At 59.6% G+C, this 114,045-nt stretch carries 108 protein-coding genes and 4 pseudogenes (2 of these 112 running past the window's edge); 48 read left to right on the top strand and 64 right to left on the bottom strand.

Features of this window, described 5'->3' with window-relative positions; all coding sequences use genetic code 11:
* From ITX55_RS16875 to ITX55_RS16715, 33 genes and pseudogenes are all read right to left on the bottom strand, one after another.
* Positions 1–1,306, bottom strand: partial view of a type VI secretion system Vgr family protein gene (locus tag ITX55_RS16875; RefSeq protein WP_108681004.1) — the 5' portion only. Its footprint begins 623 nt before the window's first position; 1,306 of the gene's 1,929 nt are visible here — the first part of the coding sequence; it begins with the start codon at positions 1,304–1,306; its stop codon lies beyond the left edge, outside the window.
* A gap of 141 nt (positions 1,307–1,447) precedes the next feature.
* Positions 1,448–2,893, bottom strand: a complete 1,446-nt coding sequence (locus tag ITX55_RS16870; RefSeq protein ID WP_099786046.1) for a serine/threonine-protein kinase — start codon at positions 2,891–2,893, stop codon at positions 1,448–1,450.
* 49 nt (positions 2,894–2,942) lie between these two features.
* Positions 2,943–5,597, bottom strand: a complete 2,655-nt coding sequence (tssH, locus tag ITX55_RS16865; protein ID WP_033643564.1) for a type VI secretion system ATPase TssH — start codon at positions 5,595–5,597, stop codon at positions 2,943–2,945.
* Between the two features lie 56 nt (positions 5,598–5,653).
* Positions 5,654–6,724, bottom strand: a complete 1,071-nt coding sequence (gene tssG, locus ITX55_RS16860) for a type VI secretion system baseplate subunit TssG (RefSeq protein ID WP_108681002.1) — start codon at positions 6,722–6,724, stop codon at positions 5,654–5,656.
* Positions 6,721–8,607 carry a type VI secretion system baseplate subunit TssF gene (gene tssF, locus ITX55_RS16855; protein ID WP_033643563.1) on the bottom strand — a complete coding sequence of 629 codons (1,887 nt, stop codon included), beginning with the start codon at positions 8,605–8,607 and terminating at the stop codon, positions 6,721–6,723. Before tssF ends, tssG begins: the two co-directional genes overlap by 4 nt.
* 4 nt (positions 8,608–8,611) lie before the next feature.
* Positions 8,612–9,187, bottom strand: coding sequence for a type VI secretion system baseplate subunit TssE (locus ITX55_RS16850; protein WP_033650842.1), 576 nt, complete (start codon positions 9,185–9,187; stop codon positions 8,612–8,614).
* Between the two features lie 2 nt (positions 9,188–9,189).
* Positions 9,190–10,011 (bottom strand): type VI secretion system accessory protein TagJ, encoded by an 822-nt coding sequence (locus tag ITX55_RS16845; RefSeq protein ID WP_033643561.1) that lies wholly within the window; start codon positions 10,009–10,011, stop codon positions 9,190–9,192.
* Positions 10,012–10,026: 15 nt separating this feature from the next.
* Positions 10,027–11,013 (bottom strand): hypothetical protein, encoded by a 987-nt coding sequence (locus ITX55_RS16840; RefSeq protein WP_033650844.1) that lies wholly within the window; start codon positions 11,011–11,013, stop codon positions 10,027–10,029.
* Between the two features lie 29 nt (positions 11,014–11,042).
* Positions 11,043–11,815 (bottom strand): annotated as a pseudogene (locus tag ITX55_RS16835) (PP2C family serine/threonine-protein phosphatase).
* Entirely contained in the window at positions 11,815–13,545 is a 1,731-nt protein-coding gene (gene tagH, locus ITX55_RS16830; RefSeq protein WP_108681000.1) for a type VI secretion system-associated FHA domain protein TagH, read from the bottom strand. Before tagH ends, ITX55_RS16835 begins: the two are co-directional and overlap by 1 nt.
* A 474-nt stretch (positions 13,546–14,019) precedes the next feature.
* The gene (locus ITX55_RS16825; protein WP_232094294.1) at positions 14,020–14,355 is read right to left on the bottom strand and encodes a T6SS amidase immunity protein Tai4 family protein; all 336 of its coding nucleotides are present in this window, start codon (positions 14,353–14,355) and stop codon (positions 14,020–14,022) included.
* 69 nt (positions 14,356–14,424) lie between these two features.
* On the bottom strand, positions 14,425–14,760 hold the full coding sequence (locus ITX55_RS16820) for a T6SS amidase immunity protein Tai4 family protein (RefSeq protein ID WP_042784886.1): 336 nt from the start codon (positions 14,758–14,760) through the stop codon (positions 14,425–14,427).
* 16 nt (positions 14,761–14,776) lie between these two features.
* Positions 14,777–15,112, bottom strand: a complete 336-nt coding sequence (locus tag ITX55_RS24215; RefSeq protein ID WP_223085226.1) for a lysozyme inhibitor LprI family protein — start codon at positions 15,110–15,112, stop codon at positions 14,777–14,779.
* Positions 15,073–15,570: a hypothetical protein gene (locus tag ITX55_RS16810; RefSeq protein WP_223085224.1), complete on the bottom strand. Its 498-nt coding sequence runs from the start codon at positions 15,568–15,570 to the stop codon at positions 15,073–15,075. Before ITX55_RS16810 ends, ITX55_RS24215 begins: the two co-directional genes overlap by 40 nt.
* Before the next feature lie 81 nt (positions 15,571–15,651).
* Positions 15,652–16,134: a type VI secretion system tube protein Hcp gene (locus ITX55_RS16805; protein WP_004934962.1), complete on the bottom strand. Its 483-nt coding sequence runs from the start codon at positions 16,132–16,134 to the stop codon at positions 15,652–15,654.
* A 196-nt stretch (positions 16,135–16,330) separates the two neighbouring features.
* On the bottom strand, positions 16,331–16,771 hold the full coding sequence (locus ITX55_RS16800; RefSeq protein ID WP_038876774.1) for a T6SS amidase immunity protein Tai4 family protein: 441 nt from the start codon (positions 16,769–16,771) through the stop codon (positions 16,331–16,333).
* Positions 16,768–17,274: a type VI secretion system amidase effector protein Tae4 gene (locus tag ITX55_RS16795; RefSeq protein WP_223085221.1), complete on the bottom strand. Its 507-nt coding sequence runs from the start codon at positions 17,272–17,274 to the stop codon at positions 16,768–16,770. The genes ITX55_RS16800 and ITX55_RS16795 overlap by 4 nt, the downstream gene beginning before the upstream one ends.
* Before the next feature lie 57 nt (positions 17,275–17,331).
* Entirely contained in the window at positions 17,332–18,837 is a 1,506-nt protein-coding gene (gene tssC / locus ITX55_RS16790) for a type VI secretion system contractile sheath large subunit (RefSeq protein ID WP_004934958.1), read from the bottom strand.
* A gap of 3 nt (positions 18,838–18,840) precedes the next feature.
* The gene (gene tssB / locus ITX55_RS16785) at positions 18,841–19,377 is read right to left on the bottom strand and encodes a type VI secretion system contractile sheath small subunit (RefSeq protein ID WP_015378282.1); all 537 of its coding nucleotides are present in this window, start codon (positions 19,375–19,377) and stop codon (positions 18,841–18,843) included.
* A gap of 122 nt (positions 19,378–19,499) precedes the next feature.
* Positions 19,500–20,531 (bottom strand): type VI secretion system protein TssA, encoded by a 1,032-nt coding sequence (gene tssA / locus ITX55_RS16780; protein WP_060660572.1) that lies wholly within the window; start codon positions 20,529–20,531, stop codon positions 19,500–19,502.
* Between the two features lie 23 nt (positions 20,532–20,554).
* The gene (tagF, locus tag ITX55_RS16775) at positions 20,555–21,274 is read right to left on the bottom strand and encodes a type VI secretion system-associated protein TagF (protein ID WP_033643553.1); all 720 of its coding nucleotides are present in this window, start codon (positions 21,272–21,274) and stop codon (positions 20,555–20,557) included.
* Between the two features lie 18 nt (positions 21,275–21,292).
* Positions 21,293–24,928 carry a type VI secretion system membrane subunit TssM gene (gene tssM / locus ITX55_RS16770; protein ID WP_223085220.1) on the bottom strand — a complete coding sequence of 1,212 codons (3,636 nt, stop codon included), beginning with the start codon at positions 24,926–24,928 and terminating at the stop codon, positions 21,293–21,295.
* Positions 24,928–26,130 (bottom strand): DotU family type VI secretion system protein, encoded by a 1,203-nt coding sequence (locus ITX55_RS16765; protein WP_223085236.1) that lies wholly within the window; start codon positions 26,128–26,130, stop codon positions 24,928–24,930. Before ITX55_RS16765 ends, tssM begins: the two co-directional genes overlap by 1 nt.
* A gap of 21 nt (positions 26,131–26,151) precedes the next feature.
* Positions 26,152–27,498 carry a type VI secretion system baseplate subunit TssK gene (gene tssK, locus ITX55_RS16760; protein WP_033644304.1) on the bottom strand — a complete coding sequence of 449 codons (1,347 nt, stop codon included), beginning with the start codon at positions 27,496–27,498 and terminating at the stop codon, positions 26,152–26,154.
* Positions 27,499–27,538: 40 nt separating this feature from the next.
* Positions 27,539–28,069: a type VI secretion system lipoprotein TssJ gene (gene tssJ / locus ITX55_RS16755; protein WP_033643551.1), complete on the bottom strand. Its 531-nt coding sequence runs from the start codon at positions 28,067–28,069 to the stop codon at positions 27,539–27,541.
* Between the two features lie 29 nt (positions 28,070–28,098).
* A complete protein-coding gene (gene tagV / locus ITX55_RS16750) occupies positions 28,099–28,599 on the bottom strand; it encodes a type VI secretion system accessory protein TagV (protein WP_223085219.1) in 501 nt (166 codons plus the stop codon).
* A gap of 48 nt (positions 28,600–28,647) precedes the next feature.
* Positions 28,648–29,040, bottom strand: coding sequence for a DUF4150 domain-containing protein (locus tag ITX55_RS16745; RefSeq protein WP_033643549.1), 393 nt, complete (start codon positions 29,038–29,040; stop codon positions 28,648–28,650).
* A gap of 17 nt (positions 29,041–29,057) precedes the next feature.
* Positions 29,058–29,693, bottom strand: coding sequence for a DUF3540 domain-containing protein (locus ITX55_RS16740; protein ID WP_197782718.1), 636 nt, complete (start codon positions 29,691–29,693; stop codon positions 29,058–29,060).
* 30 nt (positions 29,694–29,723) lie between these two features.
* Complete coding sequence (locus ITX55_RS16735) at positions 29,724–30,791, bottom strand: pentapeptide repeat-containing protein (protein ID WP_164106745.1); 1,068 nt, start codon at positions 30,789–30,791, stop codon at positions 29,724–29,726.
* Positions 30,788–33,319: a DUF2169 domain-containing protein gene (locus ITX55_RS16730; RefSeq protein WP_164106747.1), complete on the bottom strand. Its 2,532-nt coding sequence runs from the start codon at positions 33,317–33,319 to the stop codon at positions 30,788–30,790. The genes ITX55_RS16735 and ITX55_RS16730 overlap by 4 nt, the downstream gene beginning before the upstream one ends.
* Before the next feature lie 197 nt (positions 33,320–33,516).
* Positions 33,517–34,002 carry a hypothetical protein gene (locus ITX55_RS16725; protein WP_033650855.1) on the bottom strand — a complete coding sequence of 162 codons (486 nt, stop codon included), beginning with the start codon at positions 34,000–34,002 and terminating at the stop codon, positions 33,517–33,519.
* A gap of 13 nt (positions 34,003–34,015) precedes the next feature.
* Positions 34,016–36,388, bottom strand: a complete 2,373-nt coding sequence (locus ITX55_RS16720) for a type VI secretion system Vgr family protein (protein WP_223524880.1) — start codon at positions 36,386–36,388, stop codon at positions 34,016–34,018.
* A 513-nt stretch (positions 36,389–36,901) separates the two neighbouring features.
* Positions 36,902–37,834, bottom strand: a complete 933-nt coding sequence (locus tag ITX55_RS16715) for a LysR family transcriptional regulator (protein WP_129992908.1) — start codon at positions 37,832–37,834, stop codon at positions 36,902–36,904.
* 97 nt (positions 37,835–37,931) lie between these two features.
* Here ITX55_RS16715 and pcp point away from each other — a divergent pair, with 97 nt between their 5' ends.
* The gene (gene pcp, locus ITX55_RS16710) at positions 37,932–38,579 is read left to right on the top strand and encodes a pyroglutamyl-peptidase I (protein WP_072627447.1); all 648 of its coding nucleotides are present in this window, start codon (positions 37,932–37,934) and stop codon (positions 38,577–38,579) included.
* 35 nt (positions 38,580–38,614) lie between these two features.
* Here the strand turns inward: pcp and ITX55_RS16705 are convergent, their stop codons facing one another.
* The 3 genes from ITX55_RS16705 to ydgT form a co-directional block, all read right to left on the bottom strand.
* Complete coding sequence (locus tag ITX55_RS16705) at positions 38,615–39,646, bottom strand: NADP-dependent oxidoreductase (protein WP_123061776.1); 1,032 nt, start codon at positions 39,644–39,646, stop codon at positions 38,615–38,617.
* An 85-nt stretch (positions 39,647–39,731) separates the two neighbouring features.
* On the bottom strand, positions 39,732–40,151 hold the full coding sequence (gene uspC / locus ITX55_RS16700; protein WP_033650858.1) for a universal stress protein UspC: 420 nt from the start codon (positions 40,149–40,151) through the stop codon (positions 39,732–39,734).
* A gap of 197 nt (positions 40,152–40,348) precedes the next feature.
* Positions 40,349–40,564: a transcription modulator YdgT gene (ydgT, locus tag ITX55_RS16695; RefSeq protein ID WP_004934895.1), complete on the bottom strand. Its 216-nt coding sequence runs from the start codon at positions 40,562–40,564 to the stop codon at positions 40,349–40,351.
* A 1,357-nt stretch (positions 40,565–41,921) separates the two neighbouring features.
* Here ydgT and flhD point away from each other — a divergent pair.
* The 17 genes and pseudogenes from flhD to ITX55_RS16610 all read left to right on the top strand — a co-directional run bounded on the left by flhD (position 41,922) and on the right by ITX55_RS16610 (position 58,688).
* A complete protein-coding gene (flhD, locus tag ITX55_RS16690) occupies positions 41,922–42,272 on the top strand; it encodes a flagellar transcriptional regulator FlhD (protein WP_033643537.1) in 351 nt (116 codons plus the stop codon).
* Positions 42,272–42,856, top strand: a complete 585-nt coding sequence (gene flhC, locus ITX55_RS16685; RefSeq protein ID WP_016927281.1) for a flagellar transcriptional regulator FlhC — start codon at positions 42,272–42,274, stop codon at positions 42,854–42,856. The genes flhD and flhC overlap by 1 nt, the downstream gene beginning before the upstream one ends.
* Before the next feature lie 145 nt (positions 42,857–43,001).
* On the top strand, positions 43,002–43,892 hold the full coding sequence (motA, locus tag ITX55_RS16680; RefSeq protein WP_015378266.1) for a flagellar motor stator protein MotA: 891 nt from the start codon (positions 43,002–43,004) through the stop codon (positions 43,890–43,892).
* Positions 43,889–44,953, top strand: coding sequence for a flagellar motor protein MotB (gene motB / locus ITX55_RS16675; protein WP_033643536.1), 1,065 nt, complete (start codon positions 43,889–43,891; stop codon positions 44,951–44,953). Before motA ends, motB begins: the two co-directional genes overlap by 4 nt.
* Positions 44,950–46,983: a chemotaxis protein CheA gene (gene cheA / locus ITX55_RS16670; RefSeq protein WP_108680985.1), complete on the top strand. Its 2,034-nt coding sequence runs from the start codon at positions 44,950–44,952 to the stop codon at positions 46,981–46,983. Before motB ends, cheA begins: the two co-directional genes overlap by 4 nt.
* A 32-nt stretch (positions 46,984–47,015) precedes the next feature.
* Positions 47,016–47,516 carry a chemotaxis protein CheW gene (gene cheW / locus ITX55_RS16665; RefSeq protein ID WP_025303271.1) on the top strand — a complete coding sequence of 167 codons (501 nt, stop codon included), beginning with the start codon at positions 47,016–47,018 and terminating at the stop codon, positions 47,514–47,516.
* 195 nt (positions 47,517–47,711) lie between these two features.
* Positions 47,712–49,382, top strand: coding sequence for a methyl-accepting chemotaxis protein (gene tsr / locus ITX55_RS16660; RefSeq protein ID WP_033643534.1), 1,671 nt, complete (start codon positions 47,712–47,714; stop codon positions 49,380–49,382).
* 75 nt (positions 49,383–49,457) lie between these two features.
* Positions 49,458–51,073: pseudogene (locus ITX55_RS16655) on the top strand (methyl-accepting chemotaxis protein).
* A gap of 37 nt (positions 51,074–51,110) precedes the next feature.
* Complete coding sequence (cheR, locus tag ITX55_RS16650; protein ID WP_025159837.1) at positions 51,111–51,983, top strand: protein-glutamate O-methyltransferase CheR; 873 nt, start codon at positions 51,111–51,113, stop codon at positions 51,981–51,983.
* On the top strand, positions 51,983–53,032 hold the full coding sequence (locus tag ITX55_RS16645) for a chemotaxis response regulator protein-glutamate methylesterase (protein ID WP_033643532.1): 1,050 nt from the start codon (positions 51,983–51,985) through the stop codon (positions 53,030–53,032). Before cheR ends, ITX55_RS16645 begins: the two co-directional genes overlap by 1 nt.
* Positions 53,033–53,134: 102 nt before the next feature.
* Positions 53,135–53,524 carry a chemotaxis response regulator CheY gene (gene cheY / locus ITX55_RS16640; protein WP_004934862.1) on the top strand — a complete coding sequence of 130 codons (390 nt, stop codon included), beginning with the start codon at positions 53,135–53,137 and terminating at the stop codon, positions 53,522–53,524.
* Positions 53,525–53,534: 10 nt separating this feature from the next.
* On the top strand, positions 53,535–54,179 hold the full coding sequence (cheZ, locus tag ITX55_RS16635; protein ID WP_004934858.1) for a protein phosphatase CheZ: 645 nt from the start codon (positions 53,535–53,537) through the stop codon (positions 54,177–54,179).
* Positions 54,180–54,304: 125 nt separating this feature from the next.
* Positions 54,305–54,538, top strand: a complete 234-nt coding sequence (gene vapB, locus ITX55_RS16630; RefSeq protein WP_046896588.1) for a type II toxin-antitoxin system VapB family antitoxin — start codon at positions 54,305–54,307, stop codon at positions 54,536–54,538.
* On the top strand, positions 54,538–54,936 hold the full coding sequence (locus tag ITX55_RS16625) for a type II toxin-antitoxin system VapC family toxin (RefSeq protein ID WP_197752059.1): 399 nt from the start codon (positions 54,538–54,540) through the stop codon (positions 54,934–54,936). The genes vapB and ITX55_RS16625 overlap by 1 nt, the downstream gene beginning before the upstream one ends.
* A gap of 126 nt (positions 54,937–55,062) precedes the next feature.
* Entirely contained in the window at positions 55,063–56,214 is a 1,152-nt protein-coding gene (flhB, locus tag ITX55_RS16620) for a flagellar biosynthesis protein FlhB (RefSeq protein WP_004934847.1), read from the top strand.
* Positions 56,207–58,284: pseudogene (gene flhA, locus ITX55_RS16615) on the top strand (flagellar biosynthesis protein FlhA). Before flhB ends, flhA begins: the two are co-directional and overlap by 8 nt.
* Complete coding sequence (locus ITX55_RS16610) at positions 58,284–58,688, top strand: flagellar protein FlhE (protein ID WP_033643530.1); 405 nt, start codon at positions 58,284–58,286, stop codon at positions 58,686–58,688. Before flhA ends, ITX55_RS16610 begins: the two are co-directional and overlap by 1 nt.
* A gap of 2 nt (positions 58,689–58,690) precedes the next feature.
* Here ITX55_RS16610 and ITX55_RS16605 read toward each other — a convergent pair whose 3' ends face one another.
* The 5 genes from ITX55_RS16605 to flgA form a co-directional block, all read right to left on the bottom strand.
* A complete protein-coding gene (locus ITX55_RS16605) occupies positions 58,691–58,993 on the bottom strand; it encodes a DNA-binding transcriptional regulator (RefSeq protein ID WP_015378258.1) in 303 nt (100 codons plus the stop codon).
* Positions 58,986–59,402, bottom strand: coding sequence for a type II toxin-antitoxin system RelE/ParE family toxin (locus ITX55_RS16600; protein WP_089191936.1), 417 nt, complete (start codon positions 59,400–59,402; stop codon positions 58,986–58,988). The genes ITX55_RS16605 and ITX55_RS16600 overlap by 8 nt, the downstream gene beginning before the upstream one ends.
* A gap of 187 nt (positions 59,403–59,589) precedes the next feature.
* Positions 59,590–60,024 (bottom strand): flagella synthesis protein FlgN, encoded by a 435-nt coding sequence (locus ITX55_RS16595; protein WP_033650863.1) that lies wholly within the window; start codon positions 60,022–60,024, stop codon positions 59,590–59,592.
* A 40-nt stretch (positions 60,025–60,064) separates the two neighbouring features.
* A complete protein-coding gene (flgM, locus tag ITX55_RS16590) occupies positions 60,065–60,376 on the bottom strand; it encodes a flagellar biosynthesis anti-sigma factor FlgM (protein WP_004934832.1) in 312 nt (103 codons plus the stop codon).
* A gap of 129 nt (positions 60,377–60,505) precedes the next feature.
* Positions 60,506–61,159, bottom strand: coding sequence for a flagellar basal body P-ring formation chaperone FlgA (gene flgA / locus ITX55_RS16585; protein WP_033650864.1), 654 nt, complete (start codon positions 61,157–61,159; stop codon positions 60,506–60,508).
* 160 nt (positions 61,160–61,319) lie between these two features.
* On the opposite strand from flgA, the gene flgB reads away from it, so the two are divergent.
* From flgB to flgL, 11 genes are all read left to right on the top strand, one after another.
* The gene (flgB, locus tag ITX55_RS16580; RefSeq protein WP_033643526.1) at positions 61,320–61,733 is read left to right on the top strand and encodes a flagellar basal body rod protein FlgB; all 414 of its coding nucleotides are present in this window, start codon (positions 61,320–61,322) and stop codon (positions 61,731–61,733) included.
* A 5-nt stretch (positions 61,734–61,738) separates the two neighbouring features.
* Positions 61,739–62,143: a flagellar basal body rod protein FlgC gene (gene flgC / locus ITX55_RS16575; RefSeq protein WP_004934826.1), complete on the top strand. Its 405-nt coding sequence runs from the start codon at positions 61,739–61,741 to the stop codon at positions 62,141–62,143.
* A gap of 12 nt (positions 62,144–62,155) precedes the next feature.
* Positions 62,156–62,833 (top strand): flagellar hook assembly protein FlgD, encoded by a 678-nt coding sequence (flgD, locus tag ITX55_RS16570; RefSeq protein WP_046896594.1) that lies wholly within the window; start codon positions 62,156–62,158, stop codon positions 62,831–62,833.
* 54 nt (positions 62,834–62,887) lie between these two features.
* Complete coding sequence (flgE, locus tag ITX55_RS16565; protein WP_033643522.1) at positions 62,888–64,111, top strand: flagellar hook protein FlgE; 1,224 nt, start codon at positions 62,888–62,890, stop codon at positions 64,109–64,111.
* 12 nt (positions 64,112–64,123) lie between these two features.
* The gene (locus tag ITX55_RS16560) at positions 64,124–64,879 is read left to right on the top strand and encodes a flagellar basal body rod protein FlgF (RefSeq protein WP_033643521.1); all 756 of its coding nucleotides are present in this window, start codon (positions 64,124–64,126) and stop codon (positions 64,877–64,879) included.
* A gap of 18 nt (positions 64,880–64,897) precedes the next feature.
* Complete coding sequence (flgG, locus tag ITX55_RS16555; protein WP_004934819.1) at positions 64,898–65,680, top strand: flagellar basal-body rod protein FlgG; 783 nt, start codon at positions 64,898–64,900, stop codon at positions 65,678–65,680.
* A gap of 83 nt (positions 65,681–65,763) precedes the next feature.
* A complete protein-coding gene (flgH, locus tag ITX55_RS16550; RefSeq protein WP_004934817.1) occupies positions 65,764–66,465 on the top strand; it encodes a flagellar basal body L-ring protein FlgH in 702 nt (233 codons plus the stop codon).
* Positions 66,466–66,475: 10 nt separating this feature from the next.
* Positions 66,476–67,576 (top strand): flagellar basal body P-ring protein FlgI, encoded by a 1,101-nt coding sequence (locus tag ITX55_RS16545; protein ID WP_004934816.1) that lies wholly within the window; start codon positions 66,476–66,478, stop codon positions 67,574–67,576.
* Positions 67,576–68,520: a flagellar assembly peptidoglycan hydrolase FlgJ gene (flgJ, locus tag ITX55_RS16540; protein ID WP_033643520.1), complete on the top strand. Its 945-nt coding sequence runs from the start codon at positions 67,576–67,578 to the stop codon at positions 68,518–68,520. The genes ITX55_RS16545 and flgJ overlap by 1 nt, the downstream gene beginning before the upstream one ends.
* Before the next feature lie 206 nt (positions 68,521–68,726).
* On the top strand, positions 68,727–70,376 hold the full coding sequence (gene flgK / locus ITX55_RS16535) for a flagellar hook-associated protein FlgK (RefSeq protein WP_033643519.1): 1,650 nt from the start codon (positions 68,727–68,729) through the stop codon (positions 70,374–70,376).
* Between the two features lie 59 nt (positions 70,377–70,435).
* A complete protein-coding gene (gene flgL / locus ITX55_RS16530) occupies positions 70,436–71,395 on the top strand; it encodes a flagellar hook-associated protein FlgL (RefSeq protein WP_033643518.1) in 960 nt (319 codons plus the stop codon).
* Between the two features lie 272 nt (positions 71,396–71,667).
* On the opposite strand, the gene sra is transcribed toward flgL, so the two are convergent.
* The 14 genes from sra to fliF all read right to left on the bottom strand — a co-directional run bounded on the left by sra (position 71,668) and on the right by fliF (position 82,900).
* Positions 71,668–71,802 (bottom strand): stationary-phase-induced ribosome-associated protein, encoded by a 135-nt coding sequence (gene sra / locus ITX55_RS16525; protein ID WP_197755875.1) that lies wholly within the window; start codon positions 71,800–71,802, stop codon positions 71,668–71,670.
* A gap of 355 nt (positions 71,803–72,157) precedes the next feature.
* Positions 72,158–72,940, bottom strand: coding sequence for a flagellar biosynthetic protein FliR (gene fliR / locus ITX55_RS16520; RefSeq protein WP_033632754.1), 783 nt, complete (start codon positions 72,938–72,940; stop codon positions 72,158–72,160).
* 2 nt (positions 72,941–72,942) lie between these two features.
* Positions 72,943–73,212: a flagellar biosynthesis protein FliQ gene (gene fliQ, locus ITX55_RS16515; protein ID WP_004934803.1), complete on the bottom strand. Its 270-nt coding sequence runs from the start codon at positions 73,210–73,212 to the stop codon at positions 72,943–72,945.
* Positions 73,213–73,233: 21 nt separating this feature from the next.
* Positions 73,234–73,995 (bottom strand): flagellar type III secretion system pore protein FliP, encoded by a 762-nt coding sequence (fliP, locus tag ITX55_RS16510; RefSeq protein WP_033632755.1) that lies wholly within the window; start codon positions 73,993–73,995, stop codon positions 73,234–73,236.
* The gene (gene fliO / locus ITX55_RS16505; protein WP_033650868.1) at positions 73,992–74,396 is read right to left on the bottom strand and encodes a flagellar biosynthetic protein FliO; all 405 of its coding nucleotides are present in this window, start codon (positions 74,394–74,396) and stop codon (positions 73,992–73,994) included. The genes fliP and fliO overlap by 4 nt, the downstream gene beginning before the upstream one ends.
* Complete coding sequence (gene fliN, locus ITX55_RS16500) at positions 74,396–74,812, bottom strand: flagellar motor switch protein FliN (protein ID WP_004934799.1); 417 nt, start codon at positions 74,810–74,812, stop codon at positions 74,396–74,398. The genes fliO and fliN overlap by 1 nt, the downstream gene beginning before the upstream one ends.
* Positions 74,805–75,809 (bottom strand): flagellar motor switch protein FliM, encoded by a 1,005-nt coding sequence (fliM, locus tag ITX55_RS16495; protein WP_004934798.1) that lies wholly within the window; start codon positions 75,807–75,809, stop codon positions 74,805–74,807. Before fliM ends, fliN begins: the two co-directional genes overlap by 8 nt.
* Before the next feature lie 5 nt (positions 75,810–75,814).
* The gene (fliL, locus tag ITX55_RS16490; RefSeq protein ID WP_033643515.1) at positions 75,815–76,300 is read right to left on the bottom strand and encodes a flagellar basal body-associated protein FliL; all 486 of its coding nucleotides are present in this window, start codon (positions 76,298–76,300) and stop codon (positions 75,815–75,817) included.
* Between the two features lie 165 nt (positions 76,301–76,465).
* Positions 76,466–77,695, bottom strand: a complete 1,230-nt coding sequence (locus ITX55_RS16485; RefSeq protein WP_108680979.1) for a flagellar hook-length control protein FliK — start codon at positions 77,693–77,695, stop codon at positions 76,466–76,468.
* Positions 77,692–78,138, bottom strand: a complete 447-nt coding sequence (fliJ, locus tag ITX55_RS16480; RefSeq protein ID WP_033643513.1) for a flagellar export protein FliJ — start codon at positions 78,136–78,138, stop codon at positions 77,692–77,694. Before fliJ ends, ITX55_RS16485 begins: the two co-directional genes overlap by 4 nt.
* 20 nt (positions 78,139–78,158) lie before the next feature.
* Positions 78,159–79,520 (bottom strand): flagellar protein export ATPase FliI, encoded by a 1,362-nt coding sequence (fliI, locus tag ITX55_RS16475; protein WP_004934781.1) that lies wholly within the window; start codon positions 79,518–79,520, stop codon positions 78,159–78,161.
* The gene (gene fliH, locus ITX55_RS16470) at positions 79,520–80,224 is read right to left on the bottom strand and encodes a flagellar assembly protein FliH (protein ID WP_033643511.1); all 705 of its coding nucleotides are present in this window, start codon (positions 80,222–80,224) and stop codon (positions 79,520–79,522) included. Before fliH ends, fliI begins: the two co-directional genes overlap by 1 nt.
* Positions 80,217–81,209, bottom strand: a complete 993-nt coding sequence (gene fliG, locus ITX55_RS16465; RefSeq protein WP_004934775.1) for a flagellar motor switch protein FliG — start codon at positions 81,207–81,209, stop codon at positions 80,217–80,219. Before fliG ends, fliH begins: the two co-directional genes overlap by 8 nt.
* On the bottom strand, positions 81,206–82,900 hold the full coding sequence (gene fliF, locus ITX55_RS16460) for a flagellar basal-body MS-ring/collar protein FliF (RefSeq protein WP_033650870.1): 1,695 nt from the start codon (positions 82,898–82,900) through the stop codon (positions 81,206–81,208). The genes fliG and fliF overlap by 4 nt, the downstream gene beginning before the upstream one ends.
* A 315-nt stretch (positions 82,901–83,215) precedes the next feature.
* Here fliF and fliE point away from each other — a divergent pair, with 315 nt between their 5' ends.
* Together fliE and ITX55_RS16450 are read left to right on the top strand one after the other, a co-directional pair.
* Complete coding sequence (fliE, locus tag ITX55_RS16455; RefSeq protein WP_033643509.1) at positions 83,216–83,530, top strand: flagellar hook-basal body complex protein FliE; 315 nt, start codon at positions 83,216–83,218, stop codon at positions 83,528–83,530.
* 79 nt (positions 83,531–83,609) lie between these two features.
* Positions 83,610–83,810, top strand: a complete 201-nt coding sequence (locus ITX55_RS16450) for a hypothetical protein (RefSeq protein ID WP_042784812.1) — start codon at positions 83,610–83,612, stop codon at positions 83,808–83,810.
* 168 nt (positions 83,811–83,978) lie between these two features.
* Here ITX55_RS16450 and ITX55_RS16445 read toward each other — a convergent pair whose 3' ends face one another.
* The gene (locus ITX55_RS16445; RefSeq protein WP_042784811.1) at positions 83,979–84,578 is read right to left on the bottom strand and encodes an FMN-dependent NADH-azoreductase; all 600 of its coding nucleotides are present in this window, start codon (positions 84,576–84,578) and stop codon (positions 83,979–83,981) included.
* Positions 84,579–84,707: 129 nt separating this feature from the next.
* On the opposite strand from ITX55_RS16445, the pseudogene ITX55_RS16440 reads away from it, so the two are divergent.
* Positions 84,708–85,630: pseudogene (locus tag ITX55_RS16440) on the top strand (LysR substrate-binding domain-containing protein).
* Positions 85,631–85,675: 45 nt separating this feature from the next.
* On the opposite strand, the gene ITX55_RS16435 reads toward ITX55_RS16440, so the two are convergent.
* From ITX55_RS16435 to fliD, 5 genes are all read right to left on the bottom strand, one after another.
* Positions 85,676–86,965: a hypothetical protein gene (locus tag ITX55_RS16435; protein WP_042784808.1), complete on the bottom strand. Its 1,290-nt coding sequence runs from the start codon at positions 86,963–86,965 to the stop codon at positions 85,676–85,678.
* Positions 86,966–87,682: 717 nt separating this feature from the next.
* Positions 87,683–88,513 (bottom strand): helix-turn-helix transcriptional regulator, encoded by an 831-nt coding sequence (locus ITX55_RS16430; RefSeq protein WP_033650875.1) that lies wholly within the window; start codon positions 88,511–88,513, stop codon positions 87,683–87,685.
* A gap of 308 nt (positions 88,514–88,821) precedes the next feature.
* Positions 88,822–89,190, bottom strand: a complete 369-nt coding sequence (fliT, locus tag ITX55_RS16425) for a flagella biosynthesis regulatory protein FliT (RefSeq protein WP_033643504.1) — start codon at positions 89,188–89,190, stop codon at positions 88,822–88,824.
* On the bottom strand, positions 89,190–89,600 hold the full coding sequence (fliS, locus tag ITX55_RS16420; protein ID WP_004934758.1) for a flagellar export chaperone FliS: 411 nt from the start codon (positions 89,598–89,600) through the stop codon (positions 89,190–89,192). Before fliS ends, fliT begins: the two co-directional genes overlap by 1 nt.
* Positions 89,601–89,626: 26 nt before the next feature.
* Positions 89,627–91,027, bottom strand: coding sequence for a flagellar filament capping protein FliD (gene fliD / locus ITX55_RS16415; RefSeq protein WP_042784806.1), 1,401 nt, complete (start codon positions 91,025–91,027; stop codon positions 89,627–89,629).
* Between the two features lie 281 nt (positions 91,028–91,308).
* Here fliD and ITX55_RS16410 point away from each other — a divergent pair, with 281 nt between their 5' ends.
* From ITX55_RS16410 to tcyN, 7 genes are all read left to right on the top strand, one after another.
* The gene (locus ITX55_RS16410; RefSeq protein WP_042784804.1) at positions 91,309–92,376 is read left to right on the top strand and encodes a flagellin FliC; all 1,068 of its coding nucleotides are present in this window, start codon (positions 91,309–91,311) and stop codon (positions 92,374–92,376) included.
* Between the two features lie 182 nt (positions 92,377–92,558).
* Positions 92,559–93,281: an RNA polymerase sigma factor FliA gene (locus tag ITX55_RS16405; protein WP_004934752.1), complete on the top strand. Its 723-nt coding sequence runs from the start codon at positions 92,559–92,561 to the stop codon at positions 93,279–93,281.
* Between the two features lie 56 nt (positions 93,282–93,337).
* Positions 93,338–93,847, top strand: a complete 510-nt coding sequence (fliZ, locus tag ITX55_RS16400) for a flagella biosynthesis regulatory protein FliZ (RefSeq protein WP_033643501.1) — start codon at positions 93,338–93,340, stop codon at positions 93,845–93,847.
* 124 nt (positions 93,848–93,971) lie between these two features.
* Complete coding sequence (locus tag ITX55_RS16395) at positions 93,972–94,964, top strand: D-cysteine desulfhydrase (protein WP_033643500.1); 993 nt, start codon at positions 93,972–93,974, stop codon at positions 94,962–94,964.
* 115 nt (positions 94,965–95,079) lie between these two features.
* A complete protein-coding gene (gene tcyJ / locus ITX55_RS16390) occupies positions 95,080–95,880 on the top strand; it encodes a cystine ABC transporter substrate-binding protein (protein ID WP_033650878.1) in 801 nt (266 codons plus the stop codon).
* Positions 95,880–96,542, top strand: coding sequence for a cystine ABC transporter permease (gene tcyL / locus ITX55_RS16385; protein WP_033643498.1), 663 nt, complete (start codon positions 95,880–95,882; stop codon positions 96,540–96,542). Before tcyJ ends, tcyL begins: the two co-directional genes overlap by 1 nt.
* 3 nt (positions 96,543–96,545) lie before the next feature.
* Positions 96,546–97,298: an L-cystine ABC transporter ATP-binding protein TcyN gene (gene tcyN / locus ITX55_RS16380; protein ID WP_033643496.1), complete on the top strand. Its 753-nt coding sequence runs from the start codon at positions 96,546–96,548 to the stop codon at positions 97,296–97,298.
* Positions 97,299–97,610: 312 nt separating this feature from the next.
* Here tcyN and putA read toward each other — a convergent pair whose 3' ends face one another.
* Positions 97,611–101,582 (bottom strand): trifunctional transcriptional regulator/proline dehydrogenase/L-glutamate gamma-semialdehyde dehydrogenase, encoded by a 3,972-nt coding sequence (gene putA / locus ITX55_RS16375; RefSeq protein WP_046896608.1) that lies wholly within the window; start codon positions 101,580–101,582, stop codon positions 97,611–97,613.
* A 571-nt stretch (positions 101,583–102,153) separates the two neighbouring features.
* Here putA and putP point away from each other — a divergent pair.
* The 6 genes from putP (at position 102,154) to lpxO (ending at position 109,840) form a co-directional block, all read left to right on the top strand.
* Entirely contained in the window at positions 102,154–103,638 is a 1,485-nt protein-coding gene (gene putP, locus ITX55_RS16370; RefSeq protein ID WP_033643494.1) for a sodium/proline symporter PutP, read from the top strand.
* 245 nt (positions 103,639–103,883) lie between these two features.
* Positions 103,884–104,729 carry an iron uptake transporter permease EfeU gene (gene efeU, locus ITX55_RS16365; protein WP_033643493.1) on the top strand — a complete coding sequence of 282 codons (846 nt, stop codon included), beginning with the start codon at positions 103,884–103,886 and terminating at the stop codon, positions 104,727–104,729.
* A 20-nt stretch (positions 104,730–104,749) separates the two neighbouring features.
* On the top strand, positions 104,750–105,886 hold the full coding sequence (gene efeO, locus ITX55_RS16360) for an iron uptake system protein EfeO (RefSeq protein WP_072627450.1): 1,137 nt from the start codon (positions 104,750–104,752) through the stop codon (positions 105,884–105,886).
* A gap of 11 nt (positions 105,887–105,897) precedes the next feature.
* The gene (gene efeB / locus ITX55_RS16355; RefSeq protein WP_042784800.1) at positions 105,898–107,196 is read left to right on the top strand and encodes an iron uptake transporter deferrochelatase/peroxidase subunit; all 1,299 of its coding nucleotides are present in this window, start codon (positions 105,898–105,900) and stop codon (positions 107,194–107,196) included.
* 717 nt (positions 107,197–107,913) lie between these two features.
* Positions 107,914–108,702, top strand: a complete 789-nt coding sequence (gene phoH / locus ITX55_RS16350) for a phosphate starvation-inducible protein PhoH (RefSeq protein ID WP_015378226.1) — start codon at positions 107,914–107,916, stop codon at positions 108,700–108,702.
* 235 nt (positions 108,703–108,937) lie between these two features.
* Positions 108,938–109,840, top strand: a complete 903-nt coding sequence (gene lpxO, locus ITX55_RS16345; protein WP_033650883.1) for a lipid A hydroxylase LpxO — start codon at positions 108,938–108,940, stop codon at positions 109,838–109,840.
* Positions 109,841–109,876: 36 nt separating this feature from the next.
* Here lpxO and chaA read toward each other — a convergent pair whose 3' ends face one another.
* Together chaA and ITX55_RS16335 are read right to left on the bottom strand one after the other, a co-directional pair.
* Positions 109,877–110,980, bottom strand: coding sequence for a sodium-potassium/proton antiporter ChaA (gene chaA, locus ITX55_RS16340; protein ID WP_025303229.1), 1,104 nt, complete (start codon positions 110,978–110,980; stop codon positions 109,877–109,879).
* A gap of 292 nt (positions 110,981–111,272) precedes the next feature.
* Positions 111,273–112,091 carry a siderophore-interacting protein gene (locus ITX55_RS16335; RefSeq protein ID WP_033650884.1) on the bottom strand — a complete coding sequence of 273 codons (819 nt, stop codon included), beginning with the start codon at positions 112,089–112,091 and terminating at the stop codon, positions 111,273–111,275.
* Between the two features lie 130 nt (positions 112,092–112,221).
* Here ITX55_RS16335 and chaB point away from each other — a divergent pair, with 130 nt between their 5' ends.
* From chaB to cbl, 3 genes are all read left to right on the top strand, one after another.
* Positions 112,222–112,449, top strand: a complete 228-nt coding sequence (gene chaB, locus ITX55_RS16330; RefSeq protein ID WP_033643458.1) for a putative cation transport regulator ChaB — start codon at positions 112,222–112,224, stop codon at positions 112,447–112,449.
* Between the two features lie 250 nt (positions 112,450–112,699).
* Positions 112,700–113,395: a gamma-glutamylcyclotransferase gene (locus ITX55_RS16325; RefSeq protein WP_033643457.1), complete on the top strand. Its 696-nt coding sequence runs from the start codon at positions 112,700–112,702 to the stop codon at positions 113,393–113,395.
* A gap of 299 nt (positions 113,396–113,694) precedes the next feature.
* Positions 113,695–114,045, top strand: partial view of an HTH-type transcriptional regulator Cbl gene (gene cbl, locus ITX55_RS16320; protein WP_033634950.1) — the start only. It continues 603 nt past the right edge of the window; 351 of the gene's 954 nt are visible here — the first part of the coding sequence; its start codon is at positions 113,695–113,697; the stop codon falls past the right edge of the window.

Below are 114,045 nucleotides of genomic sequence, written 5' to 3'. Positions count from 1 at the left end.
CCACCACCACTTCGTCGTTCACGCGCGGGATCTGCACGCCGCCGTAGCCTTGGCCGGCCCAGGCGCTGGAGACGCGCACCCAGCAGGAGCTGCCGTCGTCTTTCGGCCCGAAGCGATCCCAGTGGAACTTCACCTTGATACGGCCGTATTTGTCGGTCCAAATCGATTCGCCGGCCGGGCCGACCACCCGGGCGGTCTGCGGTCCGTGGGTTTTCGGCCAGGTAGCCTGCTGCGGCGGGTGCCAGGGCACGTCCGCCGGCAGGACGATGAAGTCGATGCGGTGTTCGCTGCTCTGATCGTCGCCGCTGGCGTAGCGATTCTCTTTCAGATGGTAGCTGGCCTGCAGCGTCAGATATTCGCGATTGTCGTCGGCATGCGGGGCGTTATACAGCGTGAAGGTACTGCCGGGGGCGATGCCCATGGCGGTGGCGGTGCCTCGGATCTGTTGATGCTCGGCCTGCCAGGCTTCCTGGCGCACGCGGGCGTAGAACTCCCCCTGCTGATGCTCGGTATAGCGGCCCGGCCAGTCGTAAACGTCGATTTGCCCCGGCGTCGGCGAGACCGGGTTTTGCCGCGCCTGGAACAGCCAGGCGTTCGGTTTGCGGAAATCGTAGTCGTCCAGGCTGTAGATGCCCGGTGTGACGCGATCGGACAACGTCCACTGGCTGATGCCTTCCTCGCTGGTGCTGCCGCCCGACGGCGTCAGGTGGTAGGGGATCATCTCATAGCCGGGATAGGGCTGGTGATGGTGGGGGGCGTCCCCGAGCACCAGCGTGTGTTTGCCCATTTCGTGTTTGAAATAGTAATAGATGCCCTCCAGCTCCATCAGGCGGCTGATGAAGTTGAAGCTGCTTTCGTTGTACTGCACGCAGTAGCCCCACAGGCGATAGTCGCCGGTCAGCTGATCTTCCAGCTGCACGTTGTGCTCCGCCAGCAGGGTCTTGACGATCTGCGGCACCGTCTGTTCCTGGAAGATGCGGAAATTGCGGTCTTTGGTCATCGGCCACAGATCCGGCTGCACGTGCAGGTTGTACACCGCGTAGCGCGTGCCGCCGATCTCTTCGCTGCTGACGGCGATGGCGGTGATCTTACCGTTCAGGTAACGCGGGGCGCTGAGAAAGCCCTGGGTCGGAATTTCCAGCGTCAGCGGTTGGCCGAGCAGCGCTTTGCGATCGAGGCGCGCGTCGGTGCTCAGCAATTCAATAGAGAAGTCGAAAGGAGTGGAAAGCGCTTCGATACCGTCCAGCGAGCGAAACAGCAGTTGCTCCTGGCCCAGCGGCGTGTGCGCAATAATGCGATCCAACATGAGAACGTCCTCTGTGATTGACGTCATGCCCTGCATACTCCGGCGTTGCAGCGGCCTTGCCGCGCGGCCAATGAGGGGGCAGTTGCTCGTCAGTCTCATGAAACAGGGGAAACCCCGCCGAGGCGGAGTTTCAGAACGGGATTAGCCGGCAGTGGCCGGGTTGACCAGCCAGGTGCCGGCGGTGTCGATGCTGAGCTGCTGGCGGCGGAGCCGATCGTTGTGACGGATCTCCAGCTGATAGCGGCCCGGCGCCAGGTTCAGGCTGGCGAAGCCGTTTTCGCCCGGCGTCACCTGCTGCGGCTTGCCGTCGAGGCTGACCTGCTCACCCGGTTGCAGTTTGAAGTACACCAACGCCACCGGTTGCGCCGGCGGCGCCGCTTTTTCAGGTTCCGCCGCCGCAGGCTGCGCGGTTTGCGGCGCGCTCGGCTGCTCCGTCAGGGTTTTCTGCGCCGGTGACGCCTCGCTGTTTTGAGCGACGGCCTGGGCATCGTCCTTGCCGCCGCTCAGCCAGGCGATCGCGCCGATCACCAGCAGCGCGGCGACGCCGGCGCCGGCCATCATCGGGCGCGAGAATTGGGTGCCGCGCGCGGTAACGGTGCCGGCTGCAGCCGCAGCGGCGGCCGGGTTGGCGGCGACCAGCAAGTTCTCCGGCGCGGCGGCCGGGGTGCTGATGATTTCGTTTTCATCGGCGATCGGCAGATGCAACAGCTCGGCCATTTCGTCGATGGTCTGCGGGCGGTCTTCCGGCTTCAGCGCCAGCGCGCGATCGACGGTGCGCAGCAGCTCCGGCGAGTAGCCGGCGGGGCGGCGCTCGGTCAGCGGCTGGTAGCTGTCTTCGATGCTGCGCACCACGCTGACCGGCGGCGGCGAACCGACGATCAGCGTGTGCAGCACGGCGCCGAGCGCGTAGATATCGGTCCACGGCCCTTGTTCGCCGTCGCTGTTCTCGGTGTACTGCTCGATCGGCGCGAAGCCCGGTTTGAGCATGATCTCCGTTTCGTCCGACAGGTTGCCGATCTCTTTGCGCGCCGACCCGAAGTCCAGCAGCACCGGCAGCTGGCTCTCCTGGATCTGGATGTTATCCAGCGAAATGTCGCGGTGCAGATAGCCTTCCTGATGGATGGTGTTGATGGCGCTGAACAGCGGCGGCAGCAGCCGACGGATCCACGCCTCGTCGATTTTCTCCGGCTGCTGCGCCTGCAGGTTTTTCAGCGTGGTGCCGCTGTAAAACTGGGTGCCCATATAGGCGGTGCCGTTCTCTTCCCAGAAGCGCAACACGTGCAGCAGACCGGGATGCGAGAAGCGCGCCAGCAGACGCGCCTCCTGAATAAAGCTGTTCAGCCCGGCCTGGAAAGTTTTGCCGAAGCGTTCGCCGCGCAGCCCGATGCTGAGATCGTCGTTGCGTTTCGCCAGCGAGGTTGGCATGTACTCCTTGATGGCGATGGTGCGTTCCAGTTGGTGATCGTAGGCGCGGTAGACGATGCCGAAGCCGCCTTCGCCGATCGCTTCCTGGATCTCGAATTCATTGAATCGATAGCCGCTCGGCAGGCTGTTCGAATTCGGTTTGGTTATCCCGGTTCCCGACATAGTGATGACTCTCTGTGTTCAAAGGGCCGCCCTCTCGGCGGCCGCGGCGTTATGCCTGAAATTGACAAATGAATTCGTTGTTCTGCAGCGCGATATGCAGCTGGCGATAGCGCTGGTCGTTGGCGCTGCCGGTCAGCAGGGTGTGGCTGATCTGCGGCAGCAGGGTGTTGGTCAGGATGGCGTCGACCATGCGGCCGCCGGACTCCACCTCGGTGCAGCGGCTGACGATCTGCTCGATGACCGCGTCGTCGAAGGTGCAGACGATGTCGTGATTCTCCGCCAGGCGACGCTGAATGCGGCCCAATTGCAGGCGCACGATGTTGCCCAGCGTGGCGTCGGTCAGCGGGTAATACGGCACCACCAGCAGGCGGCCGAGCAAGGCGGCCGGGAACACCGACAGCAGCGGTTGGCGCAGCGCGCCGCTCAGCGCCTCCGGCTCCGGCAGCAGCTCCGGATCGCTGCACAACCCGGCGATCAGATCGGTGCCGACGTTGGAGGTCAGGATGATGATGGTGTTGCGGAAATCGATATGACGGCCTTCGCCGTCCTCCATCCAGCCCTTGTCGAACACCTGGAAGAAGATTTCATGTACGTCCGGGTGCGCCTTTTCGATCTCGTCCAACAGCACCACGCTGTAAGGACGGCGGCGAACCGCCTCGGTCAACACGCCGCCCTCGCCGTAGCCGACATAGCCGGGCGGCGCGCCTTTCAGCGTCGAAACGGTGTGCGACTCCTGGAATTCGCTCATGTTGATGGTGATGACGTTCTGCTCGCCGCCGTACAGGGTTTCCGCCAGCGCCAGCGCGGTTTCGGTTTTGCCGACGCCGGAGGGCCCGGCCAGCAGGAATACCCCGACCGGTTTGTTCGGATCGTCCAGGCGCGCCCGTGAGGTGCGCACCCGGCGGGCGATCAGATCCAGCGCATGGCGTTGGCCGATGACGCGCTGATTCAGGGTGTCGGAGAGCTGCAGCACCGCTTCAATCTCGTTTTTCACCATGCGGCCCAGCGGGATGCCGGTCCAGTCGGCCACCACCGCCGCCACGATGTTGGCGTCGACGGCGGCGAAGATCAGCGGCGCTTCGCCCTGCAGCGCGCTCAGCTGCTGCTGCAGTTCGCCCAATTGGGCGCGCAGCGCGTCGGCATCAGGGCGCGTTTGCGTCTCTTCGTCGGTGCTCGCCTCTTCTTGGGCGTGCAGTTGGGCGCGCAGCGTGATGATCTGCTGGATCAGCGCCAGCTCCTGCTGCCAACGCTCGGTCAACTGTTCGAGTTCCTGGCGCAGCGCGGTCAATTGGGCTTCAATCTCCTGCGGGCGCAGGGGATCGCCGATGCCGACCTTGGCCTCGCGGCGGGCGATATCCAACTCTATCTGCAGCGCATCGATGCGGTGGCGGCAGTCTTCGACCTGGGCGGGCTCGGCATGTTGGCTGACCGCCACGCGCGCGCAGGCGGTATCCAGCAGCGCCACCGCCTTGTCCGGCAACTGGCGGGCCGGAATATAGCGATGGGACAGCCGCACCGCGGCGTCCACCGCTTCATCCAGCAGCAGCACGCGGTGGTGTTGCTCCAGCGGGCTGACGGTGCTGCGCAGCATCAGCAGCGCTTTGTCTTCGCTCGGTTCGTGCACCTGCACCACCTGGAAACGGCGGGTGAGCGCGGGATCCTTCTCGATGTATTTCTTGTATTCCGACCAGGTGGTGGCGCCGATGGTGCGCAGTTGGCCGCGCGCCAATGCCGGTTTCAGCAGGTTGGCGGCGTCGCCGGTGCCCTGGGCGCCGCCGGCGCCGATCAGGGTGTGAATTTCGTCGATAAACAGGATGATCGGCGTCGGGCTGGATTGCACTTCGTCGATCACCGCCTGCAGCCGTTTTTCAAACTCGCCCTTGACGCCGGCGCCGGCCTGCAGCATGCCGATGTCCAGCAGGCACAGCTTCACGTCGCGCAGCTGCGGCGGCACGTCGCCGGCCACGATGCGCAGCGCCAGGCCTTCCACCACGGCGGTTTTGCCGACGCCGGCCTCGCCGGTCAGCAGCGGGTTGTTCTGGCGACGGCGCATCAGAATATCGACGATTTGTCGGATTTCTTCATCGCGGCCGGCCACCGGGTCGATCTCGCCGTTGCGCGCTCTGGCGGTCAGATCCTGGGCATACTGCGCCAGCACGCTTTCACCGCTGCGCGCCGCGCCGGGCAGGGGCTCGGCGCCGCTTTGCGCCGCCGCGTCCTGGGCGTTTTCCGCCGAGTGAGCGGTAATGGCGGCGAACTGTTCCATCAGCAGATCGGCGTTGATGCGCTCGAACTGCGGGGAAATGGCCTTCAGCAGGTGGCGCAGGCTGTAGGTTTTCAGAATGCCAAGCAGCAGGTGGCCGCCACGGATGCGCGCCGCGCCGAACTTCAATGAGCCATAGACCCAGGCGCGTTCTACCGCGCTGTCGATGTGCTCGGACAGATCGGAGATGGCGCTGGCACCGCGCGGCAGGCGATCGAGCGCCTCGACGATGTCGCGCGCCAGCTGCGCCTCGTCCAGCGCGAAGTGGCGAACGATCTGCTGCAGATCGCCGTCCGGCGATTGCATCAGCTGATGCAGCCAGTGCGCCAATTCGACGTAGGGGTTACCGCGCAGCTTGCAAAACGCCGTCGCACTTTCCAGAGAGGTGAATAACAGGCTATCCAGTTTGCCGAATAATACCGAGCGGCTGATTTCAGACATGGTTTTCCTCAGGTCTTAGAGTGGCCTAGCGCCGCAGGGCGCCGGCCGAAATAGGGTCAGAACGGGTTTTCCAGCGGTTCAGGGCTGAAGATCAGATCGTCGAGATCGCGCTGTCGCCGATGGTCGGCCAGCCAACTGCTCAGGCCCAATCGCTGCGCGCCGCCGAGCTGGATGCCGTGCGCCTGTTCCTTCGCCAGGATCAGGCGGACTTCCCAGACGAACTCGATGCCCAGGTATTGGCGCACCCAGTCGCGCAGTTGCCGGCACAGCTCGGCGCCCGGCAGAAAGCGGTCATAGTCCTGCTGCGGCATCGGCCCCAGCTCGATGCGGAACTTGTGCTGGATATCCCGCACCGCGATGCCGAGAAAGGCCGATTCGCCGAGCCGCGGCGCGCTGCGTCCGGCCTTGAGCCGCGCCTGCTCGCGCGGCTCCACCCGCAGCCAGTGCGGCACGTTTTCGACGATGCGCACCGGCACCTTGAAATACTGCTGCAAAATTTTGCTCAGGCCTTCCGGATCGCGGCTGTGGCGAATCAGATGACCGGCCATAAAATGTTTAGCGTGGGCGTTGATGCTGTCGCGCTCTTGCTGCGCCGGCTGGCCGATGCCGATCAGGCTCGACAGGTACTCGTCGAAGCGCCGGTTGTCCGGGCGATCCAGCGATACCGTCGGCTGCGCGTCGGCCCAGGCGCGGTAAAACAGCAGCGTCAGCCGGTGATGGAACAGATTGGTGAACGCCAGCAGGGTGGTGTCCTGATGGTGGTACACCCGTTCGCGCACGTATTCGGTCAGGTGCAGCGGCAGCGGTCCGTTGGGGCCGAACAGGCCGAAGCTGAAGATCGATACGTCGTGCAGCGGGCTGTTGGCGCGCGGCGTCACCTGCGCCAGCGTGGAGGGCGCGAACGACAGCGAAGGTTCCTGGCCCAGGCGCAGCATCTCGTGGCGCGGCAGCGGCGCGCGCCCCAGCAGGTAGGGCTGGCCGCCCTGGGCGTCGATGCGCCGCAGCAATTGAAACAGATCGTGCTTGTAAGGCGCGCTGCGCAGCCGCGGCCAGAAGTCGTCCGGCAGGCGATACAGCGCGTTGATCTGCGGCGGCGCCAGTTCGGTAGCGATCATCTCCGCGTTCATATCAGCGTCCTTTTGCCCATGCGCGCCTGCCAGTGGGCGATCTCGCCGCGCTGCTGGCTGGAGAGCGTCATCTCGGTGAAGGTGTTCATCGCCACCAGGCGCGAGAACAGGCGCTCCAGCACGCTGCCGAGCAGGTAAGGACTGTTGCCGGAGAACGCCTGCTCATCGACCGTCAGATCGATGGCGATGCCGCGCGCGAACACGATGGGGCCGGGTTCAGGCACTCGCCGATAGACCGGCCGCAGGTTGCAGTGGCGCACGCCCTGGATCTGTTTAGCGATCGCCGGCTCGCTCAGGTTGCCGTACAGCCCCAGCAGCTGGCGCAGGCTGGCAGCGCCCTGTTCCGGATCGCCGTCCATCATGCTGAGGTAATTCAGCTGCAGCTGACTGATCAACCGCCAGGTGATCATCCCTTCGGCCAGCGCCGGACGCGGCGGCGTAGGGCCTTTGCGCAGCGAGACCTGCTTGATCGGGATTGAATCGGGCATCACGAAATTGCCCTGATCCTGCTGCAACAGCATCAACGGCAGGTCGCGGCTGGTGCACAGCACGTCGGCGGTGAGGTATTTCAGATCGCTGTGCCACGGCGACTGCCGTTCGTCCACCAGCGATACGAACACTTCCGAACCGGCATAACCGGTGCGGGTGCCGTAGCGGCGGGCGTGTTCCGACAGCGTGCGCTGTTCGCGCCGCAGCGAGAAGTAGGCGCCATAGTTGCCATCGTCCGCACTCAGGGTGCTGTAAAACGGCCGAAACTCTTGCTCGTAGCGTTTTTCGCTGGCGCTGCCGCCGAGCCGCTGCACCGAGAACACTTCGTAATCCAGCGGCCGGATATTGTCGACCACCAGATGGTATTCGTGGTTCTTTTCGTTGATCGCGATGCGTTCGGCCACTTTCGGAAACAGGTTGATCACCGGCGTGCAGTGCAGCGCCAAATGGGCAACGTCGACCACCCGTTCCAGCGCGGCGTCGTGCCTATCGAGCAGCACCACGATTTCGAACTGGCGCAGCGCCTTTTTCCCTTCGCGCACGCTTTGCAACAGCGGGCGCAGGCCGTTGACGCTGAAGAACTGGAAGCGCGCCGGGAAGGCGAAATATTCTTGCAGCAGCCGGTAGCCTTCGAAGTTGCGCAGATCGTTGGGCAGCAGCGCCTGATCGGCGGCAAAGCCTTCCTGTCGCAGCCCATCCAACGCCAGCGCCCGCCGCTGCGGCTGAGCCTCCACCGTTTGGCAGACAAGCCCGACGCTGTGCTGCATCAGCAACTCCAGCAGCTGCTGCGCCTGCATGTCCGGCCCGGCCAGGTAAAACATCAATTGGTCCAGCTGCAGGTTGTTGAGCGTCACGCTTTCGTAGCACTCGAGCCGAATGCGCAGCGCGCTGACGCAGCCGCTGTGCTGCAGCCCCAGCGAGGCCAGCGGAATATCGGCCGGAATGCCGCCCAGCTCGACGCCGGCGATGCGCACCGGCTGCAGCGTGACGTCATGCGCCGTGGTGTAACTGCAGGTGATGCCGCTTTTCTTCAGCGTCTGGCTGTCCATCATGGTGCCGCGCGGCACCACGAAGCCGTTGCTGATATCGCCTTTACTGCTGTCCGGCTGCAACTCGGCGATCGCCATCGACGGCGTCGGCGACAGGTAGTTGGGGTAGATGATCTCCAGCAAGCGCTGAGAAAAGCGCGGGAACTCGGCGTCCATTTTCAGCTGCACGCGCGAGGTGAGGAAGGCGAAGCCCTCCATCAGACGCTCGATATAAGGGTCCGCCACGTCGATGCCGCGCATGCCGAGACGGCCCGCGACCTTCGGGTACTGTTCGGCGAACTCGGCGCCCATCTCACGCAGATAGGCCAGCTCGCGGTTGTAATAATCTAACAGTTTACTGTCCATCGCCTTACCCTATGTCTTTCAGATCGAAGTGGCCGTTTTCCAGATCCACGTCGGTACGGAACAGAAACTCCAGCGGATAGGGCACGCACCACAGGCGGCCCTTGATTTCGATCGACAGCACGTTGTGCAGATCCAGCGAGCCGGTGTCCGAAATGCAGCGCACCTGCAACCCGTCGGGCAGAATGCGCGGCTCGAAATGGAGGATGGAATCGGTCAGCGCGCGCTGAATGTCGAGCCATTCGATGTCCGACATGCGCTTGCCCGCCAGCGAGGCGATGCCGTAATTCAGGGTGGAACGCCGCACCTGCGGAAAATCGCCGAGATCCAGATTGGATTCGCTGTTGACGCAGTTGAACAGCCACTGCAAATCGCGCAATACCCGGCGGCGCAGCTCGCTGTGCGACACCAGGTTGCGCACCTGCGCCTCCTGCTTTTTCTGCGGTTCGTCGTCGGTCAGCATATCGAGCAGCACCGGCTGCATTTTGTCGCGTGAAGTCAGGCGTTCGCTGTCCTGACGAGAGCGATAGCCCTGGCGGCGCAGATCGCCGCCGTCATAGTGGGGGGGGCGCTTGTCGTTCATGGTCAGGCGCTCGCGTCGAAGCTCAACTGCCGCAGGCTGTGCAGCGGGAATTCGTCGCTTTCGCTGAGCCAGGTCTTCAGGCCCAGCCCCGCATAGTGGGCGCCGTCGCCCAGCGGTTGCCATTCGGTGCGTTTGCCGAGCAGCAGCGCGTCGTCGCTGCCTTCGGGCAGCGGGTAACGGGCGGGCAGTTGGCATACCTGTTCGCGGCCGTCGGTCAGGCGCACCAGCGCATGGCTCCACACCAGATCGATGGCGCTCTGTGGCGCCTGGAACTGGATCGCGGCGATGTCGGCAAACGGCACCCAGTAGTAAACGCCGTTGAGCGCCAGCTCGCACACCGGCCCGAGGCGGCCGTCACCGTCGGTCAGCCAGTCGAAACTCAGCTGCCGCTCTTGGTCGCCTTCGGCCAACATTAACCGCCCGGCGCCGGCCGGGGCGGCCTCCAGCGCCTCATCGCGCAGCGTCTGGGCCTGCTCGGCCGCCCCTTGCGCATCCTGATGCAGCGCCTGCACCATCAGTTTCAGCCAGGGATGCGCCTGCCGCAGCAGCGTCGGCGCGGCCGTGCCGGCGAATACCGCCTGGCGTTGCAGCTCGGCGTTGACCGACTGCATCAGCAGCAGTGTGGTTGGTTGGGCGATCGGTTTCAGCGCCTGCCAGGATTTCAACTGCGCGTTGGCGCGCGTCCAGTTGCCGCTCAGACACAGCAGTTGCACCAGCGCGGCGCGCAGGTCGGCATCCGCCGGTTTTGCCTTGATATCGTTCTCGACGGCGGTGATGGCCGCGGCGATCGACTGGCCTTGCAGCATGCTTGCTAATGATTTCACAGGCTTTCCTTATAATCAGTGAGTGGCGCCGTTAACCGACAGGTAGCTGCCGCTGGCGGGATCGACCCGGTCTGCGGCCAACTGTTCCACCAGCTTGAAGGTCAGCGGGGCGGCGGCGCTCAGCAGCGGCTGCCAGGCGGTTTGCGCCTGCTGCACGCGCTGTGTGATCTTGGTCTCGTCGGCGGCGTCGACACGCGGCATTTCAACGATCGCTTCACCGTTGAACGCCCAGGCATGCAACTGCGGTTCGAAGGTCAGCAGCAGGAAGCTGCCCGGCGCCTGCGGGTTGCCGCCCAAAATGAGCCGTTGGGCGTTGGCGCTGACGACGGTCAGCGCACGATCGCCGCCGTTGATCTTCGCCAGCGGGTAACCTTGCAGGAACCACAGCGTCGGCGAGAGGGTTTGCCCGCCGTGTTGCAGCGTGACCGCGCCGCTGCCCTGCAGCCAGCCGTCCTCGCCGCAGCGCAGCGCGTCGCCGGCGGGAATGAACAGCGCGCCGCCGGTGGCTTCGTCACCCCAGAAGGTGCGGAAGTGGCAGCCCTGCGGCAGGCTGAAACGCTGTGGCGGCGCGGTGTCCGCCTGCGCAGAGGTGACGGCCACCGCCGCAGGAATGGTCGGCGGCGGTGGGGTTTGCGGCTGCTCGGCGGTTTCTTGTTTGACCACCGGTTTCCAGCCGCGCGCTTTGGCGGCTTCGCCGGTCGCCAGCTTCTCACCGCGCTTGTCGGTCAGCGTCCAGGGCAGATGACCGGCTTTTGGGCACTGCTTTTCCAGCAGATTGCCGACGCGGGGCAGAAAGTCGTTCAACACGGCCGGATCTTTGCCTTGCGCCGAGACGATGCGCAGCGGGATGCTTTTGCCGCACCAGCTTTCCGGATTGCTGTTCTTGACGTCATCGATAAACACTTCCAGCTTCTGGCTGGGGGAGTAAACCAGGCGATAGTTCATCGCCTGTGCGGTCGGTACCGCCATCAGGGCGACGAGCCCCGGCATCCAGTATTTCATAGTGAACCTTGCTGTGAATGTGCGCCGACTCAGTCGCGGATGAGAAACCGTTCCGCATCCGCCAGCGAATGCAGCAGGGTGGTTTCCTGCGGTGAGCCAATCCAGACGGCGATAGCGCTGTAGTTATCGCTGTTATTGTTTTTCTTCCATGCCTGCTGCATCAGGGCGATCCACTCGCTGGGGGAGTTGACCATGTGCAGCGACTGTTCCAGTTCGGCCTGGCTGAAGCTGTGCCAGAAGCCGTCGGTGCACAGCAGGAAAACGTCGCCGTCTTCCAACTGCAGCACGTCGCTGTAGGTGGCGTCGCGCTCTTCGTTGAGCCCCAGCGCGAAATACAGCAGGTTGCTGTTGATGCCGTTGGTCTGATAACCGGCGTCCTGCATCTGCTGGATCAGGCTGTGGTCGGTGGTGACGGCATGCAGGTAGCCGCGGCGGAACAGGTACAGGCGGCTGTCGCCGGCGTGCGCCCAGTAGGCCACTGGTAATCGCGATCGATAAACAGACTGACCAGCGTGGTGCCCATCTTGCTGTATTCGTCCGACTGCCGCTGCTGCTGGTGGATGGCGGCATTGGCGCGCGTAATATGCTGACGAATGCTCTGGGCGTTCAGGTGCTTTTCGCCGTCGAAGTTTTGCAAAATGGTGTCGCGCGCCAGTTTGGCGGCGATATCGCCGCCCGGAAAACCGGCGATGCCGTCGCACACCACGAAGCAGGCGGCGCGGTTGCCGAGCACCTCGCCGGTCTGATCCTGGTTGGAGGCGCGGCCGCCCTGATTGGAGGTAGAGGCTATGGTGATATTCATTACGCGTCCGGTTTGGTCTGTGAGTCTTTGTATTGATTCACTTCAACGTCATAGGCGTGCAGGAAGGCTTCGCCGAACAGGGTGTGGAAATCGTCCTCGATCTCGCCGGAGGTTTGCTGATAGTTCTTCACAAAGTAGTCCCACAGCGCGGCCTTGCGGTTGGCGGGCAGCGACAGACGCGGCGCCACGCCTTCCTTGCGCGCTTCCTCTTCGAGGCGCTCCGGGTTGAACGACTGCAGCATGGCGGCGATGATGGCGCGAATGCCGGCGATCATCCCCAGCTGGTGCGCCTGCAGGTCGATCAGCGCATCGCGCACCGCCTGTTCCGGCGGCATAAAGCCCGGCATCTGGCTGCCGAACATCTGCATCAGCACCGTTTTCCCCGAAGGCAGCAGTTTAAACGGGTTGTTGGCCTCGTCGAGGATCATGGTCATCTCGGCCTTCACGCCGCGCTTGAGGATCGAGCGGGATGAGAGCAGGGCGACGGTGCCTTGCGAGAACAGGCTCAGCAGGCGGCCGGCCTGGCGGATCTGTTGTTCGTCGAAATGCGGCTGCGGCTGCAGATCGTCGAGACCGAGGCCTTGCAACAGCGCCGTCAGCAGCGGCCCCTCCAAGGTGTCGCCATTCGGCGCGGCGGCGTGCTGCCGCTGGGCGGACTGGTAGGCGACCGGATCGATGCCCAAGCGGTTGCCCTGGCGCGGGCGCGGAGGTTGCGCAGGCGGTTCCTGCTGGCTGAACTGCGGCGCGGGTTGGGGTTGCGGCTCGGGTCTCTGCACCGGCGGCGTCGGCGTCGGTTGAGGGCGCAGCGCTTGCGGTTGTGCGGCGATCGGCGCCGGTGGTGGGGACGGCGGTTGTGCCGGTTCCTCCGGCTGAGCCAGCGGCACGGCGCCGCCCATCAGCAGCCCCAGCGGGTCGTTGCTGTTTAACGTCTCTGGCGAAGCGGGCGCGGATGAACCGCCGAACAGCGCCAGCGGATCCAGCTCTTGTTCCGGTTGCTGCGCATTCTGGACGGAGGGAGCCGGACGCGGTGGCGCAGCCTGCTCCGCCAGCAGCGCGCTGGGAGTGGTGTCGGCCAGGATATGCTCACGCTCAAAAGTGGAGTCGGTGTTGAACAAGGCGGCCGGATCGGTTTGCTGTTGCTGCAATTGGCGCAGATCGACATCGCCCGCCAGCTGCGCCAGCGGATCGGCCGGGTTCAGCTCGCGAGCGGGGGTATCCAGCAGCGGATGATTGTCCGGATTGGCGATCGGCGGCGGTGTGACGGCGGTCGGCGCGTTTGGCGTAAATTCTTCCACCAGGCTGTCCCAGATTTCGTTGGGGATCGGCGCGGCGGATTTTTCTTTGGCGGCGGCTGCAGGGGCCGCAGCAGCGGCAACGGCCTTGGCCACCGGTTGAGCCTGCGGCGCGGCGTGCTGTTGCAGCGCGCTGACTTCAATCTGGTAATCGTCGATGCCGAGCACGTCGCCATCCTGCAGTTCAACCTGGCGGCCACGCTCCAGCGGAATATCGTTCAGCAGCACGCGGGTGACGTTGCCGCGATTGGTGATGCGGCATTCGCCGTCAGAGGAAATGTGCACGATCGCCTGCAGACGGGAAATGGCGCGCTCTTCGTCCGGCAGCACCAGGTTGTTGTCCACGCTGCGGCCGATGGTGCCGCCCGGCGGCAGAAAATCGCAACTGCTCTGCGGCGGAACCTGGCCGCTTTTATTTTTTACAATGGAAAATCGCATAAGGCATTCCTGCTGATAGGGATTTTAGACTGCTTTGGGCGTATGTTGATTTAGTCATCTAATCTGATGGTTAACTTCGATTCTTTTCTTTTTTGTAATAGATGTTTTTTGGTAGTTGAGTTAAGTAGATAAAGGTAAATATCAAACTGCCATAGTGTATAGAGTCATAGTCATTGTTGCCTAGTGGGTAGAAGAGATTAAGAAAACCATTCCCGTATGCAAAAATTGAGAGCTGTATGACACCCATAAGAACCACAATGAGACAGTTGAAAACAAAAAATGGATAATTGTGTTTGCGAGCCGATAATTTTTTTAAGTAATATAATGCCACTAAAATTATGAGTGACAATGAAAAGTAGGAAAATAAGAATCCATATGAGTAAGTTGATAGCGTGACGTCTGGAGTCATGTTAATAATCAATAAATTTACTTGAGTTGAAAGCTTTATGAAATTGAGTTCGATAATCCTGACTATTACTTAGAGTAACGTTCAAAGATGGCTTTAGCATCACTGGAGCTTTGCAGTGAAAGGCAATCTAAAATATGATAACTTCCTTTAACTGAGCCTTGGCTATTTTTATTGGCGTACTGTTCAGCCAGCTTTTCGCCTTGTTCGAATGCATCCATCGGCAGTTTACTCAATTCTAAATAGGCGGAAGCGGAACGGAAGGCGTCTTGCTTGGTTTTTTCTGAGTCAGTGGACTTCCCAATGCAGCGGCTGACTAACCAATTTTTATATAGTGCCTCTTGCGATAAAATATTGAGTGAGTTTTCAGCAAGGGCTACATGGCTTCCGAGCAGCAGAGACATTAAAAAGTACGTGTATCTTCTCATCCGAGATAACCTTTGATATGAGCCGTCGTTTGAGCAACTCTGATATCAGTTGTCGTCTTTCCCTTGGTTCTTCTTGATGATGGCTTGCAACGCTTGGCTATGTACAAGATCGATGCACTTTGCCATCGTCATCGGCTCCCCTGACATACTGTCATAGGGCTTTGCCAGAAATTCTTTTGCCAGCGCCCTGACGGCGGTATGCGCCTCCAGAGAATAATCGCCGAACTCCATATAACCCCGAGCAGCGGCGGCGGCATCGTTTTTGACTTCTTTTGCTGAGTACCCCTTGGCGATACAAACGCTAAGCGCGTAGTTTTTGAGGTACTCGGCAGAGGAGTACTTTTCGTTGGCGGAAGCTTCAGTATTCAATACCGCCAACATGAGTAGGAACGCAGTTTTAATCGTGTGACGTAAGTGCATCGATTCGTTTTTGCATCGTATCGGCCAGGCAATCTTTGTCATCTCGGCATTTATCCCTTTGCAGTAACCAAGATCTTTGCGTGCTGTTTAAAGAAGCCGCCAGTTTTTTATCCCCTACATCGGTCGCCTGCTTTTTTGCCAACAGCCAAGCTTGGGAAACGCTTTTGTCATAGGCGGATAAATTGAAGTCTGAGCAGATAGTTTTTTCAACAACGCTTGTAGATTTGGCACAGTCGAAAGACGCTGCAGGTTTAGGATCTTTCGGTAACCGTTCTAATTGCAGTAGCGAACCATCGTACCAATTAACCAGCATTTTTTTGGATTGAGAGCGGCAAAGCTGGAGCCTGCACCATTATCGGATGGGCCGAATGATCCGGAGTGACAAGCGATCTTGAAAAGAGAGACTTCTGCTTGGCCGTTTTCTTTCAATGCATAGTTTTTAGCCGAGATGCTTTTATCTCCGCCCATCGACTTACCGATGAATTGATTTAGCGTGCTTCTCTCAATACTTAAGGTTGGCGCTGTGCAGACGTCTTTTTCCGGCAGATTGTTTTCTATTGATTTAGTGGAAATATTGATTACCCTTCCTAGTAATCGAGGGTCGTTAAGTTGATAGCTAAGCGTGCGGGTAGTCTCATTGTCTATGTTGACCTGAGTCACTTGCCATAAGCCATCAATAGTTGATGATGTTGGGGCATTAACGTTTTTTTCTGCTGCGTATGTACTGAACGATAATAAGACGCTACTGATGAGAAATTGATGTTTACTCAATTGAGTGATGTCCTTATCTCTGCAAAATACTGTCCTTAGTTTGCTAATAAACCTCCCCATAATGGGGAGGTTGTATAACAATTAAGCTTCGCGGTTTTCCTTGATGTTCCAACCTGCGCTGCTTTCGGCGCCTTTGCCGCCTTTGTCGCTCTGCTCCCAGTACTGCTGTTTCACTTTCGCCGCCTGGAAGGAGTAGGTGACGCCCACGGTGTCTTCGCCGCCTGCACCAGTGTACTGCACGGCGGTGACCAGCACGTCTTCCAGGGTGATTTTTGCGTATTCAACCTGGGTGCCGCCCGCCTTGCAAACCGACAGCTCAATCTTGGTCAGGTGTTTGCCGCTTGAGCAGTGTTTCAGCAAGGCCGGGGTTGACTTGTCGATCAGCGCGTTGACGTGCAGATCGTTGAAGCACACTTTACCGGCGCCACCGCCGCCGCCAACGCCCATATTGCCTGGTTGAGAGGCGCCCCAGGAGAAAGAAGTAATGTCGGTCCAGCCTTTGTGATTCGAATCTTTGGATTCGCCGCTGGCACCTTCAACTTTCAGGAACATATCAATAGCCATAGTTTCTTCACTCTTTATTAAGGGTTAACAGTAGTATTAACGTTACGTTGAAAAACTCAGGTAATAGCAGCAGGAATTGCAAGTGTGGTAATGCATTACCAATTTATATCCTTGTGCCATGCACCTTCTTAAATACCGAAAACTATCGGTACGGGTTACCGAGCCATTATTAAAATGATAATGGCTCAATGCTTAATTATTTCGCGTTATCTTGATTCCACGTGCGATCTGGATTGCCTGCAATGAGCTGTCGGGAAAGCTTGTCCAATTCCGGACTATGGTACAACCGCAGGCAGTTTAAGGTGACACCTTGACTCTTGCCTTTGGTTTCACTGTGAAACTCATTGACTCTGGATTTATATTTGCCGATGAGAGCATTGATTTTCTCATCACCTGATTCGATATCGAATGGCATCCATTCTCTCATCGCATTCGCCGTTCTGGCTGCATCAAGAGAGAACGCTTTATCCGAATCGGAGACCTGTGCCAGGCAGCGTGACAATGCCAGTTCTTTTACGACCTGGTGATAAGGCATCTGTTTGATAAATGCCACCGGATCTTGAATGTCCTTGGCGAGCGATGACTGCGAGAGCCCCAACAAGGTAGTTGCCAATCCGATTGTGATTAACTTGTTCATGGCAACTCCCAAAAATTGGCTCGCGGAGTAGAGTAATTGGTTCCGGGCTCATTGAAATAGCAATGATCTGAACAACTGTTTCCGTCCCAGAAAGTGGCGTGCCCGCCCGCATTTCCCCAACCTGATACTTCAAAAAGTATTAATCCTTTTTTGTTGGCCAGTTGCGTAACAGGTAATTGAGGGTAATTAACAATCATGTCAGGTTTTCCCCACGTTTTAGTCAGGTAGGGAATCAAATCCCGCACGCGGAAAAAGTACCATTTTTTATCTGCGCCTGAGACGGTTAACTGACCTATTCTGGGAACTGGATGGCCTGTGTAATTGAGCACGTAACTCATCCTTACGGCACAGCTGTTTTCCCAGCCACCTGATTCGGCGGGTATCTCAAAGTTTCGTTTTACGGCACCGCCAATCGTATTTTTAACTTTTCCCAGAGGATCGTTTGGGTCATAAATATTTTTAGCCGCAGTCCAGGCAGCCAGAAAACGGGGTCTTGTTCCCATGATTTACCTCCATGTTTTATTTATCAGGCCGCACTACCGCGGCCTGACTTCAGTCCATCAGGACGCGTCGTTTTGTTTCAGCGAAGGCAGCTTCGACACCAGGCGCAGGGAGACGGTCAGGCCTTCCAGCTGGTAGTGCGGGCGCAGGAAGAACTTGGCGCTGTAGTAGCCCGGGTTGTCTTCGATCTCTTCCACCTGCACTTCCGCCGCGGCCAGCGGTTTGCGCGACTTGGTTTCCTGCGATGAGTTGGCCGGATCGCCGTCCACGTAGTTCATGATCCAGTCATTCAGCCAGCGCTCCATATCGTCGCGCTCGCGGAAGGAGCCAATTTTGTCGCGCACGATGCACTTCAGATAGTGCGCGAAGCGGCAGCAGGCGAACAGGTATGGCAGGCGCGCGGAAAGCTGGGCGTTGGCGGAGGCGTCGGCGTCGTAGTATTCCGCCGGCTTCTGCAGCGACTGCGCGCCGATAAAGGCGGCGAAGTCGGAGTTTTTGCGGTGCACCAGCGGCATAAAGCCGTTTTTGGCCAGCTCGGCTTCGCGACGATCGCTGATGGCGATCTCGGTCGGGCACTTCATGTCCACGCCGCCGTCGTCGCTCGGGAAGGTATGGCACGGCAGGTTCTCCACCGCGCCGCCGGATTCCACCCCGCGAATGGCGGTGCACCAACCGAACTCTTTGAACGAACGGTTGATGTTGGCGGCCATGGCGTAGGCGGCGTTGGTCCAGGTGTAGTTGCCGTGGGTCGCGCCGTCGGTATCTTCTTCGAAGTCAAACTCGTCCACCGGATTGGTGCGGATGCCATACGGCAGGCGCGCCAGGAAGCGCGGCATCACCAGGCCCAGGTAGCGCGCGTCTTCCGATTCGCGCAGGCTGCGCCAGGCGGCGTATTCGGTGTTCTGGAAAATCTTGGTCAGATCGCGCGGGTTGGAGAGCTCCTGCCAGGACTCCATTTGCATCACGCTTGGCGCGGTGCCGGCGATGAACGGGCAGTGTGAGGCGGCGCCGATCTTGGCCATTTCACCCAGCAGCTCCACGTCCTGCGGGCTGTGATCGAAGTAGTAGTCGCCCACCAGGCAGCCGAAGGGCTCGCCGCCGAACTGGCCATACTCTTCTTCGTAGATTTTCTTGAAGATCGGGCTCTGATCCCAGCCCACGCCTTTATAACGCTTCAGCGTGCGGCCCAGCTCCTGTTTGGAAATGCTCATGAAACGGATCTTCAGCATCTCGTCGGTTTCAGAGTTGTTGACCAGGTAGTGCAGGCCGTGCCACGCGCCTTCCAGCTTCTGGAAATCGTCGTGGTGAATGATCTGGTTGATCTGCTGCGACAGCTTTTCGTCGATTTCCGCGATCAGCGCCTGGATGGTGCGGTAGGCGTCGGAAGAAACGGTGACGGTATTTTCCAGCGCCTGCTGCGCCAGAGTTTTCACCGCGTTCTCGACCGCTTCTTTGGCCTGATCGGTCTTCGGCCGGAACTCTTTGTTCAACAGCGCGCTGAACTCATCGCTGGAAAAAGTCTCGGTGGTTTGCAACGCATTCTGTTGCTGAGGCGAGTTGCTCATCGATTAATCCTCACGCTCGTTGTTGTCATCGTTAACCGCCGGCTTCGGCGCGTCGGTCAGGGATTTCAGCAGCGCCGGGTTTTGCAGGATCTTGGAGATCAGCTCCTCGGCGCCGTTTTTACCGTCCATGTAGGACAGCAGGTTGGAAAGCTGGGTGCGGGCGTCCAGCAGATTGTCCAGCGCGTCGACCTTGCGGGCGATAGCGGCGGGGGAGAAGTCTTCCATGCTTTCGAAGGTCAGATCGATGTTCAGCTTGCCTTCGCCGGTCAGGGTATTGTCAACCTGATAAGCGACGCGCGGCTTCAGCGATTTCATGCGCTCGTCGAAGTTGTCGACGTCGATTTCCATGAACTTGCGCTCCTCCACGCTGGCTTGCGGATCGACCGCTTTCCCCACCAGATCCGCCATCACGCCCATCACGAACGGCAGCTGGATTTTGCGCTCTGCGCCATAAATTTCGACATCGTATTCAATCTGTACGCGCGGCGCGCGGTTGCGGGCGATGAATTTCTGCCCGCTGCGGGATTTCGAGTTTGACATGATTTACTCCATCTAATGGCGATTGGGAACGCGCCTCGTCCGGCTGGGAGAGTCAGGTTCTGATTCGGGTCTGCGCAGGGGCAGACGGTATCGGGTGTCGTCAAGAGAACAAAAGTCGGCGGCTAGCTGTTCTCCTCGTTGTCGGGGCGACCGAGAATGGTCTCCAGTTGGTTAAGCCCATCGGGCGCCAAATCGCGGACGATTTGCATAAAGTCCAGCGTAATCAGTCGCTGTACCCGATCGATCATCAGCGGCGCCGGGTGGCTTGGCTCATGAAGACGAAAATAGTTTTTCACCTTGTCCAGCATCAGCTGGGCGTCATCGCGCGACTGGATCTGCGCGCTGCGCCAGTTGAGTGAGGCAGAGGCGCTCTGCACGGCGGCCGGTGGCTGCTCAGCGGCGGTTTCCTGTGTGGCGTCCGCTTCGGTGGCGGCCGGGGCCTCGCTCTGGCCGGCAAGCGCCACCAGCGAAAAGACCTTGGTCAGCGCGCTCATTTCCGGCAGCGCGCTTTCACCCAGATGGCGGGTGACTTCGCTGCGAATGGCGGCCAGGGTGTTGGCGATATGCATCACCAGCGCGCCTTCGGGGCGATCCTGTTGCGCCAGCTCATCCTGCAGCCGTGCGCGGCCGCCGGGAAAGTTGGGGCACTCTTGCTTGCTGCCGTCGAGCAGGGCGCCGGCATCGCGCAGCGAGATTTCACCGGCGGCGCTTTTCAGCAGCGGCGCGGCGCGCACGCTGGCGGCCAGCGCGGCCTTGTCGCCAAGGTCGGCCAGCGCGTTGATGCGAAACAGCGGGTCGGCCTCACCGTCGAACTCCAGCGGCGGCTGCAGGGCATCCCAGTAGCGGAGTATCGCCTGGTGGATCAGCGTCAGCCCGTCGGCATAGCCCGGCAATCCGCGCAGCTGGGTCCAGGCGCGGGTGAGATACAGCATGACGCGCAGGTCTTTGGTGCGCGCCAGCAGCGAGCTTGCGAGACGCTCGACCTGCACCCAATCCGGCGCCTCTTCCGGAATGATGGTGCTGCCGAATTGCTGTTCGGCTTTGCCGGTGGCGGCGCGCGCCATGGCCAGAAAGTCGGCGTCGTATTCCAGGTTGTCGCCGCAGGGCGTGTCCGCGTCAACCGGGGCCAGCAGGGTATCGGTGTCGATAGCCATAAGATTTCCTTCAACGAGCGATGTTAATCAAACATTTGCGGGTACTGGCCGCCGCGGCCTGGGCGCGCCCAGCCGTTGGGTTCGAACAGCAATGAAAACAGCTGCACGGTGAGGTTGCCGCTGTGCACGTGGGTGTAGAGCGGGTGCCCGTCGGCCTGATTGGTCCACCAAAAGCTGGTGTACTGCGCCGGATCGAAACAGTCGGCGGCCTGCTGCCAGCCGAGGCCCGGTACGTCCGGATGCTGGAAACCGATAATCGACAAGATCTCGGAGTCCGCTTCCGCCGGCGGGCTGGGCAACGCCGGGATCGCCTGCAGCGTGCGGTCGATCTGTTCGGCGGAGAAGCCGTTGCGCACGCCGTTCAGCAGGGTATGGCCGAGCTGTTGGTACCAGCTCGCCGCCATGTTCAGCTGTTGCGGGCGCCAATCCTGTTGGCTGAACAGGCGCAGCGCGCAGATGGGGTAACGCCGCCCGACGCGGTCGCGCGCCGGCAACAGGCAGCCCATCTGCACGTACTGGCTGCCGAGCGTGGCGGGGATCACGAAGTTCCACACCGGCGCGTTGCTGAACGGGTGATCGTTTGGCCCCTGCGCATCGCGCTGCAAATTCACCAGCCCGTTATGGAACCAGTGGGCCCAGTTGTTGACCACCGGGTCAGGCAAACGGCGTTGCAGGAAGTCACCGGCGGAAGGAAGTTTGCCGTACCAGCCGATGCTCGTCGGGGCGCTTGAATCAGTGCTCATGGTCATGTCCTTTCGGGGCTACGGGCACGAGAAGGCCGGCAGTTGGAACGGATTGCGAATGCTGTTGGGCGTGAACTCCAGCGTGACGCGGTGGCCGTCGAGATTGAACGTCGCCTGACGGCCGAGGCCGCCGGTGCCCGAAGACTGCGCCATATCCACCAGGCGGTTCAGCGCCCACGGCCCGCTGGTCACCAGACTGGCGGTGGTGCCGTTGGCCAGCGCCAGCTGCAGATGCACCTGGTTGGTATTGCGGGTGCCCGGCCAGCTGACCACCAGCGGCACCTGCGGGCCGTGGCTGTATTTGAACAGCTGCCCGTCGATATCCAGCGTCAGGTTGAGGATGTCGTTATCCATCCGCACCGGCCGCACGGTCACGCGGTAAGAGGGCGTCGCCGTGCCGTTGGCGAAAAAGGCGTCGCGGATGCGCTGCGCCTGCTGGAACGACCGCAGGATGCCTTCGCCGCCGGGCAGCGTCTTGCCGTCCACGCCGGGCGTGAAACGCCAGTTGGCGCGGGTGGTATCGACCTTGCCCTGCAGGTTGTCGCGGAAGAAGCTGTCCATCAGCCCGCTGTTCGGCGCGAACATGCGCGCCAAATCGTCCGGCGTCACTTCCTGGCGCGCCCGGGCCACCAACGGATAACGCCCGGCGATCGCCTGGCGGCAGAAGCTGCCGACCTCGAAGCTGATGCGCTTTTTCACGTTCTCCATCTCTTTGCGCTGGGTGTCGCTGCTGGCGCCGATCGCCAGCGACAGCAGCATCTGTTTGAACGGCACCGGCAAGCGGCCGGATTCGGCCTGCAGGCGCGGGATGATGTCGCTCGGCGGCGCCGACATGCCGCTGTTGGCCGCGCCTTGCACCGCCGTCAGGTAGCTGTACAGCTCATCGACCTGTTTCAGCACGCTGTCGAAAGGGATCGCCTTATTGCCTTCGCCCTGGCTTTGCGCCAGCTCAAGCAGCGGCGCGAAGTGCGCCATCACCAGCTGTTCCGGCTGGGCCGACACGTCGCCGTCGGCGTTGGCCGGCCGGTTGGTGAACAGCGCCTCCAGCGTGCGGTTGGCGTTTTGATTCAGCTTGTCTTCGGTTTTGGCCAGCAGCGAGCGGGAATCGGCGTCGCTTTTCTCGTCGCGCAGGGTGACGTTTTTGCTGACGTTAACCAGCAGATTGCGCATCGGCGACGGATTGCCGGACAGCAGGCGCGCGCTGCTGATGCGCTGGGTCAGGTTGCCGATGTTGGCCAGTTGGATATCGCCCAGAAGCTCATCCCAGGCGCTGATAAAGTCCTGCATGTACAGCTGGCGGATGGTCTTGGTCAGATCGGCGCTTTTCTGCTCCGGCGTCTGGCTGTTCAACACCCAGACGTCTTCCTTGCGCAGGGTATCGGTCACCGGATCGATGTTGTCGTTGAACGCTTTCCAATACCCCTGTGAGGTGAACAGACCCGGCACGCCGTCGGTCACCGGTTTGCCGCTTTTGCGGCTGAACGCCAGTTCGGTCTGCGGACCGGCCAAATCGACCAGGCTGACCGGCTTGATGTCGGTCTGTTTCAGCAGCAGACGCTTAAGGCGGCCGTAGACGCGTTGCGACAGCGGCGCCCGATTGAGCGCGGCCTGCGCCTGCGCCACCAACGGCTCGTCTTTGGCGTAAGGCGAGGCCTGGATCTGCGTATCCAGCAGTTGGCTCAGGTGCCATTCGATCTGCTGCAGCTGTTTTTGGGTGCTGCCCTGCGGCAGGTTGCGCTGCAGGTTGAGCATCACCCAGGCGCGCAGGAATTTGCCGTCGTACTGCTTCGGCAGATACAGCATCTGGTAGGCCTTCAGCGCTTCATAGCTGAAGTCCGCGTCGCCGTGGTTATCGTTGCGCAGCGTGGCGGCGATCTGTTGCGCCACCTGCGGCAGCAGCAGTTCTTTCAGCGCTTTTTGGTACAGGGCATTGCCGGCGTCGCCGACCTGATCGCCGCGGAACAATCCCATGCGATAGGTGAACGGCGGATCGTCCAGCGAAAAGTTCTGGCTGTCCGGCAGATGCAGCAGGCTGTTGAGGAACGGCAGCAGCGAGAACATATCGCCGTTGCCCAACTGGGTCAGGCTTTGCCCCTGGCGCTCGACGCCGGGCACCTTGGCGGCCACTTCCGCCAGATAGGCCTTGTTGTTGCCGTAGCTGGTGAACCACAACATCGCCAGCACCGCCAGGATCACCGCCAGCGCGATGTACCCCGCCCAGTGCAGGGCGCGGTTGCGGTATTCCCACCAGCGGTTGCTGCCCGCCAGCCCGGACTCCTGGAAGACCACCGATTCCAGCGTCTCTTTCAGGAAGAAGCTCTGGCCTTTGGCTGCCGGGATCGGCGTTTCCTGGCCCACGCTGTCCCAGGCCGCGTTGGCCTGCGCCCCTGAGTTGGCCGGCGGCAGCTGCAGGTAGCGGTTCAGTTCGCCCATCACTCGGTCAAACGGCAGACCTTCCTGAGTGCCGCTGGTGAAGTAGATGCCGCGCGGGGTAAAGCGGGTTTCAAAACTGGAGGTGGCGAACACCTGTTCCAGATATTGGCCGAGCAGCGGGCGCAGCGCGGCGAACTCCTGCGGGAACAGGTAGCTTTCGGCGCGTTGGCGCGCGTCGTGCTCCATCAGCAGCGTATCCGGCAGCGCCGCATCCAGCCGTTGTTGCAGCAGGGCGTATTGTTGTTCGAAGGCGGCGTTCAGGTTGAAGTCCGGCTGCCGCGAGCGCTCGTAAGGGAAGGTGAATCCCCAGATCTGGTCGCGCTGCGCTTTGTCGAAGCTGCCGAAATAGGCCATAAAGCCGTTGAGCAGGTCGGTTTTGGTCACCAGCACATAGACCGGGAAGTGAATGCCCAGCTGTTCGTGCAGTTCTATCAGGCGTTTGCGCAGCGCGCTGGCCTGCGCGGCGCGCGCTTCCGCGCTGTCGCTCAGCAGATCGGCGACGCTGATGGTGACCATCACGCCGTTGATCGGCTGGCGGGCGCGATATTTTTTCAGCAGCGCGACGAAGCTTTGCCATTCGCCGGCGTCTTCTTCGCGCTGGCTTTCCTGGGTGGTGTAGCGGCCGGCGGTGTCGAGCAGCACCGCGTCGTTGGTAAACCACCAGTCGCAGTTGCGGGTGCCGCCCACGCCGCGCAGCGCGGACTTGCCGAAGCGATCCGCCAGCGGAAAATGCAGGCCGGAGTTGACCAGCGCGGTAGTTTTACCGGCGCCGGGCGCGCCGATGATCACATACCACGGCAGCTGATACAGATATTGGCGGCTGAAGCGGGTCATCCAGCGATGTTTGCCGTCGCCCTGGCCCGGGGCGAAGCGCGCCTTTTTCAACAGCTGCGCCGCTTCGTCGAAACGCTGGGCCAGCGGATCGTCTGGTTTGATCTCGGGCTTGCCGTCTTCCGCCGGCACCGCTTCGGCGGCGCGCAGATTGCTCAGCAGACGGCTGTTGAACCAGGCGCTGTAGAGGCGCGGGATCAGGCGGCACAGGAACCAAATCAGGTAGATAGCGCCGATGGCGATCTGGCGGTTGAGTTCCGGCTCCAGCGGGCGATAGTCACCGATGGCGACCAGCGGGCCGATCGTCCAGATGATGAACGCCAGCGCGGTGATGCCGACAAAGCCCCACAGCAGGCGGCTGGTGATGATGGAGAATAACGTACTGAGCATTACTTTCCGGTTCCTTGCGGCAAGCCGTTGATTTCCGCCTGGGTGTTTTCCGGGGCGACCAACAGCGTAATTTCTACCCGGCGGTTCAACGCGCGGTTCACTTTGTTATCGTTCGGCGCGACGGGGTTGCTCTCGCCGCGGCCCTCGGCCTTGACCCGCTGCGGGTTGGCGAGGTGTTTTTGCAAGCGGGCGCTGACCGCTTCGGCGCGCGCCAGCGACAGCTCCCAGTTGGAGGCGAAGCGGGCGCTGCGGATCGGCACGTTGTCGCTGTAGCCGGTGACCAGGATTTTGCCGCTGACGCCGTTCATGGCGGCGGCGATGCGGTCGATGACCGTAATATAGTTGGCGCGCACCGTGGTGGCGGCGGAGTCGAACAGCCCGTCGCCTTTGAGGATCACCACGCTTTGCTGCGCTTCGTCGCGCACCACCACCAATCCTTCGGCGATCTCCTTGCGCAGGAAACTTTTCAGGCTCAGCGTCGGCGGCGCGGCCGGCGCCGGATTACCGATCGCCACCTGCGGCAGGTTGGTTTGGTAAATCGCCGCCAGCACCGGGCTGGTGTTGTCGCCCAGCCGCCAGTTGAGGGCGATAAACAGCAGCGAAGCCAGGAAGCCGGTCAGCGCCACGCAGGCCCACAGCGGAACCAGTGGACGCCACAGTTTCTGTTGTACCGGCAGATCCAACGCATGAGGCGACAGGGGCGGGGCGTAGCCGCCGCGCACCGACCGAATCAGCTGCAGCAGGCGCTGCTTCATGGTTTCCAACTGCGAGCGGCCGTTTTCCATCACCCGGTAGCGGCCTTCAAAGCCCAGCAGCAGGCAATAATTGATCAGCTCCAGCAGATTGATGTGCTCGCGCGGGCTCTGCGACAGCTTGGCCAGCAGCTGGAAGAACTTCTCGCCGCCCCAGGTTTCGTTATGGAAGGTCACCAGCAGCCCGCTGCCGGACCACACGCTGTTGCTGCCCCACGGGGTCAGCGCCGCCGCTTCATCCAGCGCGGTGCACAGACAATAACGCGCGCCGATGATCACTTCGTACGGCAGGTTGGCGCGTTGGCCGCGGATCTCGAAGCGGCGCATTTCGTCGATCAGCTGTTGGCGCAGCTGCGCCGGGTTGGCGTGCGTGGCCGATTGGCGGATCTGCGAAATGGCGTTCAGCAGCGGGTTGGCGGCGTCCACCAGCGGGTTGGCCGCCGGCGCCATGCTATTTTCCTGAGTCATAGGTTACCGGTCCGTATGGCTGCGAATCGCCCAAAATTCCATGTCCAGCCCCGGGAATTCGCCGGCCAGGTGCAGGGCGAAGGCGCTGGATTTTTCCATCTGTTTCCACAGGTCGCCGCCTTTTTCCAGCTCGAAATAGGTGTAGCCGGCGTGATAAGGGATCTGACGCGGCGCAACGGGCATGGTGCGCAGACCGATGCCTGGCAGCTGCAGCTGCACCAGATCGCGGATGCGCGTGACCGGGGCGATCTTCATCTGCGCCGGGAAGTGGGTCAGCAATACCTCGGCGGCCACGTCGGCGCGCACTGCCAAGACGAAGCCGAAGTCGCGCATCATTTTGGCGTCTTGCACGGTGGCGACGTTCAGGCCGTGGGAGCGCTCGACCAGCGTCAGCTGAATGGCGTTGTCCTCCAGCACCACCGACAGGCCCTGACGCAGCAACAGCATCAGCTTGCCGAAGCACAGCGCCAGGTTGTCGTGGTCATACACCGGCAGGCGGCCTTCCGGGGTGCGCTGCGCCGAGAAGCTGGCGAGTTCGGTGGCGAACTGCAGCCAATCGGCGAACAGGCGCTCCGGGTGCAGATGGTCGAGGTGGTAGGCATGGCTCACCTGACCGAGATGGCGGTTGATCAGCTGCAGCAGCATGAAATCGACCATTTCGGAACTGCCGCCGCGGCCCGGTTGCAGCAGGCGTTGACTCATCTGCTGGCTGCGCTGTTGCAGCAGCCCCTGCAGATCGTTGATGAAGGTCTTCAGTACCGGGTTGCCCTGACAGTTCAGCATCGGCGGGATTTGCGCCGTATCGAGACGCAGGCTGTTGTCGCCGCGCTTTTCCAGCACGCGGGTGACGCCGAGCGCCGTCCATTCGGCGTTCAGCTCGCTCTCCAGCATCAGCCGCAGGCGCAGGCGACCGAATTGCAAGGCCGCGCTGCCCACCGAGACGGCGTTGAGATCGTCGACTTCGGTCTCGTAAGCCAGATAGCGCGCCAGCGCTTCCGGGCTTTCCTGAAAGATCACGTCTTCACGCCCTGCGCGATAGGTCGGCAGAGCCAGCACCACGTTTTCACCGGTCTTGTTGTCGGCGATGGCCAGCGGCGCGGGCGCCTGCTGGGCGCCGGAGAAGCGAAACGGCGTGCCGTCGGGCATGATGCCGCTGGCGGCGTTGAGCGCGATCTTGCCCTGGCGCAGCAGCGTTTGGTCCAGATCCAGGGTGAGAAATCCCCAGAAACAGCCGCTGTGGGCCTGGCCCCAGTTGCGCATATAGCCTTCGAGATAGTTTTCCGCCTGCTGGAAATGGTGAGGGCGCAAAAACATCCCCTCAGTCCAGACAACCTTATGAGCATCTTTCATCATCACACCTATAGTTACTTCGCTTCAGCGCAGCGGTAGGTCAGTCGACCTTTTTTACGGGGCGCAGGCCACTCACGCCCGCGACGATATGCGCTTCCAGCTCATCCGGCGAGAATTGCCATACCTTGTAGAAATTGGTTTCGGTGGGTTCCGGCAGCGGCAGTGAAATACGCCAGGTCTTGCCGTCCAGATTTTGATATTCGGCGATCACGCCGATGTAACGTGCATCCAATGTGCTTTGCCCACCGAGCTTTTTGCCGGTCTGGCCCGGCGTCAGGAAGAACTGATCGCTGTCCAGCAGGCTGTTGCCGAGCACGCTTTTGGCGTCGTTTTGCAGACTGAAAAAGTCGGCTTCCATGAATTCCGCATCCGAGCGCAGCAGCAGCACGCGAATTTTGATCGGCGCCGGTTGCGCGCCGGCGGCGGCGTTGACCTGGCGGTCAGCGTCGAAGACCAGGCTGTAACGCGCCGGCACGCTTTTCGCGGAAGACATGCAGCCGCCGAGCGCCAGCGCGCCCAGCAGCAGAAACAGCATCCCGCACCAGCGGGAAGCGATAGGGGTCGTCGTCATGGGAATCTCGTCGCCCGCAGGCGTGCTGACTACTGGAGGATCCAGGTGGCTGAGCCGGCGTTTTTGCACGCCTTGCTGTCGCCGCCGACTTTAACGCAGTCCTGCTTGGCGGCGCGCGCGCGGCGCGGCAGATCTTTGCGCAGCGTCGCTTTGTAGCGCGCTTCCGGCACGCCGGCGTTGGCCTGGATATACCCCACCAGATCGCCGCCGCGGATGGCGGAGATCGCCAGCCAGTTGTTTTCCACTTCGCCCAGCGCGTAGAACGCGGCGGCGTTGTCCAGGCTGCCGACGGCGGTGCCGGTATAATTCGGGCTGCTCATGATGCTGGCGGCGTACAGGCTGCGGTACTCCTCACCGATCGGTTTGAACTGTTTCGGCGCGCTCACCGCGGCGCGGTGCTTTAGCGTGACGCCGCTGACTTCACTGCTGACGATGGCGTCGTTATTGAGCGCCGGCGGCGGTGGCGGTGGGGTGGAGCAACCGGCAAGCGTCAGGGCGGTCAACAACGTCAGGGTAATCCGTGTTTTCACAATGTCCTCTTTTTCTTGATTGAATGGCTGTGTAATAAAGCGCCGTCATCAGGGCGCAAGCAGCAACACTTTTAATTGGCTCGGCACGATGCGCATGCCGAGCGCGTTGGTGGAGTTCTGCAGGCTGAGGCTGGTCAGCCGGGTGGCCGGGGTGCCTTTGAGCAGCACGGTAAAGGCGCCGGTCAGGTGGCGGGACGGCCCCATCACCGTGCCGGAAGCGACGCCGGTGGCCACGCCGGGGTTGTCGCCGTTGGTCAGTGGCGTCACCGTCGCCATGTTGTGCGCCGGGGTGCCGACGAACAGAATGTTGAACGCGTTCGGGATGGCGGTCGGCGCCAGGGCGATATCCGGGTAGGGAATGGGCACCGGCGCCGGGCTTGGCGTCAGACAGACGTCGGGAAACGCCAGGTCCACGCCGATCATTTGGCTGTTGGCAAACATAAAAGGCCTCCGCAAGGTTATCCGACGTGGATCTGTTCCGAATCCAGCTTGGTGATGTCTTTCGAGGTAATCAGCGTGTTGCGAGCATGAATGCGGGCGTAATCTTCCGCCTGATAATCCAGCTGCCCGGCGCGCACGTGCTCGGTCTGACGCACTTTGCGAAACAGCGAGTGGCTGATCTGGCTGACCGAATGCCACAGTGACTCGCAGCGTTTGCCGACCAGGCGGCTGATGCTGACGAAAGCCGAGAGCTCTTCGCCGCTGTATTTCATCTTGTCGACGTGGCAGTCGCCGCTGTTCGCTTGCAGGGTCATGGCGTCGCCGCTCAGGTTCAGCGCCTGCGCGCCGTGCAGCGACAGCGAGCCGTGCAGCGTTTCAATGTGCAGATCGCCTGCGACGCAGAGCCGCGCCGCATTTTGCGGTTCCGCGCGCTCGAGGACGGCGATCGTCCACAGCTGGTGGCCGCAACCGGCGACCAGCACGCTATCGCCGAGGGCCGGCGTCAGCAGGCAGCTGGCCGCACGGCGGCAATGCCAGCCGCGGCCTTCACATTCCACCACCAGGCTGCCGTCCGGCAACAGGTTGACGACCTGGCCGGCGGCCTGCTGGGGCGGCGCGATGTTGACGGCGCGAGTAGTGTTGACAACGCTCATGGTGATCCCCTCGTGAAGTGGTCAATACGTTCAAATGCGGCTTTGGCGCTGTGCGCTCCAGATTTCGGCGGCGTACAGCTCTTCGTCGCGCTCGAGAATGCCGCTGCGGTCGCCCCAGCGCGTTTGCTGCTGGTGGGCGCGGTGCATGCGGGTGCGCATGAAGCGCGCACGCCGAAAATCGGCGGCGCCGATGTCGGCATAACAAAAATCGGCGTAGGTCAGGTCGCTGTCGCTGAAATCACAGCGCGCCGCGCGGCTGTGCTGGAACACGCCCTGATACAGACGCGCCTGGTTGAAGTTGGCGGCGTCCAGCGTCGCTTCGCTGAAAATCGCCTGATCGAACTGCCCGCCGCTGCACTGTGCCTGAGTCAGGTTGGCCTCCAGCCACAGCGACTGCTGCGCCTGCACGCCCGTCAGGTTGGCGCGCCGCAGCGAAGCGCCCTTGAAGTTGCTTTGGCGCAGCGTCGCCTGGCTGAAGTCGACGTCGTCCAATTGGTTATCGGTAAACTGGCAGGCGATCAGGCGCTGCCCGGCGTAACTTTTGCTGCGGTGGTCGCATTCGAAAAACGTGACGCGGTCGAACGAACAGCCTTTTAAATCAGTAGTACGAAGGTCAAGACGAAAGAAGGTGACAAGTGACAACTGACTTTGAGCCAGGTTAACCTGCTGTAATGCCGTTTCGTAAAAGGTCACGCGATCCTGGATTGACGCGCCAAAATCACCGCCTTCGAGTGGGCAGCGCATAAATTGCGTTTGGTCGAGCACGGCCTGCTTGAAACTGGCATCGTTAAGCCGACATTCATTGAAAATGCTTTGCTCCAGCCGGCACTCTGTGAAGTCGGCCCCCGCCAGGGCGCACTGATTGAAGGTGGTCTGATGCAAGGTTTGCCGGGCGAAACAGCACCGATCCAGACAGCATTCACTGAAGGTGGTCTCCTGCAGATTGCATCCGCTGAAATCTATACCTTGCAGATTGACTCGTGAAAAAATTACGCCGGACAGATCCCAACCGCGCAGATCCAAATGGCTGATGTCACATTCCTGCAGAGGTTCACCGCGCTCTATTTGCTGCCGAACGCTTTCTGCTTCAAGCGTCATAATTTCTCCTGAACGGTGCGAGGCAGCGTTTTTGTTTGTCGGGTATAAGCACCATCAATTTTTGTTGAGCCGTCAATCCGCGATTGCGACAGGTCGGCGCGGAACAAATTAGCGCCGCGTAAATCGGCGCCGCTGAACAGGCTTTTTTGCATCACTGCACTGACAAAACTGGCGTTAGTCAGATCGGCGTTGCTGAAGTCGCAGCGGATGAACAAGCTGCCATTGCCGTTCGCTTTCTGCAGGTTGGCGGCAGTGAGCTGGGCCTCGGAGAAGTCGCTGTTATCAATCCGTGCAAGACGAAAACAGGCCTGATGCAGCGGTAACTGACGCAAATTGCATTGCTTGAGCGTCGCTTCGCTGAAGTTCGCTCTGGGCATCGCGCTTTGTGCGACAAAAGAGCATGTTTGCAGTCTGGCCCCCTGAAATGAGCAGCCTTCCGCACGGGTTTCGACCAACGAACAGGTATCAAGCCGAGCATGACTGAAGTCGAACCCTTCGAGTTGGCAGCGAATGAACGTCACTTTCTCCAGCTTGGCTTGATGAAATTTCAGCTGGCTCAATGTCAAAGCCATCATCGTGATGACGCAGAGCGTGGCCTGAGAAAAATCGCATTGCGTCATAAAAGTGCGGTATCCCGCCAACTGCTCCAGTCTGCTTCCCGTGAAATTGCAGTTTTTGAACAGCGTTTCCTGAATATTGGTTTCCACCAGGGTTGCATGAGAAAAGTCAGCGTTCTCACAGTGAGCCAACGCCAGGGAGGCGTGATTCAGGTTAGCCCCTTGCAGGCGGGCGCCGGTGAAGTCTGCACGCGCCAACATCGCTTGTTCAAAATTAGCATGGTCGAGACGGCAACCGCTGAAATTGGCGTTTTCCAGCAGACAACGGCTGAAGTCTGCACCGGTGAGATCCAAACCGGAAAGATCGGCGCCGGTCAGATCGATACCGCTAAAGTTTTTATCGCCGCGTTGGGTGGCCATCGCGCGGTTACGTATGATCGTCGCTAAGTCGCCACTCAGCCGCAGCGCAGGGCCTTGTGATTGTGCGGTCATCAGGTAGGCCTGATACAGCGCTTGTTCCTGTTCTTCCAGGCGGCGACGATCGGCGGGATCGCTATGTTGGTAGAGCAGATCCCGCATCTGCTGGAAATTTTCATGCCCGCTGCTTGACGGCGGCGCCTCGACGACGCTTTGAGGATCAACCCCCTGGGCCCGTAGTTCGTCATACAGAGCCTGTTGTCTTTGCTCAGCCTCCTGTTCAAGACGCTCGACATAGTCGGGCAACTCATCCAATGCGGGGCGTTCCGTCGGGGGAAGTGCTTCATCGATGTCCTGACCTTCCGAGAGTCGGCGATCGCGATAGTGTTGTTGCAGGTGTTGCTGATAACGAGTGAGGTTGCGCACCGCCGGGCTTTCTTCTGTCGCTTGCTTCGTATCCAACCAGGGGCCGATGGCCGATTCAGGCACCAGCTCTTTTTCGCGAAAGGCGAATAAACCGCCTTTCTCGGTATCGCTGCGTTGGCGCAATACCTTGCGATAATGATTGGCTGAGCGAGCGGCACCGGACAGTTCTAGCGCCGGCATAAGGTGCAGAACGTCAGCGGCGTCGTCTTCGTCAATACGTACGCTGCCGTGATAAATCAACAACATCTGTTGGCGATGCGGAAAGAACCAGACTGTCGTGTGCCGCATGGCGATTTCTTCGATCTCGGGTTCGCCGTGTCGCAGCCGGTTGATAAAGCAGCGGGCTATCCACGTTGGTAGCTGTCCTTGTTGGCAGGGGATCTGCGGATGCATGTTCCAAATACGATAGGTGGCGCCGCTCGGAAGTGCATCACGCTGCGGCCATTGCTGATCGTGATCCGCCATATTAAACAGGCGCCAATCAGTATCGCTGGCCAGCCCTGGGAACTCATTTTGCAGCCAGTTGGCGTCGTATTTTTTGCCGATGCGGCTGAAACGGCGTGGCCAATTGATGTCCAACGCGTCAAAGCTGACGGGGAGCGCAGTCTGGCGCGGCGAGCTCAGTCGATTGTGAAGCGGTTCGATATTGGGGAGGGGACAGCGAGAACCCCGCGGAAATGTTTCTGGGTTAGCGCCAAGGCCGTGCGGGTTTTCAACCCATTGCGGGCCGCCGAAAGCGCGGCTCCAATCCAGACGCATTTCATCAAAGGGGAGTGGGGATGAGGGGCGATCATTGATCCAGTGACGATCGCCGAAGACCACCAGCGTTTTCTCCAGCGTATCCAACTGGATTTTAACCGCACAAGCGGTTTTATCAGCTTGATGATGGGTATAGGCGTAGCCGGTGGCAAGAAATTCTGCACAGACTTTAGGAAAGGCGAGATCGAGCACGCCGCCGCTCAAGGTCAGCTCTTCGCTGGCGAGTTGCCATAGTTCAGGCTCGGGGCGCAGACGTGGGGACGCCCCCATGTCGGCTAACGCCAAAACGGAAACGCCCAGATAATTTTCCCCCTGCCAACGGTAGGGGCGATGAAGCGTGCTCAGACGCAAAGGTTTTACGACTTTCATTGTGTGTGCAAGGCTTCCGGTAGATACCTGCGGGCAACATGTTGCGCCGCACAAAAACAATCCCGTTTTTCGCTTTATTGGATATCAGGCAAAGTCACATCAGATGAAAATATTCACCCGCGGTTGGATTCAGGGGAAGGTAACGCTCCCCAAATAAAAACGACGAGTAAGATAAAAATGCAAGTGATTATAAATAGTTATATAGATAGCCCTTTGCGAACCAGCAGGACTGTCGCTACGGACAGCGCGGCAGCGATTGCCTTGGCTGCAAATTGCACTGCGCTCTCCAGGTGATAGGGGGCGAAGAAACCTACTGCGGCGGATGCCAACACCAGCAGCGCGGCGAGCAAAGCGAAGCATCCAAGCTCTCCCATCAGGGACAGCGCGCCGCCGGGAGTGGTGACGCCCAAGTACACCATCAGGAAACCGGGTAGGATTAGGAAACCGATCAACTCTGCAGGGTAATTCACCGCCGACATCACGTACTGGTTGTATTTAAGGAGCGCTAGCATCAGCACGACAAAGATGAGCAGACGTGCAGGGAAAGACAGAGGTTTATTTGCCGGCAAAATATTTTTGCAAATCGCGGCGATCAGCACGCCACCCACCAAAATGCCGAACAGGGTAAAGACGATTTTACCCCAGAGACTGTCCTGTGTCGCAAAGTCAATAAACGAACCCATCGTGACGCTTTCCTTATGAAATGGATGTCAGGATCGCAATCGCGAGCCTAATGGAACAATAAGTCATTTTCAGATCGTTGAAATCGGCTTCCGGACCTTTCTTATACAAGATGAACTGAGGTTCGAACTTCACTACCGCTGCGGTTTTAACATCGACGGTCAGCCCGCCGGTAATGGAGAATGCCGCGCCAGTCTTGATGCCGACATCCAACCACTTGGTCCAGGTCATGTTCTTGGGGCGGATGATAATGTGCTCGCTGTCGCTTTTTACCGTCACCTTGTTGCCGTGGATGTAAATATCCGATCCACTGGGGCCTTCGCCATCGACAGTGGCGATCTTAATCTTCGATGCTTTCTGCACGTAGTCTGTGGCGGTGGTGACGGTTAATTTATTCTGAGAGCGTGTTTCTTCGCCGCTGACGGTGGAGGTCAGGTTGCCGGTGATATCGAGGCTCTTGTTGCCGCCCGCCAATTTGGTGCTCTGGTTTCCGCTGGTAATCTCCAGCTTCTTATCGCCGGTTTCGATTTTCGTGGACTGGCCATATTGCTCGATGGTGGTGTCTTGGCCTTGCTTAATCAGTTGGGTCTGCTTGTTTTCAATCGTATGGTGGCGATTGCCCTTCAGCAGAATGGTTTGATCGCCGGTGATGTTGACGTTATCGCCGCCGTCGTGAATGGTGAATTTACGCCCGGCTTTGATCCCCACCTGTTGCCCACTGTTAAAAGTGGCGGTTTCAGGTCCTGTCACGGTGGTATTACGCATTGATCCGAAAAGGAAAGTTGCATTGCCGATAACCTGATGGTCTTGGGTCTTGCCGATGCGGGTGAAACGACTGCCGTCAATATTGACGTTCTTGTCGTTTTCCACCGTCATGTTCATGTTGCGTTCGGCGTGCATGTCGAAAGATTCGTTGCCGGGCGAGTCTTCCAGGAACAGGAAGCTGGCGTTGTCGACGCCGCCGCCTTTGCTGCGGCTCATAAAGCCCATTTTGGTGGCGTCGCCGGGCAGATCCCAAGGCGGCATGCTGTCTTCGTTGTAAACGCGGCCGGTGATGATGGGGCGATCCGGATCGCCGTTGATAAAGTCGACCACCACTTCCTCACCCACGCGCGGGATTTGGATCCCGCCGTATTTCCAGCCGGCCCAGGCGCTGGAGACGCGCACCCAGCAGGAGCTGGTTTCATTGCCGCTGCCGTGGCGATCCCAACGGAACTTGAGTTTCACCCGGCCATATTTATCGGTCCAGATGCTTTCGCCTTCCGGGCCAACCACTTCGGCGGTTTGCGGGCCATGGGTTTTCGGCCAGGGTGTGGTGCGCGCCGGGCGCCAGTTGATGTCCGCCGGCACCACCTGAAATTCGGTATGTTGCTCGCCAACGTCGTTATCGTTGCTGGCGTAGCTGTTTTCCTGCATGAAGTAACGCGCGCTGACCACCAGATAGGCGCGGTTGTCTTCCATGCGCGGCGCCTGGATCAGCTGAAAACGGTAGCCGGGCGCAATGCCCTGCGAACTGCCTTCGCCGCTCATCTGCTCATGCTGCGCTTCGAACTCCTGTTGGCGCACCTTGACGTAAAACTGGCCGTGGGCGTGATCGGTATAACGCCCGGGCCAGTCGAACACCTCGGCTTTGTCCTGTGCGAACGAGGCGGGATTCTGCCGGGCCTCCAGCAACCGTGCGCGCGGTTTACGAAAATCGTAGTCATCCAGGCTATACAGGCTGGGCGTGATGGCGTCCGAGACGCTCCAGCTGTTGATGCTGTCCTTGTTTTCCACCAGACCGCCTTCCGCCAGCTGATAGGGGATGCTGGCATAGCCGGCGAGTTCCTGATGCGCCGCCGGCGCGTCGGCCAGCACCAGCGTATGGCCGTCCTGCTGGTGCGTGAAATAGTAATAGATGCCTTCATGTTCCATCAGACGACTGATGAAATCGAAATCGCTCTCCTGGTACTGCACGCAGTACCCCCAGATGCGGTAGTCGTAACTCAGACGGTTATCGATCTTCACCTGATACTGCCCCAGCACCTGGGTCAGGATGTCGGGAACGGTCTTTTCCTGATAGATGCGAAAATCGCGGTTTTGCGTCAGGTACCACAGCGTGGGGCGCAGCACGGCGCGGTAGATATAGTAGCGGTTGCCGCCGGCTTCTCGTCCGGAGAGGGTCATACGCGTGATATTGCCGTTGAGATAACGCGGGGCCATCGGGTTGCCCCGCAGCTCCAGCGTGATTTTTTGTCCCAGCAGCGATTTCAGATCGAGGCGATTGTCAGGGCTGAGCAGCTCGACGTCGAACTCGAACAGCCCGGCCAGTCTTTCCTCACCGGAAAGGCTTCTGAACAACAGCTGATGGGCGGGCAAAGGCGTGTGCGCAATGATAAGGCGATCCATACTATATCCCCGGTTTAGGCATAGCTACCGCACGAGATTTGACGCGCGATCCCGATGGCGTATCTGTCACGAATTGAGACAGGGGCTGACGAAAGATTTAACAAAGTTTACACAAAGGCACGATTTGTGCAGTCTACAATAGAGCTCTGCATTTGCAAAATAGCCTTGTGGATCAATGCTCAATTCGTTAACTCGCTCACGATCTGGTTTTTTATTATCTAAAACATATAGATACGACCAGATCTTTTTTTATCCCAAATTATTGGGAAAATGGTAATACCAAATAATAAATCTGTAACACTTAAGTCAACGTGTTTATAAAACAACTCTTTTTTTCCGTGAAAAAAGTCACTGAGTATTTTTTATCCTTACCATTCGTTAGTTAAAGATGATCAAATATATAAATTTACCGAATGTTAATTCGGATGATTCCTATTTGGCCGGCGTGAAAAGCCCGCGGTGCGGGCCTCCGACGGTGAGTCTGAATGGTTGATAAAGCAGCAATTGATGCGGTTAGCGCGGAAGGGGATCGAGGGAAATCCGGCTTATCAGGTCACAGAGCCAGATTAAGGCCGGGTCGCGTTGCGCCTGTCGGCCGGCGATCAGCTCAATGGGGAAAGGCGCGATGGCCAACTCCTCAGGCAGCGGGAGAATGCGTACGCGTTGCGGATCGGAAAAACGCCGGGCCACGCTGGCGGCCAGGGTGGCGATCAGATCGCTGTCGGCGACCACCGCCGGCAGGGCGACAATGTGTGAAAAGGTCACGGCGACGCGCCGCTGGCCGCCGATTTCCGCCAGGCGGCGGTCGACCAAGCCTCTGGCGGAGCCGTCGTCAGCCGGCGCGTACAGCCCGTGCGGCAAGCTGAGGTAGCGGGCCAGATCCCAGCGGCCATCCGCCAATTGCGGGTGTGAACGGCTGGCGATACAGACCAGATGCTCTTCAAACAACGTGCGCACATAGTGACTTTCCGCCCCGGAAAGATGCCCTCCCAGCGCGACATCCACCTCCCCGCTATCCAACTGACGGTAAATATTGCGGCGATCCAGACGCGAAACGCGAATATCGATGCCGGGGGCCGCCTGACGCAAACGGCTGATGATGGCGGGCAGCAGCAAGATATCGGCATAGTCGCCGGCGGCCAGCGTAAAACGCCGTTGCCCGGCGGTGGCCGGATCGAAACGAGCAGGGGGCGCCAGCGCGAGATGGATTTGCTCAAGCACCCGCTGTATCTGCGGCATAAGCTGGTGGGCGCGCGGCGTGGGCGCCATGCCGCCGCCGCTGCGGACAAACAGCGGATCGTTGAGCAGAATGCGCAGTCGCGCCAATGCATTGCTGACGGAAGGTTGCGCGCGGTTAAGACGCCGGCCCGCGGCGGTGACGTTACGAGTCTGATACAGCGCTTCAAACACCACCAGTAAATTGAGATCGACGTTGGCCAAATTCATTTTATGAATACTCTATATACAGATAATCCATTTCCAGAATCTTACAGCGTTCCCTAGGCTGGTAGCACACGAATTTAGCCTTCAATCAGGGGAAATGATGAACAAAGTGTTAATCACCGGCATTGAGCCGTTCGAGGGTGACGCGGTGAACCCTTCCTGGCAGGTCGCGCAGGCATTGGCCGGAGAGCGTATCGCCGGCGCGGAGATCGCGGTGCTCGAGTTGCCGTGCGTATTGGGCGTGGCCAACCAGCAGCTGATCGCGGCGATTGAGGCATTGCAGCCGCTGGCGGTGATCTGTCTGGGGCTGGCCGGCGGCCGAGCCGAAATATCCCTGGAACGGGTAGCCATCAATTTGATCGATGCCCGCATTCCCGACAATGCCGGTAAACAGCCGATTGACGTGCCGGTGGTTGCCGGCGGGCCGGTGGGCTATTTCAGTACGCTGCCCGTCAAGGCCGCGGTGCAGCAACTGCGCCGGCAGGGGATCCCGGCGGGCGTTTCTTACACGGCGGGCACCTATAACTGCAACCATATTTTTTATGGTCTGCGTCACTATCTGGAGACGCAGCATTCGCGGGCCAGGGGCGGATTCGTGCACATTCCGTACAGCCATGAACTGGCGGCGGCGCATCCGGGCAAGCCGAGTATGGCGCTGGCGACGATGGTGGAAGCGGTGCGCACTCTCGTGCAGGTGACGCTCACGGTAGAGGAAGATGTGCAATTCGGCGACGGTGCCGTGCATTGACAAGCAGGGCGTGGCGCGCCACGCCCTGATGCGCGTTATTCGTCAGCGACGCGGATCACCAGTTTGCCGAAGTTTTTGCCCTGCAGCAGGCCGATAAAGGCCTGCGGCGCCTGCTCCAGCCCATCGACGATGTCCTCGCGGAACTTGATCTTTCCTTGCTCGACCCAGCTGCTCATCTGTTGCAGGAATTCATCAAAGCGTGAACCGTAATCGTCGAAGATGATAAAGCCCTGCATGCGGATACGTTTACGCAAGATCAGCCCTTCCAGCAGCGGTAAGCGGTCCGGCCCGGCGGGTAACCCGGTGGCATTGTAATGGGCGATGATGCCGCAGACCGGAATGCGCGCTTTGGCGTTCAACAGCGGCAACACGGCGTCGAATACGGCGCCGCCGACGTTCTCATAATAGATGTCGATGCCCTGCGGACAGGCGGCGGCCAGCTGTTCGGCAAAGTCGGGGGCGCGGTGATCGATACAGGCGTCGAAACCCAACTCTTCCACCACATAGCGGCATTTGTCCGCACCGCCGGCAACGCCGACGACGCGACAGCCTTTCAGTTTGCCGATTTGGCCGACCACTGAACCGACCGCGCCGCTGGCGGCGGCGACCACCAGCGTTTCACCCGCCTGCGGTTGGCCGATATCGAGCAACCCCATGTAAGCGGTAAAACCGGGCATGCCCAGCACGCCGAGCAGGCGGGAAGGGTGCGGCAAGTGTGGGCCGAGATTGCGCAGGCCGCTGCCGTCGGACAGCGCGTAATCCTGCCAACCGTCATAGCCCAATACCCAATCGCCGACGTTGAAATCGGGATGCTGTGAGGCCGCCACGCGAGAGACCGTTCCGCCCACCATGACCTGACCGATTTCCACCGGCGGCGCGTAGGAGGGGGCATCGCTCATGCGTCCGCGCATATAAGGATCCAACGACAGATATACGGTACGCAGCAGCAGCTGGCCGGCCTCGGGTTGTGGCACGGCGACCGTGTCGAGGCGGAAATTCGCCGCCGTCGGTTCGCCGTGCGGACGCGAGGCCAGCAGAAAGCGGCGGTTCTGTTGAGAAGGGGGCATCGAAAGCTCCTTTGTGTTGCGACAAACAAGGTTCGTTAAGCCTAGTCCAGGGGCGCCAAGGCAACGTTACCGAATGTGCTTAGCCTCAGAGCGGAACGATCAGCACGTCGATATGGCTGATGTTGATGAAGCGGGCGGCGGAACAGGAGACTTTGTTCATCATGCTGTCGCGGTGATTGCCGCAGAGCAGCAGGTCGAACGGCTGACGGCGGCTGGCGAATTCCAGGCTGTCGCCAAGCTCGCCATGCACGATAAGGGTATCGGCGATCGGGTAGCCGGCGCGTTGGCGCAGTTCCTCCATAAACAGCCGGGTTTCCTCTTCCATCAGCGTGCGCAAATCGGCCAGCATCGGCCCGGCGAAATTATTGTACATTTCCGGATTGGCGAGGGTGCTTAACAGGGTGATGTTGCCGCCGTAGGGGCGGACGATAGAGACGGCCTTTTCCACCAGACGATGGCTGTCAGGCGCGACGGCGACGGTAACCAGAACGTTTTGATACCCCATATTCCACTCCTTGTTGCATCCGTCGTGTTTCAGGCTGCCGCGTCGGGGCCTTGGATGAAATGCTGCGCTCGGATAAAGGGTAGAACCTGGCGGGGGGAATAAATGTGTTTCGCATCACGCGCGGCAATAAAAGCTGAGTTTGCTCCGGTTATATAGCAATAAAAGATAAAACCGTTGCCGCACGTAATTTCACTGAATTAAAGCACCTGCGCCCACAGCGTTTTCGGCACCTTGCCCAGATCGAACAATTTACCGGCAACCAGCTCGGCGCGACGGTGGTCGGCAGCGCGGTACATATTGCTCATTTCTGTATCGTTTTCAATGGAATAGTTCAGTTTGTCGTACACCTTCTCCAGGCTGTCCAAAGAGGAGCATTTACGGAATGTCAGCAGATATTCGAGCGTATCGGTCATGATTAAAATATAGCCTGTTAATAGTTAAAGCCGGGTGAATAACACATAGCGGCTCACGGCGACGCCGTCGAGGCAGCGATGTACGACCTGACAAAAATCATTTCAAGTGAATAAATTGCACTGGGTAATAATGTGACGCCGCCCGTGGCGGCGCTGGGATAAATCATAATATGCAAGTGCGGCATCAGCAATCTCATCCTGCTGATAAATGAAGAAATAGGGAAAGTCTCAGGGCGATGCGTCACGAACGAGGAGCTTAAGCGTCGACGTTTCCGCTGCGTGCAAGCGCGCGAAGCCGTGCTCGCTCTCCTTTGGCGGCGTTTTTTTCACCTGTCCGGAGGGCGGTCGCAGCACGAGGCGATGTATGTTGCCGCTGTCGGCATTGAAACTACGCCTGTTTGGCCTGCGCGATTATGGCAAGTAAAACAAAACTGCGTTTTATTTTATTGCAATGAAACGATGGGGCGCGGGAATTTTAATAACGTCTGGAACGGCGTGGTAATTAATGCGCCGGCAAAAAAGAAATAAAAAAACGCTAAAGCTTTAGGATGTGCTGCCGATATGTCGTTTTGGGGCAATTTAACGTTAAAAAACCATTCTTGCGCCGCGCTAATACGGAAACATATCGTTACGTCTATTGGCTTGTTCACTACGCCAGCGAATCATTGATAAGCCATAATCACCTGATGTTGAAAATTAGAACAACCCTCTGCGGAGGGTTTAAGTCAAATCCGATAGCTAATAACCTTATAGTTTACATTGGTTATTTTTCACCTCGGATATTTTTTAGCGGCTCAAATGGTTATTTATACTAAGATTGTTGCCTATATGCAGATTTTTGTTCTGTTATTTTGGTTTGGTGATGGTTTTGTTCGAATTGATCTAAAAAAGATAATTTTTTGGCTGATAAACATTGTTTTTAAGACGTTTTTTTACCTAAGGCGATTTTGTGAGCAAAATGCGGGTCATAAAATGTGCGAATTTAGGGGTATTTGGCTTAATTATTTTTTATTTTTGTGATCTATGTCACATTGTATTTAAAATTGCCTCTCACTTACATTGTGTGTGCTAATGGTTCGGGGGTAGAGTTGCGCTGCTTTAGGAATAATCTTATTAAATTTGTAAAAATAGTTTCATGGTGACTAAACACTATCGAAGCAGAATGCTGTACATCCATACACGTTGGTTTACGCTCGTAGCAAATACTGAACAGTGGTCGAATTTAGCGATTGGCGAAAATTATAGCAGTCGTTTTTGAGAGATTAATTTGCCAACTTTGGGAAACAACCCAGGTCACGGGCGATAAAATTTATCACCCAGCGTATGTTTTTAAACATAGTCTGTCGGGATGGGGAATATGGGTACGTCTGAATTACTTAAGCATATTTATGACATCAATTTGTCATATTTACTTTTAGCACAGCGTTTGATCAACGATGAAAAAGCGTCCGCGATGTTCCGCCTTGGTATTGATGAGACCATGGCCGATGCGTTGGCGCAGCTGACTTTGCCGCAAATGGTCAAACTGGCCGAGACCAACCAGCTGGTTTGCCACTTCCGCTTTAACGATCACCAGACCATCGAACGCCTGACTAAAGAGTCGCGCGTCGACGATCTGCAACAAATCCATACCGGCATTTTGCTATCAAGCCATTTACTGCAAGAGCTATCGAGTAAAGACGCTAGCCCGACGAAGAAAAGAGCCTGATGATGGTTGAGAAAAGCATTGTTCAAGAAGCCAAGGACATTCAGCTCGCCATGGAGCTGATTTCGCTGGGGGCCCGTTTGCAGATGCTGGAGAGTGAAACCCAGCTCAGCCGCGGGCGCTTGATTAAACTTTACAAGGAGTTGCGCGGCAGCCCGCCGCCAAAAGGAATGTTGCCGTTCTCAACCGACTGGTTTATGACCTGGGAACAGAATATTCATTCCTCGATGTTTTATAACGCCTACCTGTTTCTGATGAAAAGCGGACAGTGCAGCGGGGTGGAAGCGGTGATCAAAGCCTATCGCCTCTACCTGGAGCAGTGCCCACAGCAGGCCGGTGAGGCGCCGTTGCTGGCGTTGACCCGCGCCTGGACGCTGGTGCGCTTTGTCGACAGCGGCATGTTGCAGCTCTCCGCCTGCAGCTGCTGCGGCGGCGCATTTATCACCCACGCGCACCAGCCGCTGAACGGTTTCATCTGCAGTTTATGCCAACCCCCATCCCGCGCCGTAAAAAGACGTAAACTTTCGCCGCAACTGGCCGATATTATTCCTCAACTGCTGGACGAGCAGGTCAAACGCGCCATTTGAGCCGCCACGTTGCCGGCTCTCGGCAATGAATACCGACGTGTGATACGCAGGGGCGGCATGCCGCCCCCAGACATGCAGCCTGGTCTGTCGCGCCAGGGCGCGTTTGCCCCACCTTCCATCCACATTGTTAATTTAAGGAATGCGTGTGCTAGTTATTTTGGGTTATCTCGTGGTATTGGGTGCGGTGTTTGGCGGCTACCTGATCGTGGGCGGTCATCTCGGTGCGCTCTATCAGCCGGCGGAGTTTCTGATTATCGGCGGGGCGGGGGTCGGCGCTTTCATCGTCGGCAACAACGGCAAGGCGATCAAAGCGACGCTGCGCGCCCTGCCGCGCCTGATGCGCCGTTCCAAATACAACAAAGATCTGTATATGGATCTGATGGCGTTGCTGTTCCGTCTGCTGGCCAAATCGCGTCAGCAGGGCATGCTGTCGCTCGAGTTCGATATCGATAATCCGCAAGAAAGTGAAATTTTCTCTAATTATCCGCGCATCCTTGCCGATAACACCCTGGTGGAGTTCATTACCGACTATTTACGGCTGATGGTGAGCGGCAATATGAATGCGTTCGAGATCGAAGCGCTGATGGACGAAGAGATCGAAACCTACGAGCAGGAAAGCGAAGTGCCCGCCGGCAGTCTGGCGATGGTGGGCGACTCCTTGCCGGCGTTCGGCATCGTCGCGGCGGTGATGGGGGTGGTGCACGCCCTGGCTTCGGCTGACCGTCCGGCCGCTGAACTGGGCGCGCTGATCGCTAACGCCATGGTCGGTACTTTCCTCGGCATTTTGCTGGCCTACGGCTTCATCTCGCCGCTGGCGACGTTGCTGCGTCAGAAGAGCGCCGAAAACGTCAAGATGATGCAGTGCATCAAAGTCACGCTGTTGTCGAGCCTGAACGGTTACGCGCCGCAGATCGCGGTCGAGTTCGGCCGTAAAACGCTGTATACCACCGAACGTCCTTCTTTCGTTGAGCTGGAAGAACACGTGCGCCGCGTGAAAGCGCCGGCGCAGCAGGCGACGGAAGAAGAAGAAGCATGAAACAGAATCATCCGGTCGTTTTGGTCAGAAAGCGCAAGTCGCATCATGCCGCCCATCACGGCGGCTCCTGGAAGATCGCTTATGCCGACTTTATGACGGCGATGATGGCGTTCTTCCTGGTGATGTGGCTGCTGGCGATCGCCAGCCCGCAGGAGCTGACGCAAATCGCCGAATACTTCCGCACGCCGCTCAAGGTTGCCCTGACCAGCGGCGACAAGAGCAGTTCCGAAAGCAGCCCCATTCCAGGCGGCGGCGACGATCCAACGCAACAGCATGGCCTGGTGAAAAAACAGGTCGATTCGCCGGACTCGCGCGCCGAAGAGCTGCGCCTGAACAAGCTGCGCGAAAAGCTGGATGAGTTGATTGAGTCCGATCCGCGCCTGAAGGCGCTGCGTCCACATCTGTTGATCAACATGATGGACGAAGGGCTGCGCATCCAGATTATCGATAGCCAGAACCGGCCGATGTTCAAAACCGGCAGCGCGCAGGTCGAGAGCTACATGCGCGATATTCTGCGCGCGATAGCGCCGATCCTTAACGACTTGCCGAACAAAATCAGCCTGTCCGGCCACACCGATGACATCCCTTACGCCACCGGCGAACGCGGCTACAGCAACTGGGAACTGTCGGCCGATCGCGCCAACGCGTCGCGTCGCGAGCTGATCGCCGGCGGCCTGGCGGAAGGCAAAGTGCTGCGGGTGGTAGGCATGGCGGCCACCATGAGCCTGAAACAGCATGGCGCCGATGATGCGATTAACCGCCGCATCACCGTGCTGGTGTTGAACAAGCAAACGCAAGAGGGCATCGAGCACGAAAATGCCGAAAGCAACGCGCTGGATATTGCCCAGCCGGACAGCCTGAAGCAGCTGGCGCCGTCGGCGACCGCGCCGGCCAGCCAAACGCCGGAATCCTCGACGACAGCCCCGGAACCCGCGGCGCCAACGCCGAACGCTCCACCGCAGGCGTCCCCGGCGATAGCCCCGGCCGACCAGGCGCCGGAACCACCGGCGGCCGCACCCGCACCGACTAACCGCGACTCACAGCCAGAGGTGACCCCGTGAGCATGGACATTAGCGATTTTTATCAGACCTTCTTTGATGAGGCGGACGAGTTGCTGGCCGACATGGAGCAACACCTGCTGGAGCTGGATCCGCTGGCCCCCGATATCGAGCCGTTGAACGCCATCTTCCGCGCGGCGCATTCGATCAAGGGCGGCGCGGCGACCTTTGGTTTTTCGGTGCTGCAGGAAACCACCCACCTGCTGGAGAACCTGCTGGACGGTGCTAGACGCCAGGAAATGAGCCTGAGCACCGAGATTATCAACCTGTTTCTGGAAACCAAAGACATTATGCAGGAGCAACTGGACGCCTATAAAACCTCGCAACAGCCTGACGCTGAAAGCTTTGAATACATTTGCCAGGCGCTGCGTCAGCTGGCGTTGGAAGCGCAACAGCAGCAGGAGGCGCCTGCGGCTCAACCCGCCGTTCAGCAGCCGGTCGCTCAGCCATCGGCCGCGCCGGCGGCGATTGAAGGCGGCATGCGCATCAGCCTGAACGGGCTGAAAGCCAGTGAAATCCCCTTGATGTTGGAAGAGCTGGGCAACCTCGGCGAAGTTAAAGACCCGCATCAGACGGAACACAGCCTCGACGTGACGTTGCTCACCTCCGCCAGCGAAGACGACATCAGCGCCGTGCTGTGCTTCGTGCTGGAACCGGAACAAATCAGCTTCTCGACGCCGACGCAAAGCGCGCCGGCCGTCGCGGAGGCGAACTTGCCGGAGACGGTCGCTGCGCCGGAACCGGAACCGGAACCGGCGCCGGCGCCGATCGCCAGCGCTGCGGCGCCTGCCGCCAAACCGGCGGCCGCAGCGGCGGAAGCGCCGAAAGCGCGCGCCAAGGCGAGCGAATCCACCAGCATTCGCGTAGCGGTGGAAAAGGTGGATCAGCTGATCAACCTGGTGGGCGAGCTGGTGATCACCCAGTCGATGCTGGCGCAACGTTCCGGCACGCTGGATCCGGTGAACCACGGCGATCTGCTGAACAGCATGAGCCAGCTGGAACGTAACGCACGCGATCTGCAGGAATCGGTGATGTCGATCCGCATGATGCCGATGGAATACGTCTTCAGCCGCTACCCGCGTCTGGTGCGCGATCTGGCCGGCAAGCTGAACAAACAGGTGGAGCTGACGCTGCAGGGCAGCTCGACCGAACTGGATAAGAGCCTGATCGAACGGATTATCGACCCGTTGACGCACCTGGTGCGCAACAGCCTCGATCACGGTATCGAAGAGCCGGCTACCCGCATCGCCGCCGGTAAATCGGCGGTGGGCAATCTGGTGCTGTCGGCCGAACACCAGGGTGGCAACATCTGTATTGAGGTCATCGACGACGGCGCCGGTCTGAACCGCGAAAAAATTCTCGCCAAGGCCGCTTCGCAAGGGCTGGCGGTGAGCGACAGCATGAGCGACGAAGAGGTCGGCATGCTGATCTTCGCGCCGGGCTTCTCCACCGCCGAGCAGGTGACCGACGTTTCCGGCCGCGGCGTCGGCATGGACGTGGTGAAAAGAAATATTCAGGAGATGGGCGGCCACGTCGAGATCCGTTCGCAGGCCGGTAAAGGCACCACCATCCGCATTCTGCTGCCGTTGACGCTGGCGATCCTCGACGGCATGTCGGTCAAAGTGAACGACGAAGTCTTTATTCTGCCGCTGAACGCGGTGATGGAGTCGCTGCAGCCGCAGGCGGAGGATTTGCATCCGTTGGCCGGCGGCGAACGCGTGCTGCAGGTGCGCGGCGAATACCTGCCGCTGGTGGAACTGTATCGGGTATTCGAAGTGGAAGGCGCCAAAACCGACGCCACCCAGGGCATTGTGGTGATCCTGCAAAGCGCCGGCCGCCGCTATGCGTTGCTGGTGGATCAGCTGATTGGCCAGCATCAGGTGGTGGTGAAGAATCTGGAAAGCAACTACCGCAAAGTGCCGGGCATTTCCGCCGCGACCATTTTGGGCGACGGCAGCGTGGCCTTGATCGTCGATGTCTCGGCGTTGCAAACCTTGAACCGTGAAAAGCGTCTGACGGACGCCGCCGCATAATAATGAGTTTATTGATTTAAAAGGTGAATGATATGGCAGGATTGGCAGCCGTCAGCAAATTGGCTGGCGAAACGGTAGGGCAAGAGTTTCTGATTTTTACCCTGGGCAACGAGGAGTACGGCATCGACATCCTCAAGGTGCAGGAAATTCGCGGCTACGATCAGGTGACCCGCATCGCCAACACCCCGGCGTTCATCAAGGGCGTCACCAACCTGCGCGGCGTGATTGTTCCCATCATCGATCTGCGGGTGAAATTCTCCCAGCAGAGCGTTTCCTACGATGAGAACACCGTGGTGATCGTGTTGAACTTTGGCCAGCGCGTGGTGGGCATCGTGGTTGACGGCGTCTCCGACGTGCTGTCATTGACCGCCGAGCAGATCCGTCCGGCGCCGGAGTTCGCGGTGACCCTGGCGACCGAATACCTCACCGGCCTCGGTTCGCTGGGCGAGCGCATGTTGATCCTGGTGGATATTGAAAAGCTGCTGAGCAGCGAAGAGATGTCGCTGGTCGACAGCGTGGCGAAAAGCGTCTGATCCAAGACTCAAGGGGGCAGGGCGCTGCCCCCTTCAACCTTCACGTTCCCTGACCTGTCGCGATGCCGCCCGCCGCGCCCGGAACCCCCACTAAAAATAGTTACTTTCCCGCATAAAGTTTTGCCGCGCTGCGCCGATAACTCTCACATTCAACGTCATCAGAGCCTGTCTGCGCGGGCTTCAACAAGGGAAATCATGTTAAATCGTATGAAGGTGGTCACCAGCCTGTTGCTGGTGTTGGTGCTGTTTGGCGCCTTGCAGTTGATTTCGGGCGGACTCTTTTTCTCCTCGCTGAAAAGCGATAAGGAAAACTTTACCGTCCTGCAAACTATTCGTCAGCAGCAGCTGCAGCTGAGCGAAAGCCGCGTTGACCTGCTGCAGGCGCGCAACTCCCTGAACCGTGCCGGTATTCGCTACATGATGGATACCAACAAGATCGGCAGCGGCGCCACCATTGATGAACTGCTGGCCAAGGCGAAGGAAGAGCTGGGCGAAGCGGAAAGACACTACGCCGCGTACGAGAAAATCCCTCAGGACCCGCGTCAGGATCCTCAGGCGGCGGAACGCCTCAAGCATCAGTACGATGTGCTGTACGGCGCGCTCTCCGAACTGATCCAACTGCTGGGCGAAGGCAAAATCAACGCGTTCTTCGATCAACCTACGCAGAGTTACCAGGACAACTTTGAGCAGAGCTACAACGTTTACCTGGAGCAAAACGGCAAGCTGTACCAAATCGCGGTCGACGGCAGCAACAGCTCCTACAACTCGGCCATCTGGACGCTGATCGTGATCCTGGTGGTGGTGCTGGCGGTGATCGTACTGGTCTGGACCGGTATCCATCACATCCTGGTGCGTCCGCTGAACCGCATGATCGAGCACATCAAACAGATCGCCGCCGGCGACCTGACTCAGCAGATCGTCGTCAACAGCCGCAACGAAATGGGCGTGCTGGCGGCCAGCCTGAAACACATGCAAGGCGAACTGATTGAAACCGTCAGCGGCGTGCGCCAGGGCGCAGACGCCATCTACAGCGGCGCGTCCGAAATCGCCGCGGGCAACAACGATCTCTCTTCCCGCACCGAGCAGCAGGCCGCATCGCTGGAAGAGACCGCCGCCAGCATGGAACAGCTGACCGCGACGGTGAAACAGAACGCCGAAAACGCGCGTCAGGCTTCACAGCTGGCGCTGAGCGCCTCTGAAACCGCGCAGAAAGGCGGCAAGGTCGTGGCTAACGTGGTGCAGACCATGCATGACATCGCCGGCAGCTCGCAGAAGATCGCCGATATCACCGGCGTGATCGACGGCATTGCCTTCCAGACCAACATCCTGGCGCTGAACGCCGCGGTGGAAGCGGCGCGCGCCGGCGAACAGGGCCGTGGCTTCGCGGTGGTGGCCGGTGAAGTGCGTAACCTGGCGCAGCGCAGCGCACAGGCGGCGAAAGAGATCAAAGGCCTGATCGAAGATTCGGTCAGCCGCGTCGATATGGGTTCCGTGCTGGTCGAGAGCGCCGGGGAAACCATGGGCGACATCGTCAACGCCGTCACCCGCGTGACCGACATCATGGGCGAAATCGCCTCGGCGTCGGACGAGCAGAGCCGCGGCATCGATCAGGTTGGCCAGGCGGTGGCGGAAATGGACCGCGTCACCCAGCAGAACGCCTCGTTGGTGGAAGAATCCGCCTCGGCGGCGGCGGCGCTGGAAGAACAGGCCAGCATGCTGACCCAGTCGGTAGCGGTATTCCGTCTGAGGCAGGAAGGCCAGGAAGAATTTAAAGCGCCTGTCACCAGCAAGGCGACGGTAACACCGGTAATCAATCATAAGAAAATGAACGCCAGCGATCTGCAGGATAACTGGGAAACGTTCTGACCGGTATCGGGCCTCTCTCGCAGAGGCCCTTTTCCCTACGTAGGCCGGTCGCCGGCCGGCTGCAAGGAGGTTCAAGTGTTTAACCGAATCCGTATCTCTACCAGCTTATTCCTGTTGTTGATGACCTTCTGCGTTCTGCAGTTGGCCAGCAGCGGCCTGTCGTATTCCGCGTTTCGCTCCGATAACCACAACCTCGACATCATCACCCTCGGCAGCCAGCAGCGCGATTCGCTTAGCCTGAGCTGGGTGTCGCTGTTGCAGGCGCGCAATACGCTGAACCGCGCCGGCACCCGCGCGGCGCTGAAACTGCCGCAGGAGCAGGTGAACGAGCTGATGAGCAACGCCCGCAGTTCGCTGCAGAAGGCCGATCTCTATTTCAATCAGTTTATGGCGGTTGAACGCAGCAGTGAACAGCAGAACCAGCAGACGGCCACCACCAAGGCCAGCTACGAGCGGCTGCGCGGCGCGCTGCGCGACTGATCGGTTTCCTGGAAAAGGGCGAGCTGCAGGCGTTTATGGATCAGCCGACGCAGAAAACCCAGGACCTGTTCGAGGCCGACTTCGTGCAGTACCTGCAGTTGGTGAACGGTGACATCAGCGAGGCCAGAGACGCTAATCAGTTCTCCTTCACGCTGGCGGGCCTGATGCTGGCGGGGGCGGTATTGATGCTGATCGTGGTGACCGGCAGCGCCATGTGGTGGTTGCGCACCATGCTGATACAGCCGCTGAACCAAATCCGCAGCCACTTTGAACGCATCGCCGCCGGCGATCTGGCGACGCCGATTCAGGTGTACGGCCGCAATGAAATCAGCATGCTGTTCGCCAGCCTGCAACGCACGCAGCAGTCGCTGATCGGCACCGTCGGCGCGGTGCGCGACGGGACGGAGTCGATTCTGATCGGCCTACAGGAGATCGCCGAAGGCAACAACGATCTCTCTTCCCGCACCGAGCAGCAGGCCGCGTCGCTGGAAGAAACCGCCGCCAGCATGGAACAGCTGACCGCGACGGTGAAACAGAACGCCGACAATGCGCGGCAGGCATCTCAGCTGGCGCGTGACGCCTCGGCCACCGCGGCCAAGGGCGGCGAACTGGCCGGTGACGTGGTCACCACCATGCACGATATTGCCAACAGTTCGCAGAAAATCGGCGCCATCACCAGCGTGATCGACGGCATCGCCTTCCAGACCAACATTCTGGCGCTCAATGCGGCGGTGGAAGCGGCGCGCGCCGGCGAACAGGGGCGGGGGTTCGCGGTGGTCGCCGGTGAAGTGCGCAACCTGGCGAGCCGCAGCGCGCAGGCGGCGAAAGAGATCAAGGTGCTGATCGACGAATCGGTCAGCCGCGTCAAACACGGCTCGGTGCTGGTGGAAAACTCCGGTGCCACCATGCAGGACATTGTGCGTTCGGTGACTCGCGTGACCGACATCATGGGCGAGATCGCGTCGGCTTCGGATGAACAAAGCCGCGGCATCGAACAGGTGACGCAGGCGGTGACCCAGATGGACCAGGTTACCCAGCAGAACGCCGCGCTGGTGGAAGAGTCCGCTTCTGCCGCCACCGCGCTGGAAGAGCAGGCCATTACCCTGGCCGACGCGGTCGCGGTATTCCGTCTGGCGGACGATAACGTCGTCGCGCCAGGTAACAGCAACAACGCAGTTTCACCCGTGGTAAAGGAAGCCCAAGATTGTTAAACCGCATAAACAGCACGTTTTTCTCCGGTGAGGCGGCATGAAACAGGCGCCGTCTACTTCTAACCGGGATACTGCGTCGATGTTGACGCAAATGGTGCAGCGCCTGCCGCTGTCGGACGTGCATTTTCGCCGTATCAGCCAGTTGATTTATCAACGCGCCGGCATCGTGCTGGCGGAGCATAAGCGCGAGATGGTTTACAACCGCCTGGTGCGCCGGTTGCGGCTGCTGGGATTGCACGATTTCGGCGACTATCTGGCGCTGCTGGAAAGCGATCCGAACAGCGCGGAGTGGCAGGCGTTCATTAACGCATTGACCACCAACCTGACGGCATTTTTCCGCGAGGCGCATCACTTCCCGATCCTGGCGGAGCATGCGCGCTCGCGGCCGAACGGCTACAGCGTCTGGAGCACTGCGGCCTCGACCGGCGAAGAGCCGTATTCGATCGCCATCACGCTGAGCGATGCCCTGGGGCAGCGGGCCGGCAGTTGCCAGGTCTGGGCCAGCGACATCGACACGCAGGTGTTGGAAAAAGCGGAAGCGGGCGTTTACCGCCAGGAAGATCTGCGCACCCTGACGCCGACCCAAATGCAGCGCTATTTTCTGCGCGGCACCGGGCCGCATCAGGGGCTGGTGCGCGTGCGGCCGGAACTGGCGGCGCGGGTGAACTTCCAGCCGTTGAACCTGCTGGCGCCGGAATGGGCGCTACCGGGGCAATTTGACGCCATTTTTTGCCGCAACGTCATGATCTATTTCGATAAGGCGACGCAGGAGCGCATCCTGCGCCGCTTCGTTCCCTTGCTTAAGCCGGGGGGGCTGATGTTCGCCGGCCACTCCGAGAATTTCAGCCAGATCAGCCGGGATTTCTACTTGCGTGGGCAGACCGTGTATGGGCTGACCAAGGAGAGGTAATGAGTAAAATCAGAGTGTTATGCGTAGACGATTCGGCACTGATGCGCCAGCTGATGACGGAAATCGTGAACGGCCATCCCGATATGGAAATGGTGGCGACCGCGCCGGATCCGCTGGTGGCGCGCGATCTGATCAAAAAATTTAATCCTCAGGTGCTGACGCTGGACGTCGAGATGCCGCGCATGGACGGGCTGGATTTCCTCGAGAAGCTGATGCGCCTGCGGCCGATGCCGGTAGTGATGGTCTCTTCGCTGACCGGTAAAGGCTCGGAGATCACGCTGCGTGCGCTGGAGCTGGGCGCGGTGGATTTCGTCACCAAACCGCAGCTCGGCATTCGCGAGGGCATGTTGGCCTACAGCGAACTGATTGCCGAGAAGATCCGCACCGCCGCCAGAGCGCGCCTGCCGCAGCGATCCAGCAGCCCTGCGCCGGCGATCCTCAGCCATGCGCCGCTGTTGAGCAGTGAAAAACTGATCGCCATCGGCGCTTCCACCGGCGGCACCGAAGCGATCCGCCAGGTGTTGCAGCCGCTGCCGGCTACCAGTCCGGCGCTGCTGATCACCCAGCACATGCCGCCGGGGTTCACCCGTTCGTTCGCCGAACGGCTGAACAAGCTGTGCCAGATCACGGTGAAAGAAGCGGAGGACGGCGAGCGCGTACTGCCGGGCCACGCTTACATCGCCCCGGGGGATCGCCACCTGGAGCTGGCGCGCAGCGGCGCCAACTATCAGGTGAAGCTGCATGACGGCCCGGCGGTCAACCGCCATCGTCCGTCGGTCGACGTGCTGTTCCGCTCGGTAGCGCAATATGCCGGCCGCAATGCGGTGGGGGTGATCCTCACCGGCATGGGGAACGACGGGGCGGCGGGGATGCTGGAGATGCACCGCGCCGGGGCCTATACCCTGGCGCAGAACGAGGCGAGCTGTGTGGTGTTCGGCATGCCGCGCGAGGCGATCGCCGGCGGCGGCGTCAGCGAAGTGGTCGAGTTGGACAGGATGAGCCAGCGCATGCTGGCGCAGATTTCCGGCGGCCAGGCATTGCGCATTTGATTTCAGTCCGCAGGGTTTGCCCGGCGGCGATATGACCTACGGTCGCCGCGCGGCGGCCTGCGGTTTTGCATCATTAAACGGTTAACTATTTCAGGAGTAACAATGGCAGATAAGAACCTCAGATTTCTGGTTGTGGACGACTTCTCCACCATGCGCCGCATCGTCAGAAATTTGCTGAAAGAGCTGGGCTTCAACAACGTCGAAGAAGCTGAAGACGGCGCGGATGCGCTGAACAAGCTGCGCGCCGGCGGTTTCGACTTCGTGGTGTCCGACTGGAACATGCCGAACATGGACGGGCTCGAACTGTTGCAGACCATCCGCGCCGATAGCGCGCTGGCCGCGATGCCGGTACTGATGGTGACGGCGGAAGCCAAGAAAGAAAATATCATCGCGGCGGCGCAGGCCGGCGCCAGCGGTTATGTAGTGAAACCTTTTACGGCGGCGACGCTGGAAGAAAAGCTCAACAAGATTTTTGAAAAATTGGGCATGTAAGGAGAGGGCGATGAGAGACATTCCAATGCCTGCCAGCGATGCAGCGACCGCGGGAGAGATCATCTCCCGCATCGGCCAACTGACCCGAATGCTGCGCGACAGCATGCGCGAACTGGGGCTCGATCAGGCGATTGCCCAGGCGGCAGAGGCGATCCCGGATGCGCGCGACCGTCTTGACTATGTCGTAACCATGACGGCGCAGGCGGCGGAACGGGCGTTGAACTGCGTGGAGGCGGCGCAACCGCGCCAGGCGGAGCTGGAGTCCGGCGCCAACGCGTTGAAAGGGCGCTGGGACGAGTGGTTCGCCAATCCCATCGAACTGGACGACGCGCGTTCTCTGGTCAACGACACGCGTCAGTATCTGGATCAGGTGCCGGGCCATACGGCCTTCACCAACGCTCAGCTGCTGGAAATCATGATGGCGCAGGACTTCCAGGATCTAACCGGTCAGGTGATCAAGCGCATGATGGACGTGGTGCAGGAGATCGAAAAGCAGCTGCTGATGGTGCTGATGGAAAACATGCCGGAGCAGCCGGTGAAGGAAAAACGGCCGAACGACAGCCTGCTGAACGGCCCGCAGCTCGACCAGAACGGCGTCGGCGTGATCGCCAACCAGGCGCAGGTCGACGATCTGCTCGACAGCCTCGGTTTCTGAGGCCTTTCGGGGCGCGCGACGGCGCGCCCCGAAAGTTGCGCAGCGTCGCGCAAAGATTTGAGTATATAGCGTTGCTATATACACTGTGGTGATTATAATTTGTACTCCAGTTAAAGGAGGTCGCCATGACGTTAGGTTCTGTCTTTACCAATAATCGGACGCAGGCCGTGCGCTTGCCTGCAGAGGTGCGTTTCCCCGATACCGTTTCTAAAGTGACCGTCCGCGTGGTGGGCAAAGAGCGCATTCTTGCGCCGGTGGAGAATACCTGGGACAGTTTCTTCTGCGCGGAAAATGAGGTGAGCGATGACTTCCTCAATGAACGTGCCGGGCAACACCAGCGTGAGCGGGAAGCGTTTTGATGTTCAGCCATATGCTGGACACCAATATTGTTATCTATGTCATCAAGCGCCGGCCTCTGGAAGTGCTGGAGGTGTTCAATCGCTATGCGGGCAAAATGGTCATTTCGTCGGTCACCTATGGCGAATTGGTTCACGGAGTGGAGAAAAGCTCGCGTCCGGCGGTGAACGCCAGAGTGGTTGAGGATTTTGTCTCCCGATTGGACATTCTCGATTACGGCGCTAAAGCGGCTTCGCACTACGGCAACATTCGGGCTGCGCTGGAACGCCAGGGAACTCCTATTGGCGTAAACGATCTGCATATCGCCGGGCATGCGCGCAGCGAAGGATTGATCCTGGTGACCAATAATCGACGCGAATTTGAGCGCGTTGAGGGGTTGCGGCTGGAAAATTGGTTGTAACGTCTCCCTGATGGTCTCATCCCCTAAATAACCCGCCTTTTTCCCCGTTGTTCCGCCAATGACATCGCCAATTTTTTGGCATGCTGACCGCCATTCTTTACCCTCCCGACACAGGAACGGCGTTTCGTGGCTGAAGACAGCGATCTGGAAAAAAGCGAGGCCCCCACGCCCCACAGGCTGGAGAAGGCGCGTGAAGACGGCCAGATCCCGCGCTCGCGCGAGCTGACCTCGGTACTGATGCTGCTCTCGGGCCTCGCGATTATCCTGATGTCCGGCAGCAACATGGCGCAACAGCTGGCGGCGATGCTCACGCAAGGTCTGAACTTCGATCACGGCATGGTCAGCAACGATAAACAGATGCTGCGCCAATTGGGCATGTTGCTGCGCCAGGCGGTGCTGGCGCTGCTGCCGATCATGGCGGGGCTGGTGCTGGTGGCGCTCGCCGCACCGATGTTGCTGGGGGGCATTTTGTTCAGCGGCAAGTCGATCAAGTTCGATATGAAGCGGCTGAACCCGCTATCCGGGTTGAAGCGCATCTTTTCTACCCAGGTGCTGGCCGAGCTGCTGAAAGGGATCCTGAAAGCGACGCTGGTCGGTTGGGTGACCGGCCTCTATCTGTGGCACAACTGGGCGGCGATGCTGCATCTGATGACTCAGCAGCCGCTCGATGCGCTGGGCAACGCGCTGCAGATGATTCTGTTCTGCGGCTTTCTGGTGGTGCTGGGATTGACGCCGATGGTGGCGTTCGACGTGTTTTATCAGCTGTGGAGCCACTTCAAAAAGCTGAAGATGACCAAGCAGGATATTCGCGACGAGTTCAAAGACCAGGAAGGGGACCCGCATGTGAAGGGGCGCATTCGTCAGCAGCAGCGGGCGATCGCCCGGCGCCGCATGATGGCCGATGTGCCCAAGGCGGACGTGATCGTCACCAACCCGACGCACTACGCCGTCGCGTTGCAGTACAACGACAAGAAAATGAGTGCGCCGAAAGTGCTGGCCAAAGGGGCCGGCGAAATCGCCTTGCGCATTCGCGAACTCGGTGCGGAGCACCGCATTCCGATGCTGGAGGCGCCGCCGCTGGCGCGCGCGCTGTATCGGCACAGCGAGATCGGACAACATATTCCGGCCACCCTGTATGCCGCGGTCGCCGAAGTGCTGGCCTGGGTGTACCAACTGCGCCGCTGGCGGCGCGAGGGCGGCCTGATCCCGAAAAAACCTGAACGTTTACCGGTGCCGGAAGCACTGGATTTTGCGAGAGAGAGTGACTCTGATGGCTAATTTGGCCTCCCTGCTTCGTTTGCCGGGCAATTTTAAAGATACGCAGTGGCAGGTGCTGGCCGGCCCGGTGCTGATCCTGCTGATTTTGTCGATGATGGTGTTGCCGCTGCCGGCGTTTATCCTCGACCTGCTGTTTACCTTCAACATCGCGCTGTCGATCATGGTGTTGCTGGTGGCGATGTTCACCCAGCGCACGCTCGAGTTCGCCGCTTTCCCGACCATCCTGCTGTTTTCCACATTGCTGCGTTTGTCGCTCAACGTCGCCTCGACGCGCATCATCTTGCTGGAAGGCCATACCGGTTCCGCCGCCGCCGGGCGCGTGGTGGAAGCCTTCGGCCACTTCCTGGTGGGCGGCAACTTCGCCATCGGCATCGTGGTGTTCATCATCCTGGTGCTGATCAACTTTATGGTCATCACCAAAGGTGCAGGGCGTATCGCCGAAGTGGGCGCGCGCTTCGTGCTGGACGGCATGCCGGGTAAACAGATGGCGATTGACGCCGATTTGAACGCCGGATTGATTGGTGAAGACGAAGCGAAGAAACGCCGCGCCGAAGTGACCCAGGAGGCCGATTTTTACGGCTCGATGGACGGCGCCAGTAAATTCGTGCGCGGCGACGCCATCGCCGGCCTGATGATCATGGTGCTGAACGTGGTCGGCGGCCTGCTGGTCGGCGTGGTGCAACACGGCATGGAACTGGGGGCGGCGGCGGAAAGCTATACGCTGCTGACCATCGGTGACGGCCTGGTGGCGCAGATCCCGGCATTGGTGATCTCCACCGCCGCCGGTGTCATCGTCACTCGCGTCGCGACCGATCAGGATGTCGGCGAGCAGATGGTGGGCCAGCTGTTCAACAATCCGCGCGTGATGCTGCTGAGTGCCGGGGTGCTGGGCCTGCTGGGCCTGGTGCCGGGCATGCCGAACCTGGTGTTCCTGCTGTTTACCGCGGCTCTGCTGGGCCTCGCCTGGTGGCTGCGCGGCCGTGAACAACAGGCGCCGAAAACGGTGGAAGATCCGGTGATGCCGGAGAATCCGCAGGCCGCCGAGGCCAGCTGGGCCGACGTGCAGTTGGAAGATCCGCTGGGGATGGAAGTGGGCTACCGGTTGATTCCGATGGTCGATTTTCAACAGAACGGCGAGCTGCTTGGGCGTATCCGCGGGATCCGCAAGAAATTCGCCCAGGACATGGGTTATCTGCCGCCGGTGGTGCACATTCGCGACAACCTGGAACTGCCGCCAGCCAGCTATCGCATCCTGATGAAAGGCGTCGAGATCGGCAGCGGTGAAGCGCAGCCGGGCCGCTGGCTGGCGATCAACCCCGGCAATGCCGTGGGCGAGCTGGCGGGAGACAAAACCGTCGATCCCGCCTTCGGACTGGAAGCGGTGTGGATAGACAGCGCCTTGCGCGAACAGGCGCAAATCCAGGGCTTTACCGTGGTGGAAGCCAGCACCGTGGTGGCGACGCACCTCAATCACCTGATTGGCCAGTTCGCCAGCGAGCTGTTCGGCCGCCAGGAGACCAACAGCTGTTGGATCGCGTGTCGCAGGAGATGCCGAAGCTGACCGAAGACTTCGTGCCGGGCGTAGTGTCACTGACGACGCTGCACAAGGTGCTGCAAAATCTGCTCGCCGAGCGCGTGTCCATCCGCGATATGCGCACCATCGTCGAAACGCTGGCGGAACATGCCCCGGCGCAGAGCGATCCTTACGAATTGACCACCGTGGTGCGGGTGGCGCTGGGCCGGGCGATCACGCAGCAGTGGTTCCCGGGCAACGGCGAGATTCAGGTTATCGGCTTGGATACCCAGCTGGAGCGCCTGTTGCTGCAGGCGTTGCAGGGCGGAGGCGGTCTGGAGCCGGGGCTGGCTGACCGTCTGCTGGAGCAGGCGCGTCAGGCGCTGCAACGGCAAGAGATGCTCAGCGCGCCGCCGGTGCTGTTGGTTAACCATGCGCTGCGTCCTTTACTGGCGCGCTTCCTGCGTCGCAGCCTGCCGCAGCTCGTGGTGCTGTCCAACCTGGAGATCAACGACGATCGCCAGATTCGCATGACCTCGACCATTGGAGCCGCCTGATGAAACGCTGTCTGTCCTTGTTGTGTTTGCTGGCGCCGCTAGCCGCCGGCGCGGTGTCCGGCTCCTGGGTGGCTGAAGGGGCGGGGGTCACGCTGGAACAGGGCGGGATGCGCGATGAATCCGCCGGTTTGCGGCCGCCGAACGCGCTGCCGGATGCCAATGCGCGCATCACCAGCGTCAGCTGGCGCTACCGTTTGCTGGGGCCGGAGCCCGTGGGGCTGCAGGCCCAGCTTTGCACGGTAAACCGCTGCATTCCGCTCGGCGGCGGCAGCGGCAGCAGCATCGGTCTGCAGGGCGAGCCGGCCAATGCGGAATTGCGTTTTGTCTATTACGTGCAGTCGCAAGGCGGGCTGAATCCGCCGCTGCGAGTGATTGGCAATCAGGTGATCGTCAATTATCAGTAAGATCAGGCCAGAATTTGCAGGCCGTTGCGTTCCACCAGCGTCAGCAGTTTCATCGCGGCGGAGTTCGGCTGTGCTTCGCCGCGCTCCCATTTCTGCACCGCCTTTTTGCTGACGTTGAGATACAGCGCAAACACCGGCTGACTGACGTTTTCCCGTTCGCGCAACGCGCGGATCTCGGCCGGCCCGAACTGCTTCACCGGCCGCAGGCACAGCATGTCGAAAGTGCGCATGGTCACGTCGTCGACGAAACCGGCGCGGTGCAGGCCCTGAACTTCCTGGTGGATCTCGGCAAGAATTTTACTCATCGCTTAGCCTCCGTAACTCCCTGTTGTTGACCAGTTGGTAGAGTCTGAATGGCGAATAATCCAGATACAGCGCAGCCAGATGTTTCAATCCCTGTAACTCATCCGCACTGATGTTTTCTCTCTCGCTTTTGGCAAAGCCGCGCATAAAAAACAGGCGGTCTTCATCGCGAAAAACGATCAGTACCCGATAGCCGCCACGTTTGCCCGCACCAGCCCGAGCGATGCGCTTTTTGTATACGCAACCGCCAAGATTGGCGTCGTACAGCTGATGTTGCATCTCTCGCGCCGCTTTCACTATCGTGGCGTCGCTAATGCGCTCGCGTGCGGCAAAACCCTGAAAGGTTTTGGTGAGATAATGTCGACCATTCGCTCTCCCTGCGAATCTATACCCGTTAAGGGTATATTTCAAGTGGTTTAAAAATAACCACAGGGTGACAAGCGGCCAAAGGGAAAGAAACAGCCAAATTCACGCCATGCGCAGCCTGGCGCAAAGTCTTAAGTGAATTCAAAGAGTGATAGGGAGAAAATGCGACGGGATGCGCAGAAGCCGGTTAACGCATGCCCGGTGATAGGCTCACCGGGCGAAATGAGTCAGGTCAGACGCCGATTTTTCTGCCGAGCAGGCTGCCGGCGTGCGACTGGCCGTCCGGGCCATACAGCGATTTGTTGTTTTTGCTGAGGATGGCCAGCGCCTGAGCGTTATGGTCGATCTGCTGATTGAGCAGCAGGCCGTTGTGCTGGTTCTTTTCGCGCAGCGTTTGGCTCAGCAATTGAACGCGCTGCCAACGGTCGGCCAGGGGGGCGTGGCTGGCATAGGGCGCGCGTTGCCCGCAGGTTTTTTCCTGCCCCAGGCGCTGTTGCTCGAGGTAGGCGACCGTCGCCAGCAGTTGGCTTTTGGCATCGGTTACGCGCTGCAAGGCCACGCCCGGCAGCTGGCCGGAGCATAACAGATCGTGCTCTTCTTCCAGCACGCCATTGAGCGCCTGCAGCGTTTCCAACAGTTTGTCCAGCAGTTGTGCCAGCTTTTCCATAGTGATGACTTATCCTTTACCGCTACCCGCCGCCGCGTTGTCAGTCGCGTCCGGCGATCCATTGAACATCGCTCTGCGCGTCTTGCAGCAGTGCGTCGGCGATTTTGCCGGCGTCCATCTTCAGTTCACCGTTGCGGATCGCCTGCTTGATGGCCTCGACCCGGCCCATATCGATATCCTGGGTGCCCGGCTGCATCAGGCGCGCCTGCGCCTCGCTCAGTTTGACCTGCGTACCGCTGACGGCGGTTTCGGCCACGGCGGCCTTACGCGGCTGGAGCGGGTTGTCGGCCGGGGTTTCACGCGGTTGCACAGTGGAAACCGGCTGTAACCGCTGGGTGCGATCGATACTCATGGTCCATCTCCGTTTACGCCGTGACCGCTCTCGGGCGACGACGCTGCAATGAAAGTGTTGCGGCCCTGATGGCCAATAAAATGCTGCTTGATTTGTCTTATCGGCAAGGTTTGCGGAACCTTTACTTTTTTATAACGTAATGCGAATCGCGCCGTCGTCCCCGACCACGCCGCTGACGATTTGCCCGGACGCCATGCGCACGCGCACGCTGTCTTCGGCGGCGGCGTTGTTCATCGCCTTGCCCGCGCCGCTAATGCTGAATCCTTCGCCCTGTGCATTGACCTGCACCGGTTGCCCGGCCTTGATAATCCAGGCCCGGCGCAGCATGGCGAGGGTCAGCGGCTGGCCGGGGCTGATGTTGCGCAGGCTGACGGCGCCTAACGCTTTGCCCGCTTCGGTCAGCGCGCGCGGCGGCAGGGTATCGAGCCGACCTTCTTTCAACGTCAGGTCCGCCGCCGTCAACCGGCTGCCGGCGGTGATGCCGCGCGCCGAAACGAGATAGCGGCCGAACACCTGCACCTGCGTCTGGATAAAACGCCGCTCCTGGCCACAGCGCGCCGAAATGCTGACGTTGCCGCCGATCCGCGCGTTGGGCGGCAGCGACAGCTGCGGCAGTTCGCAAGCGGGCCATTGGTTCGGCGGCGTGCGCACCCGCACTTTTACCTGCACCGGTTCGCCGCTGAACTTGCCTTGGATGAAGCTTTCGATTTGCGTCGCCAGATCGTCGGCGCGCGCGTTCAGACTGCACAGCAGGCCGATAAGCAGCAGCATTTTACCTTTCATCGTCATCTTCTCAAGCTTCATCGGGATACGCGTAAGTGTACCCGCAGCGCGCGCAGGCTAAGCAGATAAATAGCGCCCCATTTTGCGTTTATTCCCGCGATAGGGTAGCGCGGGGGGCGTTTATGCTGTCGACTCCAAATTCTAACCTCGCGGAGGGAGCATGCTCGACAAACTGGACGCGGCTCTGCGCTTTGGCCAAGAGGCGCTGAACTTGCGCGCCCAGCGGCAGGAAATTCTGGCCGCCAACATCGCCAACGCAGACACACCGGGTTATCAGGCGCGGGATATCGATTTCGCCAGCCAATTGAACAAAGTGATGGAGCAGGGGCGCGTCAGCGGCAACGGCATGGCGCTCAACCTGACGGCGGCGCGCCATATCCCGGCGCAGACCCTGCAGCCGCCGCAGCTCGATCTGCTGTTCCGGGTGCCGGATCAGCCGTCGATGGACGGCAACACGGTGGACATGGATCGCGAACGCACCAACTTTGCCGATAACAGCCTGAAATATCAGACCGACCTGACGCTGCTCAACGGTCAGATCAAAGGGATGATGTCCGTACTGCAACAAGGATAAGGCACATGTCTTTACTGAATATTTTTGATATCTCCGGCTCGGCGTTATCGGCGCAATCCCAGCGCATGAACGTCAGCGCCAGCAACATGGCCAACGCCGACAGCGTGACCGGCCCGGACGGCGAACCTTACCGCGCCAAGCAGGTGGTGTTCCAGGTCGCGGCGGCGCCGGGACAGCCGACCGGCGGCGTGCGCGTTGCCCAGGTGGTGGACGATCCGGCGCCCGAGCGTCTGGTGTATCAGCCGGGCAACCCGCTGGCGGACGCCAAGGGGTATGTGCGCATGCCGAACGTCGACGTAGTGGGGGAAATGGTCAACACCATCTCCGCTTCCCGCAGCTATCAGGCCAACGTCGAGGTGCTTAACACCACCAAGTCGATGATGATGAAAACCCTGACGCTGGGTCAGTAACCGGAGGTTCCCATGGCTATCGCCGCAACCACGAACGAGTCGTTGGACAACACCGTCATCGGTAACAACAGCAAAAATACCAACAGCCAGGATCTGCACAACAGCTTCCTGACGCTGCTGGTGGCGCAGTTGAAAAACCAGGATCCGACCAATCCGATGCAGAACAACGAACTGACCTCGCAGCTGGCGCAGATCAACACCGTTCAGGGCATCGAAAAACTCAACACCACGCTGGGGTCGATCTCCGGCCAGATCAACAGCAATCAGTCGCTGCAGGCCACCGCGCTGATCGGCCACGGCGTGATGGTGCCGGGCAGCAACATTCTGGTCGGCAGCAAGGACGGCAAAGTCAGCACCACGCCGTTCGGCGTGGAACTGGAGCGCGCCGCCGACCAGGTAACCGCCACCATCACCAACGCCAGCGGGCAGGTGGTGCGCACCATCGAAATCGGCGGTCTGACCGCCGGCGTACATGCCTTCACCTGGGACGGTTCGCTGGATGACGGCTCCACCGCGCCCGACGGCGCCTACAAAGTGGCGATTAACGCCAAAGGCAACGGCGAGCAGTTGGTGGCGCGCAGCCTGCACTTCGGCCTGGTGAACGGCGTGATCCGCGACGGCAACGGCGCCAAGCTGGATCTCGGTCTGGCGGGCAACGCCACCCTGGAAGACGTGCGACAGATCTTATAACCCTAAGCATCAGGCTCAATCGGACGATAGCCTGACCACTATTCGGAGAATAACATGGCTTTTTCTCAGGCAGTCAGCGGCTTGAACGCGGCAGCAACCAACCTGGACGTGATCGGTAACAACATCGCCAACTCCGCGACTGCGGGCTTCAAATCCGGCAGCGTCTCCTTTGCCGACATGTTCGCCGGTTCACAGGTCGGTCTGGGCGTTAAAGTGTCCGGCATCACCCAGAACTTCAAGGGCGGCACCACCACCGGCACCAGCCGTTCATTGGATGTGGCCATCAACGGCAACGGCTTTTTCCGCATGCAGGATAAAGACGGCGGCATCTTCTATACCCGCAACGGCCAGTTCAAGCTGGACGAGAACCGCAATCTGACCAACATGCAGGGTCTGCAGCTGACCGGCTATCCGGCGGCCGGCTCCCCGCCGACCATTCAGCAGGGCGCCAACCCGGTGCCGCTGAGCATTCCTGAAGGCATGATGAACGCGAAAGCGTCCACTTCCGGCCAGATGGTCGCCAACCTGATGTCGACCCATAAGGTGCCGGAAAACAAGACCTTCGATCCGACCAAACAGGACAGCTACAACTATACCAATACCATCACCGCCTACGACTCGCTGGGTAACGCGCACAACATCAACGCTTACTTCGTGAAGACCGAAGACAATAAATGGCAGGTCTACACCCAGGACGGCAGCGCAGCGCCAGTGAACGCCGGCACCATGGAGTTCAGCACCAGCGGTACCCTGGTGAAAACCACCAGCACCAACGGCGCGCCGGGCGAGTTCAGCATGGTGATCCCGATGACCGCCAAAGACGGCGCGCCGGCGCAAAACTTCACCCTGAGCTTCGCCGGCAGCATGCAGCAGAACGTGAGCAGCGACTCGGTGAGCAAGGTATCGCAGGACGGTTATGCCGCCGGTGAATACACGGGCTATCAGATCAACAACGACGGCACCATCGTGGGCGTCTACTCCAACCAGCAAACCCAGCTGTTGGGCCAGATCGTCATGGCTAACTTCTCCAACCCGGAAGGACTGGCGTCGCAGGGCGATAACGTTTGGCAGGAAACCGGCGCGTCCGGCCAGCCGCGCGTCGGTCTTGCGGGCGGCGGCGGCTTAGGCAAGCTGACCAGCGGCGCGCTGGAGTCTTCCAACGTCGATCTGAGCCAGGAGCTGGTGAACATGATCGTCGCACAGCGTAACTATCAGTCCAACGCCCAGACCATCAAGACGCAGGACTCCATTCTGCAGACGTTGGTTAGCCTGCGCTAATAGGGTCGAGTTATGGATCACGCGATTTATACCGCGATGGGCGCGGCTCGCCAAACGCTGGAGCAGCAGTCCATTACCGCCAACAACCTGGCCAACGCGTCGACGCCGGGCTTTCGCGCCCAGCTCGCCGCGCTGCGCGCGGTGCCGGTTGACGGGCCGAGCCTGGCGACGCGCACATTGGTGGCCGCGTCGACGCCGGGCGCTGACATGAGCCAGGGGGCGCTGAACTATACGGCGCGCCCGCTGGATGTGGCGCTGCAGCAGGACGGTTTCCTGGCGGTGAGCCTGCCGGGCGGCGGTGAAGCCTACACCCGCAACGGCAACATCCAGATCTCCTCCACCGGGCAGTTGACGGTGCAGGGGCTGCCGGTGATGGGCGATGGGGGGCCGATCGAGGTGCCGCCGTCGGCGGAGATCACCATCGCCGCCGACGGCACCATTTCAGCGCTGAACGCCGGCGATCCGCCGAACACCATCGCGCAGATCGGCCGCCTGAAGCTGGTGAAAGCCGACGCGCGTGAAGTGATGCGCGGTGACGACGGGCTGTTCCGCCTGACGCCGGAAACCCAACAGCTGCGCGGCAATCAGTTGCAAAACGATCCGCAGGTGCGGGTGATGCCCGGGGTGCTGGAAGGCAGCAACGTCAAGCCGATGGAGACCATGGTAGACATGATCGCCAACGCCCGCCGTTTTGAAATGCAAATGAAGGTCATCCACAGCGTGGATGAAAACGAACAGCGTGCCAACTCACTGCTCTCAGTGAGCTAAGCAGCAAGGAAATAACCGATGATTCCATCCTTATGGATTGCCAAAACCGGTCTGGACGCGCAGCAGACCAACATGGACGTGATCGCCAACAACCTGGCGAACGTCAGCACCAACGGCTTCAAACGCCAGCGTGCGGTATTTGAAGATCTGCTGTACCAGACCATGCGTCAGCCGGGGGCGCAGTCCTCCGAGCAGACCACGCTGCCTTCCGGTCTGCAGATCGGCACCGGCGTGCGTCCGGTGGCGACCGAGCGGCTGCACAGCCAGGGCAACCTGTCACAGACCAACAACAGCAAAGACGTCGCCATCAAGGGGCAGGGGTTCTTCCAGGTGATGTTGCCGGACGGCACCCAGGCCTACACGCGCGACGGCTCGTTCCAGATCGATCAGAACGGCCAGTTGGTCACCTCCAGCGGTTTCCAGGTGCAGCCGGCGATCACCATTCCGGCTAACGCGCTGTCCATCACCGTCGGCCGCGACGGCATCGTCAGCGTCACCCAGCAGGGGCAAACCGCCGCCCAGCAGGTGGGTCAACTGACGCTGACGACCTTTGTCAACGACAGCGGTCTGGAGAGCGTGGGCGAGAACCTGTATCAGGAAACCGAAAGCTCGGGCGCGCCGAACGAGAGCACGCCGGGGCTGAACGGCGCCGGTCTGCTGTATCAGGGCTACGTGGAGACCTCCAACGTTAACGTGGCGGAAGAGCTGGTCAACATGATCCAGACTCAGCGCGCTTACGAGATCAACAGCAAAGCGGTATCGACTTCCGATCAGATGCTGCAAAAGCTGACGCAACTGTAATCTGTCATTGACGGGCCCGGCTTGCCGCGCCCGTCATTCTCTTTCGTGAAACAAAGGCGATACCCGTGGTAACCACATATTCGATGGCAATCCTGCCGCGGCAGGGACAACGCTGGCTGGCGGGAATGGTGATGCTGACGCTGAGCGGCTGCGCTTATATTCCGCATAAACCGCTGGTGGACGGTGCGACCACGGCGCAGCCCGCGCCGGCCAGCGCGCCGATGCCGAACGGCTCGATCTTCCAGACGGTGCAGCCGATGAACTACGGCTATCAGCCGCTGTTCGAAGACCGCCGTCCGCGCAACGTCGGCGACACCCTGACCATCGTGCTGCAGGAAAACGTCAGCGCCAGCAAGAGCTCCTCCGCCAATGCCAGCCGCAACGGCGCCAGCAAGTTCGGCGTCGCCACCTCGCCGCGTTACCTTGACGGCCTGTTGGGCAATGCGCGCGCCGATATGGACATTTCCGGCGACAGCACCTTCGGCGGCAAGGGCGGGGCCAACGCCAACAACACCTTCAACGGCACCATTACGGTGACGGTCAACCAGGTGCTGGCCAACGGCAACCTGCACGTGGTGGGGGAAAAGCAGATCGCCATCAACCAGGGCACCGAATTCATTCGTTTCTCCGGCGTCGTCAACCCGCGCACCATCAGCGGCAACAACTCGGTCACCTCGACGCAGGTGGCGGACGCGCGGATCGAATACGTCGGCAATGGCTATATCAACGAAGCGCAGACCATGGGCTGGCTGCAGCGCTTCTTCTTAAATGTTTCACCGTTCTAAGGATTGACTGATGCTGAAAAAATGGTTTATCGCGCTGTGCGTCGGGCTGGTGTGCTTGCCGGCGGCGGCGGAGCGCATCCGCGATCTGGTGACGGTGCAGGGCGTGCGAGACAACGCCCTGATCGGCTATGGCCTGGTGGTGGGGCTGGACGGCTCCGGCGACCAGACCATGCAGACGCCGTTCACCACCCAAAGCCTGAGCAACATGCTGTCGCAGCTGGGCATCACCGTGCCGCCGGGCACCAACATGCAGCTGAAAAACGTGGCGGCGGTGATGGTGACCGCCAAACTGCCGCCGTTCTCGCGCGCCGGGCAGAACATCGACGTGGTGGTCTCATCAATGGGCAACGCCAAGAGCCTGCGCGGCGGCACCCTGCTGATGACGCCGCTGAAAGGCGTGGATAACCAGGTCTATGCGCTGGCGCAGGGCAACGTGCTGGTCGGCGGCGCGGGCGCGGCGGCCGGCGGCAGCAGCGTGCAGGTCAACCAACTGGCGGGCGGGCGCATCAGCAACGGCGCCACCATCGAGCGCGAGCTGCCGACCACCTTCGGCAGCGGCGGCGTACTCAACCTGCAGCTGAACGACGAAGACTTCACGCTGGCGCAGCAGATCAGCGACGCCATCAACCGCCAACGCGGCGGCGGCACCGCGACGCCGCTCGACGCCCGTACGATCCAGGTGCTGGTGCCGCAGGGCAACAGCTCTCAGGTGCGCTTCCTGGCGGAGATTCAAAACATCACCGTCAACGTCGGCGCAATGGACGCCAAAGTGATCATCAACTCGCGCACCGGGTCGGTGGTGATGAACCGCGATGTGATCCTCGATTCCTGCGCCGTCGCCCAGGGCAACCTGTCGGTGGTGGTCGATCGGCAAAATACCGTCAGCCAACCGACGACGCCGTTCGGCGGCGGCCAAACGGTGGTGACGCCAAACACCCAGATTTCGGTGCAACAGCAGGGCGGGTCGCTGCAGAAGGTGAACGCCAGCGCCAACCTGAACAACGTCATTCGCGCGCTGAACGCGCTGGGCGCCACGCCGATCGATCTGATGTCGATCCTGCAGGCGATGCAGAGCGCCGGCTGCCTGCGCGCCAAGCTGGAAATCATCTGATGGCGGGCGATCTGATGGCGATGTCGGGCGCGGCCTATGACGCCCAGGCGCTGAACGGCCTGAAGCGCGACGCGGCGGCCGACCCGCAGGGCAACCTCAAGCAGGTGGCCCAGCAGGTGGAAGGCATGTTCGTGCAGATGATGCTGAAAAGCATGCGTTCCGCCTTGCCGCAGGACGGGGTGTTGAGCAGCGATCAAACGCGGCTCTATACCTCGATGTACGATCAGCAAATCGCCCAGCAGATGTCGCAAAAAGGGCTGGGGCTGGCCGACATGATGGTCAAGCAGATGAGCAACGCCAACGCGGTGCCGAGCGAAACTGCGGGCATGTCGCCGATGGCGCTGGACAACGAGGTGCTGCAAACGCTGCCGAACCAGGCGCTGGAGCAGATGGTGCGCCGCGCGATGCCGAAAGCCCCGCCGGCCGCCGCGCCGCTGTCGCTCAACAACGGCAACTTCGTCGCTCGTCTGTCGATACCGGCGAAGGTCGCCAGCCAGCAGAGCGGCATTCCGCATCAGCTGATCGTCGCGCAGGCGGCGCTGGAATCCGGCTGGGGGCAGCGCGAGATCCCAACCTCAGACGGCACGCCGAGCTACAACCTGTTCGGCATCAAGGCCGGCGGCAGCTGGAGCGGGCCGGTGACGGAGATCACCACCACCGAGTTCGAACAGGGCGCGGCGAAGAAGGTGAAGGCGAAGTTCCGCGTTTACGGGTCGTACGTCGAAGCGATCGCCGATTACGTCAAACTGCTGACCAACAACCCGCGCTACGCCGACGTGGCCGCCGCGCGCAGCCCGGAGCAGGCGGCGCATGCGCTGCAGCGCGCCGGGTACGCCACCGATCCCCAGTACGCCAGCAAGTTGGTCAGCGTGATTCAGCAGATGAAGAGCGCGGGGGAACAGGCGGTGAAAGCTTACACCCACGATCTGAAAGATTTGTTCTAAATCCCCGTCATTCTTGACGCCGCTGCGGCGCCAATTATTTAGGGGGTAGGCGGCAATGGAGGCTCGCTGGATGCTGACCGCATTGCCGCTTTTTTTCCTCAAGTTCTTCTCATTTTTGCCGATAACCGAAACAGGCTGAGCGAACAGGCTCAGCAGCTCAATTAAGAACCCTGTGGGCCACCGGCGCCGCAGCATAAGGAATTCCGATGTCCAATAGCTTAATCAATACCGCGATGAGCGGGCTGAATGCGGCTCAGGTGGCGCTCAGTACCGTCAGCAACAACATCTCCAACTACAACGTGGCGGGCTACAACCGTCAGACCGCGATCCTGGCGCAGAACGGCGGCATGGCCACCATGAGCGGCTTTATCGGCAACGGCGTGACCGTCACCAGCGTTAACCGCGAGTACAACCAGTTCATCACCAACCAGCTGCGCGGCGCGCAAAGCGCGTTCGGGGCGCAAAACGCCTATTACGAGAAGATTTCGCAGATCGACAACCTGTTGGCGAGCAAGACCAACCCGCTGTCGACCAACATGCAGGATTTCTTTACCAACCTGCAGAACCTGGTGAGCAACGCCGGTGACGACGCCGCGCGCCAGACGGTGCTGGGCAAGGCCAACGGCCTGGTGAACCAGTTCAACAACACCGACAAATTCCTGCGCGACATGGACAACGGCGTCAATCAGCAGATCAGCGATACGGCGCAGCAGATCAACAGCTACGGCCAACAGATCGCCAAGCTGAACGACGAGATCACCCGTTTGCGCGGCAGCGCCGGCGGCGAACCGAATGCGTTGCTGGATCAGCGCGATCAGCTGGTCACCGAATTGAACCAGCTGGTGGGCGTACAGGTCACGCAACAGGACGGCGACGCCTATACCGTTTCCTTCGCCAACGGTTTGACCCTGGTGCAGGGCAGCAATACGTATCAGGTGGAAGCCGTGCCTTCCAGCAGCGATCCTTCCCGTCTGACCATCGGCTATAACCGCGGCAACGGCGCCAGCGAAGTGCCGGAAGGCCAGATCACCAGCGGCACGCTGAGCGGCGTGCTGAAATTCCGCAGCGAAACGCTGGACGGCGTGCGCAATCAGCTGGGCCAGTTGGCGCTGGCGATGGCGGACAGCTTTAACCAACAGCATCGCGCCGGCTTCGATCTGAACGGTGACGCGGGCGGCGACTTCTTCAGCTTCAGCGGCGGCCGAGTGGTGGATAACACCCGCAACACCGGCGACGCGTCGCTGTCGGTCTCTTACACCGATACCGGCAAGGTGAAGGCCAACGATTATCGCGTCGAGTTCGACGGCAGCAACTGGCAGGTCAGCCGCCTGCCGGACAACGTGAAAGTTAACGCGACGCCGGGCACCAGCGCCGACGGTAAACCGACGCTGAACTTCGACGGGTTGGAAGTGAGCATCGACGGCAATGCTCAGGCCAAAGACAGCTTCACCGTGAAACCGGTCAGCGACGTGGCGGGCAACCTGAAAGTGGCCATCACCGATTCGTCCAAGATCGCCGCCGCCGGTAAAGACGACAGCGGCCGCGGCGATAACGAGAACGCCAAGAAACTGCTGGATCTGCAAACCAAAAACCTGGTGGACGGCAAAGCGACCCTGAGCGGCGCTTACGCCGGCATCGTCAGCGGCGTCGGCAACCAGACCGCCGCCGCCAAGGCCATCGCCACGTCGCAGGCCAAAATCGTCACCCAGCTGGGCGCGCAACAGCAGTCGATGTCCGGCGTCAACCTTGACGAAGAGTACGGTGAACTGCTGCGTTTCCAGCAGTACTACATGGCCAACGCGCAGGTGATTCAGACCGCCAGCTCGCTGTTCGACGCGCTGCTGAACATTCGTTGATTTCATTGTTAATCGGCGCCGATAACGGCGCCGGTCGCTCAGAGTAAGGAACCCACAGCATGCGCATGAGTACCGGCATGATGTACCAACAAAACATGAACGGCATCACGGGCAACCAGTCGCTGTTCATGAAGGCCGCCGAGCAGCTTTCCTCCGGCAAGCGAGTGATCAACCCGTCCGACGATCCGTTGGCGGCGTCGCGCGCGGTGATGCTGTCGCAGTCGCAGGCGGAAAACAGTCAATACACGCTGGCGCGCACCTTCGCCCGTCAGAACGTGTCGATGGAAGAAACGGTATTGGCCGGCGCGACCTCCACCATCGCGGACATGAAGGCGTTGATCGTCAACGCCGGCGGCACCGAAAGCGATAACGATCGCCAGTCGCTGGCCACCCAGCTGCAGGGGTTGAAAGATCAGCTGCTGAACCAGGCCAACAGCACCGACGGCAACGGCCGCTATATGTTCGGCGGGTATGTGAACGACAAGGCGCCGTTCGTCGACAACGGCGGCACCGTCAGTTACCAGGGCGGCGACAAGACGGTTGAGCAGAAAGTGGACGCTAACCGCACCATGACCATCGGCCATACCGGCAACGCGGTGTTCATGTCGTTGACCAGCAATCCGAAGCCCGAGCCGGACGGCAGCGCGCCGGTCAGCAACGTATTCGAGAGCATCGATATTGCGCTGAACGCGCTGAAAACCCCGCTGCAGGGCGCCGACGAGGCCACCAAGCAGCAGGTGAACGATGCGCTGGCGAAAGCCAACCGCGGTCTGGACAACTCCTACAACAACGTGCTGAGCGTGCGCGCCGAGCTGGGCAGCCAGCTGCAGGAGATGGATCAGTTGGACAGCATCGGTAAAGAGCGTGACATGACCAATCAGATCCAGATGAGCGCGCTGACGGATGCCGACCTGGCCGAGTCTATCTCGTCCTACTTCATGCAGCAGGCGGCGCTGCAGGCGTCGTACAAAACCTTCAGCGATATGCAGGGCATGTCGTTGTTCCAGATGAATCGTTAAGAGCAATACCCCGTTGCCTGACCGCGACGGGTTTCCCTTTAGTGCGCTTAGAAAACGCCTTCTCCGCCCCGCGGGGAGGGAGGCTTCTTGAAACCGGGCGCACTCGTTTGGCGCGTCGCTCGTTCTCCCACTACTGACTGAGTGACGCGCCTTTTTTTCATCAGGGAAGAAATAATACGATTGTCACCCCTGTTTAATGCGCGATGACATTATTGAAATCAGCGGTGGAAAAATCACGATGGATATTATTTCCCTGACGATAAATATCGGTGCTATTTCTTTTTCCTCACCACTTTCCATTTTTCACCGGCGGCCGTTTCGCTGATGGCAACTTTAAATTTGTTGCTTTTCCAGTGGGCCATACCGAATAACCGGCGTGCTTTGCGGTTGCTTTTCGCTTTAATCATGATCTCGCTCCTGTAGTTAGCAAAGGTCGATGCTGCGCCCTGCAGCCGGCAGGCTGCCGGACGCATTTATTCAGGGGGTAAGTTATCTGCCGCGCATTTAACTCTGCGCGGCTGCGTTATTTTATTTTTCTCTAACCAATAAGTTTATATTATCGCCGCGGGCGACTGACGGGGTGCGGGCGATATTTTTTCTACCGGGTCTATTTTAGGTCGGGGTTTTATTTATTCAAGCCGCCGGAGACATTTGGACCTTAATCCGGATAAAAGACGTTTCTCAGGCTTTTGTCCCAAGAAAGCGTTTTTATTGCCATTTTGTCTCAGGCGGAAGAGGGGGAAAGGAAGGGGCCGCAGGGGCTCAGAAGGTCATGCCGCCGATCACCGCCGCCAGTCGATCGAAGATTTCACCGAACAGGTGCTCACAGAACGGCGCCAACATCGGCATCATCATGCCCAGCGTCATGATGCCGAAGGTCATGGTGACCGGGAAACCGATCACGAAGACCGACAGCTGCGGCGTCATGCGGTTGAGCAGGCCGAGCGCCATGTTGAGCGTCAACAGCAGGCAGATCAGCGGCAATGCCAGCATCATGCCGTTGATGAAGATCAGCGAGCCGACCTGAGTCAACACCAGGAAGCCGTTGCCGTTCAGCGGCTGCGTTTGGATCGGCAGGGTATGGAAGCTGTCCGCCAGCAGCGAAATCAGCCACAGATGGCCGTCAAAGCTGAGGAACAGCAACATCGCCAGCAGGTTGAGCAGGCGCGCCAGCACCGGCATGTTCGGGCCGCCGCTGGGATCGAAGAAAGTGGCGAACGACAGTCCCATCTGCATGCCGATCACTTCCCCCGCCAGGCGCACCGCCGCGAAGGCGAACTGCATGGTCAATCCGAGCGCCACGCCGATCAGAATCTGCTGAATCGCCAGCCACAGGCCGGCGGCGGAGAAGATGGGAATATTGCTGGCGGGCAGCGTCGGCGCAATCAGGATGACGATCAGCCCGCCAAGGCCGATTTTGACCTTTTTGCTGATTTGCTTTTCGCTGAATATCGGCGCGGTGCTTATCAGCGCCAGAATGCGCAGCAGCGGCCAAAAGTAGTGGCTGAGCCAGACGGTGAGCTGGGCGCTGTCGAAGGTGAGCACGGTCAGCCGATCAGGGTAGGCAGGTTGCTGAACAGGGTGCGCATGTAGTCCAGCAACAGATTCAACATCCAGGGACCGGCGATGATGATGGTGGCCACCACCGCCAGAATTTTAGGGATGAACGACAGCGTCATTTCGTTGATCTGGGTGGCGGCCTGCAGCAGGCTGACGACCAGGCCGCTGATCAGCGCCGCCAGCAGCAGCGGGGCGGCCAGCGCCAGCGCGACTTTCATCGCCTCGGTGCCGAGCGCCATAACCGATTCAGGTGTCATCTCGCTTTCTCCGGTCAGGGGTTACGAATAGAAGCTCTGCGCCAGCGAGCCGAGCAGCAGCTGCCAGCCATCGACCAGCACGAACAGCATCAGCTTGAACGGCAGCGAGATGGTGGCGGGCGGCACCATCATCATCCCCAGCGCCATCAGCACGCTGGCGACCACCAGGTCGATAATCAGGAACGGAATGAACACCGTAAAGCCGATCTGGAAGGCGGTTTTCAGTTCGCTGGTGACGTAGGCGGGCAGCAGGATGCGCATCGGCACCGCTTCCGGGCCGGCCAGCGGCGGCTGATTGGCCAGCCTGGCGTACAGCGCGAGATCGGTTTCGCGCGTTTGACGCAGCATGAATTCGCGCAGCGGCTGCGCGCCTTTATCCAGCGCGACTTCCAGCCCGATTTTGTCCTGGCTGAACGGCAGATAGGCATCCTGATAAACCTTGTCGAACACCGGCGACATGATGAAGAAGGTCAGGAACAGCGCCAGCCCCAGCATCACCTGGTTCGGCGGCGCCGACGGCGTGCCCAGCGCGTTGCGCAGCAGGCCGAGCACGATGATGATGCGGGTGAAGCTGGTCATCATCAGCAGCATGGCCGGCAGGAAGGTCAGCGAGGTCAACAGCACCAGCGTCTGCACCGGCAGCGACCAGCTCTGGCCGCCGTTGGCCAGCGGCTGGCTGATCAGCCCCGGCAGTTGCGCGAAAGCCGCCGGGCTGATGAACAGCAGGGCGGCAGGGAGCCAAACCGCCGGGCGGCGGACGAGGGTATGAAGAGTCGAGGTCATGCCGATTTTTCCGGGCGTTTCAGAACTTTTTGCATCAGTTGGCGGAAGTCCGCCGGTGTCGCCGCGTCGGCCTCGCCTGCGTCTTTCGGCGGAGCGGGCAGGGTGTGCAGCGGGGTGATCTGCTGGGCGGTGACGCCCAATACCAACAAGGTGTCATCGACTTCCACCACCACCACGCGCTCGCGCTGCCCGACCTGGCAACTGGCGCGCAGGTTAAGCAGTTTGTTGTTGCGCGCCTGCGGGGCGAAACCCAGCCGACGGAACAGCCAACCGGCCAGCAGGATCAGCAGCAGAATGCCGCCGAGCGCGCTGCTGACCTGCATCAACACCGAACCGGCCGGCAGGGCCGGCGCGGCGGGCGGTTGGGTGCTTTGGACGGTAACGGGCGCCGCGGCGGTCATCAGCGGCTCAGTCGACGCATGCGTTCGGATGGGGTGATGATGTCGGTGATGCGCACGCCGAACTTGTCGGCCACCACCACCACTTCACCTTGCGCGATCAGGTAACCGTTGATCAGGATATCCAGCGGTTCGCCGGCCAGGCCGTCCAGCGCCACCACCGAGCCTTGCGACAGGCGCAGCAACTCTTTGATGGTCATCTTGGTGCGCCCCAGTTCCACGGTCAGCTTGACCGGAATATCCAGGATCAGGTCGATATCCTGCAGGCTGCCGAGCGCATCCTGAGCTTCCAGCGACTTGAACACCCCTTCGGTGCTCGCGCCGGATTTCTCTGAAGACTGCTGCTCGTTAAACGCATCAGCCCACAGATCGTCTACGGATTCCTTTCCTTCGCCAGACGGTTGCTTAGGATCACTCATTGGGCTGTTCCTCACTCAGAGCATTCAAAATAGGGTTAATCAAATGTTCAACACGCAGGGCGTATTGCCCGTTTAACGTGCCGTATTGGCTGGTCAGAACCGGTACGCCGTCCACATGGGCGATCAGGCGTTCCGGCTTGTCTATCGGTAATACATCGCCCGGTTGCAGCTTCAGGACTTTCGACAGCCGCATCGGGATATCGACGAAGTTGGCGATCAGCTCCAGTTCGGAGTGCTGCACCTGCTTCACCAGCGTTTCGCGCCAGTGGCTGTCTTCCTGCCGCGAATTTTCCAGCGGCGGGTTGGTCAACAGTTCGCGCAGCGGTTCGATCATCGCGAATGGAATGCAGATGTTGAACTCGCCGGTCAGCGCGCCGATCTCCACCTGGAACGGCGTGGTGACCACGATGTCGTTCGGCGAGGTGGTGATGTTGGTGAACTTCACCTGCATTTCGGCGCGCACGTACTCCACGTCGATCTTGTAGATGGCGCTCCAGGCGTCGCCGTAGGCGTCCAGCGCCAGGCGCAGCATGCGCTTGATCACCCGCTGTTCGGTCGGGGTGAACTCGCGGCCTTCGACCTTGGTCGGGAAGCGGCCGTCGCCGCCGAACAGGTTATCGACGGCGATGAACACCAGGCTCGGCGCGAACACGAACAGGGCAGTGCCGCGCAGCGGATTCAGGTGCACCAGGTTCAGGTTGGTCGGCACCGGCAGGTTGCGGGCGAACTCGTGATACGGCTGAATTTTGATCGGGCCGACGGTAATGTCCGGGCTGCGGCGCAGCAGGTTGAACAACCCCATGCGGAACTGCCGGGCAAAACGTTCGTTGATGATTTCCAGCGCGTGCAGTCGCTCGCGCACCACGCGGCGCTGGGTGTTCGGATCGTAAGGCTTGACCTCGCTCTCTTTGCCGACCACCGCTTCGGGTTCATCACCCGCGCTGTCGCCGTTGAGCAAGGCGTCGATCTCTGCCTGTGAAAGAATGCTATCGCCCATAGTGATTACCGCAGTATGAAGGCGGTGAACAGCACGTCGCTGACCACCTGCTTCGGTTGTCCCTTAACCAGCGGCGGGCTGAGCACGTCCTTAATCTGCGCCACCAGCTGTTGCTTCCCTTGTTCATTGGCCAACTGACTCGCTTCCTGACGGGAAAGCAGCATCAGCAAGCGGCTGCGCACCTCCGGCAGAAAATCGTTCAGCTGACGGCGGGTACTTTCGTCCGGCAGGCGCAGCGTGAGGCCGATATACAGCACGCGATCCGGGTTGTTGTCCGGCGTCACCAGGTTGACGGTAAAGGTGTCGAGCGGCATGAACACCGGCGCGGCCGGCGGTTGCTGTTTGACGGCGGCCGGTTCGGCGCCGTTTTTATGCTGTTGCAGCAGCCACCAGCTGTAGCCCGCGGCGCCACAGGCGACGACGCTGATCAATACCAGCAGGATGACCAGAAGGGGACGTTTCGGTGCTGCCGGAAGGGAGTTCTGAGACATAGCCAAATCTAATTCCTGTTGTTACACCCGCGGCCTGCGTGGCGGCGGGCATAGCGCGCGGCAAAGCCGCACGCATGACATGTAAAGGTATTATCGCGTCTATCGCGGCGTGCAATAGCCTGAATAGACGCGCAAATGGGTGCCAGCTTGGGCGTTTGCAGCGGCTCAGGCGAAAATATCGACGCCGTTGACCGCGCTGGCCATGCGCTGCAACGCCACCGGCGCGCTGACGCCGTCCGCGGCCGCAGCCTCGCCGCCAGCGTGTTCAGCATAGCTGGAACGCCCCTGGCCATTGGAAGCCTGCTGCTGCGCCTGTTGCCATTGCGGGGTGGACTCGCCGCCCACGCTGCTCTGCCCCAGGTTGATGCCGCTCTCGGCCAGCGCGTGACGCAGCTGCGGCATCGCCGCTTCCACCGCCGCACGCACCTGACCGTGGGCGGAGGCAATGTGCAATTGCGCCTGCTGATCGTCCAGTTTCAACGTGATCTGCAAGGCGCCCAGCTCCTGCGGGTGCAGGCGCAGCTCGGCGCTTTGCTGGCCGTTGCGGTGGAACATCAGCACCTGTTGGTTCAACGCCTGCTGCCATTCCGGGCTGCCCAGCTGCGCGTTTAACTGCGGCGTAGGCGGTGCGGTCACCAGCGCGCCGGCCGGGGCGGCCGTTTGCGTGGGGCTGGCGGCGGCCAGGGCGACGGCGTGATTGAGCGTCGTCGGCTGCTGCGTATCGCTCGCCGGCAGCGGTTGAGCGGCACTGGCGCGCTCGCCGCTGGTCGGCTGCGGGAGCGCCGCCGTGGCGCTATCGCCGTCCGGGGCAGGGTTTTTAGCGTTTGTCACCGTCGTGGCGGCTGACGCCGACGAGCGCGCGGCGGTGTTATCACCGGCCGCCGCGATGTTCAGCAGGCCGTTGCCGGGCTGCAGCGCAGTCGCATCGTCAGCGTTTTCCACCGGCAGCGGCCGCTGGCCGTCGGCCGGTTGAGTCTGGGCGACGATCGCGGCCGGCAGCATGGCGTACAGCGCCTGCAGCGTCGCGGCATCCAGCTCTTTGGCCGCGGCGATCGGCGGCTGCGCCGGTTTATCGCCGGCGACGGGCGCATCGGCCTCGGGGCGTTCAGATGAAAGCGCATCGGCTGAGATTGCCGGGTTCTGCAGCAGGCCGCCGCGCTCGCCGAAGGCGGCCAGCAGTTGATTGAGCTGGTTGCGGCTCAGGGCCGGGGCGCGTTCATCGTCCGCGCTCAGCGCGACCGGCGGCTGTTTGCCATCGGCGGCGGGCGCGAAACGCGCGCCGAGCAGCTGGGCGAATGCCGTCGACAGTTGACTCTCATCCAGCGCCGACGTCAGTTCGGCCAGGCCGCCGGCATCGCCGGGTAAGGCCAGGCCGGGCAGGGCGTTCAGATTCATGGGTTGATATTCCTTTGTGCACTGCGTTGAGCGAACTCATCCATCAGTTTTTGATCCCGTTTATTCTCCTGCTGCTGCTCCGCATTTAAGGCGCGGGTATGCAGGGTCTCGAAAGCGTTCAACCGCTGTTGTTTGTCTTGCCATTGCTTCACCGCATGATCCACTTTCTGCCCCCACTGCAGCAGCTGCTGGCGGTGCTGGTCGATGGCCTGTTCCAGCGTGCCGATAAACTGCTGGTAGTTTTGCCAGCGTGAGCTGTCCATGCCGTCGCAGAGCGTATGATTCAGCTTCTGGCGGTATTCGTCCTGATAGTTGAGCAGCATTGACAGCTGTTGCTCCGCCGCCTGCTGCGCCTGCCGAACCTGGCCCAGCTGTTGCGCGGCTTGTTCCACCGCGTCCTGCGCCAGATCGCGCAGGGTAATCAGGGGTGACTGTGATTTCATCGCTCTGCGCCTCTGTGACGTTAAACAATCAACTGCTGCAGCTGTTGACAGGCTTCATCATAGCCGCTGCGTTCAAAGATGCCCTGTTGCAGGTACGCCTCCATCTGCGGGTACAGCGTCATCGCTTTGTCCAGCAACGGATCGCTGCCGGCCGCGTAGGCGCCGACGCTGATCAGATCGCGGTTGCGCTGATAGCTGGCCAGCATCTGTTTGAAGGTGCGAACCCGGCGATAATGCTCCTCGTCGATCAGCGACGTCATGGCGCGGCTGATTGACGCTTCGATGTCGATAGCCGGGTAGTGGCCGGCCTCCGCCAGGCGTCGGGACAGCACCACGTGGCCATCGAGGATGGCGCGCGCCGAGTCGGCGATCGGGTCTTGCTGATCGTCCCCCTCGGTCAACACGGTGTAGAAGGCGGTGATGGAACCGCCGCCGCTGATGCCGTTGCCTGCGCGTTCCACCAGCGCAGGCAGCTTGGCGAAGACCGAAGGCGGATAACCTTTGGTCGCCGGCGGTTCGCCGATAGCCAGGGCTATCTCACGCTGCGCCATGGCGTAGCGGGTGAGGGAATCCATGATCAGCAACACGTGCTGCCCGCGATCGCGGAAATCCTCGGCGATGCGGGTGGCGTAGGCCGCCCCCTGCATGCGCAGCAGCGGCGACACGTCCGCCGGCGCGGCGATCACCACCGAGCGCGCCCGGCCTTCGGCGCCGAGAATGTTCTCGATAAAGTCTTTGACCTCGCGGCCACGCTCGCCGATCAGGCCAACGACGATCACATCCGCCTGGGTATAACGGGCCATCATGCCGAGCAGCACGCTCTTGCCGACGCCGGAACCGGCGAACAGGCCCATGCGCTGGCCGCGACCGACGGTCAGCAGACCGTTGATGGTGCGCACTCCCACGTCCAGCACCTGCTCGATCGGCGTGCGCTGCAACGGGTTGAACGGCGCGGTGATCAGCGGCGCGCGGTAACCGGTTTCCGGCGACGGCAGACCGTCGAGCGGTTTGGCGCTGCCGTCCAGCACGCGCCCCAGCAGCGCCGGGCCGAGCGGCAACTGCTTGCCGGCGCTTTGGCCTTCCGGCGCGATGCGGGCGTAAACCCGCGCGCCCGGCACGATGCCTTCCACTTCTTCCAGCGGCATCAGGAACAGCCGCTGGCCGTTGAAGCCGACCACTTCGCTTTCCACTTCCTGCACTTCACCGGCGTCGTGCCGTTCGATGAGGCAGGTCGCCCCGAGCGGCAGCTGCAGCCCGGTGGCCTCCAGCACCAGCCCGGTGGCGCGGGTCAGGCGGCCGTAGCGGCGCACCGTCGGCGCGCGGGCGATACGTTTTTCCAACGTATCCAGAGAGCTCAGCCAGCGGCCGAGACGCGCGGTCATCAGACTTCTCCCGGTGCCGCCAGGCGACACAGTTCATGCCAGCGCGTCGCCAGGCTGGCGTCGAGATCGCCTTCTTCGGCGCTGACCTTGCAGCCGCCCGGGTGCAGTTCGCCGTCCGCCAGCAGGCGCCAGCCGTGCAGGCTGAGGGTAACCCCCAGTTGCTGCTCGACGCGGGGGTAGTCGTCCGGGTGGACCCGCAGCTGCGGTTTGCCGTTGAACATCGGCTCCTGCTGGATCAGCTGTTGGATTTGCGCGAGCAGGGCGGTGCCGTCGCACACCGGCGGCTGGCCCAGCACCTGTTTGGCGGCGGTCAACGCCAGCTGCATCAACCGGGAAGCGATCACGCTGTCGAGCGCGTCCAACGTGTGCTGGAATTCGGTGACCAACTGCTGCCAGTGGGCGGTCAGCGGCTGTTGCTGCTGCTGCGCTTCCAGCAGCCCTTGCTGACGGCCTTCTTCCAGACCGGACTGAAAGCCGGCCTCATAGCCTTTTTGCTGGCCGTCGGCATAGCCCAATTGCTGGCCCTGTTGCTCGGCCTGCAGCCGCAGCGTCGCCAACTGCTGTTGCAATTCGGCCTGCGCGTCCGGCGACGGATCGCTGTGTTCGAGATCCGGCAGCGGCGGCAGTTCGAACGCCGGTTTCTGTTCGCCCAAATCGTTGAGCGACCAGGGCTGCCAGGGCAGGGTGTTAATGCGATCAGACATAGGTGTCCTCGCCGCCGCCGATGATCATTTCGCCGGTTTCCGCCAGGCGTCTCACCACCAACAGGATGGCTTTCTGCTCGTTCTCCACCTGCGACATGCGCACCGGGCCACGGTTGGCCAGATCGTCGCGCAGGATGTCGGCGGCGCGTTGCGACATGTTCTTGAGGAACTTCTCGCGCAGCGGCTGTTCGGCGCCTTTCAGCGCGATCAGCAGCGACTCGCCTTCCACTTCTTGCAGCAGGCGCTGGATGCTGCGATCGTCGACTTCCACCAGGTTTTCGAACAGGAACATCTCGTCGATGATCTTCTGCGCCAGCTCGCCGTCGTATTCGCGCATCGCGTCGATGACCGCTTCTTCCTGCTGGGTTTTCATCAGGTTGATGATCTCGGCGGCGGTGCGCACCCCGCCCATTTTGCTGCGTTTGAGGTTCTGACCGTCGAGCAGGTTGTTCAGCACCTCGGTCAGCTCCGCCAACGCCGCCGGCTGCACGCCGCCGAAGGTGGCGATACGCAGCATCACGTCGTTGCGCAGGCGTTCGTCGAACAGGGCCAGAATATCCGCCGCCTGGCCGCGTTTGAGGTGCACCAGAATGGTGGCGATGATCTGCGGGTGTTCGTCGCGGATCAGGTCGGCGGCGCTCTGCGGCTCCATAAAGTTGAGCGTTTCCATGCCGGTGGTGGTCTCGCGCGATTCGAGAATGTCTTCCAACAGGCTGGCGGCGCGCTCTTCGCCCAGCGCCTTGACCAGCACCGAACGCAGATAGTCGCTGGCGTTGACGCTCAGCGCCGCGTATTGCTCGGCGTCGTCTTCAAACTCGGTCAGTATTTCGCCGAGCTGTTTGTGCGACACCTGGCTCATGCCGGCCATGGTGCCGCTCAGCAGCTGTACTTCGCGCGAGGAGAGGTGCTTGAACACCTCCGCCGCGCGATCTTCACCCAGCGTCATCAGCAAGATGGCGCTTTTGTCGGTTCCGGTCAGGCTCATATCTCGTTACTCATCCATTGGCGGATTACCAGAGCGACCACGCGCGGGTCTTTGTCAGCCAGATCGCGGATCCGCTGGCTCTGGACTTCTGCGCTGACGCGCTGCTGCGATTTACGACGCTGCGCCAGCTCCTCGTTGCTCGGTTTGCTGCTATCGACCGCTTTGGCGGCAGGCGCGTTGGCGGCGGCGATGGCGGCCTGTTGCGCCGCCTGGCGCTGTTGCAGCTGCGGCCGCACCAGTTTGCGCCACAGCAGCCAGGCAACCAGCAGCACCAGCAGATAGCGGCCCGCGTCGATCAGGCGATCGATAAACGACTGGCTTTGCCAGAACGGCAGTTCGCCACCGGTCACCTGAGCGTCGGTAAACGGCGTGTTGACCACGTTCAGGGTATCGCCACGGCTACTGGAGTAGCCCATCGCTTCACGCACCAGCGCTTCGATCTGCGCCAGCTGTTCTTTGCTCATCGGCTGCGGTTTGCCGTCTTTATCCGCGCCGAGGTAGTTGACCACCACGGCGACCGACAGACGCTGCACGGTGCCGGCTTTTTGCTGGGTATGGCGGATAGTGCGATCGAGCTCGTAGTTGGTGGTCGCGTCGCGACGGGTATTTTGCGGCACGCCGCTGGCCGCCGCGCTGCGGGTGGTCGCGGCGTTTTGCGCGGTGGCGTTGGCGTTATTGCCCGCCGCCGGCTTGGCGGTTTCAATCGGCGCCGTAGGCGGAGCGCTCGGTTGGTTGGACAGTGCGCCCGGCACACCGCCGACCTGCGGCCCGCCGATCTGCTCGCTCAGGCTGGTTTGCTGTGAGCGGATGGCGGCTTTATCCGGCTGTTGGTTAGGTTGGTACTGTTCATCGGTTTGTTCGCGCGTGGCGAAGTCGATCTGCGCCGTGACCTGCGCACGCACGTTGGCGCTGCCGACCACCGGGGCGAGGATCGCTTCGATGCGGCGCTGGAAGCCGTTTTCGACTTCGTTGGCGTATTTCAGCTGCGAAGCATTGAGATCGCGCCCGGTGCCGTCGGACTGGGTCAGCAGGCGGCCGGCCTGATCGACCACGGTCACGTTGCCCGGCGGCAGACCGGCGACGCTGCTCGACACCATATAAACGATGGCGTTGATCTGGCCGTCGTCCAGCGCACGGCCGGGTTGCAGGGTCAGCGTTACCGAGGCGGAAGGGGATTTTTGTTCGCGCACGAACAGCGAAGGTTTAGGCAGCGCCAGGTGAACGCGGGCGTTTTGCACCGGCCCCAGCGACTCGATAGTGCGCGACAGCTCGCCCTCGAGGGCGCGCTGATAGTTAATCTGCTCGCTGAACTGGCTGATGCCGAATTTTTCCTGATCCAACAGTTCGAAGCCGACGGCGCCGCCTTTCGGCAGCCCCTGCTGCGCGAGGCGCAAACGGGTTTCATGCACCTTTTCCGCCGGGATCAGCAGCGCTGCGCCATTCTCGGCGAAGCGATAAGGAATATTCATCTGCGTCAGCTGGGTGACGATGGCGCCACCGTCGCGGTCGTTCAGATTGCTGTACAGCACGCGGTAGTCGGGGCTTTTCACCCACAACAGCAGTGCGACGACGATCGCGATCGCGGCGGAAGCGGCGACCAGCAACGGAATTTTCGGGTTGGCGCGCAGACGGTTCCAGATGGCCTGCAGGCCGTTGTCGCGGCTTTCGCCGGCGGTTATCGAAGCACTCATTTTAGGTCTCGTCCTTCAATGGCGCTCACGATCCCGTACGGGCCGCTGAGCAGCTCCCTGCCAGGCTGATGAACGGTATGGTTAGCGTTGTGTGACAAAACAGACTCCCTGATACACATATCTTCTAAATAGCGGCGCTCCCATTTCTGGGCAGGCCATTATTCGCCTTATCAGACAATTCCGATTGCCCGATAAGCCGGGTTTTTTGCAGTTAATTAACCGCTTTAGGTCCGAAAACGCTGTGCTAGGGTGTGCATCATTGGAGAAGTACAGGGTGAAAACGTCACCCGGCGAGACGAGAGGATTGAGGACCAGATGGCGATTCAGGGCATTGAAGGGGTACTGCAGCAGATGCAGACCATGGCGGTTCAGGCCGGCAAGATGGGGCAAAATGCGGCGCCGCAGGGCGTCAGCTTCGCCAGCGAACTGACCGCGGCGCTCGGCAAGATCAGCGACACCCAGCAGACGGCGCGCAAACAGGCGCAGGACTTTGAGCTGGGCGTGCCGGGCATCAGCCTGAATGATGTGATGGTCGATCTGCAGAAATCGTCGGTGTCTTTGCAACTGGGCGTCCAGGTGCGCAACAAGCTGGTGGCGGCCTACCAGGACATCATGAATATGCCGGTGTGATGAACGTACCGTCCATTTTTCAGTGAAATTTGGCTCGGCGCTGTTAGCCTATGGCGATGGTTATAGGAGGGATAGGATAATGTGTAAATTGCTGTGCCTTGCTCTGGCCATGATGGCGTTGTCTGGATGCGCCGGCCAGAATGATGATTATTCATCGGCGCAAAAAATGGCGCCTCATCAGGATGCCGGCAAAGAGTGGAAGGCGTTTGTCGCGCCGCTGTCGGTGAAGACACAGTCGCCCGGCGAGCGTGAATTGAAACGCGCCGCCCGGCAATACTGAAGCCGTGACGCCAGTCGATGGACAAAAAAAGCCAGCTATCGAAATAGCTGGCTGAAGGTGCGATAAAACATTTATGTGATGTAGGAGCGCCGACGCACGTTCGAGGTGCGTCAACGCGAACATCATATTTGTTATGTTATAACAAATCAATGCTGCCGTGCGTTTGCCTCAGCCCGCTAACGCCACGATGCGCTGGTGGGCGCTTGCCAGCCCCTGGTCGCGGCCGTGCGGTTTCATGTCCAGCCCTTCGGCATAGATGAATTGCACGTCGCCGATCCCCATCAGCCCCAGCACTGAGCGCAGGTAGGGCGTTACGGCGTCGGTCGGATGCCCGGCGTGCATGCCGCCGCGTGAACTGAAGACCACCGCATTGACGCCTTCCACCAGCCCCACCGGGTAGGTGGCGGTATAGTTGAAGGTCATCCGGGCGCGGGCCACCAGATCGAACCAGTTTTTCAGCTGAGTCGGCACGTTGAGGTTGTACATCGGCGCCCCGATCAGCAACAGGTCGCTCTCTTTCAGTTCGGCAATCAGTTGATCGGAGAGCGCCACCGTGGCTTTGGCGCGCGGGCTGACATTTTCCGCACCACGCAGCGCGCTGAACAGCTCGCCGTCCAACACCGGCAGATCCAGCGCCGTCAGATCGTGTTCGACGATCCGATCGTTGTATCCTTTCGCTTTGCGCGCCGCCAGATAGCGGTCAATCAGGTTATTGGTCTGCGAGTCATTTCCCATAATGCTGGATTTGAGAGCCAGTATTTTTTTCATGCTGCTGTCCTCTGACGGTAATCTGTGGTTTTCACCGGGGACTCCGGAATGACTGCAGATTATCATTGCTTAATGTTCACCAGTGGTGATAGGTTTTCACCTAATTGATTCCATATTGGCAACATTAAGATGAAAAGCGATCTGAGTGCGCTGCCGGCCTTTGTTGCCGTAGCGGAAGGCGGCAGTTTCGCCGCCGCCGCAGAGAAACTGCATCTGACGCGTTCTGCGGTCAGCAAAATTGTGTCGCGTCTGGAGGCGCGGCTGGGCGTGATGCTGTTTATGCGCACGACGCGCAGCCTGAGCCTGACGGACGAAGGCGCGCTGTACTATGAACACTGTCGACAGGCATTGGCGAACGTTCAGGCGGCGGAAAATCAGCTCGACAGCGGCAAGATGCAGGTCAGCGGCCGGCTCAGAGTCTCGGTGCCGGTGCTGTTCGGCCACCTGTGCATTGCGCCCTTGTTGACGGCGCTGGCGAATGAGCATCCGTTACTGACGCTGGAAATCTCATTCAGCGACCGCAGGATCGATCTCGTCGATGAGGGATTCGATCTGGCGGTGCGCATCGGCGAACTGGCGGACAGCGGCAGTTTGGTTGCCCGACGTTTGGGCGAACACGGCATGCTCCTGTGCGCGTCGCCCGACTACGTGCGGCGCTGCGGCGAGCCGAGCACGGTGGAAGCGTTAAGCCGGCATCAGGCGGTGGGGTATCTGCACGCCGGCGCCGTGCTGCCGTGGCAGCTGCGTGGCGAAAACGGTGAGCTGCAATCGTTCAGCCCCCCGGCCAAGATGATGATGGATGATATGCAGGGGATCGTCGATGCGATATCCGCCGGCGCCGCGCCGGCATTGCCTGGCTGCCGGAGTGGCTGGTGCGCGAGCGGCTGATGGCGGGGACGTTGGTGGAGATCATGCGCGGTGAGTCCAACCTTAGTTTCCCGGTCAACGTGGTGTGGCCCTATATGCCTTACCAGCCGCTCAAGGTGCGGCTGGCGGTGGACAAACTGGTGGCTGAGCTGCCGATCAGGCTGACGCGAACCGCGATAACCTGAAATTTGCATGTATCGGCAAACATTAACGACAGGCGGACGTTGGATTTACTTGCTGTGCGGCGAACTCAGCGCCGCAGGCTGTGTTTTCCCCGTTAATAAACAACAGAATATGAGCACCCAGATGAACCCGCAAGAGTAGTCGGGGTTGGCAGCACAAGAGCCTAAAAATGCCGAGAAAAGCATGAATTTAAGCACTGAATGGGCCTCGCTGCCGATAATGTTTCTTTGGGAGCGAATAATCTTGGATATGATAAAACCGACTAATAGGAACGACCCTATTACCCCAAAGTTAGCAATGAGAGAAAGCGCGAGAGATGAGATTCGCACGCTGCCGATGCCAGCTCCCAGCCCAAATGTATTGTACATAATTTCAAGAGCATTGTAGTTGGAGGCAGAACGGACGAGGTTAGAGACCGTTTGCGCTTTTTTATCTGCATACGCTGTTATTTTATCCAGGAATAAAATAAAAGTGAGCTTTGAAACAATGATGAGTGAAATTGAAAATAGAACTTTCTTTACCAGATTGAAACGCGGGCTGAAAATGAATGTGCCACACAGTGATGTAAGTAGGGTGAAATAACCTGATGTAGAGCCATTTTTAATCAGGAAAAGCATCATTAAGATAGAGAGCAGTTTCAATCGGAATCCCTTGGCCATCAAGAGAGGGACTATCGTTGCGCCGATGAAAATACCGGCGAATGAAGGCTCACCAAAGGTGCCGCTCAGTCTGGAGTCGAAAATAGCATTGGCATTATGCATACTATTATACATTATAACCTGTATAGCATGCGCGACCGGTCTGGCCAGAAGCCAGACTAAGCAGTAAGCGGAGAAGACCAGCGTAGTGAAAATGATGACTCTTAGTGCATACTCTGCCGTTATTTCATGGCGTTTTACATAAATAACATACAACGTCAATAGGTTTAGAGTAATCAGCGCCAGTTGTTTAACATTGTTGTTCCCCCATATAAGCGAGAAGCCTTTATTTGCATAGTTAGCTTCAAAGCTATAAGCAGAGGAGTAGACTCTCATTCCCTCAAATAGATGGGTGAAGGCATAAGTAGTGAACCAAAATAGTATAATCAACGCCAAGGATTGAATAAAGACCCTGTGCTTGATGTTCAACACGGACTCACTGTCCTTGGAGGTGAAAATAAACCTTATAATCAACACTAGTTCAATGAAATAAAATACAGGCAGGCTATTATTCCCTGTATTGATAATAGCGCTTGATTGAAATATTGAAGCCAGTATCAGCAGGGCAAAAATAGTTCTGTGGTGTAGGAAAAAAGTGGCGAAAGCAAGAGCCAGCCAAACAAAACTTAATATGTTCACATTATATTCCCTAAATTACTTATCCTGTGTACCATCACCTGGCTTAAGATTTAATTAGTTATAAAAAGCAGGGAGGCGCGCGATATCTTACTTCACCAGGCTGGAAAAATCCATCATTAATAACAACATATTCATAGGGTTATAGAGTATGTTAAGTAGTCTGCGAATGATTGGATAGGTTCGCTAATGATTTTGGCCGATGGGGCTCGCCAGAAAGACCATGAAATAGGGAGGCGTGTTCTGATGATGTGAGCGCAGAAAGAGTACTGATGAGTGATTGATTAGATTTTCTAATTAAAGTTCGCCAAGAGCAAGTGACCATTGTAATGATTCATAAAGAAGCCACATAAGGCATGTTGTGAGAATCAATGTTTCTGCCACAGACTTTAATTTTTCGATGAAGGTGCTTTTTCGTCGCATTTTAGGTTCGCTTTTATGTTGCCCATTTGTATGAAGTGGCAGTATAGCAGGCGCATTTTAGGGGCTCGTTAAAATAAGAAATTCCTTAATAATGTGATGGTAAATTGAGCAGTGGTTTGGGGGCATCAATAAGTAGGCTCCGGCGGAACCGAACATCCTGGAAAGGTGCCCGCGTCGCTGTCGGGACGCTGAGGGGGAATTTATCGGTGAGAAGGAATTATACAGACTCTCCCGTTCCCCCCTGCCTCTCCTGGTTGATCTGGGTGAGACAATAATTGATTAACCGGCCCCATAAGTCTATTCGATGGCCGGTTCCATAATCCTTTGGTGGCCGCGAATGGCGGTAGGCGCGAAACCGAAGCGTTTGCGAAAACGTTCGGCGAAACGCGACGCGCTTTCATAACCCACATGCTGCGCGATGGCGGAAATCGGCCAGTCGGTCGATTGCAGCAGGGCCAGCGCGCTGCTCATCCGGACGTCGATCATCAGGTTGCGCAACGCGGTGTTTTCCATCGACAGTTTGCGGCGCAACATCACTTCACTCATCGACAGGCTCTCCGCGACTTTGGCCGCCGTCCAAATGCTGTGCGGATCGGTCGCCAGGCAGCGACGCACCCGCTGCGTCAGATCCTTGGCTTCGTTGTGAATAAAGCGAATGCCGAATTGGGCCAGCCACAGCAGAATTTCCAGCATTTTGTGCCGCACGATGATGGTGGGAAAGCGTTGCCGCAGCGTCAGCGCCAGGCCGGTGGTTTCAAAACTGTGCTTTAGGGCGCAGGGCAGATTGCGCAGCGCCAGGACGGCATCGAACGGCATCGCCGCCGGCGTTTCCTCGGCCGGAGGTTGGACGGTGAGCAACAGGGGATCGCAGGTCAGCAGTTGGCAACTGAATACGCCGTCTTCGGACGGGCCGTTAATAATGTCCACCGTTTGCCCGCCGTCGATAATCAACAGCTCGCCGGGATGAGCGACCACTTCGTGTTGTTGCCAGCGTACGCGCTTATGGCCTTGTTGTATCAGATACAGATGTGGTTGCTCAAAATAGACTGAAGGGAATAATAATTCAGTATACTGAATGATGTGCGCTGAGGCGCCAATTCCAGGACAGAGATTAATTGTACGTTCCATCGATATTCATTTCGCAGCCATTATCTGGGAATATCTTTACGCTTTGATCCGCGCTGGAGCAACATTTTTCCATGGGCCGTGAAACACAGCGGCGAGTTTTATCTATCAAAAATCAATTTCCTGATGAACAGAAAACGTCCGTGTCGGGATGATGTTTATCCATTAAAGTGAGAGCCAGGCTCGAAGTGCGCATTTTACCAATTACCCATAAACTGAATAATTCAAATGCCATAGATTAATATCCTAACGTAACCCGAGGGTAATAGCGCATAGTGCTATTTAATCCATTTTCGTCAGTATTGTCGATCTTATCGGACCTGTGGCTCTCCCAGCAGCAGCGCGCGGTCATGAAACTGGCCGTAGGTGTTGTTGACCACGTTTTGGCGCGTTGACTGTTCAATAAGCGTTTTCAGCTCATCCATCCGTTGCTGCAACAGACGTTTGAGCTCGGTTTCGTTGTCGAGGATCTGTTGCAGCTTATTGCGCAACATCTCCTGCAACGCCATGGACGGGCCGGCTTGCCCGGTAAAGGCGGCGGTTTTTTCCACCGCCGTCACGTAGGCGAATTCAAGCTCGACGAGCTCTTCCCAGCGCCCGGTTTGCGCCAGCGCGATCATCTGGCTGCTCAGGGTGTAAATTTGTTGATAAGCGGCTAACAGCTGCTGTTGACGTTCCATTACACGGCGTCCTGCGAAGGTTGGTAGTTGGGGCCGATCTGGCGCCAGGCGTCGGCGATGTTTTCCAGCAGTTTGACCACCTCGGCAATCGCCGCTTCGTCGTTGTGCAGATTGGCCTGCATCAGGCGACGCTTCATATAGTCGTATAACGCCGCCAGGTTTTCGGCGATCTCGCCGCCCTGCTGAGGATCGAGGCCGCTTTTCAGGCCGTTGTCGATGATGTTGATGGCTTTGGAGAGCGCCATGCCTTTGCCGGCGATATCGCCCTGGTTCATCAGGATGCGTGCGCGAAGCAGGGCGCTGAGCGCCCCGTCGAACAACATCACGATTAACTGGTGCGGGCTGGCGCTCATGGCGCCGCTTTCCAGACTGACCTGTGCATAGGCCTGAGTGCCGCTACGGTTATACATGCTGTTTTCTTTGCCTTGTTAAAGGGTTACTTGAACTGTTGAGCCAAATAGTTACTGGTGCCGTTCATTTTCGACATCATGGTATCCAGCTGAACGAACTGTTGTTTATAACGATCGATGGTGTTTTGAATGCTGGCCGTGACCGTGGTGATCTGGCTGTTCAGGCGATCGAGGTTAGTGTTGATGCTTTTGGTCGAGTTCTCGATGATGCCGCCGGATTTGATGTAGTTCTGGATCTCGTTGTGGATCTCGGTGGCCATGCCGGTGTCTTTGCCGTTACCGACGAAGAAGTTGCTGACCTGATCCGGCTTCTCATCCATCGCTTTCTTCAGCTTGGCGCTGTCGATTTCCAACTTGCCGGTTTTGGTGTTGGTGGAAATGCCGAGGTTGCCCAGGCCTTTCAACTCCGGGTTGTCCTGGGCGGCGCTCAGCGCGCTTTTGATCGACGACTGAATGCCGCGCAGGGTGTTGTCGCCCAGCAGCGGGCCGTTGGTTGGGTTTGGCGCTTCGCCGGTTTTCACCGGGGTGAACTTGGACAGCGAGTTGAAGGTGTCCAGCAGCGAGTTATAGCTGTCGACCCACTCTTTGATCTTGTCGGTGGTGCCGGCGGTGTTGGTGCTGATCACCAGGTGTTGCGGTTCATCGGTTTTGGTTTTGGTTTTCAGATCGATGGTGACGCCCTGCAGGGCATCGCTGATCGAGTTGGTGCTGCGTTTGATGGCCGTGCCGTTCACCATCAGCTCCGCGTCCTGCGGCGCGACCGTCTGCTTCATGGCGGTGGTGGTGCCGCGGGTGGCGTTGTAGTTCAGGATATCGCCCAGTTTGTCGTCATTGTCGACCTGGAGGGAGATCTTGTTGTTTTCGCCGGTGGTGGAAGAGCTGATCGCCAGCTGGTAGTCGTTGTCGCCGACGCGCATGATGCTGGCGGTGACGCCGGCCTTGGCGCCGTTGATGGCGTCGCGCATCTCAACCAGCGAGGTTTGATCGTCGCTCAGCGGGATTTTGGTGGCTTTCGGCGGGTTGCCGGCGGTGATGGTCAGGGAACGGTCGGTGGCGCCTTCGGTGCCTAACTTGGCGCCCTGGTCGCTGACTTTCGCCTGAGTGGTCAGGGTTTGCGCCTGCGCCAGGTTCTTCACTTCCACCACATAGTTGCCCGGCACCGCCTTGGCGTTGGTGGTGATCTTGAAGGCGTCGTGTTCGGTGGCGGTGGTGGCCTTGAAGAAGTCCTCTTTCGCCATCTCTTTGCTGAGGTTGTCGAATTTTTCCAACGCGCCCTTCAGCGTGCCGTAACCGGTCAACTGGGCTTTATAGCTGGATTGTTTGGTGGTGTAAGGGGTCAGGCGCTGTTGTTCCGCTTTGGTCAGCTTGTCCAGCAGGCCATTGAGGTCGAGTCCTGAGCCGAGACCTAATGAACTGATCGTTGCCATGGGTAATTCTCCTTGATTATGACTTTATTCGCTTTACGCGTTATCGGCCCAGTGATGAAAAAGTTTACCGAAAAAAACAAAAAACCGATGGCGCAATAGAAGAGGGAAAAACCGCGTTATTTCCGCCATTGCGGCGGACGCAAAAAAAATTAAAAAAATTCTAAAGGTTGTTAGGGGAGGGCCGATACCTGAGGGGACGGTGGTTGACGCCGTGGGCAAACAAGCCCGAACCTTTTAACTGTGTTGCGAAGAACGCAACTGACTCGTAAGGAAAGCAAACAATGGCACAAGTAATCAACACTAACAGCCTGTCTCTGATGGCGCAGAACAACCTGAACAAATCTCAGTCTTCTCTGGGCACTGCGATTGAGCGTCTGTCTTCCGGTCTGCGTATCAACAGCGCGAAAGACGATGCTGCGGGTCAGGCGATCTCCAACCGTTTCACCGCTAACATCAAAGGCCTGACTCAGGCTTCCCGTAACGCCAACGACGGTATCTCTCTGGCGCAGACCACTGAAGGCGCACTGAACGAAGTTAACGACAACCTGCAGAACATCCGTCGTCTGACCGTACAGGCGCAGAACGGTTCTAACTCCACCAGCGACCTGAAATCCATCCAGGACGAAATCACTCAGCGCATGTCGGAAATCAACCGTATCTCCGAGCAGACTGACTTCAACGGCGTGAAAGTGCTGAGCAGCGATCAGAAACTGACCATTCAGGTTGGCGCTAACGACGGTGAAACCATCGATATCGACCTGCAGAAGATCGATTCTGGCAAACTGGGTCTGACTGGTTTCGATGTAACTGAAAAAGGCACCAAAATTGGCTCTGCAGTTGCCGATAAAGCCATGGTTAAAGATGACACCGGTAAAGATGTTGCTTTCGACCTGGCTGAATCTTCCAAAGCTGGTGGCGCTTTAGAGAAAGCGACTCTGGTTTCCGGTAAAGACAAAGACGGTAAAGAAGGTTACTACATTCAGACTACTGATGCAGCGACTGGCGCAAAAACCTACGCCACTGCGAAAATCGACGACAAAGGCGTTGTAACCAAGGGTACTGACGTTACTGACGTTAAAGATCCACTGGCTACCCTGGACAAAGCGCTGGCACAGGTTGACGGCCTGCGTTCTTCCCTGGGTGCGGTACAGAACCGTTTCGATTCTGTTATCAACAACCTGAACAGCACCGTGAACAACCTGTCCGCTTCTCAGTCCCGTATTCAGGATGCTGACTACGCGACCGAAGTGTCCAACATGAGCCGTGCCAATATCCTGCAACAGGCTGGCACCTCTGTTCTGGCACAGGCTAACCAGTCAACTCAGAACGTTCTGTCCCTGCTGCGTTAATCGTCTCTCCCGATTAACTGTCGCAAAGAAACCCCGCTTCGGCGGGGTTTTTTTATGCTCGCGCACCGCGCGGTTATTACATGGCGCAAATAAAGCCCGTTTTGTGCGACTGTTCAGCCGATTGGCATTTCGCCCCCTACGCATAATAGCGCTGACTCTCTTATCCGCAGGTTTAAGACATAGTGAGCGATCTGTATACCGCCGAAGGCGTGATGGACAAAAATTCTCTCTGGCTGCGCTACGTCCCATTAGTGCGCCACGAGGCGCTGCGCCTGCAGGTCAGGTTGCCCGCCAGCGTGGAGCTTGACGACTTGCTGCAGGCCGGGGGAATCGGGTTATTGAACGCCGTTGAGCGTTATGACGCCCTACAGGGAACCGCCTTTACCACCTATGCGGTGCAGCGCATTCGCGGCGCGATGCTCGACGAGCTGCGCAGCCGCGACTGGGTGCCGCGCAGCGTGCGGCGCCACGCGCGCGAGGTCGCGCAGGTGATGCGGCAACTGGAACAGCGTTATGGCCGGCCGGCGAGCGAGACGGAAGTGGCGCAGACGCTGAATATCTCGCTGGATGAGTACCGTCAAATTCTGTTGGACACCAATAACAGCCAGCTTTTCTCTTACGACGAATGGCGCGAGGAGCATGGCGAAAACGCGGAACCGATGCTGGAAGGGCATGAAGAGGCCAACCCGCTGCATCACCTGTTGGAAGGCAGCCTGCGCCAGCGAGTGATCGACGCCATCGAGGCGTTGCCGGAGCGCGAAAAAATGGTGCTGACGCTGTATTACCAGGAAGAGTTGAATCTCAAAGAGATCGGCGCCGTGCTGGACGTCGGGGAATCCCGCGTCAGTCAACTGCACAGTCAGGCGATCAAACGGCTGCGTGCGCGGCTGGCGAACGATACCTGACGGCGGGCTGCCGCCCCCTCAACTCGATGACTCATGCGACAATCGGACTGCCCCTTATGCCAGGAATACTGTTGAAGAAACGGCCGCTTAGCCGTTACCTGAAAGATTACAAGCACAGCCAGACCCATTGCTCCCAGTGCGGTAAATTGTTGGACCGCATGGCGCTGGTGTTTCGCGGCAAGATAATCAATAAAGAAGCCATCGCGCGCATGGATCAGCCGATCGACGATGCGGTCTGGCAAAACGTGCAGCATGAGCTGACCGCACTGTGCCGCTTTTGCAGCGAGATTTCCTGCAACAGCCACCCGAGCTATTTCGACATCATGGCGTTCAAGCAGTATCTGTTCGAACAGACCGAGATGAGCCACAGCACCATTCGCGAGTACGTGGTGCGGCTGCGCCGGCTGGACGAAATGCTGGTGGCGCGTAATTACCCGGCGGACAAGTTCGCCAACTGCGCCAGCCATCAGCGCATTATCGACGATCTGCCTACCGCAGCGCACAACAACTACCGCATTGCGCTGCGCAAATACGATCAGTATCTCGCCTGGCAGCGCAGCTACTGAGATTTTCCCCGGCCGCTGGGCCGGGGTCTGCGGATCCCCCCGTGATAAAGGATGATTATTCAGTTCACATCTGCTAAATCTATCGGTTATCAGATGTTGATACTCGATTCCCTGGGGGGAAGTAGTGAACCTGCAACAACAACTGGCGCAATTTCCGCGTCTGGATCTGGTTGGCGTCGCCACGCCGCTGGAAAAACTGTCCCGTCTCTCCGATTATCTCGGCCGTGAAATCTACCTTAAACGTGACGATGTCACCCCTATGGCCCTGGGCGGCAACAAGCTGAGAAAGCTTGAGTTTCTGGCTGCCGATGCGCTGAGGCAAGGCGCCGATACGCTGGTTACCGCCGGCGCCATTCAATCCAATCACGTGCGCCAGACGGCGGCGGTGGCGGCGAAACTGGGCCTGCACTGTGTCGCGCTGCTGGAAAACCCTATCGATACCCGCGCGGAAAACTACCTGACCAACGGCAACCGCCTGTTGCTCGGCTTGTTCAACGCCGAAGTGGTGATGTGCGAAGCGCTGCACGATCCGCAGCAGCAGCTGGCGGAGCTGGCGACGCGCCTCGAGGCGCAGGGCTTCCGGCCTTACGTGGTGCCGGTGGGCGGCTCCAATGCGCTGGGCGCGCTGGGATACGTGCAGTGCGCATTGGAAATCGCCGAACAGAGCCAACGCAGCAACGTGGCGTTCAGTTCGGTGGTGGTGGCGTCCGGCAGCGCAGGCACACACGCCGGGCTGGCGGTGGGGCTGCAACAGCTGCTGCCCGAAACCGAGTTGATCGGCGTGACGGTCTCGCGCACCGTGATCGATCAGTTGCCGAAGGTGGAACAAATCCAGAAAGCCCTGGCCTGTTCGCTGAATATCGACGAACTGGCGCCGATCGCGCTGTGGGACGATTACTTCGCGCCGCAGTACGGCATGCCGAATGAAGAAGGCATGGCGGCGGTGCAGCTGCTGGCGCAGCAAGAGGGGGTATTGCTGGATCCGGTATATACCGGCAAAGCGATGGCCGGTTTGATCGACGGCATCGCCCAGCGGCGTTTCCGCGACGAAGGGCCCATCCTGTTCGTTCACACCGGCGGTGCGCCGGCGCTGTTCGCCTACCATCCGCAGGTGTAAATGCCGCTTGTTATTCCATTTTGAACTATATTTATAAAGTTATATTCCTTTATGCGGGCGGTCGCACTGTTAAAGTGCTGATATCAAAAAAGATAAATAACACACAGGGGTGTTTATGATGTTTGCGAAAGTTCGTCGTCAATGGTTGTTGGGCGTGGTGGGTATTGCGTTGGCCGCCGGTGTGACGACGCAAACCTACGCCGCCGATAACCTGCTGCAGCAGGTGAAACAGCGCGGCACGCTGATCGTTGGGCTGGAAGGCACCTATCCGCCGTTCAGCTTCCAGGGTGAAGACGGCAAATTGACCGGTTTCGAAGTGGATTTCGCCAACGCGCTGGCGCAACATCTGGGCGTGAAAGCCAAGCTGAACCCGACCAAGTGGGACGGCATGCTGGCGTCGCTGGAGTCAAAACGCATCGACGTGGTGATCAACCAGGTGACAATCTCCGATGAGCGCAAGAAGAAATATGACTTCTCCACCCCTTACACCGTTTCCGGCATTCAGGCGCTGGTGAAAAAGGGCAACGAAGGCACGATCACCAAGCCGGAAGACCTGAAGGGCAAGAAGGTCGGCGTTGGCCTGGGCACCAACTATGAGCAATGGCTGCGTGCGAACGTGCAAGGTGTAGACGTGCGCACTTACGACGATGATCCGACCAAGTATCAGGATCTGCGCGTCGGCCGTATCAACGCCATTCTGGTGGACCGTCTGGCGGCGCTGGATCTGGTGAAGAAAACCGGCGATACGCTGGCGGTGGCCGGCCCGGCATTCTCCCGCCAGGAGTCCGGCGTGGCGCTGCGCAAGAATAACCCAGAGCTGCTGGCCGCGATTGACCAGGCGATCGCCGAGATGCAAAAAGACGGCACGCTGGCGAAGATCTCCGAAAAATGGTTTGGCGCGGACGTAACTAAATAATGCACGAAAGTATTCAACTGGCGCTGGATTCAGCGCCATTTTTATTGAAGGGCGCAATACTGACGCTGCAGCTTAGCCTGGGCGGTATGGCGTTCGGTCTGTTGCTTGGTTTTCTGCTGGCGCTGATGCGCCTTTCGCCGCTTTGGCCGCTGTCGTGGCTGTCGCGCATTTACGTATCGCTGTTCCGCGGCACGCCGTTGATCGCCCAGCTGTTTATGATCTATTACGGTCTGCCGCAGTTCGGCGTTGAATTCGATCCCTTCCCGGCGGCGCTGATTGGCCTGTCGCTCAATACCGCCGCTTACACCTCAGAAACGCTGCGCGCGGCGATTTCGTCGATCGATAAAGGGCAGTGGGAAGCCGCCGCCAGCATCGGCATGACCCGTTGGCAAACCCTGCGCCGGGTGATCTTGCCGCAGGCGGCGCGCACCGCCTTGCCGCCGCTGGGCAACAGTTTTATCGGCCTGGTGAAAGACACTTCGCTGGCCGCCACCATTCAGGTGCCGGAACTGTTCCGCCAGGCGCAGCTCATCACCTCGCGCACGCTGGAAGTGTTCACCATGTACCTGGCGGCATCGCTGATTTACTGGGTGATGGCGACCCTGCTTTCCGCACTGCAAAACCGTCTGGAAGCCCACGTTAATCGCCAGGATCAGGAGTAGCGCATGAGTGCCATTGAAGTTAAGCAATTGACCAAGCAGTTCAAGGGTCAGACGGTGCTGCATGGGATCGATCTGGCGGTTGACGCCGGCGAAGTGGTGGCGATCATCGGGCCGAGCGGTTCCGGGAAAACCACCTTGTTGCGCTGCATCAACCTGCTGGAGGAGCCGGATTCCGGCACCATCCGCGTCGGCGATATCCGGATCGACGGCAGCAAGCCGCTGAGCAAACAGAAAAATCAGGTGCGCGCGCTGCGTCAGCAGGTCGGTTTCGTGTTCCAGAACTTCAACCTGTTTCCGCACCGTTCGGTGCTGGAAAACATCATTGAAGGGCCGGTTATCGTTAAAGGCGAGGCGAAAGCCAGTGCCGAACAGCGTGCTCGCGCGTTGCTGGCCAAAGTGGGCCTGAGCGGCAAAGAGGCGGCTTATCCGCGTCGGCTGTCCGGCGGGCAGCAGCAGCGGGTGGCTATCGCGCGCGCGCTGGCGATGCAGCCGGAGGTGATTTTGTTCGACGAGCCGACGTCGGCGCTCGATCCCGAGCTGGTGGGGGAAGTGCTCAATACCATGCGCTCACTGGCGGAAGAGAAACGCACCATGGTGATCGTCACCCATGAGATGAGCTTCGCTCGCGACGTGGCCGATCGGGTTATCTTTATGGATCACGGCCGCATCGTCGAACAGGGCCCGGCGAAAGCGCTGTTCGCCAATCCGCAGCATCAGCGCACCCAGCAATTCCTCGACAAGTTCCGGAATCAATAAGGCGGCGGGGGCGTTTCCCCCGACCGCATTCACTCCGCTTTCAACCATTCGTTTCGCGCGGCGGCGGCGAGAAATCCGCTGCGGCTGCTGTATCCCGGATATTACCGAACCCGAAAGCCAATGCGTTTCGTAGCGCTCTGACGCGGCTTTCAAGCAGAGTAATCCATCGTCCATGAGCGACGCCCCACCCTGTAAGGATAACAAGACGCTAACGGCCGATCGGCCTGCGGACAATAAAAAACCCTGCACGAGTGCAGGGTTTGCGTAGCGGTAAGCCCATCAGGCTGCAACGCGTGCAGCCTTGAGGATGCGTTAACCGATGGTCATCAGGCTGGCGTTACCGCCGGCGGCGGCGGTGTTGACGCTCAGGGAACGTTCGATCAGCAGGCGTTCCAACAGGATGTTGGTTTCACCGTGGGCGAAGCCCTGCACCGAGACGATGGCGCCGCCGCGCTGGGCGATCTGCTCGCACAGGGTGCGCAGCTGGTCGGCATCGCCGTGGTAGATGGCGGCGTCGAACTCGACCTTGTCCTGCTGCCAGTCTTTGCTGAAGGCGATGCGCGCCTGCACATCGTTCGGCAAGCGGCGGAACAGATTGCGTTGCAGTTCCGCTTCCGGCCACAGCGCGCAGCTGCCAACCGCCAGCACGGCGGCCAGCTGGATCAGCGCGTCGGTTTCGTTATCCGCCAGGCACAGCACGCGTTCACGCGGCAGCAGGGCATAGGTGTTGCGCTCGCCGGTCGGGCCAGGCAGCGGACGTACGGTGCCGCCCTGGCCCAGTTCCGCATAACGTTGCGCCAATGCCGCCAGTTCGCCTTGTTGGCTGGTGACAGCCCACTTCTCCAGCGATTGCAGCGCGCCCAGCAGCTGCGGCCGCGCGGTGGCTTCCATCGGGCGCTCTTCGTCCTGGCGGTGCAGCGTACGTTGCAGCGCGTCGTCCGGACGGTTGGCCAGCAGACGGTACAGGTACAGCGGGCCGCCGGCTTTCGGGCCGGTGCCCGACAGGCCTTCGCCGCCGAACGGCTGTACGCCGACCACTGCGCCGACCATGTTGCGGTTGACGTACAGGTTGCCGACCTTGGCGCGTTCGGTCACCCGGGCGATGGTTTCATCGATACGGGTGTGAATGCCCAGCGTCAGGCCATAACCGGCGGCGTTGATCTGATCGACCAGCGCGTCCAGATTGTTGCGCTGGAAGCGCACCACGTGCAGCACCGGGCCGAAGATCTCTTTCTGCAGCTCGTCGAAGCTGTCGAGCTCGATCAGCGTCGGCTTGATGAAGGTGCCGCGCGCCCACTCTTTCTCATCCTGCGCGCTGCCTTTGGCGGCCTGGTACACCTTGCGGCCTTTGGCGCGCATTGCCTGGATGTGGCGTTCGATGCCGGTTTTGGCTTCGGCGTCGATCACCGGGCCCACGTCGGTAGACAGGCGTTCCGGGTTGCCCATGCGGCATTCGGCCATCGCGCCGCGCAGCATTTGCAGCGTGTGCTCGGCCACGTCTTCCTGAATGCACAGGATACGCAGCGCGGAGCAACGCTGCCCGGCACTGTCGAAGGCGGAGGCCACCACGTCGGTCACCACCTGTTCGGTCAGGGCGGAGGAGTCGACGATCATGGCGTTCAGGCCGCCGGTTTCGGCGATCAGCGGCGTCGGACGGCCTTGCGGATCCAGACGGCCGGCGATGCTGCGCTGCAGAATGCCGGCGACGTCGGTGGAGCCGGTAAACATCACGCCGCGGACGCGGGCGTCGTTAACCAGCGTTGAGCCGACAGTTTCACCCTGGCCCGGCAGCAGCTGCAGCACGCCTTGCGGAATGCCGGCTTCCAGCAGGATACGCACCGCCTGCGCGGCCACCAGCGGCGTTTGCTCAGCCGGTTTGGCCAACACGCTGTTGCCCGCCGCCAGCGCGGCGGCGATTTGGCCGGTGAAGATCGCCAGCGGGAAGTTCCACGGGCTGATACAGACCACCGGGCCCAGCGGGCGGTGGCTGTCGTTGGCGAAATCGTCGCGCACCTGGCCGGCGTAGTAGTGCAAGAAATCGACCGCTTCACGCACTTCGGCGATGGCGTTGTTGAAGGTTTTACCCGCTTCGCGCACCAGAATGCCCAGCAGGCTTTGCAGCTGGCTTTCCATCAGCTCGGCGGCGCGTTCGAGGATCGCGGCGCGCTCCGTCGGCGGTGTGGCGAACCAGATTGGGCCGGCGGCCGCGGCGGCGTCGAGCGCGCGGCTGACTTCGCCTTCGGTGGCTTCACGCACGTAGCCGACCACATCGCCCGGCTCGGCCGGGTTGATCACCGGCTGTTCGACGCCCTGATCCAACTCGGCGTCGATGATCGGTTCCGCGCGCCATGGATGGCTGGCGCTGGTGAGCAGGGCGCTGGACAGCGAAGCCAGACGCTGTTCGTTGGACAGATCCAGACCGCTGGAGTTGGTGCGCTTCTCGCCGTACAGCTCGCGCGGCAGCGGGATGCGCGGATGCGGCAGGCCAATTTGACCTTCGCTGGCCGCCAGCGCTTCCACGGCGCTGACCGGATCGGCCACCAGCTCGTCGAGTGGCAGGGTGGCGTCGGCGATGCGGTTGACGAACGAGGTATTGGCGCCGTTTTCCAGCAGGCGGCGCACCAGGTAAGCCAGCAGCGTTTCATGGGTGCCGACCGGCGCGTAGATGCGGCAAGGGCGGTTCAGTTTGCCGTCGGCCACTTTGCCCACCACCTGTTCGTAGAGCGGTTCACCCATGCCGTGCAGGCACTGGAATTCATACTGGCCAGGGTAGTAGTTGTTGCCGGCCAGGTGATAAATGGCGCTCAGCGTATGGGCGTTGTGGGTCGCGAACTGCGGATAGATAAGGTTCGGCACCGACAGCAGCTTGCGGGCGCAGGCCAGATAGGAAACGTCGGTGTACACCTTGCGGGTGTATACCGGGTAGCCTTCCAGGCCGTCCATCTGGGCGCGTTTGATTTCGCTGTCCCAGTAGGCGCCTTTCACCAGACGTATCATCAGGCGACGGCGGCTGCGTTGCGCCATGTCGATCACTGCGTCGATGGCGAACGGACAACGTTTCTGGTAGGCCTGAATCACGAAGCCGATACCGTTCCAGCCGGCCAACTGCGGTTCGAAGCACAGCTTCTCGAGCAGATCGAGCGAGATCTCCAGACGGTCGGCCTCTTCGGCGTCGATATTGATGCCGATATCGTACTGGCGTGCCTGCAGGGTCAGCGACAGCAGGCGCGGGTAAAGCTCTTCCATCACGCGTTCGTACTGCGCGCGGCTGTAGCGCGGGTGCAGGGCGGACAGCTTGATGGAGATGCCGGGGCCTTCATAGATGCCGCGGCCGTTGGAGGCTTTGCCGATGGCGTGGATAGCCTGTTGATAGGAAACCAGGTAGGCCTGGGCGTCGGCTTCGGTCAGGGCGGCTTCCCCCAGCATGTCGTAGGAGTAGCGGAAGCCTTTTTCTTCCAGCTTGCGCGCGTTGGCCAGCGCCTCGGCGATGGTTTCGCCGGTCACGAACTGTTCGCCCATCAGGCGCATCGCCATGTCCACGCCTTTGCGGATCAGCGGCTCGCCGCTCTTGCTGATAATGCGGTTCAGCGAGCGGGACAGATTGGCTTCGTTATGGGTCGACACCAGCTTGCCGGTGAACAGCAGGCCCCAGGTGGCGGCGTTGACGAACAGCGACGGGCTGCGCCCCAGGTGCGAGTGCCAGTTGCCGTTGCTGATCTTGTCGCGGATCAGGGCATCGCGGGTCGGTTTGTCCGGAATGCGCAGCAGCGCTTCCGCGAGGCACATCAGCGCCACGCCTTCCTGCGAGGAGAGGGAGAACTCTTGCAGCAGGCCTTGCACCATGCCGGCGCGGCCGTTTGCACTTTTTTGGTTACGCAACTTCTCGGCGATGCCATAGGCCATTTTGTGAGTGGCCTGTGCAAGATCGGCGGGTAATCGCGCCTGTTCGAGCAACATCGGCACTGCTTCGGTCTCCGGGCGGCGATACGCGGCGGTGATGGCGGCGCGGGTCACCGACTGCGGCAGAATTTGTTCGGCGAAATCGAGGAATGGCTGGTGTGACTCTTCCTGCGCTTGCGGCATAATGTCGTCCGCTTCAGGCTGGCCCGCTGCGGCCAGCGCTGGAATTTCAGGAATATCGGTACCGCTCTCGAGACGCTCGAGGTAATTAAAGATGGCCTGCTTGATGAGCCAGTGCGGCGTGCGATCGATGCGCTGCGCGGCGCTCTTGATCCGGTCGCGTGTTGCCTCGTCGAGTTTCACGCCCATTGTGGTAGTGCCCATGCCTGTCCAACTCCTGTGTTTAGAACCTATCCCATCAGGCTAGACAAACAGCAGGCCGGAAAGCCTGTTGGGATAGGTTCGTGAGATGTGTGGTGTCAAGAATGCAGACAATATCCTGCATGTTGCAACTTTGTGCAACCTTGTTAAATCAGGCGGATGAGCGAAGTGTGAGTTTCATCGATTTTTTAACACGGGCAGTTGGCACGAATGTTGCGTTATTGAGCGAACGCGGCGGGGTTAATGATGCCGCAGGCGCTTTACCTTGCGGTATATAAGGGTAATAGCAGGGTGCAACTCATTTTGCTTGTCGTGAGTGCAACCTTTGAGCCCGGTAAATGTGACGCAGGGTAAACTTTGTGTAACTTTGTTGTTAAATATCTTGTTGGTTGATGAAAGGCTCATCTAGGATAACCGACGGTCAACAATTACGGGCAGAAACTATTTTACCTGCACTTGCTCGCAGGCTGCGCCACGTTCCGGCGCGGCAGCCAGTGAAATGCATTGCGCGTGGGTTTACCGGCGCCGGCTTGGCCGGAGCGAAACGCGAATAATAATGAAAGTGGAGAATTAAATGACAATGAGCACACCTATGCTGGTGACCTTCCTGGTATACATTTTCGGGATGGTGCTGATCGGCCTGCTTGCCTACCGGGCAACCAATAACTTTGATGACTATATTCTCGGCGGCCGTAGTCTGGGCAGCGTGGTGACCGCGCTGTCCGCCGGCGCTTCCGACATGAGCGGCTGGCTGCTGATGGGCCTGCCGGGCGCCATCTTCCTCTCCGGCATCTCCGAAAGCTGGATCGCCATCGGCCTGACCATCGGCGCTTACCTGAACTGGAAGCTGGTGGCAGGAAGGCTGCGCGTGCATACCGAAGCCAACAACAATGCCCTGACGCTGCCGGATTATTTCACCAGCCGTTTTGAAGACAACAGCAAGCTGCTGCGGGTGATCTCGGCCATCGTCATCCTGGTGTTCTTCACCATTTACTGCGCCTCCGGCATCGTGGCCGGCGCGCGTCTGTTCGAAAGCACCTTCGGCATGAGCTACGAAACCGCCCTGTGGGCCGGCGCCGCGGCGACCATCCTGTATACCTTCATCGGCGGTTTCCTGGCGGTCAGCTGGACCGACACCGTGCAGGCCAGCCTGATGATTTTCGCGCTGATCCTGACCCCGGTGATCGTGATCTTCGCCGTCGGCGGCATCGATACCTCGATGCTGGTGATCCAGGCGCAGAACCCGGCCAACCTCGACATGCTGAAGGGGCTGAACTTCGTCGCCATCCTGTCGCTGCTGGGTTGGGGCCTGGGCTACTTCGGCCAGCCGCATATCCTGGCGCGTTTCATGGCGGCGGATTCTCACCGCACCATCCGCAGCGCGCGCCGCATCAGCATGACCTGGATGATCCTGTGCCTGGCCGGCACCATCGCCGTCGGTTTCTTCGGTATCGCTTACTTTGCCAATAACCCGGATCAGGCCGGCAACGTGTCGCAAAACGGCGAGCGCGTGTTCATCGAACTGGCGATGCTGCTGTTCAACCCATGGGTGGCGGGCGTGCTGCTGTCGGCGATTTTGGCGGCGGTTATGAGTACCCTGAGCTGCCAGCTGCTGGTCTGTTCCAGCGCAATCACCGAAGACCTGTACAAAGCGTTCCTGCGCAAAGGCGCCAGCCAGCGTGAACTGGTGTGGGTTGGCCGCGTCATGGTGCTGGTGGTGGCGTTGGTCGCCATCGCGCTGGCGGCCAACCCGGAGAACCGTGTGCTGGGCCTGGTGAGCTACGCCTGGGCCGGTTTCGGCGCCGCCTTCGGCCCGGTAGTGCTGATCTCGGTGATGTGGTCGCGCATGACCCGCAACGGCGCGCTGGCCGGCATGTTGGTCGGCGCGGTGACGGTGATCGTCTGGAAACAGTACGAATGGCTGGGCCTGTACGAAATCATCCCGGGCTTCATCCTGGGCTGTCTGGCCATTGTGGTGGTGAGCCTGATGGGCCGCCAGCCGTCTTCCACCATGACCGAACGTTTCGATCAGGCGGAAGCCGAGTACAAAACGGTATAACGCCGTTCACTGTCAGTCAGCAAGGGGCGCTCAGAGCGCCCCTTCTTTTTGCCTGTTCGCCACTGTCATTAAGCTGTAACACCTGGCGACATTTGATTAGAAAAAATCACGCTTGCGCCTCTTGTATTTCTTTTTGGCAGAATGATAATCACTCTCGTTGTATTTTACGTTTCTTTACATACTCGCCGCGGCTCATTGCGAGCCGGTTTTCTCTGCCGCCGCGGTCTTTTCAGGGGTGATTAGTTATGTTCGTTCCCTTTCTTATCATGTTCCGTGAGGGGCTGGAGGCCGCGCTGATCGTCAGCCTGATCGCCAGCTACCTGAAGCGCACGCAGCGCAGCCAATGGCTGGGCGCGGTGTGGATCGGCGTGATTGTCGCGGCGGCGCTGTGTTTGGCGCTCGGCATCTTTATCAATGAGACCACCGGCGAGTTCCCGCAGAAACAGCAGGAGCTGTTCGAAGGCATCGTGGCGGTGGTGGCGGTGCTGATCCTCACCTATATGGTGTTCTGGATGCGCAAAGTCTCCAGGTCGGTCAAGGTACATCTGGAAGGGGCGATCGATCAGGCGCTCAGCGCCGGTAAAGGGCAGGGGTGGGCGCTGGTGGCGATGGTGTTCTTCGCCGTGGCGCGCGAAGGGTTGGAGTCGGTGTTCTTCCTGCTGGCGGCGTTTCAGCAAGACGTGGGCGCCGCGGCGCCGATCGGTGCGGTGCTCGGCCTGGTCGCCGCCATCGTGCTGGGCATGATGATTTACTGGGGCGGGGTGAAGCTGCATCTGGCCAAATTCTTCAAATGGACCAGCCTGTTCATTCTGTTCGTCGCCGCCGGGCTGGCCGCCGGGGCGATCCGCGCCTTCCACGAAGCCGGTCTGTGGAACCACTTTCAGGACATCGCCTTCGATTTCAGCAGCACCCTGTCGACCCATTCGCTGTTCGGTACCCTGCTGGAAGGCATCCTCGGTTATCAGGAAGCGCCGACGGTCAGCGAAGTGGCGGTCTACTTCCTGTATTTGATCCCGGCGCTGATTTTCTTCTTTCTGCCGCAGCGCGCGGAGCCGGCAGCGGCCCCGGCGCAACGTAAAATCAATCATTAATGTTTAATAGGGAATCTCGTATGTCTACTCCGTTATTTCGCCGCAAGGCGTTGCACGCAGCATTACTGGCTATCCCGGCGTTTGCGCTGAGCATCGATGCCTTGGCGGCGGACGTGCCGCAGGTCAAGGTCACGGTCAACGATAAGCAGTGCGAACCGATGCAGCTGACGGTGCCGGCCGGCAAGACGCAGTTTGTGGTGCACAACACCAGCCAGAAAAACGTCGAATGGGAAATCCTGAAAGGGGTGATGGTGGTGGAAGAGCGTGAGAACATCGCGCCGGGCTTTACCCAGAAAATGACCGCCACGCTGGAAGCGGGCGAATATGACATGACCTGCGGGCTGCTCAGCAATCCGAAAGGCAAACTGACTGTCACCGCAGCGGCCAACGGCGCCACCGACGGCAAGCCGAACGCGCTGGACCTGGTCGGCCCGATTGCCGAATACAAGGTTTACGTCACCAAAGAAGTCGATGGGTTGGTGAAACAAACCAAGCTGTTCACCGACGCGGTGAAGGCCGGCAACGTGGAACAAGCGCGCAAGCTGTATGCGCCGACCCGCCAGCACTATGAGCGCATCGAGCCGATCGCCGAGCTGTTCTCCGATCTGGACGGCAGCATCGACGCCCGCGAAGACGACTACGAGAAGAAATCGGCGGATCCGAACTTCACCGGCTTCCACCGTCTGGAGAAGGCGCTGTTTGCCGACAACTCCACCAAAGACATGGGCGCCTACGCCGATCGCCTGTACCACGATACCGTAGAGCTGCAAAAGCGCGTGAGTGAACTGACCTTCCCGCCGAGCAAAGTGGTGGGCGGCGCAGCCGGGCTAATCGAAGAGGTGGCGGCCAGCAAGATCAGCGGTGAAGAAGACCGCTACAGCCGCACCGATTTGTGGGATTTCCAGGCCAACGTCGACGGCGCGCAGAAGATAGTCAACCTGCTGCGTCCTTTGCTGGTCAAGGCCAATAAGCCGCTGCTGGACAAGATCGACGCCAACTTCAAAACCGTGGACACCATCTTGGCGAAGTACCAAACCAAAGACGGCTATGAGTCTTATGAGAAGCTGACCGATGCCGATCGCAATGCGTTGAAAGGGCCGATCACCACGTTGGCGGAAGATCTTTCCCAACTGCGCGGCGTATTGGGTCTGGACTGAGGCATACGGTTATGAGCAACAAGGCAGGCCCGAATAACGGGCCGCATCCGCACTCTCAGGGAGCGGCGTCGCCTTCGCGGCGCCGTTTGCTGCAAGGGCTGGGGCTGGGCGCGCTGGCGTTGGGCGGCAGCCGCCTGGCGCAGGCGGCGGGTAACGCGGCGGAGCCGTTGGCGACGCCGCAGGATGAGCGCTGGCAGAAACAGCCGTTTTATGGCCGCCATCAGGCCGGCGTGCTGACGCCGCAACAGGCGGCGATGATGCTGGTGGCGTTCGATGTGCTGGCGACCAGCAAAGCGGATCTGGAGCGCCTGTTCCGGCTGCTGACCGATCGCATCGCCTTCCTGACCCACGGCGGCAAGGCGCCGGAGGTGGACGCCAAGCTGCCGCCGCTCGATTCCGGCATCATGGGGCCGGAGATTTACCCGGACAACCTGACCATCACCGTCTCGGTCGGCGCATCGCTGTTCGACGAACGCTTTGGTCTGCAGGCGCACAAACCGCTGCGGTTGCAGAAGATGACGCGCTTCCCCAACGATGCGCTGGACGCCGCGCTTTGCCACGGCGACCTGCTGCTGCAGATCTGCGCCAACACCAACGAAACCGCTCTCCACGCGCTGCGCGACATCATTAAGCATTCGCCGGATCTGCTCAGCGTGCGCTGGAAGCGGGAAGGGTTCATCTCCGCGCACGCGGCGCGCAGCAAAGGGAAAGAGACGCCGATCAACCTGTTGGGGTTCAAAGACGGCACCGCTAACCCGAAAACCGACGACAAGCCGCTGATGGATAAAGTGGTGTGGGTCGGCGACAGCGTCGGTGAACCGGCGTGGACGGCGGGCGGCAGCTATCAGGCGGCGCGTATTATTCGTTTCCGCGTCGAGTTTTGGGATCGCACGCCGCTGCAGGAGCAGGAAACCATTTTCGGCCGCGAGAAGCACAGCGGCGCGCCGCTGGGCATGAAGCATGAACATGACGAGCCGAATTACGCGAACGATCCCGACGGCAAGGTGATCCCGATGGACGCGCACATTCGCTTGGCTAACCCACGCACGCCGGAAAGCCAAAGCAATCTGATGCTGCGACGCGGCTACAGCTATTCGCTGGGGGTATCCAATGCCGGCCAGCTGGAAATGGGGCTGCTGTTTGTCTGCTATCAGGCCGACCTGGAGAAAGGTTTCCTGACGGTGCAAAAAAGGCTGAACGGCGAAGCGCTGGAGGAATACATCAAGCCGATTGGCGGCGGGTATTTCTTCGTGCTGCCGGGCGTGAAAGAACGCGGCGATTATTTGGCCAGCGGCCTGCTCAAGGCCTGAACCCGGAATGACGAGGCGGGCTTGCCTGCCTCGTTTTACTTTGTGTTGCCTGCCGTACGGAAGATTGAGCGTCGAAAGTCAATTCGACACCTGGCCTATGGATTAAAAAGCACGCACCGCCCGCGTTTTTGGGTTGTGCAAAATTTAATCAGGAAACCAAAGTGTCATTCGCGGTTTTTAATTGTAATTCTTTGAAATTTATATGTTAAAAATTTTTATGGAATGACGTGTCGCGCGTGATATAGTGTTTTAGCGATAACTAAAAACAAAACATATAAAATTTTTTTACATTTTAGTAACGCGACAGGATTGAATGTCATTATACTGTAATCATCTGGCGGTAGTTTTCACACGGTGCACAGCTTGAAGCTGTAAATATCACTGCGGGGATCGCTAATGGTAAAGTCCTTGGTTGGGCTGGAAAGAAAAAATAACACATCTCCCCTGATTTCTCGTTGTAACGAGGGTTCTCTCTCCGACTCTCTTTTACCGGCAACTCCGCACTCTTATCGCTACCGAATCTCACCACTTTTTACTCCACGTTTATTGATGCAGTCCGCGTTGTCCCGTGAAGCAACGGCGCTTAAACGTTGCCGTCAATTCACATTGTCCCTTGGCTCTTATTGGCTCGGAGGAGGCCAAAACCTAATACGTGTGTGAAACATAATCGCACGGCCTGGCCGTTGCGGTAGGTGAAACAAACTGTAAGGTGCCACTATGGGTAGACAGAAAGCAGTGATCAAAGCACGTCGTGAAGCGAAACGCGTTATTCGTCGTGACGCTCGTAGTCATCGCCAGCTGGAAGAAGAGTCTGTGACCTCGCTGGTGCAAATGGGGGGAGTCGAGTCTATCGGCATGGCGCGAGACAAGCGCGATAGCTCACCCATCGAGGCTAGAACCGAAGCTCAGGGTCATTACTTATCAGCCATAGAGAATAAGCAGCTGATCTTCGCCACCGGCGAAGCCGGCTGTGGCAAAACATTTATCAGCGCCGCCAAGGCGGCGGAGGCGCTGATCCATAAAGAGGTGGATCGGATTATCGTTACCCGTCCTGTTTTGCAGGCGGATGAAGACCTCGGTTTCTTGCCGGGGGATATCTCCGAGAAGTTCGCCCCTTATTTCCGCCCGGTGTATGACATTCTGGTACGTCGTTTAGGATCTTCCTTTATGCAGTACTGCCTGCGCCCGGAAATCGGCAAGGTAGAGATTGCGCCGTTCGCTTATATGCGCGGACGCACCTTCGAAAATGCGGTCGTTATCCTGGATGAAGCCCAGAACGTGACCGCCAGCCAGATGAAAATGTTCCTGACCCGCCTGGGGGAAAACGTGACGGTTATCGTTAACGGCGACGTGACCCAGTGCGACCTGCCGCGCGGCGTGAAATCCGGTCTCAGCGATGCCCTGGAGCGCTTCGAAGAGGACGAGATGATCGGCGTTATCCGCTTTGAAAAACAGGACTGCGTGCGTTCCGCTTTGTGCCAGCGCACGCTCAACGCTTACAGTTAACCTATCCGCTAATGGAAAGGCCGCCTCGGCGGCCTTTTTTATCGCCCCCCATTTCCCCTTTCGTTTAACCTTTGTGTAAATTATTGTGGTTTTCTGTATAGATTTTCGTTGAGTTAGCGTTAATGATTAATGGGTTCCAGATTGGCGCGCAGTTTGCCTGCGCCGCCAAAAGGACATTTTCTGGGGTGTGCGCCGCGCGGCGCATTGAGTGTGGGTTCCTTGCTGCGATTCAAACATGAAATATATCATTCTGATTTTGCTTATTTTATGCGTCGTCTATGTGCATTACCGCGGACGGGTGCGCTATAACGTTTGGCGGCAGCTGTCTGACCATTCCACTTTTACCGCACCGCTGAACGTCTTCATGTATCTGTTTTCTCGTGTGCCGACTACGCCGTACCTGAAGCCGGAGCAGTTCCCTGAGCTGGCGGTACTGCGGGAGAACTGGGAAACCATCCGCGACGAAGGACAGAAGCTGATGGAGATCCAGCAGATCAAAGCGTCCGATCAATTCAACGATGCCGGTTTCAACTCGTTCTTCAAGACCGGTTGGAAACGCTTTTATCTGAAATGGTATGAAGACAGCCATCCTTCCGCCATGACCCTGTGCCCGCAGACCACGGAACTGCTGCGCAGCCTGCCTTCGGTCAAAGCGGCGATGTTCGCCGAACTGCCGGACGGCAGCCGTTTGCCGCGCCACCGCGATCCTTACGCCGGTTCGCTGCGTTATCACCTGGGGTTGATTACCCCCAACGATGACCGCTGCTTCATTGAGGTGGACGGTGAGCGCTACAGCTGGCGCGACGGTGAAGGGGTGATGTTCGATGAAACCTATCTGCACTACGCGGAAAACCAGAGCGGGAAGAATCGTCTGATCCTGTTCTGCGACATCGAACGGCCGATGCGTTACCGCTGGGCGCAGGCGGTGAATCACTGGCTGGGGCGCAACCTGATGAGCGCCGCCACGGCGCCGAATGAAGAGGGCGATCGCACCGGCGGCGTCAACAAGATGTTCAAATACATCTATGCGATACGCCGGGTGGGGAAACGCCTGAAGGCCTGGAACCGCACCGGTTATTACATCATCAAGTGGATTTTGTTCGGGGGGATCGCCGCGGCGATATTCTTCTCGGTATAGCGAAGGCAGGGGCGCACAGAGTGCGCCCCTTTTTGATCAGGCGAAGATAGTCATCATGTAGGCGGCGAACAGCGCCAGGTGGGCGGTGCCGTTCAGCACGTTGGTGCGGCCGGTCGAGAACGACAGCTGGCACAACAGCAACACTGTCAACATCACCACGATATGCGGCGTTTGCAGGCCGAAGATCAGCGTCTGCCCTGTCAGAGTAGCGATGATGGTCACCGCCGGCACCGTCAGGGAGATGGTCGCCAGCACCGAACCGAAGAACAGGTTCATGGCGCGTTGCACCTGATTGTTCAACACGGCGCGCAGCGCGCCCAGGCCTTCCGGCGACAGGATCAACAGCGCCACCAGGAAACCGGTGAACTGCGCCGGTGCATTCATCTTGGTCAGCAGGCCTTCCAGCGGATTGGCGTTGAACTTGGTGACGGCGATAACCGCGATCAGGTGCACGATGAGCCAGGCGGCGTGCCAGGCGCTGCTGTGCGAAGAGGGCTTGCCGTGGTGCGGGTCGCCATCGTCGTCTTCATGCTCGTACACGAACAGGCTCTGGTGGGTTTTGGTCTGGATCACCAGGAACACGCCATACATGGCGGCGGAGATCAACGCCACCAGCAGCGCTTGCCCGGTGCTGAAGTTGCCGCCTGGCAGCGCGCTCGGGAACACCAGCACGATCACCGCCAGCGGGAAAATCGCCATCAGATACTGTTTGATGCCGCCCAGGTTGACGTACTGGGTGGCGAACTTGCGCCCGCCGAGCAGCAGCGCAAAGCCGACCAGGCCGGCGGAAACGATCATGATGATGGAGTACAGCGTGTCGCGCATCAGCGCCGGCGCGGCGTCGCCGGTGGCCATCAGCGCGGAAATCAGGCTGACTTCGAGGATCACGACGGACAAACTGAGGATCAGCGAGCCATAGGGTTCGCCCAATCGGTGAGCCAGCACGTCGGCGTGGCGCACCACGCTGAAGGCGCTGCTGAGGATCCCCACCAGCGCGAGAATATTGATGCCGACGATCAGCGGAAAGTTATCGGTGCTGCCCCATAGATTTAACACCACCAGCGCGGCGATAGGGAAGATCAGCGAGTATTCGGTGTGGCGAGATTTGGTGGATCGGCCAGGATCGTGTTGCGACTTCATGAGGGTGGCACTCCTTCTCAAACAGCGTAGCCCGTCAGCGCCGGTCACCGTGATACGGCAACGTTGCGTTTCCAGTAGGTATTTTATATTAGGATACACCCGCGGCGCCGGTGTGATGTTGTTTTATCTGAGAAAGCAATTGCTTGCTTATGTGATCAGGGTAGCAAAAAAACCGCACGGGGTGCGGTTTTATTTACTTACTTTTACGCAATAACGCCAATTTTTAGCGTTAGATTTGAGAAAGGTCGTGTTTACTTGTTTAGCTCGTGGTTAATCAAGGAAAATGAGACCGTCAGTCGTCAATGTTGTCCATGATTTCATGCCGTTTATTGTGGTAACCCTCTTCATTTAGCCCCTCACGCCAGTAAGGCACGGCATAAAGACGATTACGATCGCATTGACGTTCGCGACGCAGGTAGCGGCGCAGCTCTACCACCAGGCGATCTTCACCGGCGAGCCAGAAGTGGCTTTCGCCCTGCGGCAGGGACTGCGCGCGGAACCGAGCGACCAACTCGTCGGTCTTCTCCGTGCCGCCGACGACCCAATTGACCTCAACGTCGGCGGGTTTCTTCAGGTCAATGACGTCAGCGTTGCTGTCGACGCGGACGAAAGCGCGTCCGGCACTGTGTGGCGGCAGGTTTTCCAGCAGTGCGGCCAGCGCAGGCAGTGAGGAAGGATCGCCCGCCAGGCAGTAGAAGTCGGCGGCCGGCAGCATTGGCTTGGGGCCACCCGGGTTGCTGATGCCGATTTTATCGCCGGCTTTCGCCTGGCGTGCAAAGTCCACCGCCGGGCCCTGATGATCATGAATGGCGAACTCAATGTCCACTTCCGCCAGTTCCGGGCGCACGGCGCGGATGGAATAGGTGCGCACGATCGGGCGCACGGCGTCCGCAGCCCAACGCGGGCCGTTTTCGGTCAGCGTCGGCAGGTCCGGCTGCGTCTGGCCAGCGAGCGGCAAAAAGACTTTGATGTGTGCAGCGGCGGCATTGGCCGGGTAGTAACGCAGATCGGGAGCGGTAAAGGTAATGCGGCGCAGGTGCGGCGTAATGTCCTGTACGCGGCTGACGGCGATCAGGTAGGGGGCGCGTGAGCGAGGGGCTTCGGTAGTCACGGGGTTCTCCTTATAGTTCGTTTGGCGGTGAGTATAACATGTCGTTTGATAATGAGAATTGTTTGCTAATTGAGACGAAACCGCATGTGGGCTAGGCTTAAGGTTCACTCATCCTGAAAGGGGAGGCCATATGCCCTACCACAGCACGAACGACTTGCCGGACAACGTTAAGCATGTGCTGCCGGAACATGCGCAGGCGATCTATAAAGAAGCGTTCAACAGCGCCTGGCAACAATACCGGGATCCCGATGAGCGGCGCGGTGACGACAGCCGGGAAGAGACGGCGCATAAGGTGGCCTGGGCGGCGGTCAAGCAAAGCTATCGCAAGGGCGACGACGAACGCTGGCATAAAAAGTAACGAATTATCACGCAGTAAAATCGCGCAGACATTATGTGGAGCCCGGCAATTAATATTATTGCTGCTCAGTACAAATACTTTTTCACTTTAACGCCGCTTTGTAACTTGATTGCACGTCAGGAAAAGAATAAGGTCATTCTTATAAGGCGCGGTGATTGAATTAATAAAAATCCGCAGCCGAAAATAAAACATCAAAGGTTCAGCAGTGGCGAGGGAAGGCGAGAAATCGTATTCCCGGGAGGTAATATCAGTGTTAACGCGAGATTTTCTGCAAAAAGCGGATTGCAAAACTGCATTCGGCGCTATTGAGGAGTCGTTGTTGCTGACGCCTGAACAGCGTGCAGCCTCGTTGGATTGCACCTTATCGCGCCGGCCGGATCACAGCCCCGTATGGATATTCGGTTACGGTTCGCTGATGTGGAACCCGGTTTTCGAATCGGAAGAAGTGCGGCCGGCCACGCTACAGGGCTGGCACCGGGCGTTCTGCATGCGCTTGACCGCCGGGCGCGGCACGCTGCATCAGCCGGGGCGCATGCTGGCGTTAAAAGCCGGCGGCCACACCACGGGCCTGGCGTTTCGTTTGCCGGAAAGCAAGTTGCGTGAAGAGTTGGAGCTGCTTTGGAAGCGTGAAATGGTGACCGATTGCTACGTGCCCACCTGGTGCGAGCTGCAGTTGGATGGCGGCGAGAAGGTTACTGCGTTGGTGTTCGTGATGAACCCGCAGCATCCGCTGTTTGAAGAAGACACCAGCTACCAGGTGATTGCGCCATTGATCGCCAGCGCCAGCGGCCCGCTGGGCACCAACGCGCAATATCTGTTTGCGCTGGATAACGAGTTGAAGCACCACGGCATGCAGGATGATTGCATCGGCGATCTGGTGCGCTGTGTACAGCAGTGGCTGCAGCAGAACCGCACCGGCGGCATCGGCAGCGAGGCCACCGCCTGAGGCTGCTGCGGGAATACGAACGGTGAGGGGCTCAGCATGCTGAGCCCTTTTTTATATCTAATGCCTATATTTAATAACTTAATTTCCACAGTGATTTAAGGCATGCTTTTGTTGTGGTTATCTATCCCGTTATTTTTAAAGTCATTAGCTGTTTTTTGTCAGTTTCCCACCCCACCTGCGAAGCAGAATGATCGACTTAGTATTAAATTGCATAAGTAAAGGTTATTTCTTATTTGTTCAGACTCGTCGGACTCCGTATCAATATGGCTAACGCTACTGGAAGAAACAGGGAGACGGGGATGAACTTTCAACAATTAAAAATTATTCGTGAATCGGCGCGCTGCAACTACAACCTGACTGAGGTCGCCAATACGTTATTTACCTCGCAGTCCGGCGTCAGTCGGCATATTCGCGAGCTGGAAGAAGAGCTGGGCATTGAAATATTCATTCGCCGCGGCAAACGGCTGCTGGGCATGACCGAACCCGGCAAAGAGCTGTTGGTGGTGGCGGAGCGCATTCTCAACGACGCCAACAACATCCGTCGCCTGGCGGACGTTTTCAGCAGCAACGACTCGGGGCAGCTGCATATCGCAACGACGCACACTCAGGCGCGTTACAGTCTGCCGGGGGTGATCAAAGAGTTTCGCGCG

The sequence above is a fragment of the Serratia sp. EWG9 genome (assembly GCF_019913725.1).
GTDB lineage: Bacteria > Pseudomonadota > Gammaproteobacteria > Enterobacterales > Enterobacteriaceae > Serratia > Serratia ureilytica.
Note: the sequence above shows the minus strand (reverse complement) of the source record. Positions and strands in the feature narration are given on the sequence as shown.

Coding starts and splice junctions, on each gene's coding strand:
- ITX55_RS24215 (WP_223085226.1), bottom strand. CDS start 15,112: ATGCTGGTTAATTGGTACGATGGTTCGCTACTGCAATTAGAACGGTTA.
- ITX55_RS16715 (WP_129992908.1), bottom strand. CDS start 37,834: ATGAATTTGGCCAACGTCGATCTCAATTTACTGGTGGTGTTTGAAGCG.
- phoH (WP_015378226.1), top strand. CDS start 107,914: ATGGGTAGACAGAAAGCAGTGATCAAAGCACGTCGTGAAGCGAAACGC.
- ITX55_RS16850 (WP_033650842.1), bottom strand. CDS start 9,187: ATGAACGACAAGCGCCCCCCCCACTATGACGGCGGCGATCTGCGCCGC.
- tssC (WP_004934958.1), bottom strand. CDS start 18,837: ATGAGCAACTCGCCTCAGCAACAGAATGCGTTGCAAACCACCGAGACT.
- flhD (WP_033643537.1), top strand. CDS start 41,922: ATGGGTACGTCTGAATTACTTAAGCATATTTATGACATCAATTTGTCA.
- fliJ (WP_033643513.1), bottom strand. CDS start 78,138: ATGAAATCACAGTCACCCCTGATTACCCTGCGCGATCTGGCGCAGGAC.
- ITX55_RS16745 (WP_033643549.1), bottom strand. CDS start 29,040: ATGTTTGCCAACAGCCAAATGATCGGCGTGGACCTGGCGTTTCCCGAC.
- ITX55_RS16645 (WP_033643532.1), top strand. CDS start 51,983: ATGAGTAAAATCAGAGTGTTATGCGTAGACGATTCGGCACTGATGCGC.
- tcyL (WP_033643498.1), top strand. CDS start 95,880: ATGCACGAAAGTATTCAACTGGCGCTGGATTCAGCGCCATTTTTATTG.
- flgJ (WP_033643520.1), top strand. CDS start 67,576: ATGGCGGGCGATCTGATGGCGATGTCGGGCGCGGCCTATGACGCCCAG.
- ITX55_RS16735 (WP_164106745.1), bottom strand. CDS start 30,791: ATGACGCTTGAAGCAGAAAGCGTTCGGCAGCAAATAGAGCGCGGTGAA.
- ITX55_RS16740 (WP_197782718.1), bottom strand. CDS start 29,693: ATGAGCGTTGTCAACACTACTCGCGCCGTCAACATCGCGCCGCCCCAG.
- ITX55_RS16430 (WP_033650875.1), bottom strand. CDS start 88,513: ATGGAACGTACAATTAATCTCTGTCCTGGAATTGGCGCCTCAGCGCAC.
- tssB (WP_015378282.1), bottom strand. CDS start 19,377: ATGTCAAACTCGAAATCCCGCAGCGGGCAGAAATTCATCGCCCGCAAC.
- fliG (WP_004934775.1), bottom strand. CDS start 81,209: ATGAGCCTGACCGGAACCGACAAAAGCGCCATCTTGCTGATGACGCTG.
- ITX55_RS16870 (WP_099786046.1), bottom strand. CDS start 2,893: ATGTCGGGAACCGGGATAACCAAACCGAATTCGAACAGCCTGCCGAGC.
- ITX55_RS16805 (WP_004934962.1), bottom strand. CDS start 16,134: ATGGCTATTGATATGTTCCTGAAAGTTGAAGGTGCCAGCGGCGAATCC.
- fliM (WP_004934798.1), bottom strand. CDS start 75,809: ATGGGCGATAGCATTCTTTCACAGGCAGAGATCGACGCCTTGCTCAAC.
- flgG (WP_004934819.1), top strand. CDS start 64,898: ATGATTCCATCCTTATGGATTGCCAAAACCGGTCTGGACGCGCAGCAG.
- ITX55_RS16560 (WP_033643521.1), top strand. CDS start 64,124: ATGGATCACGCGATTTATACCGCGATGGGCGCGGCTCGCCAAACGCTG.
- fliD (WP_042784806.1), bottom strand. CDS start 91,027: ATGGCAACGATCAGTTCATTAGGTCTCGGCTCAGGACTCGACCTCAAT.
- efeU (WP_033643493.1), top strand. CDS start 103,884: ATGTTCGTTCCCTTTCTTATCATGTTCCGTGAGGGGCTGGAGGCCGCG.
- cheZ (WP_004934858.1), top strand. CDS start 53,535: ATGAGAGACATTCCAATGCCTGCCAGCGATGCAGCGACCGCGGGAGAG.
- flgK (WP_033643519.1), top strand. CDS start 68,727: ATGTCCAATAGCTTAATCAATACCGCGATGAGCGGGCTGAATGCGGCT.
- ydgT (WP_004934895.1), bottom strand. CDS start 40,564: ATGACCGATACGCTCGAATATCTGCTGACATTCCGTAAATGCTCCTCT.
- ITX55_RS16720 (WP_223524880.1), bottom strand. CDS start 36,388: ATGGATCGCCTTATCATTGCGCACACGCCTTTGCCCGCCCATCAGCTG.
- ITX55_RS16605 (WP_015378258.1), bottom strand. CDS start 58,993: ATGAGTAAAATTCTTGCCGAGATCCACCAGGAAGTTCAGGGCCTGCAC.
- ITX55_RS16410 (WP_042784804.1), top strand. CDS start 91,309: ATGGCACAAGTAATCAACACTAACAGCCTGTCTCTGATGGCGCAGAAC.
- tssA (WP_060660572.1), bottom strand. CDS start 20,531: ATGGCTATCGACACCGATACCCTGCTGGCCCCGGTTGACGCGGACACG.
- sra (WP_197755875.1), bottom strand. CDS start 71,802: ATGATTAAAGCGAAAAGCAACCGCAAAGCACGCCGGTTATTCGGTATG.
- ITX55_RS16625 (WP_197752059.1), top strand. CDS start 54,538: ATGTTCAGCCATATGCTGGACACCAATATTGTTATCTATGTCATCAAG.
- ITX55_RS16545 (WP_004934816.1), top strand. CDS start 66,476: ATGCTGAAAAAATGGTTTATCGCGCTGTGCGTCGGGCTGGTGTGCTTG.
- cheR (WP_025159837.1), top strand. CDS start 51,111: ATGAAACAGGCGCCGTCTACTTCTAACCGGGATACTGCGTCGATGTTG.
- chaA (WP_025303229.1), bottom strand. CDS start 110,980: ATGAAGTCGCAACACGATCCTGGCCGATCCACCAAATCTCGCCACACC.
- lpxO (WP_033650883.1), top strand. CDS start 108,938: ATGAAATATATCATTCTGATTTTGCTTATTTTATGCGTCGTCTATGTG.
- ITX55_RS16595 (WP_033650863.1), bottom strand. CDS start 60,024: ATGGAAAAGCTGGCACAACTGCTGGACAAACTGTTGGAAACGCTGCAG.
- ITX55_RS16610 (WP_033643530.1), top strand. CDS start 58,284: ATGAAACGCTGTCTGTCCTTGTTGTGTTTGCTGGCGCCGCTAGCCGCC.
- tagH (WP_108681000.1), bottom strand. CDS start 13,545: ATGCGATTTTCCATTGTAAAAAATAAAAGCGGCCAGGTTCCGCCGCAG.
- ITX55_RS16825 (WP_232094294.1), bottom strand. CDS start 14,355: ATGTCTCTGCTGCTCGGAAGCCATGTAGCCCTTGCTGAAAACTCACTC.
- fliH (WP_033643511.1), bottom strand. CDS start 80,224: ATGTCTGATCGCATTAACACCCTGCCCTGGCAGCCCTGGTCGCTCAAC.
- cheW (WP_025303271.1), top strand. CDS start 47,016: ATGGCAGGATTGGCAGCCGTCAGCAAATTGGCTGGCGAAACGGTAGGG.
- fliP (WP_033632755.1), bottom strand. CDS start 73,995: ATGACCTCGACTCTTCATACCCTCGTCCGCCGCCCGGCGGTTTGGCTC.
- ITX55_RS16765 (WP_223085236.1), bottom strand. CDS start 26,130: ATGGCGCCGGCGGCCAACCCGCTGGTGGACGCCGCCAACCCGCTGCTG.
- ITX55_RS16800 (WP_038876774.1), bottom strand. CDS start 16,771: ATGAACAAGTTAATCACAATCGGATTGGCAACTACCTTGTTGGGGCTC.
- tagF (WP_033643553.1), bottom strand. CDS start 21,274: ATGAGCACTGATTCAAGCGCCCCGACGAGCATCGGCTGGTACGGCAAA.
- fliL (WP_033643515.1), bottom strand. CDS start 76,300: ATGTCTCAGAACTCCCTTCCGGCAGCACCGAAACGTCCCCTTCTGGTC.
- tsr (WP_033643534.1), top strand. CDS start 47,712: ATGTTAAATCGTATGAAGGTGGTCACCAGCCTGTTGCTGGTGTTGGTG.
- flgA (WP_033650864.1), bottom strand. CDS start 61,159: ATGAAAGGTAAAATGCTGCTGCTTATCGGCCTGCTGTGCAGTCTGAAC.
- tssH (WP_033643564.1), bottom strand. CDS start 5,597: ATGTCTGAAATCAGCCGCTCGGTATTATTCGGCAAACTGGATAGCCTG.
- fliE (WP_033643509.1), top strand. CDS start 83,216: ATGGCGATTCAGGGCATTGAAGGGGTACTGCAGCAGATGCAGACCATG.
- tssF (WP_033643563.1), bottom strand. CDS start 8,607: ATGGACAGTAAACTGTTAGATTATTACAACCGCGAGCTGGCCTATCTG.
- ITX55_RS16445 (WP_042784811.1), bottom strand. CDS start 84,578: ATGAAAAAAATACTGGCTCTCAAATCCAGCATTATGGGAAATGACTCG.
- flgH (WP_004934817.1), top strand. CDS start 65,764: ATGGCAATCCTGCCGCGGCAGGGACAACGCTGGCTGGCGGGAATGGTG.
- ITX55_RS16725 (WP_033650855.1), bottom strand. CDS start 34,002: ATGGGTTCGTTTATTGACTTTGCGACACAGGACAGTCTCTGGGGTAAA.
- tssK (WP_033644304.1), bottom strand. CDS start 27,498: ATGAAAGATGCTCATAAGGTTGTCTGGACTGAGGGGATGTTTTTGCGC.
- pcp (WP_072627447.1), top strand. CDS start 37,932: ATGAACAAAGTGTTAATCACCGGCATTGAGCCGTTCGAGGGTGACGCG.
- motB (WP_033643536.1), top strand. CDS start 43,889: ATGAAACAGAATCATCCGGTCGTTTTGGTCAGAAAGCGCAAGTCGCAT.
- cheY (WP_004934862.1), top strand. CDS start 53,135: ATGGCAGATAAGAACCTCAGATTTCTGGTTGTGGACGACTTCTCCACC.
- flgM (WP_004934832.1), bottom strand. CDS start 60,376: ATGAGTATCGATCGCACCCAGCGGTTACAGCCGGTTTCCACTGTGCAA.
- fliF (WP_033650870.1), bottom strand. CDS start 82,900: ATGAGTGCTTCGATAACCGCCGGCGAAAGCCGCGACAACGGCCTGCAG.
- flgE (WP_033643522.1), top strand. CDS start 62,888: ATGGCTTTTTCTCAGGCAGTCAGCGGCTTGAACGCGGCAGCAACCAAC.
- tssJ (WP_033643551.1), bottom strand. CDS start 28,069: ATGACGACGACCCCTATCGCTTCCCGCTGGTGCGGGATGCTGTTTCTG.
- flgL (WP_033643518.1), top strand. CDS start 70,436: ATGCGCATGAGTACCGGCATGATGTACCAACAAAACATGAACGGCATC.
- efeB (WP_042784800.1), top strand. CDS start 105,898: ATGAGCAACAAGGCAGGCCCGAATAACGGGCCGCATCCGCACTCTCAG.
- fliS (WP_004934758.1), bottom strand. CDS start 89,600: ATGTATAACCGTAGCGGCACTCAGGCCTATGCACAGGTCAGTCTGGAA.
- fliN (WP_004934799.1), bottom strand. CDS start 74,812: ATGAGTGATCCTAAGCAACCGTCTGGCGAAGGAAAGGAATCCGTAGAC.
- fliZ (WP_033643501.1), top strand. CDS start 93,338: ATGCCAGGAATACTGTTGAAGAAACGGCCGCTTAGCCGTTACCTGAAA.
- flhC (WP_016927281.1), top strand. CDS start 42,272: ATGATGGTTGAGAAAAGCATTGTTCAAGAAGCCAAGGACATTCAGCTC.
- fliQ (WP_004934803.1), bottom strand. CDS start 73,212: ATGACACCTGAATCGGTTATGGCGCTCGGCACCGAGGCGATGAAAGTC.
- uspC (WP_033650858.1), bottom strand. CDS start 40,151: ATGGGGTATCAAAACGTTCTGGTTACCGTCGCCGTCGCGCCTGACAGC.
- ITX55_RS16820 (WP_042784886.1), bottom strand. CDS start 14,760: ATGTTGGCGGTATTGAATACTGAAGCTTCCGCCAACGAAAAGTACTCC.
- vapB (WP_046896588.1), top strand. CDS start 54,305: ATGACGTTAGGTTCTGTCTTTACCAATAATCGGACGCAGGCCGTGCGC.
- efeO (WP_072627450.1), top strand. CDS start 104,750: ATGTCTACTCCGTTATTTCGCCGCAAGGCGTTGCACGCAGCATTACTG.
- tssG (WP_108681002.1), bottom strand. CDS start 6,724: ATGAACGCGGAGATGATCGCTACCGAACTGGCGCCGCCGCAGATCAAC.
- flgC (WP_004934826.1), top strand. CDS start 61,739: ATGTCTTTACTGAATATTTTTGATATCTCCGGCTCGGCGTTATCGGCG.
- ITX55_RS16840 (WP_033650844.1), bottom strand. CDS start 11,013: ATGAAATACTGGATGCCGGGGCTCGTCGCCCTGATGGCGGTACCGACC.
- ITX55_RS16450 (WP_042784812.1), top strand. CDS start 83,610: ATGTGTAAATTGCTGTGCCTTGCTCTGGCCATGATGGCGTTGTCTGGA.
- putP (WP_033643494.1), top strand. CDS start 102,154: ATGACAATGAGCACACCTATGCTGGTGACCTTCCTGGTATACATTTTC.
- fliT (WP_033643504.1), bottom strand. CDS start 89,190: ATGGAACGTCAACAGCAGCTGTTAGCCGCTTATCAACAAATTTACACC.
- tcyJ (WP_033650878.1), top strand. CDS start 95,080: ATGATGTTTGCGAAAGTTCGTCGTCAATGGTTGTTGGGCGTGGTGGGT.
- chaB (WP_033643458.1), top strand. CDS start 112,222: ATGCCCTACCACAGCACGAACGACTTGCCGGACAACGTTAAGCATGTG.
- tcyN (WP_033643496.1), top strand. CDS start 96,546: ATGAGTGCCATTGAAGTTAAGCAATTGACCAAGCAGTTCAAGGGTCAG.
- tssM (WP_223085220.1), bottom strand. CDS start 24,928: ATGCTCAGTACGTTATTCTCCATCATCACCAGCCGCCTGCTGTGGGGC.
- ITX55_RS16705 (WP_123061776.1), bottom strand. CDS start 39,646: ATGCCCCCTTCTCAACAGAACCGCCGCTTTCTGCTGGCCTCGCGTCCG.
- flgD (WP_046896594.1), top strand. CDS start 62,156: ATGGCTATCGCCGCAACCACGAACGAGTCGTTGGACAACACCGTCATC.
- putA (WP_046896608.1), bottom strand. CDS start 101,582: ATGGGCACTACCACAATGGGCGTGAAACTCGACGAGGCAACACGCGAC.
- flgB (WP_033643526.1), top strand. CDS start 61,320: ATGCTCGACAAACTGGACGCGGCTCTGCGCTTTGGCCAAGAGGCGCTG.
- fliO (WP_033650868.1), bottom strand. CDS start 74,396: ATGACCGCCGCGGCGCCCGTTACCGTCCAAAGCACCCAACCGCCCGCC.
- ITX55_RS16795 (WP_223085221.1), bottom strand. CDS start 17,274: ATGGGAACAAGACCCCGTTTTCTGGCTGCCTGGACTGCGGCTAAAAAT.
- fliI (WP_004934781.1), bottom strand. CDS start 79,520: ATGACCGCGCGTCTCGGCCGCTGGCTGAGCTCTCTGGATACGTTGGAA.
- ITX55_RS16730 (WP_164106747.1), bottom strand. CDS start 33,319: ATGAAAGTCGTAAAACCTTTGCGTCTGAGCACGCTTCATCGCCCCTAC.
- ITX55_RS16485 (WP_108680979.1), bottom strand. CDS start 77,695: ATGAATCTGAACGCCCTGCCCGGCCTGGCCTTACCCGGCGATGCCGGC.